General features: G+C 67.2%; 105 protein-coding genes and 1 pseudogene (2 of these 106 running past the window's edge). 45 read left to right on the plus strand and 61 right to left on the minus strand.

All coding sequences use genetic code 11. The features are described from left to right. Positions 1-2178: the 3' portion of an ATP-binding protein gene (locus ABIA65_RS01245; protein ID WP_354522355.1), read on the plus strand. 981 nt of this gene lie to the left of the window's left edge; the window shows 2178 of its 3159 coding nt (coding positions 982-3159); its start codon lies beyond the left edge, outside the window; the stop codon is at positions 2176-2178. A 78-nt stretch (positions 2179-2256) separates the two neighbouring features. Continuing rightward, entirely contained in the window at positions 2257-3240 is a 984-nt protein-coding gene (locus ABIA65_RS01250; RefSeq protein ID WP_354522356.1) for a phosphotriesterase family protein, read from the plus strand. Positions 3241-3333: 93 nt separating this feature from the next. On the opposite strand, the gene ABIA65_RS01255 is transcribed toward ABIA65_RS01250, so the two are convergent. After that, positions 3334-4443 carry an acyltransferase family protein gene (locus tag ABIA65_RS01255; RefSeq protein WP_241405898.1) on the minus strand — a complete coding sequence of 370 codons (1110 nt, stop codon included), beginning with the start codon at positions 4441-4443 and terminating at the stop codon, positions 3334-3336. A gap of 189 nt (positions 4444-4632) precedes the next feature. Between ABIA65_RS01255 and pgfA the strand changes: the two genes are divergently transcribed. Next, the gene (gene pgfA / locus ABIA65_RS01260; protein WP_241401686.1) at positions 4633-5844 is read left to right on the plus strand and encodes a cell envelope lipid trafficking protein PgfA; all 1212 of its coding nucleotides are present in this window, start codon (positions 4633-4635) and stop codon (positions 5842-5844) included. A gap of 20 nt (positions 5845-5864) precedes the next feature. Continuing rightward, the gene (locus tag ABIA65_RS01265; protein WP_354522357.1) at positions 5865-7541 is read left to right on the plus strand and encodes an MmpA family trehalose lipid delivery protein; all 1677 of its coding nucleotides are present in this window, start codon (positions 5865-5867) and stop codon (positions 7539-7541) included. On the opposite strand, the gene ABIA65_RS01270 is transcribed toward ABIA65_RS01265, so the two are convergent. Next, positions 7538-8734: a glycosyltransferase family 4 protein gene (locus ABIA65_RS01270; RefSeq protein ID WP_241401688.1), complete on the minus strand. Its 1197-nt coding sequence runs from the start codon at positions 8732-8734 to the stop codon at positions 7538-7540. The genes ABIA65_RS01265 and ABIA65_RS01270 overlap by 4 nt on opposite strands. Before the next feature lie 36 nt (positions 8735-8770). On the opposite strand from ABIA65_RS01270, the gene ABIA65_RS01275 reads away from it, so the two are divergent. Together ABIA65_RS01275 and ABIA65_RS01280 are read left to right on the plus strand one after the other, a co-directional pair. Continuing rightward, the gene (locus ABIA65_RS01275; protein ID WP_241401689.1) at positions 8771-9535 is read left to right on the plus strand and encodes a class I SAM-dependent methyltransferase; all 765 of its coding nucleotides are present in this window, start codon (positions 8771-8773) and stop codon (positions 9533-9535) included. 80 nt (positions 9536-9615) lie between these two features. Further along, on the plus strand, positions 9616-11088 hold the full coding sequence (locus tag ABIA65_RS01280) for an aldehyde dehydrogenase (RefSeq protein WP_241401690.1): 1473 nt from the start codon (positions 9616-9618) through the stop codon (positions 11086-11088). Positions 11089-11177: 89 nt separating this feature from the next. Here ABIA65_RS01280 and ABIA65_RS01285 read toward each other — a convergent pair whose 3' ends face one another. The 3 genes from ABIA65_RS01285 to ABIA65_RS01295 all read right to left on the minus strand — a co-directional run bounded on the left by ABIA65_RS01285 (position 11178) and on the right by ABIA65_RS01295 (position 14570). After that, entirely contained in the window at positions 11178-13013 is a 1836-nt protein-coding gene (locus ABIA65_RS01285; protein ID WP_354522358.1) for an acyl-CoA dehydrogenase, read from the minus strand. Positions 13014-13110: 97 nt separating this feature from the next. Beyond that, positions 13111-13635 (minus strand): dihydrofolate reductase family protein, encoded by a 525-nt coding sequence (locus ABIA65_RS01290; RefSeq protein WP_354522359.1) that lies wholly within the window; start codon positions 13633-13635, stop codon positions 13111-13113. A gap of 2 nt (positions 13636-13637) precedes the next feature. Further along, on the minus strand, positions 13638-14570 hold the full coding sequence (locus tag ABIA65_RS01295) for a helix-turn-helix domain-containing protein (protein WP_241405899.1): 933 nt from the start codon (positions 14568-14570) through the stop codon (positions 13638-13640). A gap of 73 nt (positions 14571-14643) precedes the next feature. Here ABIA65_RS01295 and ABIA65_RS01300 point away from each other — a divergent pair, with 73 nt between their 5' ends. Beyond that, positions 14644-15789 carry an acyl-CoA dehydrogenase family protein gene (locus tag ABIA65_RS01300; RefSeq protein ID WP_354522360.1) on the plus strand — a complete coding sequence of 382 codons (1146 nt, stop codon included), beginning with the start codon at positions 14644-14646 and terminating at the stop codon, positions 15787-15789. Between the two features lie 11 nt (positions 15790-15800). Further along, positions 15801-16814: an acyl-CoA dehydrogenase family protein gene (locus tag ABIA65_RS01305; RefSeq protein WP_354522361.1), complete on the plus strand. Its 1014-nt coding sequence runs from the start codon at positions 15801-15803 to the stop codon at positions 16812-16814. Positions 16815-16824: 10 nt separating this feature from the next. Here the strand turns inward: ABIA65_RS01305 and ABIA65_RS01310 are convergent, their stop codons facing one another. Further along, a complete protein-coding gene (locus ABIA65_RS01310) occupies positions 16825-17670 on the minus strand; it encodes an arylamine N-acetyltransferase family protein (protein ID WP_354522362.1) in 846 nt (281 codons plus the stop codon). Positions 17671-17773: 103 nt separating this feature from the next. Here ABIA65_RS01310 and ABIA65_RS01315 point away from each other — a divergent pair, with 103 nt between their 5' ends. From ABIA65_RS01315 to ABIA65_RS01335, 5 genes are all read left to right on the plus strand, one after another. Then, positions 17774-18262, plus strand: a complete 489-nt coding sequence (locus tag ABIA65_RS01315; RefSeq protein ID WP_354522363.1) for a hypothetical protein — start codon at positions 17774-17776, stop codon at positions 18260-18262. 22 nt (positions 18263-18284) lie between these two features. After that, positions 18285-18716 (plus strand): MYST family histone acetyltransferase, encoded by a 432-nt coding sequence (locus ABIA65_RS01320; RefSeq protein WP_241401697.1) that lies wholly within the window; start codon positions 18285-18287, stop codon positions 18714-18716. Positions 18717-18873: 157 nt separating this feature from the next. After that, positions 18874-19614 carry a 1-acyl-sn-glycerol-3-phosphate acyltransferase gene (locus ABIA65_RS01325; protein ID WP_241405900.1) on the plus strand — a complete coding sequence of 247 codons (741 nt, stop codon included), beginning with the start codon at positions 18874-18876 and terminating at the stop codon, positions 19612-19614. After that, the gene (fadD12, locus tag ABIA65_RS01330) at positions 19614-21239 is read left to right on the plus strand and encodes an acyl-CoA ligase FadD12 (protein ID WP_354522364.1); all 1626 of its coding nucleotides are present in this window, start codon (positions 19614-19616) and stop codon (positions 21237-21239) included. The genes ABIA65_RS01325 and fadD12 overlap by 1 nt, the downstream gene beginning before the upstream one ends. Continuing rightward, entirely contained in the window at positions 21229-22482 is a 1254-nt protein-coding gene (locus ABIA65_RS01335) for an alpha/beta hydrolase (protein WP_241401699.1), read from the plus strand. The genes fadD12 and ABIA65_RS01335 overlap by 11 nt, the downstream gene beginning before the upstream one ends. Here ABIA65_RS01335 and ABIA65_RS01340 read toward each other — a convergent pair. Both ABIA65_RS01340 and ABIA65_RS01345 read right to left on the minus strand, forming a co-directional pair. Then, on the minus strand, positions 22479-23909 hold the full coding sequence (locus ABIA65_RS01340) for a WS/DGAT/MGAT family O-acyltransferase (protein ID WP_354522365.1): 1431 nt from the start codon (positions 23907-23909) through the stop codon (positions 22479-22481). The two genes, ABIA65_RS01335 and ABIA65_RS01340, sit on opposite strands and share 4 nt — an antisense overlap. 53 nt (positions 23910-23962) lie before the next feature. Continuing rightward, positions 23963-25186: an alpha/beta hydrolase gene (locus tag ABIA65_RS01345; RefSeq protein ID WP_241401701.1), complete on the minus strand. Its 1224-nt coding sequence runs from the start codon at positions 25184-25186 to the stop codon at positions 23963-23965. A gap of 132 nt (positions 25187-25318) precedes the next feature. On the opposite strand from ABIA65_RS01345, the gene ABIA65_RS01350 reads away from it, so the two are divergent. Next, entirely contained in the window at positions 25319-27487 is a 2169-nt protein-coding gene (locus ABIA65_RS01350) for an acyl-CoA dehydrogenase family protein (RefSeq protein ID WP_241401702.1), read from the plus strand. A 143-nt stretch (positions 27488-27630) separates the two neighbouring features. Further along, a complete protein-coding gene (locus ABIA65_RS01355) occupies positions 27631-28923 on the plus strand; it encodes a septum formation family protein (RefSeq protein WP_354522366.1) in 1293 nt (430 codons plus the stop codon). A 4-nt stretch (positions 28924-28927) separates the two neighbouring features. Here the strand turns inward: ABIA65_RS01355 and ABIA65_RS01360 are convergent, their stop codons facing one another. Genes ABIA65_RS01360 through ABIA65_RS01385 form a run of 6 tightly spaced genes read right to left on the minus strand, consistent with a single transcriptional unit; the run spans position 28928 to position 34709 of the window. Beyond that, positions 28928-29725: an ABC transporter permease gene (locus ABIA65_RS01360; protein WP_241401704.1), complete on the minus strand. Its 798-nt coding sequence runs from the start codon at positions 29723-29725 to the stop codon at positions 28928-28930. Continuing rightward, complete coding sequence (locus ABIA65_RS01365; protein WP_354522367.1) at positions 29700-30632, minus strand: 2-aminoethylphosphonate ABC transporter permease subunit; 933 nt, start codon at positions 30630-30632, stop codon at positions 29700-29702. The genes ABIA65_RS01360 and ABIA65_RS01365 overlap by 26 nt, the downstream gene beginning before the upstream one ends. Continuing rightward, positions 30629-31816, minus strand: coding sequence for an ABC transporter ATP-binding protein (locus ABIA65_RS01370; RefSeq protein WP_354522368.1), 1188 nt, complete (start codon positions 31814-31816; stop codon positions 30629-30631). Before ABIA65_RS01370 ends, ABIA65_RS01365 begins: the two co-directional genes overlap by 4 nt. Positions 31817-31818: 2 nt before the next feature. Continuing rightward, on the minus strand, positions 31819-32862 hold the full coding sequence (locus ABIA65_RS01375; RefSeq protein ID WP_354522369.1) for a 2-aminoethylphosphonate ABC transporter substrate-binding protein: 1044 nt from the start codon (positions 32860-32862) through the stop codon (positions 31819-31821). Positions 32863-32886: 24 nt separating this feature from the next. Further along, on the minus strand, positions 32887-33579 hold the full coding sequence (locus ABIA65_RS01380; RefSeq protein ID WP_354523064.1) for a phosphonatase-like hydrolase: 693 nt from the start codon (positions 33577-33579) through the stop codon (positions 32887-32889). Between the two features lie 14 nt (positions 33580-33593). Next, the gene (locus ABIA65_RS01385) at positions 33594-34709 is read right to left on the minus strand and encodes a TIGR03364 family FAD-dependent oxidoreductase (RefSeq protein ID WP_241401708.1); all 1116 of its coding nucleotides are present in this window, start codon (positions 34707-34709) and stop codon (positions 33594-33596) included. A gap of 109 nt (positions 34710-34818) precedes the next feature. Between ABIA65_RS01385 and ABIA65_RS01390 the strand changes: the two genes are divergently transcribed. The 4 genes from ABIA65_RS01390 to ABIA65_RS01405 all read left to right on the plus strand — a co-directional run bounded on the left by ABIA65_RS01390 (position 34819) and on the right by ABIA65_RS01405 (position 38684). Beyond that, positions 34819-35358, plus strand: coding sequence for an HD family phosphohydrolase (locus ABIA65_RS01390; protein WP_354522370.1), 540 nt, complete (start codon positions 34819-34821; stop codon positions 35356-35358). Beyond that, a complete protein-coding gene (locus ABIA65_RS01395) occupies positions 35355-36050 on the plus strand; it encodes a GntR family transcriptional regulator (protein ID WP_241401710.1) in 696 nt (231 codons plus the stop codon). The genes ABIA65_RS01390 and ABIA65_RS01395 overlap by 4 nt, the downstream gene beginning before the upstream one ends. Positions 36051-36188: 138 nt before the next feature. Next, positions 36189-37742: an HNH endonuclease signature motif containing protein gene (locus ABIA65_RS01400; protein WP_354522371.1), complete on the plus strand. Its 1554-nt coding sequence runs from the start codon at positions 36189-36191 to the stop codon at positions 37740-37742. A 36-nt stretch (positions 37743-37778) separates the two neighbouring features. Continuing rightward, positions 37779-38684: an alpha/beta hydrolase gene (locus tag ABIA65_RS01405; protein WP_241401712.1), complete on the plus strand. Its 906-nt coding sequence runs from the start codon at positions 37779-37781 to the stop codon at positions 38682-38684. 32 nt (positions 38685-38716) lie between these two features. On the opposite strand, the gene ABIA65_RS01410 is transcribed toward ABIA65_RS01405, so the two are convergent. Genes ABIA65_RS01410 through ABIA65_RS01425 form a run of 4 tightly spaced genes read right to left on the minus strand, consistent with a single transcriptional unit; the run spans position 38717 to position 44914 of the window. Beyond that, positions 38717-41335 (minus strand): hypothetical protein, encoded by a 2619-nt coding sequence (locus tag ABIA65_RS01410; RefSeq protein WP_354522372.1) that lies wholly within the window; start codon positions 41333-41335, stop codon positions 38717-38719. Positions 41336-41391: 56 nt separating this feature from the next. Then, positions 41392-42699 (minus strand): amidohydrolase family protein, encoded by a 1308-nt coding sequence (locus tag ABIA65_RS01415; RefSeq protein ID WP_354522373.1) that lies wholly within the window; start codon positions 42697-42699, stop codon positions 41392-41394. Continuing rightward, entirely contained in the window at positions 42693-43886 is a 1194-nt protein-coding gene (locus tag ABIA65_RS01420) for a CoA transferase (RefSeq protein ID WP_354523065.1), read from the minus strand. Before ABIA65_RS01420 ends, ABIA65_RS01415 begins: the two co-directional genes overlap by 7 nt. Before the next feature lie 53 nt (positions 43887-43939). After that, positions 43940-44914 (minus strand): MaoC family dehydratase, encoded by a 975-nt coding sequence (locus tag ABIA65_RS01425; protein ID WP_354523066.1) that lies wholly within the window; start codon positions 44912-44914, stop codon positions 43940-43942. A gap of 69 nt (positions 44915-44983) precedes the next feature. On the opposite strand from ABIA65_RS01425, the gene ABIA65_RS01430 reads away from it, so the two are divergent. Continuing rightward, entirely contained in the window at positions 44984-46141 is a 1158-nt protein-coding gene (locus tag ABIA65_RS01430) for an acyl-CoA dehydrogenase family protein (protein WP_354522374.1), read from the plus strand. 10 nt (positions 46142-46151) lie between these two features. Further along, entirely contained in the window at positions 46152-46877 is a 726-nt protein-coding gene (locus tag ABIA65_RS01435; protein ID WP_354523067.1) for a GntR family transcriptional regulator, read from the plus strand. A 3-nt stretch (positions 46878-46880) separates the two neighbouring features. Here the strand turns inward: ABIA65_RS01435 and ABIA65_RS01440 are convergent, their stop codons facing one another. The 5 genes from ABIA65_RS01440 to ABIA65_RS01460 all read right to left on the minus strand — a co-directional run bounded on the left by ABIA65_RS01440 (position 46881) and on the right by ABIA65_RS01460 (position 53645). After that, positions 46881-47819, minus strand: a complete 939-nt coding sequence (locus ABIA65_RS01440) for an enoyl-CoA hydratase/isomerase family protein (protein ID WP_354522375.1) — start codon at positions 47817-47819, stop codon at positions 46881-46883. A gap of 4 nt (positions 47820-47823) precedes the next feature. Beyond that, positions 47824-49356 (minus strand): fatty-acid--CoA ligase FadD4, encoded by a 1533-nt coding sequence (gene fadD4 / locus ABIA65_RS01445; protein WP_354522376.1) that lies wholly within the window; start codon positions 49354-49356, stop codon positions 47824-47826. Positions 49357-49421: 65 nt separating this feature from the next. Next, the gene (locus tag ABIA65_RS01450; protein ID WP_241401719.1) at positions 49422-51251 is read right to left on the minus strand and encodes a phosphoenolpyruvate carboxykinase (GTP); all 1830 of its coding nucleotides are present in this window, start codon (positions 51249-51251) and stop codon (positions 49422-49424) included. Positions 51252-51402: 151 nt separating this feature from the next. Continuing rightward, positions 51403-52569: a hypothetical protein gene (locus tag ABIA65_RS01455; protein WP_354522377.1), complete on the minus strand. Its 1167-nt coding sequence runs from the start codon at positions 52567-52569 to the stop codon at positions 51403-51405. Further along, on the minus strand, positions 52566-53645 hold the full coding sequence (locus ABIA65_RS01460; RefSeq protein ID WP_354522378.1) for a hypothetical protein: 1080 nt from the start codon (positions 53643-53645) through the stop codon (positions 52566-52568). The genes ABIA65_RS01455 and ABIA65_RS01460 overlap by 4 nt, the downstream gene beginning before the upstream one ends. Positions 53646-53686: 41 nt before the next feature. Here ABIA65_RS01460 and trmB point away from each other — a divergent pair, with 41 nt between their 5' ends. Genes trmB through ABIA65_RS01475 form a run of 3 tightly spaced genes read left to right on the plus strand, consistent with a single transcriptional unit; the run spans position 53687 to position 58635 of the window. Then, positions 53687-54502 carry a tRNA (guanosine(46)-N7)-methyltransferase TrmB gene (trmB, locus tag ABIA65_RS01465; RefSeq protein ID WP_502919503.1) on the plus strand — a complete coding sequence of 272 codons (816 nt, stop codon included), beginning with the start codon at positions 53687-53689 and terminating at the stop codon, positions 54500-54502. After that, positions 54499-55236 (plus strand): NYN domain-containing protein, encoded by a 738-nt coding sequence (locus ABIA65_RS01470; RefSeq protein ID WP_241401723.1) that lies wholly within the window; start codon positions 54499-54501, stop codon positions 55234-55236. Before trmB ends, ABIA65_RS01470 begins: the two co-directional genes overlap by 4 nt. A 54-nt stretch (positions 55237-55290) precedes the next feature. Beyond that, positions 55291-58635, plus strand: coding sequence for an MMPL family transporter (locus ABIA65_RS01475; RefSeq protein WP_354522380.1), 3345 nt, complete (start codon positions 55291-55293; stop codon positions 58633-58635). A gap of 10 nt (positions 58636-58645) precedes the next feature. Here ABIA65_RS01475 and ABIA65_RS01480 read toward each other — a convergent pair whose 3' ends face one another. From ABIA65_RS01480 to ABIA65_RS01525, 10 genes are all read right to left on the minus strand, one after another. Beyond that, the gene (locus ABIA65_RS01480; protein ID WP_241401725.1) at positions 58646-59386 is read right to left on the minus strand and encodes a gamma-glutamyl-gamma-aminobutyrate hydrolase family protein; all 741 of its coding nucleotides are present in this window, start codon (positions 59384-59386) and stop codon (positions 58646-58648) included. Beyond that, positions 59386-60849 carry a flavin-containing monooxygenase gene (locus ABIA65_RS01485; protein ID WP_241401726.1) on the minus strand — a complete coding sequence of 488 codons (1464 nt, stop codon included), beginning with the start codon at positions 60847-60849 and terminating at the stop codon, positions 59386-59388. The genes ABIA65_RS01480 and ABIA65_RS01485 overlap by 1 nt, the downstream gene beginning before the upstream one ends. Positions 60850-60957: 108 nt before the next feature. Then, positions 60958-61686 carry an SDR family NAD(P)-dependent oxidoreductase gene (locus tag ABIA65_RS01490; RefSeq protein ID WP_354522382.1) on the minus strand — a complete coding sequence of 243 codons (729 nt, stop codon included), beginning with the start codon at positions 61684-61686 and terminating at the stop codon, positions 60958-60960. Then, positions 61683-62621, minus strand: a complete 939-nt coding sequence (locus tag ABIA65_RS01495; RefSeq protein ID WP_241401728.1) for an alpha/beta hydrolase — start codon at positions 62619-62621, stop codon at positions 61683-61685. The genes ABIA65_RS01490 and ABIA65_RS01495 overlap by 4 nt, the downstream gene beginning before the upstream one ends. Positions 62622-62688: 67 nt before the next feature. Then, complete coding sequence (locus ABIA65_RS01500) at positions 62689-64071, minus strand: glutamine synthetase family protein (protein ID WP_354522383.1); 1383 nt, start codon at positions 64069-64071, stop codon at positions 62689-62691. After that, positions 64068-65345: a glutamine synthetase family protein gene (locus ABIA65_RS01505; protein ID WP_354522384.1), complete on the minus strand. Its 1278-nt coding sequence runs from the start codon at positions 65343-65345 to the stop codon at positions 64068-64070. The genes ABIA65_RS01500 and ABIA65_RS01505 overlap by 4 nt, the downstream gene beginning before the upstream one ends. Then, the gene (locus tag ABIA65_RS01510) at positions 65338-66399 is read right to left on the minus strand and encodes a hypothetical protein (RefSeq protein ID WP_241401731.1); all 1062 of its coding nucleotides are present in this window, start codon (positions 66397-66399) and stop codon (positions 65338-65340) included. The genes ABIA65_RS01505 and ABIA65_RS01510 overlap by 8 nt, the downstream gene beginning before the upstream one ends. Continuing rightward, the gene (locus ABIA65_RS01515; protein ID WP_354522385.1) at positions 66396-67175 is read right to left on the minus strand and encodes an SDR family NAD(P)-dependent oxidoreductase; all 780 of its coding nucleotides are present in this window, start codon (positions 67173-67175) and stop codon (positions 66396-66398) included. The genes ABIA65_RS01510 and ABIA65_RS01515 overlap by 4 nt, the downstream gene beginning before the upstream one ends. Further along, on the minus strand, positions 67172-68455 hold the full coding sequence (locus ABIA65_RS01520; protein ID WP_354522386.1) for a YlbE family protein: 1284 nt from the start codon (positions 68453-68455) through the stop codon (positions 67172-67174). Before ABIA65_RS01520 ends, ABIA65_RS01515 begins: the two co-directional genes overlap by 4 nt. Next, positions 68449-69180 carry an SDR family NAD(P)-dependent oxidoreductase gene (locus ABIA65_RS01525; RefSeq protein ID WP_354522387.1) on the minus strand — a complete coding sequence of 244 codons (732 nt, stop codon included), beginning with the start codon at positions 69178-69180 and terminating at the stop codon, positions 68449-68451. The genes ABIA65_RS01520 and ABIA65_RS01525 overlap by 7 nt, the downstream gene beginning before the upstream one ends. Before the next feature lie 206 nt (positions 69181-69386). On the opposite strand from ABIA65_RS01525, the gene ABIA65_RS01530 reads away from it, so the two are divergent. After that, positions 69387-70127: a FadR/GntR family transcriptional regulator gene (locus ABIA65_RS01530; RefSeq protein WP_241401735.1), complete on the plus strand. Its 741-nt coding sequence runs from the start codon at positions 69387-69389 to the stop codon at positions 70125-70127. Between the two features lie 15 nt (positions 70128-70142). Here the strand turns inward: ABIA65_RS01530 and fabG are convergent, their stop codons facing one another. Both fabG and ABIA65_RS01540 read right to left on the minus strand, forming a co-directional pair. Continuing rightward, positions 70143-70892, minus strand: coding sequence for a 3-oxoacyl-ACP reductase FabG (fabG, locus tag ABIA65_RS01535; RefSeq protein WP_354523068.1), 750 nt, complete (start codon positions 70890-70892; stop codon positions 70143-70145). Positions 70893-70906: 14 nt separating this feature from the next. Then, positions 70907-72445, minus strand: a complete 1539-nt coding sequence (locus tag ABIA65_RS01540; protein WP_354522388.1) for an APC family permease — start codon at positions 72443-72445, stop codon at positions 70907-70909. A gap of 162 nt (positions 72446-72607) precedes the next feature. Between ABIA65_RS01540 and glsA the strand changes: the two genes are divergently transcribed. After that, positions 72608-73552, plus strand: a complete 945-nt coding sequence (gene glsA, locus ABIA65_RS01545; protein ID WP_354522389.1) for a glutaminase A — start codon at positions 72608-72610, stop codon at positions 73550-73552. Here glsA and ABIA65_RS01550 read toward each other — a convergent pair. Continuing rightward, positions 73549-73920 (minus strand): WhiB family transcriptional regulator, encoded by a 372-nt coding sequence (locus tag ABIA65_RS01550; protein WP_241401738.1) that lies wholly within the window; start codon positions 73918-73920, stop codon positions 73549-73551. The two genes, glsA and ABIA65_RS01550, sit on opposite strands and share 4 nt — an antisense overlap. A gap of 206 nt (positions 73921-74126) precedes the next feature. Next, positions 74127-74795 (minus strand): annotated as a pseudogene (locus ABIA65_RS01555) (NlpC/P60 family protein); the annotation flags it as partial. A 403-nt stretch (positions 74796-75198) separates the two neighbouring features. Between ABIA65_RS01555 and lpqS the strand changes: the two are divergent. The 4 genes from lpqS (at position 75199) to ABIA65_RS01575 (ending at position 78909) form a co-directional block, all read left to right on the plus strand. After that, positions 75199-75609: a putative copper homeostasis (lipo)protein LpqS gene (gene lpqS / locus ABIA65_RS01560; protein WP_502919504.1), complete on the plus strand. Its 411-nt coding sequence runs from the start codon at positions 75199-75201 to the stop codon at positions 75607-75609. Positions 75610-75722: 113 nt separating this feature from the next. After that, positions 75723-76835 carry a PLP-dependent cysteine synthase family protein gene (locus ABIA65_RS01565; RefSeq protein ID WP_241401740.1) on the plus strand — a complete coding sequence of 371 codons (1113 nt, stop codon included), beginning with the start codon at positions 75723-75725 and terminating at the stop codon, positions 76833-76835. Next, complete coding sequence (locus tag ABIA65_RS01570) at positions 76835-78097, plus strand: MFS transporter (protein WP_354522391.1); 1263 nt, start codon at positions 76835-76837, stop codon at positions 78095-78097. Before ABIA65_RS01565 ends, ABIA65_RS01570 begins: the two co-directional genes overlap by 1 nt. Before the next feature lie 125 nt (positions 78098-78222). After that, positions 78223-78909: a DUF4396 domain-containing protein gene (locus tag ABIA65_RS01575; protein WP_241401742.1), complete on the plus strand. Its 687-nt coding sequence runs from the start codon at positions 78223-78225 to the stop codon at positions 78907-78909. Between the two features lie 14 nt (positions 78910-78923). Here ABIA65_RS01575 and ABIA65_RS01580 read toward each other — a convergent pair whose 3' ends face one another. Both ABIA65_RS01580 and ABIA65_RS01585 read right to left on the minus strand, forming a co-directional pair. Beyond that, the gene (locus tag ABIA65_RS01580) at positions 78924-79364 is read right to left on the minus strand and encodes a rhodanese-like domain-containing protein (protein WP_354522392.1); all 441 of its coding nucleotides are present in this window, start codon (positions 79362-79364) and stop codon (positions 78924-78926) included. A 25-nt stretch (positions 79365-79389) separates the two neighbouring features. After that, the gene (locus tag ABIA65_RS01585) at positions 79390-80568 is read right to left on the minus strand and encodes an AI-2E family transporter (protein WP_241405905.1); all 1179 of its coding nucleotides are present in this window, start codon (positions 80566-80568) and stop codon (positions 79390-79392) included. A 118-nt stretch (positions 80569-80686) separates the two neighbouring features. Between ABIA65_RS01585 and ABIA65_RS01590 the strand changes: the two genes are divergently transcribed. The 3 genes from ABIA65_RS01590 to ABIA65_RS01600 are packed head-to-tail and all read left to right on the plus strand — an operon-like array spanning position 80687 to position 83467. Continuing rightward, positions 80687-81856: a lysylphosphatidylglycerol synthase transmembrane domain-containing protein gene (locus ABIA65_RS01590; protein WP_241401744.1), complete on the plus strand. Its 1170-nt coding sequence runs from the start codon at positions 80687-80689 to the stop codon at positions 81854-81856. Then, positions 81853-83103, plus strand: coding sequence for a peptidoglycan DD-metalloendopeptidase family protein (locus ABIA65_RS01595; protein ID WP_354522393.1), 1251 nt, complete (start codon positions 81853-81855; stop codon positions 83101-83103). The genes ABIA65_RS01590 and ABIA65_RS01595 overlap by 4 nt, the downstream gene beginning before the upstream one ends. Next, positions 83090-83467, plus strand: a complete 378-nt coding sequence (locus ABIA65_RS01600) for a DUF3054 domain-containing protein (protein ID WP_354522394.1) — start codon at positions 83090-83092, stop codon at positions 83465-83467. Before ABIA65_RS01595 ends, ABIA65_RS01600 begins: the two co-directional genes overlap by 14 nt. Here ABIA65_RS01600 and ABIA65_RS01605 read toward each other — a convergent pair. The 4 genes from ABIA65_RS01605 to ABIA65_RS01620 form a co-directional block, all read right to left on the minus strand. Continuing rightward, on the minus strand, positions 83382-84833 hold the full coding sequence (locus ABIA65_RS01605; RefSeq protein WP_241401747.1) for a sensor histidine kinase: 1452 nt from the start codon (positions 84831-84833) through the stop codon (positions 83382-83384). The genes ABIA65_RS01600 and ABIA65_RS01605 overlap by 86 nt on opposite strands. Then, positions 84834-85511, minus strand: a complete 678-nt coding sequence (locus ABIA65_RS01610) for a response regulator transcription factor (protein ID WP_241405906.1) — start codon at positions 85509-85511, stop codon at positions 84834-84836. It abuts the gene before it with no gap. 86 nt (positions 85512-85597) lie between these two features. After that, positions 85598-85981, minus strand: a complete 384-nt coding sequence (locus ABIA65_RS01615) for a heme-binding protein (RefSeq protein ID WP_241401748.1) — start codon at positions 85979-85981, stop codon at positions 85598-85600. Positions 85982-86153: 172 nt separating this feature from the next. Next, a complete protein-coding gene (locus tag ABIA65_RS01620; protein WP_241401749.1) occupies positions 86154-86750 on the minus strand; it encodes a hemophore in 597 nt (198 codons plus the stop codon). A 269-nt stretch (positions 86751-87019) separates the two neighbouring features. Here ABIA65_RS01620 and ABIA65_RS01625 point away from each other — a divergent pair, with 269 nt between their 5' ends. Both ABIA65_RS01625 and ABIA65_RS01630 read left to right on the plus strand, forming a co-directional pair. Next, a complete protein-coding gene (locus tag ABIA65_RS01625; protein ID WP_241401750.1) occupies positions 87020-90004 on the plus strand; it encodes an MMPL family transporter in 2985 nt (994 codons plus the stop codon). Beyond that, positions 90001-90540: an XRE family transcriptional regulator gene (locus ABIA65_RS01630; protein ID WP_241401751.1), complete on the plus strand. Its 540-nt coding sequence runs from the start codon at positions 90001-90003 to the stop codon at positions 90538-90540. The genes ABIA65_RS01625 and ABIA65_RS01630 overlap by 4 nt, the downstream gene beginning before the upstream one ends. An 18-nt stretch (positions 90541-90558) precedes the next feature. On the opposite strand, the gene ABIA65_RS01635 is transcribed toward ABIA65_RS01630, so the two are convergent. Both ABIA65_RS01635 and ABIA65_RS01640 read right to left on the minus strand, forming a co-directional pair. Further along, positions 90559-91248, minus strand: a complete 690-nt coding sequence (locus ABIA65_RS01635; protein ID WP_354522397.1) for a hypothetical protein — start codon at positions 91246-91248, stop codon at positions 90559-90561. Further along, positions 91245-91850, minus strand: coding sequence for a hypothetical protein (locus ABIA65_RS01640; RefSeq protein ID WP_241401753.1), 606 nt, complete (start codon positions 91848-91850; stop codon positions 91245-91247). The genes ABIA65_RS01635 and ABIA65_RS01640 overlap by 4 nt, the downstream gene beginning before the upstream one ends. A gap of 58 nt (positions 91851-91908) precedes the next feature. Between ABIA65_RS01640 and ABIA65_RS01645 the strand changes: the two genes are divergently transcribed. After that, positions 91909-93900, plus strand: a complete 1992-nt coding sequence (locus tag ABIA65_RS01645; protein ID WP_354522398.1) for a M13 family metallopeptidase — start codon at positions 91909-91911, stop codon at positions 93898-93900. A 24-nt stretch (positions 93901-93924) separates the two neighbouring features. On the opposite strand, the gene ABIA65_RS01650 is transcribed toward ABIA65_RS01645, so the two are convergent. The 4 genes from ABIA65_RS01650 to ABIA65_RS01665 form a co-directional block, all read right to left on the minus strand. Next, positions 93925-94530, minus strand: coding sequence for a TetR/AcrR family transcriptional regulator (locus ABIA65_RS01650; protein ID WP_354522399.1), 606 nt, complete (start codon positions 94528-94530; stop codon positions 93925-93927). Between the two features lie 253 nt (positions 94531-94783). Next, positions 94784-95800 carry a L,D-transpeptidase gene (locus tag ABIA65_RS01655; RefSeq protein ID WP_241401756.1) on the minus strand — a complete coding sequence of 339 codons (1017 nt, stop codon included), beginning with the start codon at positions 95798-95800 and terminating at the stop codon, positions 94784-94786. Positions 95801-95991: 191 nt separating this feature from the next. Beyond that, the gene (gene ricR, locus ABIA65_RS01660) at positions 95992-96300 is read right to left on the minus strand and encodes a copper-sensing transcriptional repressor RicR (RefSeq protein ID WP_305853314.1); all 309 of its coding nucleotides are present in this window, start codon (positions 96298-96300) and stop codon (positions 95992-95994) included. 1 nt (position 96301) lies between these two features. Continuing rightward, positions 96302-96922, minus strand: a complete 621-nt coding sequence (locus ABIA65_RS01665) for a DUF305 domain-containing protein (RefSeq protein WP_354522400.1) — start codon at positions 96920-96922, stop codon at positions 96302-96304. A 78-nt stretch (positions 96923-97000) separates the two neighbouring features. Here ABIA65_RS01665 and ilvD point away from each other — a divergent pair, with 78 nt between their 5' ends. Beyond that, positions 97001-98704: a dihydroxy-acid dehydratase gene (ilvD, locus tag ABIA65_RS01670; RefSeq protein ID WP_354522401.1), complete on the plus strand. Its 1704-nt coding sequence runs from the start codon at positions 97001-97003 to the stop codon at positions 98702-98704. 16 nt (positions 98705-98720) lie between these two features. On the opposite strand, the gene ABIA65_RS01675 is transcribed toward ilvD, so the two are convergent. Then, a complete protein-coding gene (locus ABIA65_RS01675; protein WP_354522402.1) occupies positions 98721-99506 on the minus strand; it encodes a helix-turn-helix domain-containing protein in 786 nt (261 codons plus the stop codon). Positions 99507-99844: 338 nt separating this feature from the next. Between ABIA65_RS01675 and ABIA65_RS01680 the strand changes: the two genes are divergently transcribed. Further along, positions 99845-100825: an alpha/beta hydrolase gene (locus tag ABIA65_RS01680; RefSeq protein WP_354522403.1), complete on the plus strand. Its 981-nt coding sequence runs from the start codon at positions 99845-99847 to the stop codon at positions 100823-100825. Between the two features lie 245 nt (positions 100826-101070). Here the strand turns inward: ABIA65_RS01680 and ABIA65_RS01685 are convergent, their stop codons facing one another. After that, positions 101071-101427 (minus strand): hypothetical protein, encoded by a 357-nt coding sequence (locus ABIA65_RS01685; protein ID WP_354522404.1) that lies wholly within the window; start codon positions 101425-101427, stop codon positions 101071-101073. Between the two features lie 285 nt (positions 101428-101712). Here ABIA65_RS01685 and ABIA65_RS01690 point away from each other — a divergent pair, with 285 nt between their 5' ends. Beyond that, positions 101713-102399 carry a C39 family peptidase gene (locus tag ABIA65_RS01690; RefSeq protein ID WP_241401762.1) on the plus strand — a complete coding sequence of 229 codons (687 nt, stop codon included), beginning with the start codon at positions 101713-101715 and terminating at the stop codon, positions 102397-102399. Between the two features lie 39 nt (positions 102400-102438). Beyond that, positions 102439-103254 (plus strand): hypothetical protein, encoded by an 816-nt coding sequence (locus ABIA65_RS01695; protein ID WP_371746890.1) that lies wholly within the window; start codon positions 102439-102441, stop codon positions 103252-103254. A 107-nt stretch (positions 103255-103361) separates the two neighbouring features. Here ABIA65_RS01695 and ABIA65_RS01700 read toward each other — a convergent pair whose 3' ends face one another. The 7 genes from ABIA65_RS01700 to ABIA65_RS01730 all read right to left on the minus strand — a co-directional run bounded on the left by ABIA65_RS01700 (position 103362) and on the right by ABIA65_RS01730 (position 108856). After that, a complete protein-coding gene (locus tag ABIA65_RS01700; protein WP_354522405.1) occupies positions 103362-103802 on the minus strand; it encodes an SPW repeat protein in 441 nt (146 codons plus the stop codon). Between the two features lie 127 nt (positions 103803-103929). Next, on the minus strand, positions 103930-104592 hold the full coding sequence (locus tag ABIA65_RS01705) for an O-methyltransferase (protein ID WP_241401764.1): 663 nt from the start codon (positions 104590-104592) through the stop codon (positions 103930-103932). A 41-nt stretch (positions 104593-104633) separates the two neighbouring features. Then, entirely contained in the window at positions 104634-105125 is a 492-nt protein-coding gene (locus ABIA65_RS01710; RefSeq protein WP_241401765.1) for a TIGR04338 family metallohydrolase, read from the minus strand. 5 nt (positions 105126-105130) lie between these two features. Beyond that, the gene (locus ABIA65_RS01715) at positions 105131-105880 is read right to left on the minus strand and encodes a DUF2786 domain-containing protein (RefSeq protein WP_241401766.1); all 750 of its coding nucleotides are present in this window, start codon (positions 105878-105880) and stop codon (positions 105131-105133) included. Positions 105881-105970: 90 nt separating this feature from the next. After that, positions 105971-106903, minus strand: coding sequence for an NADP-dependent oxidoreductase (locus ABIA65_RS01720; protein ID WP_241401767.1), 933 nt, complete (start codon positions 106901-106903; stop codon positions 105971-105973). 16 nt (positions 106904-106919) lie between these two features. Further along, the gene (locus tag ABIA65_RS01725) at positions 106920-108020 is read right to left on the minus strand and encodes an alpha/beta fold hydrolase (RefSeq protein WP_241401768.1); all 1101 of its coding nucleotides are present in this window, start codon (positions 108018-108020) and stop codon (positions 106920-106922) included. Then, a complete protein-coding gene (locus tag ABIA65_RS01730) occupies positions 108017-108856 on the minus strand; it encodes an alpha/beta hydrolase (RefSeq protein ID WP_354522406.1) in 840 nt (279 codons plus the stop codon). The genes ABIA65_RS01725 and ABIA65_RS01730 overlap by 4 nt, the downstream gene beginning before the upstream one ends. A gap of 26 nt (positions 108857-108882) precedes the next feature. On the opposite strand from ABIA65_RS01730, the gene ABIA65_RS01735 reads away from it, so the two are divergent. Genes ABIA65_RS01735 through ABIA65_RS01745 form a run of 3 tightly spaced genes read left to right on the plus strand, consistent with a single transcriptional unit; the run spans position 108883 to position 111826 of the window. Then, entirely contained in the window at positions 108883-109914 is a 1032-nt protein-coding gene (locus ABIA65_RS01735; protein WP_354522407.1) for a sigma-70 family RNA polymerase sigma factor, read from the plus strand. A 5-nt stretch (positions 109915-109919) separates the two neighbouring features. After that, entirely contained in the window at positions 109920-110654 is a 735-nt protein-coding gene (locus ABIA65_RS01740) for a class I SAM-dependent methyltransferase (RefSeq protein WP_354522408.1), read from the plus strand. Between the two features lie 47 nt (positions 110655-110701). Then, positions 110702-111826 carry an NDMA-dependent alcohol dehydrogenase gene (locus ABIA65_RS01745; RefSeq protein ID WP_241401771.1) on the plus strand — a complete coding sequence of 375 codons (1125 nt, stop codon included), beginning with the start codon at positions 110702-110704 and terminating at the stop codon, positions 111824-111826. 77 nt (positions 111827-111903) lie between these two features. Here the strand turns inward: ABIA65_RS01745 and ABIA65_RS01750 are convergent, their stop codons facing one another. The 3 genes from ABIA65_RS01750 to ABIA65_RS01760 all read right to left on the minus strand — a co-directional run bounded on the left by ABIA65_RS01750 (position 111904) and on the right by ABIA65_RS01760 (position 114186). Further along, a complete protein-coding gene (locus ABIA65_RS01750; RefSeq protein ID WP_354522409.1) occupies positions 111904-112776 on the minus strand; it encodes a type IV toxin-antitoxin system AbiEi family antitoxin in 873 nt (290 codons plus the stop codon). A gap of 146 nt (positions 112777-112922) precedes the next feature. Beyond that, positions 112923-113699, minus strand: coding sequence for an SDR family NAD(P)-dependent oxidoreductase (locus tag ABIA65_RS01755; protein WP_241401773.1), 777 nt, complete (start codon positions 113697-113699; stop codon positions 112923-112925). A gap of 31 nt (positions 113700-113730) precedes the next feature. Continuing rightward, on the minus strand, positions 113731-114186 hold the full coding sequence (locus tag ABIA65_RS01760) for a MarR family winged helix-turn-helix transcriptional regulator (RefSeq protein WP_241401774.1): 456 nt from the start codon (positions 114184-114186) through the stop codon (positions 113731-113733). 71 nt (positions 114187-114257) lie between these two features. Here ABIA65_RS01760 and ABIA65_RS01765 point away from each other — a divergent pair, with 71 nt between their 5' ends. Together ABIA65_RS01765 and ABIA65_RS01770 are read left to right on the plus strand one after the other, a co-directional pair. After that, positions 114258-115022 (plus strand): pirin family protein, encoded by a 765-nt coding sequence (locus tag ABIA65_RS01765; RefSeq protein WP_354522410.1) that lies wholly within the window; start codon positions 114258-114260, stop codon positions 115020-115022. Further along, positions 115000-115343, plus strand: partial view of a PQQ-dependent sugar dehydrogenase gene (locus tag ABIA65_RS01770; RefSeq protein WP_354522411.1) — the 5' portion only. The gene runs 976 nt beyond the window's last position; 344 of the gene's 1320 nt are visible here — the first part of the coding sequence; its start codon is at positions 115000-115002; its stop codon lies off the right edge, out of view. Before ABIA65_RS01765 ends, ABIA65_RS01770 begins: the two co-directional genes overlap by 23 nt.

The following is a 115343-nucleotide window of genomic DNA, read 5'->3' on the forward strand; positions in this document are numbered from 1 at the left end:
GTTGAGCTACTCGAGGAGCTGTTCGGCGTCCGGACCGGTCCTACCAATCCGACCCTTTCGGCCGATGCCAGGCGTCGGCGTCTGGCTCAGATGCTGGCGGCGGAGCTGATCCATGCCGGCGCGCCGACGGTGTTCGTCATCGAGGACGCGCACTGGATCGACGCCGTCAGTGAGGCCCTGTTGGTCGAAGTGTGTGCCCTGGTGCCGGAGGCCTCGGCGATGGTTCTGGTGACCTATCGCCCGGAGTACCGCGGAGAACTCCTGAACACGCCTGCGCTGCAGTTATTTCCGCTCGCGCCGCTGGACCGCGCACAGTCGCTGACACTCGCCGAGGAACTCATGGGTTCGGATCCCTCGCTGAGCGGGCTGACCCGGCAGGTGGTCTCCCGCGCGGCGGGCAACCCGTTCTTCGTGCACGAGATCGTCCGGGATCTCGCGGCTCGCGACGTTCTCGCCGGCGCTCCGGGTGCCTATGTCCTGCGCGGCGATCCGACCGACATCACCGTCCCCGCAACCCTTCAGGTCGCGATCGCCGCCCGCATCGACCGCCTCGACCCCGACGCCAAGCGGCTGCTCAACGCGGCGGCGCTGGCGGGCTCAGAGTTCACCGCCGACCTGCTGGCCGACACCCTGACGACCACCGAGAGCAGCATCCAAGCCGGGCTCGACAAACTCGTCGCGGCCGAACTGATCCAGCCCACCGCCACCACGCCGGCGGCGGAATACGCGTTCGGCCACCCGCTGATTCGCGCCGTCGCGAGCGAGACGCAGCTGCGTTCCGTGCGCGCCTCGGTGCACCGGCGACTCGCGGCGACCATCGAGACGCGCAGCGGGCCGGATCCCGACCACAACGCGGCACTGATCGCGACACACCTGGAGTCGGCTGGCGACCTGCTCGACGCGTTCATGTGGCACTTGCGCGCGGGCGCGTGGTTCACCAATCGAGACATCGGCGCCGCGCGCACCAGCTGGCAGCAGGCCCGTGCCGTCGCCGATCGGATGCCAGCCGGCGAACCCTACCGGGACCTGATGCGCATCACGCCCCGATCGCTGCTGTGTGGCAGCTCGTGGCGTGCTGGCGGGAGCGTCGCCGATGCGGGTTTCGAGGAGTTGGATCGGCTGTGCCGCGATGCCGACGCACCGATTCCCCTGGCGATGGGCATGGCGGGCCACATGTCCGCGCTCTCGGTGCACTCCCGAGCAAGGGAGTCCGCCGCACTCGCCCCGCAGTACGAAGCCCTCGTCGAGTCGATTGGCGACCCCAGCGTGACGACGGGGCTGCTCTTCGCCGCCATCTACGCCAACCACTTGACTGGTGACACGGCGGAGGCGCTGCGGCTGGCACAGCGGGTGATCGACCTGGCGGCGGAGGATCCGATCAGGGGCAACTTCCTCACCGGATCGCCGTTGGCCTTCGCGACCGCGATGCGGGCCGCCGCGAAGTGCGGTCTTGGTCGCGATGGCTGGTTACAGGACTTCGACGACGCGAATCGCCTTGCGCGCGCGGCCGATCCGACCACGTACGTCTCGACGGTGATGTTCAAGTACTCGGTGGGCATCTCGGTCGGCGCACTTGTCGTCGACGACACCGCACGATGCGAGACCGCGGAGGCGCTCGAGATTGCGCTGGCGTTCAGCGAGGACATGGCGCTCGGCCTCGCGCAGGTCGCTCGTGGCCTGGTGCTGGTGCACTCCGGTGACGACGCTGACCGTGCGCACGGTTTCGAACTGCTCGCCGCGGCTCGCGCGCTGGCCGACGCCGACCGGTACTCGGCCAACGAGGTACGACTGATCGAGATCGAGGAGGCCGCCCAGTGCGCCCGGTCCGGTGACCTCGACCATGCGATCGAGACGGCAACCCAGGTCGCGCTGACGCTGACCGAGGCCGGTATGCCGCTGTATCTGGGTCACGCCACGACGGTGCTCGTCACCGCGCTGCTTGGCCGCGCAGCGGCCGGGGACGTGACACGGGCCAGGTCGGCGGTGGATCGACTGGCGGATTTCACGGGGCCGTCCACCGTCGGCTTCCACGAACTGCCGTTGGTGCGGCTGCGCGCGCTGGTGACCCGCGCCGAGGGTGACGACACCGGCTACCGGCGATTGGCGAACCGCTATCGGCGCATGGCCCACGAACGGGGGTATGCGGGCCACGTTCTCATCGCGGACTCCATGGGCTGACCTGAGCATCGATCAAAACCAGCCTCCGACAGGCGAATCCACCCGTAGCATCGCGAGGATCAGCGATGGGAGCATCGGATGAGCGGGTTGACGGTGAACACGGCTCGGGGCGCGATTGACGCCTCGAAGCTCGGCGTGACGCTCATGCACGAGCACGTCTTCATCATGACCACCGAGATCATGGAGAACTATCCCGAGGCCTGGGGTGACGGCACCAGGCGTGAGGCCGACGCGATCATGCGTCTCAACGAGCTCAAGTCCCGTGGCGTCGACACCATCGTCGATCTCACCGTGCTCGGCCTGGGCCGCTACATTCCGAGGATCGCGCGGATCGCCGCGGCGACCGAGTTGAACATCGTGGTGGCCACCGGCCTCTACACCTACAACGACGTGCCGATGTACTTCCACTATCTGGGCCCAGGGGCGGCGCTGGGTGGCCCCGAGATCATGACCGAGATGTTCGTCCGCGATATCGAGCACGGTATCGCCGACACCGGTGTCAAGGCCGCAATCCTGAAGTGCGCCACCGATGAACCGGGTGTCACACCGGGTGTCGAGCGCGTGCTGCGCGCGGTCGCGCAGGCGCATCGGCAGACCGGCGTGCCCATCTCCACCCACACGCACGCGGCGAGCCGACGCGGCCTGCAACAGCAGGCCATCTTCGCCGAGGAGGGCGTCGACCTCGCCCGCGTGGTGATCGGGCACTCCGGGGACACCACCGATATCGCCTACCTCGAGGAACTCATAGCGAATGGGTCCTATATCGGGATGGACCGGTTCGGTGTCGATGCCTACCTGTCCACCGCGGACCGCGTCGCGACCGTCGCGACCATGTGCGAGCGTGGCCACGCCGACAGGATGGTGCTATCGCACGACGCGTCCTGCTACTTCGACGCGCTGCCCGAGGAGACGCTGCCGATCGCGCTGCCGAACTGGCACTACCTGCACATCCACAACGACGTCATCCCGGCGCTGCGGGCGCGCGGTGTCACCGATGAACAGTTGACGACAATGCTGGTCGACAATCCCCGGCGGATCTTCGCCGCGCAGGGCGGTTACTGACGCGCGACGGCAGGCTCCGGCTGGCCCCACTCACGAGACTGCACTCACGCAACGAAAGTGCGAGTGAGGTCTTGTGTGAGTTCAATCTCGACGCTATCTCGCGACGGCAGGCTCCACCTCATCGGTGACCGAGCTGTCCAGCGGTGAGGGACGGCGCCGCCTCTCCCAGCGCCGCAACGCCTCTCGACACGGCGACTCGACAAGCGCGTAGCTCACCGCGGCGATCGCGAAGCCGAACACCAGCGTCAGCGCCAACACCACCGGCATGTGGCCGCTGAAGGCGAACTCACCGATCACCGGGAACACCATCGCCAGCGCGGCCAGGTGCCACACGAACAGCCCGTAGGACCAGCGCCCCAGCGTCACCATGCCCGCGCTGCCCAGGAATCGGTGCGGAGTGCCGGGAGCATCCAGCACCAGCGGCGCCAACAGCGTGGCGGCGACCACCGCGCCCATCGCCGTTTTGACCACGAACTGGCCGACGGTGCCCGGCGTCAGCCCCTCCGGGCCTGCGATCGGGGAGGCCGCGACCGCGAACGCCGCCAGGCCCAGGCCCGCCATCAGGATTCGGCGCCGCGCCAACCGGTGCATCCAGCCGACCGGGCTGACGCTCAGCTCGGCGATCACCATCCCTGCGGCGAACCAGGAGAAGAAGGCGGGCGGCCAGTTCATCGGGTTGACCCCGAACGGTGCGTCGAACGGGATGAGCCCCCATGCCAGGCTCGCGGCGGCCAGCACGACCAGCGCGGGCAGACGGGCGGGCACCGGCAGCCTGCGGGCCAGCAGCGCGAGCAGTGGCAGCGCGAGATAGAAGCTCACCTCGACTGAGAGGCTCCACATCTGGGTCAAGCCAGCCGTCAGCGTCAGCGGGACGTAGATCTGGGTGAGCGTCAGATTGGCCAGCCACACCGTGAGGTTCGCCGTCACGTCGGGCATGAGTGTGAGGATCACCACGACGGCCACCAGGTAACCCGGCATGATGCGGACGATGCGCGACCGCAGGTAGTGCCCCGTCGGGGGGACCTGCCGCAGACCGCGCGCCGCGGCGGCGTGACCGCGCCACAGCAGGAAGCCCGACAGCGCGAAGAAGACGGCCACCGCCAGGTCGAATCGGCCCAGCACTCGCCCCGTGAACCCCGTGGTGTGCCCGGTCTGAAACGCCACGTGGGTGACGACGACACCGATGGCGGCGCACGCCCGCATACCCTCGACGGCGGGCAGGAAGCCACGCGCGCCGCTGGTTGTCCCGTCCGGATCGGTACTCGCCACGGCGCCCAGTGTGCCCGAAGCACTTGTAGTAAGGATCTGCCTTAGCCCGGGCTGTTAGGGTCAAACGGGTCTTTCTTGAGGTCATCAAGTGAGAGTGGACGCCCGAAGGAGAAGGAGCACGGTTTGAACCGCGCTGTGGCGCTGCGTATCGCAGCGTGCGGGCTCATGGGATTGGGCGCCGCCCTTCTCATCGCCGCACTGTTGTTGTCCACGTACACGACGAGCAAGATCGCGAAGATCCCGCTCGACATCGACACCACGTTGGTCAGTGACGGGACCGGCACAGCCTTCAAGCCGTCCTCGCTGACTGAGCCGAAGTTCGTCGTCGACGAGGACGTCCCGATCGTCCTGCAGCAGCAGATCAGCGTGGAGTCACCGGCGAACGCCGACGTCGTCACGCTCCAGGTCGGCGACACTCTGCGCCGCGCCGACAAGCAGCAGGACAACGGTCTGCTGCTGGCGATGGTCGACACCGTCACACTCGACCGCAAGACCGCCCTGGCGGTGTCCAGTGACACCAACCCGGGTGGCGCCGTGCAGAAGCCGCGCAGCATCGAGGACAAGAACCCGCCGACCAACGTCGCGTTGCCGCACGAGGGGCTGACCTACCGGTTCCCATTCGACACCGAGAAGAAGACCTACCCGTTCTTCGACCCGATCGCACAGAAGCCGTACGACGCGAACTACGAGGGTGAAGAGGACGTCAACGGCCTGACCACCTACCGGTTCACCCAGAACGTCGGCTACGACGACGAGGGCAAGCTGGTCGAGCCGATCAAGTACGCCTCCCTGTACGAGAACGACGAGGACGCCCAGGTCACGGCGCGCGCCGAACTGTGGGGCCTGCCTGCTGACGATCCGATGGATCCCATCACGATGACGCGCTACTACGCCGCGCAGCGCAGCTTCTGGGTCGACCCGGTGTCGGGCACCATCGTGAAGTCCGAGGAGCACGGCTTCCACTACTACGCACGCGAGGCCCTGAAGCCCGAGGTCACGTTCGCCGACTACAAGATCACCTCCACCGATGAGACCGTCGAGTCGCAGGTGGCCAGTGCCCGTGACGAGGGCGACACCCTCGCACTGTGGGGTCGCATCCTGCCCATCACCTTCACCGCGCTGGGACTCCTCACGCTTGTCGGCGGTGCGCTGCTGGGGACATTCACCCTGCGTGCCGAGTCGGCGCTGATCGACCCCGGTCTCGACGACGCCGACCACGGCTTCTTCGGTAGACGCTCGACCGAGGACTCCGGTCCGATGCCCGCTGCGGAGGCGAAGACGGAGAAGCTGCCCACGCAGCGGCCGTCGGAACTGCCGCCCGACAGACCGGTCTGATCGCACCCAACCGATGGGCGGTGCCTGCGTACTCGCTGGCGCTCTCACTGCTGGTGACGGCGCCGCTGCTGGCGCCGGGCCATCTGCTGCTGCGCGACGCCGTCTCGACGCCGCGGTCCTACCTCTCCGATGCGGCGCTTGGCCTGTCGGGGGCCGCGCCGCGTGCCCTGCCCCAAGACTTCGCGATCGCCGTGGCCTCCCACATCCTCGACGGCGGGGTGGTGGTCAAGGCCCTTCTCATCGCCGGTCTGTGGCTGGCCGCCTGGGGTGCGGCTCGCCTGGCGGCGGTCGTGGTGCCCGATGCCGGTCTGCCCGGCCAGTTCGTCGCCGCGACCCTCGCGGTCTGGAACCCCTACGTCGCCGAACGTCTTCTGCAGGGCCACTGGAGCCTGCTGGTCGGTTACGGCTGCCTGCCGTGGGTGGCGGCGGCGATGCTCCGGCTGCGGTCCGGGGACGGCACGTCGGGGCCGACACCGGTGTGGCCGGTGCTGTTCTGGACCGCGCTGGCTGGGCTGACACCCACAGGCCTCCTGCTGGCGGGAATCGTCGCGCTGGTGTGCGTTGCGGCGCCGGGAGCCGGCCGGGGCAGGTGGATGTGCGCCGCGGTGTCGCTGGGCGCGTCGACCCTGGGCGCGCTGCCCTGGCTGGTGGCGTCGGTGGGTGCGGGCTCGCTGTCGTCGAGCCAGGCCGTCGGTATCCATGAATTCGCGGCACGTGCCGAGCCCGGCCTCGGCACGCTCGGCAGCCTCGCCGGGCTGGGCGGCATGTGGAACAGCCAGGCCATACCGGACTCTCGGACAACGCTTTTCGCGGTGATCGCGACGCTTACACTCCTCGCAGTCGTCGCACTGGGGTTGCCGACCGTGCTGCGCATGCCGCAGGCGGTACCGCTGCTGGTGCTGTCCGCGGTGGCCGTGGCACTACCCGCTCTCGCGGCGACGGGGCCGGGGCTGGCCGCTCTGCAGGCGACGGTGCAGGCCGTGCCGGGACTCGGCGTGCTGCGCGACACGCAGAAGTGGGTGGCCCTCGCGGTGCCGGGCTACGCGGTGGCGGCGGCCGCGGCTGTCGTCACGCTGCGACCGCGGATCCCCGCCGCGGCGACGGGCCTGGTGTACTGCCTGGCGTTGATCGCGGTGCTGCCCGACCTGGCGTGGGGAGTGGGCGGGAAGGTCACGACCGTGCGCTATCCCGCGGGGTGGTCGACGGTCGCGGCGATGATCAACGCCGACCCGCGACCGGTCGCGGTGCTGCCACCCGACAGCATGCGGAAGTTCACGTGGGCCGGCGACGCCCCCGTGCTCGACCCGCTGCCGCGGTGGGTGTCGGCCGACGTGCTGACCACCGGCGACCTACTCATCGGCGGTCAGCGGGTGCCCGGTGAGGGAAATCGGGCCCGCGATATCGAAGCGCTGGTGCTCTCCGGGGCGGGCGCCGACGAACTGGCCCGGGCCGGGGTGGGCTGGGTGGTGGTTGAGACATCCGGCGCGTCAACAGCTTCGAAGGCCCCGGGACCCGACCTGGACCTGCCCGTCGCCTACGCCGACGACGATCTGACGCTGTACCGAGTCGGCGGCGACCACCCGGATTCGCAGCTCCGCGGCATTCTCATCGCCGCGCATCTGGGCTGGCTCGCCGCGCTCGTCATCGGCGGTGTCGGGACAGTGCTTGCCCTGCGCCGCCGGCGAGTGGCGAGCTAGACGAGCCCGCCGATTCGGCGGCCGTCGACAGTCGCGTCCAGCACAGTGCGCATGGCGTCAGCGCTTTGGCGCCAGGAGAACTCGCCGCTGCGCACCTGGGCCTTGGCACCCAGCTCGGCGCGCAGCACCCCGTCGAGCAGCAGGCGTTCGGTCGCCGACACGAGATCGTCGAGGTCGTCGACGAGCAGTCCGGTGACCCCGTCGACGACGGAGTCGGTCAGCCCGCCAGAGGACCGGTAGCCGATGGTCGGCACCGCGTGCTGGGCGGCCTCGATGACGGCCAGGCCCCAGCCCTCCTTGCGCGATGGCAGCAGATGCACCCAACTGCGCTGCAGCACCAGGTGTTTGGCGTGTTCATCAACGTGCCCGTGGAATGTCACCGAGTCTGCGATGCCGAGGCCCGCGGCATGCTCGACGAGCCTGTCGTGCCACCAGCCGCCACCGAGGATCTCCAGTCGCAGATCCGGTATGACCGGCAGCAGCCGCGCGACGGCGTCCAGCACGTCCTCGATCTGCTTGTGCGGGACCAGACGTGACAGCACCACCACTGTCGGTGTGTCAGAACGGGGCGGGGTCAAGGTCTCCACAGGGGCCTCGTCGACGCCGTTGCGCACGACCGCGACATGTCCGGGATCGACGCCGAGATCGGCGAGGTCACGCGCCGATGGCAACGACACCGTGACGTACTGGTTGCCGCGGTGCGCGCGCGGTGACAGCCGCGACTCCACGAACCAGCCGATCCGGCTCAGCACGCGGCCCGCCACCGGCCACTGCTCACGGTGACAGTGGTGCACCAGCACCACGGCGCGGGTCCCGAACACGACGCGGGCCAGGAACGGCAGGCCGTTCTGGGTGTCGATCACGACGTCCGGGCGCACTCGACGCAACGGCCCGACGCCGATCCGTGCACCGATCATCGCGAACATCGCGAGGACGTACACCGAGTAGGGGCCACCCGCGCGGTTGATCGCGACGCCGTCGACCGTCTCGTTCCGGGGCGCCCCCGGGTAGCGGGCGGTGCGCAGCGTGACACGCACGCCGTCAGCCGCCAGCGCGGCGCCAACACGCTGCAGGTAGGTCTCGCTGCCACCGCCCTGCGGGTGTCCGGTGTCGCGCCAGCACAACAGCAGCGCGGAGCGGACACGGGTCGGAGGGCAGGAGCGAAGCGACCCGGGACTTGATGGGTGAGACATCGAGAGCCAGAGTAGTCGCCACCTAGGCTCGGTCCCGTGGTCGTCAGCAAAATTCCGGGCCGCTGGGCGACGCTGCGGCGCTCGGTACGGCTGCTCAGCGAGTTCAGGTTCGAACAGAGCGATCCGGCGCGGTTCTACGGCGCGCTGGCCGATGACACCGTCGCGCTCGTCGCGTCGTTGTGGACTGCGCTGTGCGGCACGACGCCTGCGGGACGGACGCTGCTCGACGTCGGCGGCGGGCCCGGCTACTTCGCCGACGCGTTCGCCGACGCCGGGATGCACTACATCGGCGTTGAGCCCGACCCGTCCGAGATGCACGCCGGACCTGCGGGCGAACCCGGGGCTGGCACGTTCGTGCGGGCCTCGGGCATGGCGCTGCCGTTCGCCGACGACAGCGTCGAGGTCTGCCTGTCATCGAACGTCGCCGAGCACGTGCGCGAACCCTGGCTGCTGGGCAACGAGATGCTGCGCGTGACGCGCCCCGGCGGCCTGGTGGTGCTGTCCTACACGGTGTGGCTTGGTCCGTTCGGCGGTCACGAGATGGGCCTGACGCACTATCTGGGCGGGGCACGCGCCGCCGACCGCTATGCCCGCAGGCACGGCCGCCGGCCCAAGAACGACTACGGCTCCTCGTTGTTCGCCGTCTCCGCCGCCGACGGTCTCGAGTGGGCGGCGAGCACGGGCGCGCTGGTCGCCGCATTCCCCCGCTACCACCCGCGATGGGCGTGGTGGACGGTGCGCGTGCCACTGTTGAGGGAGTTCACGGTGAGCAATCTGGTGCTTGTGCTGCGACCTTCCTGAACCCTCGAATGGAACAGGTTCTCGTTTCGCGGATCGATGGGTAATGTGACGCTCATGACATGGCGGCCGCGAGGAGCGAAATGACACAGAGCACGGCGTTCAAGACCGAGTGGGACAAGTTGTTCATCGGCGGCAAGTGGGTCGAGCCGTCGACGACCGAGGTCATCGAGGTGCACTCCCCGGCGACGGGTGAGCTGGTCGGCAAGGTTCCGCTGGCCGCCGAGGCCGACGTGAACGCCGCCTGCGCCGCCGCCCGCAAGGCCTTCGACGAGGGCCCGTGGCCGCAGATGTCGCCGCAGGAGCGGGGCGCGGTGCTCGCTGCCGCCGTCAAGATCATGGAGGAGCGCGCCGATGAGCTGAAGTTCCTCCTGGGTGCCGAGACCGGCCAGCCGCCGACGATCGTCGACATGATGCAGTACGGCGCCGCGATGTCGGCGTTCGTCCACTACGCGGGTGCCGCCGACAAGTTCACCTGGCGCGACTTCCGTGACGGCGTCTACGGCCAGACGATGGTGGTTCGCGAGCCGATCGGTGTCGTCGGCGCGGTCACCGCATGGAACGTGCCGTTCTTCCTGGCTGCCAACAAGCTCGGCCCCGCACTGCTGGCCGGCTGCACCATCGTGCTCAAGCCGGCCTCCGAGACACCGCTGTCGGTATTCGCCATGGCCGAGATGTTCGCCGAGGCGGGCTTGCCCGAGGGCGTGTTGTCGATCGTGCCCGGCGGCCCGGAGACCGGCCGCGCGCTGACGTCCAACCCCGAGCTCGACAAGTACACGTTCACCGGCAGCAGTGCGGTCGGCAAGGAGATCGCCAAGATCGCGGCCGAGAACCTCAAGGCCTGCACGCTGGAGCTCGGCGGCAAGTCGGCGGCCATCATCCTCGAGGACGCCGATCTCGACTCGACGCTGCCGATGCTGGTGTTCTCCGGCCTGATGAACACCGGCCAGGCCTGTGTGGGTCAGACCCGCATCCTCGCGCCGCGGTCGCGCTACGACGAGGTCGTGGAGAAGCTGTCGGCCGCAGTCGCCGCGATGCCGGTCGGTGGGTCGGACAACGCGGGCGCGATGATCGGCCCGCTGATCTCCGAGCGGCAGCGTGAGCGCGTCGAGGGTTACATCAAGCAGGGCGTCGACGAGGGTGCGCGCATCGTCACCGGCGGCGGCCGCCCCGAGGGGCTCGACGACGGCTGGTTCGTGCAGCCGACGGTGTTCGCCGACGTCGACAACTCCATGGTCATCGCGCAGGAGGAGATCTTCGGACCCGTCCTCGCGGTGATCGCCTACGACACCGAGGACGACGCGGTCCGGATCGCCAACGACTCGGTCTACGGCCTGGCCGGCAGCGTCTACACCACCGACAACGACAAGGCGATGAAGATCGCGTCCAAGATTCGTACCGGCACCTACGCGGTCAACATGTACGCGTTCGACCCGGGCGCGCCGTTCGGTGGCTACAAGAACTCGGGCATCGGCCGTGAGAACGGCTGGGAGGGCATCGAGTCCTACTGCGAGCAGAAGAGCATCCTGCTGCCGTTCGGCTACACCCCGGCGTAGTAACCCACCACGACGTCGCCGAGACTGCGGTCAGATCACGAATTCCACTGGAAACGCGATCTGGCCGCAGTCTCGCGGCGTTCTGGGGTCTAGAAGGACTCTTCGGCGAGTTCCATGACCGCCAGGTCGACATCGTCGATCTTGCGCCGGTCGGCGGTCAGTCGCGGGAGCACGTTCTTGGCGAAGAACCGGGCCGCGCCGACCTTGCCCTGGTAGTAGGCACGGTCGCGGTCGGAGACGTCGCCGTCGAGTGAACCGAGCGCGATCTCTGCGCCGCGCAGCAGCAGCCAGCTGATCACCAGATCGCCGACGGCGAACAGGAACGACACCGACTCCAGCCCCAACCGGTACAGCTCACGGGAACTCTCCTGCGAGGCGATCAGGAATCCGGTCATCGTGGCGACCATGGCCTGCACGTCGGCCAGGGCCGTGGCCAGCAGCACCCGGCAGTCGGCGAGTTCCTCGCGAGCGGACTCGCTGGTCAGGAAGGCCTGTATCTGCCCGGAGATGTGGCCAAGCGCGACGCCTTGATCGCGGGCGATCTTGCGGAAGAAGAAGTCCTGCGCCTGGATGGCGGTGGTGCCCTCATACAGCGAGTCGATCTTCGCGTCGCGGATGTACTGCTCGATCGGATAGTCCTGCAGGAAGCCCGACCCGCCGAAGGTCTGCAGGCTCTCGGTGAGCGTCTGATAGGCGCGCTCGGAGCCCACGCCCTTGACGATCGGCAGCAGCAGATCGTTGACCCGCTCGGCGAGCGCGGCGTCGGCCCCCGATACGACGAACGCGGCCGACGGGTCCTGGTGTGCTGCGGTGTACAGGTACAGCGACCGCAGCCCCTCGGCGTAGGCCTTCTGGGTCATCAACGCTCGCCGAACGTCGGGGTGGTGCAGGATGCTGACCCGCGGTGCCGACTTGTCGGTCATCTGCGTCAGATCGGCTCCCTGGATACGGGTCTTCGCGTACTCCAGAGCGTTGAGGTATCCCGTCGACAGCGTCGATATGGCCTTGGTGCCGACCATCATTCGCGCGTACTCGATGATCTTGAACATCTGTGCGATGCCGTTGTGCACATCGCCCACCAGCCAGCCGACGGCGGGCCGATCGTGCTGGCCGAACGTCAGCTCGCAGGTCGCCGAGACCTTCAGCCCCATCTTGTGTTCGAGGTTGGTGACGTAGACGCCGTTGCGTTCGCCCGGCTCACCGGTCTGCGGGTCGGGCATAAACTTGGGGACCAGGAACAGCGATAGCCCCTTGGTGCCCGGACCAGCGCCCTCGGGGCGCGCCAGCACCATGTGCATGATGTTCTCGAAGAGGTCGTCGGAGTCACCCGAGGTGATGAAGCGCTTCACACCGTCCAGATGCCACGTCCCGTCGGGCTGCTCGACGGCCTTGGTGCGTCCGGCACCGACGTCGGAGCCGGCGTCGGGTTCGGTGAGCACCATCGTCGCGCCCCAGTTGCGATCGATAGCCATTGCGGCCCAATGCTTCTGCTGCTCGTTGCCGATGTGGTAGAGGATGTTCGCGAGAACCGGACCGGCGAGGTAGATGAACGCGGCGGGCTGAGCGCCGAGCGCGAACTCGTTGATCGCCCAGGTCACCATCGAGGGCGCGGGCATCCCGCCGACCTCCTCGACCAGTCCGATGCGGAACCACTCGCCCTGCTGCCACGTCCGCACCGATTTCTTGAACGGCTCGGGCAGCGTCACCGTGTGGGTGTCGGGATCGAATGTCGGTGGATGGCGGTCGGACTCGGCGAACGCCTCGGCCAGCGGCCCCTCGGCCTGTCGGGCAGCCTCAGCCAGCATCTCCCGCACCGTGGCGGGGTCCAGATCGCCGAACTCTCCGGTGGCGAGCACCTTCTCCAGATCCAGGACTTCGAAGAGGTTGAATTCCAGATCGCGCACATTGCTCTTGTAGTGGCCCATGACCCGCGCCTTTCACGATCGAATGCGCACCAAGCCTAGCCGCGATTACCCGTCGGTAACCAGTTATCGGGGCCGGGCCCACTGCTCAGTCAGAGCGTCAGGCGGCCTTCGCCCAGCGTGCGCAGACGAAGTCGCCGTTGACGGCCGACTCGAGGAGCTTCCACTCCGATCGTGTGGGCAACACGCGAGCCCCCGCGCCCAGCGAACACGGTGCGTAGGAGACGATGATCTCGTCCACCAGGCCAGCGGCGACGAACTGCGCGGCGACGTGCCCACCACCGAGCAGCCAGACGTCCCTGTCGGCCGCCGCCTCCACCAGCGCCGGGTACAGGTCGGTGATCTGACCCGAGAACGTGTGCACCGGATGGCCGTCGGCGATGATTCCCGGCCGGCTGGTGAGCACCCACGACGGCTGTTCATACATCCAGTCACCGGGCTGGTTGTCGCGGACCCACTCGTAGGTACTGGAGCCCATCACCAGTGCGCCAACGGATTTCGCGAACGCCTCGTAGCCGAACGGGCCATCGACGTCGATATCGCGCGTCAGCAGCCAGGCCAGGCTGTCGTTCTCGTCGACGATGAAGCCGTCCAGGCTCGACGCGGTGTAGTAAATGCAGGCCATTGTCAGTTTCCTCTCATCCAGTCCAGTGGGTCGCCGAGCCCGGTGCGCACGCCGTGGCGGGCGAGCATCGCTCGTACGAGTTCGCGCCGGTGCGCGGAGTAGGTCAGGACGTGCGCGACGATGCCGTAGAGCTGGAAGGACTCCGGCGGATCGCATAGCGCGTCGATCACGGTGTCGCCGAGACGGCCCTGTTGTGCGTGGTCGGCGATCATCGCGCTCCAGCGGGCGGCGATGCCACGGTGGTCGTCGGCCAGGTCAGCCGCCGACCTGCGTGGGAGACGCGTGGGCTGGTCCCGGCCCTCGATGCTGGCCAGCCACACCTGTTTGGTCCAGACGATCGCCCCGAGTACCGCGCCGACGGACTCCTCCTCACCGTCCCATTCCAGTACCACCTGCCCGGGTGAAAGCCGTTCCGTCCATTGCTCTTCGGTCAGCTCCATCGCGTGGGCGATGAGGTGGTCGGTGTCGGCCAGGTCATGGGCGACCATGAGCTGGGAGACATCGGGTGCCGTGTCGTTCGGGTCGCCGCGCAACCACAGCGACTCGGGCGGGTGAAAGTGCAGCCCGTTGGGTGCGGTCAGCCAGAAGTCGACGTCGGCGGCCTGCGACGGCGGGACACCGTAGGAGCGCCGGAACGCCCGGGAGAACACCTCGGCCGACGACCACCCCTCGTCGGCGGCGACGGCCGCGACACCCTCCCCCCGCTGCAGACGCCACGCGGCGCGCTCGAGCATGACGCGGCGACGCAGCGCAGCTGGCGGCTCTCCCGTCAACCGACGCACCTGACGGGAGAAGTGGAACTCCGAGGCGAAGCTGCTGCGTGCCATGTCGGCGACATCGGAGTTATCGCCGTCGACCACCGCGTCGAGCAGTTCGCGTAGGCGGTCGCGGCGCGAGTTCGGTTGGTCGCTCACAGTCAACGAGTATGGGTGCATCGCCGCCGCAGGCACATGACGTTTCCTGCTCTCCCGCCTTGCCTGCGACGCTGCGCACTAGACTCGCCGCACAGTGAGCGAATTCGACGCGCTGTGCGCCAACAATGACGACCTGGCTGAACTACGGTCCGCGGTCCGGTCGTTTCTCGCCGCGGACCGTGACCGGTACGGCTGGCGGCCTGCCGTCGACTGCTGGTTGTCCCGGTGGGACGCCGACTTCAGCATTCGGTTGGCGAAGGCGGGTTTCGTCGGTCTGACCATTCCCGTCGAGTACGGCGGACGCGGGTTGGGTTATCTGCACCGGTATGTGGTGACCGAGGAGATGCTCGCGCACGGAGCGCCGGTCGGGGCGCACTGGATCGCCGACCGTCAGGTCGCGCCCGCGCTGCTGACCTACGGTTCCGAGGAGCAGCGGCGCAGGCTGCTACCCCGCATCGCCGAGGGCCGGTTGTACTCCGCGATCGGTATGAGCGAGTACGGCGCGGGCTCCGATCTCGCCGCTGTCGCCACCCGGGCCACCCGCTCGGATGACGGCTGGGTCCTCAACGGCTCCAAGGTGTGGACCAGCGGCGCCCACGAGGCCCACCAGGTGGTGGTGCTGGCCAGGAGCAGTCCGCTGGACCCCGAGCACAGGCACGCCGGCTTCAGCCAGTTCATCGTGCCCACCGACGCACCCGGCGTCACCATCGAGCCGATCATTCTCATGAACGGCGAACACCACTTCAACGAGGTGCGCTTCGACGACGTCGCGCTGTCCGATGGCGACCTGCTCGGCGATGTCGGTGACGGGTGGCATCAGGTGACCTCCGAACTCGGCTTCGAGCGCAGCGGCCCCGAGCGTTTCCTGTCAACGGCCACACTGCTTTTCGCGACCATCGACGCGCTGGGCCGCCGCGACGTCGACGACCGCACGGCCGCCGAGGTCGGCGACCTGGTGGCGCGGATGATCTCGTTGCGCCAACTGTCGATATCGGTGGCGCGGGCGCTGACCGAGGGGCAGGACGCCAATGCGCGCGCCGCGCTGGTGAAGGATCTGGGCACCAGGTTCGAGCAGGACTCGGTGGAGATTGCCGCCGACCTCATCGACGCCCTCGACGGACCCGATACCGAACCGCTGCGCGCGATGCTGGCCACGGCGCGCGTGCACTCACCACTTTTCACCCTGCGCGGCGGTACCAATGAGGTTCTGCGCGGTGTCGTCGCGAAGGCCCTGGCATGACAGAAGCAGGCATGACAGACGAACTCCGCCAACTGGTCGACGATATCGGCCGCCGCTCGTTCGACGAGCGCGTGGGTCAGCACACGTTGCCGGTGGCCTTCGACACCGCCCTGTGGCGCACTCTGGAGGAGACCGGCCTGACCCGGCTGACCACCGCCCAGGGTGCCGGACCGACCGAGGTGGCCACCGTCCTCGGCAGTCTGGCCCGCTATGCCGCCGCCGTGCCAATCGCCGAAACCGACCTTCTCGCAGCATGGTTGGCCGACCAGGCCAGCCTCCCGGTGCCCACCGACGGGCCCATGACCGTCGCGATCGCCCGCGGTGAGGCGATCGACGGACGGCTGGTCGGCACGGCCGTCGACGTTCCGTGGCCGGACTCGCCTGCGATGCTGCTCGCGGTCGGCACCTCCGATGCCACCCACGTCACGGTGTGCTCAGGCGCCGAGGCCACCACCTCACACAACCTCGCCGGCGAGCCACGCGGCACAATCGATTTCGATCTCGCGGTGGCGGACACGGTGCGCCTGCCCACGGGCGTGTACGACGAACTCGTGCGCCGCGGGGCGTGGGCGCGCAGCGTGCAGATCGTCGGTGCGTTCGACGCCGCAGCCGCGCTGACGGCGGCGCACACGCGTGAGCGCATCCAGTTCGGTCGCCCACTCAAGGCCTTTCAGGCGGTGCAGCACTCCCTCGCCGGCATGCTGGGTGAGGTCGAACGCGCAAGAGCGGCAACCGCACTGGCAGTGTCCGCAGCAGCCGACCACGGATTCGACAGTGATCAAGCCGAGTTCGCGGTCACAGTCGCCAAGGTGGCCGTCGGCCGGGCGGTCGGTCCGGTCACCACCATCGCCCACCAGTTGCATGGTGCGATCGGTGTGACGATCGAGCATCAGCTCTGGCTGGCCACCATGCGCGCGCGCAGTTGGTCCGATGAGTTCGGCAGCGCAGGACACCACGCCAGGCGGCTCGGACGGCGTGCGCTCGCCGCCGAGAACCCGTGGGATCTCGTGGTCGGCGGCCCATAGCCAGGGCGACTCAGGTGTCGAGCACCTGGGTCAACCGCGCCTCGACGACGCTGCGGCCGCCGAGATCGTCGATATCGATGCCGAACGTGCCGGCGAGGACGTCCAGCACCTGCGCCGCGGTGTCGAACCGGATCTTCTCGCTGCCGTTCGCGCGATGAATCGCCAGATTGCGGCCGCGCAGGTTGTAGCGCGCCTCGTCGGTCACCAACGCCGCAGTGAGACCGGTGACGAAGATTGACGACGGATGCGTCGAGACGTACCAGCTGCCGACCTCCAGGTCGATCCGCGGCCGCGGCTGTGTGGTGAACACGTACAGCGACTGCCACGTCTCGCGGACCTGTGCACACAGCATCAGCTGCGCACCGTCCTCGACGATTCGGTAGGGCTCGTGCCGGGTCTGCTGTATTGGGCCCGCGACCAACCGGATCGGGGACGACAGGGTCTGTCCACCGAACCCGACGTCGACGAGGAAGGGCTGATCGTCTCCGGGCACCGTCACCGACAGCACCTGGTGTGTCTTCGCCGGGAGCGGCGCACCGGGTTCTCTCATCCACACCACCCGTCCGGTGATGCGTTCGACACCGAACCCCAGCGCGTCCAGTACGAAGCCGAACAGCCCGTTGTGTTCGTAGCAGTAGCCGCCCCGGCGGCGCGCCACGAGCTTGTCCTCGAGCACCACCGGTCCCAGCTCGTCGACCGGCACACCGAGCACTGGGTCGAGGTTCTCGAAGGGAATCGTGCGGCCGTGCGCGGCCACCAGCGCGTGCAGCGCCTCCTCGGTCGGGCTCGTCGGGCCGTCATAGCCGATTCGGGTGAGGTAGGCGGCCGGGTCGAGATCGGGGGCGGCTTCGGTCATGCCCCCCATGGTGCGGCCTCAACTCTGGTTCAGGTCAACTTCACACCCACGATGTGACCCTGACTACTGCACATGGTGTCCGAGAGGCGCAGTATGGAGTCAAATGACCAAATTGACGCACACGGCGATAGTCGCCATGGCCCTGTCGCTCATGGCCATCACCCCCGCGACCGCCTCCGCGAGTCCCGAGCAGGCCGGTGCCGCGCAGATGCCTATGACCAGCAAGTGGCGCGCGTGCGACTTCACCTTGATGAAGTGGCCCGCCGCGACCGGCGATGCGCGCCCGTTCGCGCAGGTCAGCTCGTCGGCGGGCACCGTCACCGCCAACGTCACGATCCACACCGCCGTGCCCAACACCCACTACGACGTGCGGGTGATTCAGACACCGCGGCCATCCATTGGCTGTGCGCCGGGGGCCCCTGGCGTGATCGCTGGTGGCCTACAGACCGATGGCACCGGCGTCGGCGGCGTGTCCCTGGTCGGCCCGGTCGCAACTGACGCGACCGGCGCATGGGTGATAGTGACGCGGCCGGCTGCGCACTCACAAACGCCCGAGGAGTTCTACACCACGACCTTCATCGCCGCGATCTAGTCGGACATCAGTGCCGATCCGGGTGTCTTCCAGGTGGATTCTCGTCGCCACGACAGCGTTGCTGCTGACGGCCGCGGGGTGTTCGAGCGACGAACCGGCGAGCACCGTCCCGTCGGGACAGACCAGCGACTCGGCGGCGCAGCCCACACCGGGCCAGGAGCCCGCCGAGCCCGGCAGCGCCGAGCAGGGTTCCGCGGACTTCGGCCCGCTGCCGCCGCTCGATTCCAAGGGCTGTATTGACGTGACCAGCGCCAACCTCGACCTCGCGGTGGCCACCAACGCCGACCAGGCGCGAGCGGCCGCCGACATCATCGCGGGGTTCGGACCGCCCGCGTCAGTAGCCGAGGCGCTCGAGCACTTCGTCGGTACCGGCGGCGTCCACTTCGACGACCCCGACTTCAGCGAGTACAACGCCCGGATCGACGGCTGGGTCAAGGCGGTGTGCCCGCTGTAGCTGCTGAGGATTTCCCCCTCGGCCGCGATCCGGTACCCTAAAACTAGAACACGTTCCAATTTGCCCAGGGGGTCCCGTGAACGCGAACGACGTCAGCCCGTCAGAGATCGGGTCGTCCGAGATAACGAAGTGGGACCCGGGGCTCACCGAACGCGTCATGGGCCTGCTCCGCCCGCTGATCAAGGGGTACCACCGTGCCGAGGTGCGGGGCCTGGACGACTTCCCGGCCGGCGGCGCGCTGGTCGTGGGCAATCACTCGGGTGGTTTGTTCGCGATGGACGTGCCGGTGTTCGCGACGGGCTTCTACGAGCGGTTCGGCTACGACCGCCCCGTCTTCACGCTGAGCCACGACATCATCTTCACCGGACCCACCGGTGACTTCTTCCGCAAGACCGGATTCATCGGTGCCAATCACGAGAACGCCGACGAGGCGCTCCGGTCGGGCGGCGTCGTCATCGTGTTCCCCGGTGGCGACTTCGACGTGTACCGGCCGACCCTGTCGGAGGACAGGATCGACTTCGGCGGTCGCACCGGTTATGTGCGCGCCGCGATCAATGCCGGTGTGCCGATCGTGCCCTCGGTGTCGATAGGCGGTCAGCAGGCGCAGTTCTTCCTGTCCCGCGGTGAGTGGATGGCCAAGGCGCTGCGCCTGGACAAGCTGCTGCGCGTGAAGATCCTGCCCATATCGTTCGGGTTCCCGTTCGGCTTGAGCGCCGTGCTGCCCGTCAATCTGCCTCTGCCGACCAAGATCGTCACGCAGGTGCTGCCCGCCATCGACATCGTCGCCACCTTCGGCGAGGACCCCGACGTCGACGAGGTCGACGCCCACGTCCGGCACGTCATGCAGACCGCGATGGACGAGCTCGCCAAGGAACGCAAGCTGCCGGTGCTCGGCTGATGGAGCGGCTCACTGGTCCCCTCGGATTGGTCTCGACAATGGTGCGGGCCGGCGTCATCGCCCCGCTGCGACCCGACAAGTACGTCCGGATCGCGGCGGCGATGGCACGCGAGAAGATGGGCATCACATCGGGTTTCGCGGCGGCCGCCCAGCGGTGTCCGGATCGCCCCGGTCTCATCGACGAGATCGGCACGCTGACCTGGCGCGAGCTGGACGAGCGCGCTGACGCGTTGGCCGCGGCCCTGCAGACGCTGCCCGTCGAGGTGAAGACCGTCGCCATCATGGCGCGCAATCACCGCGGCTTCGTGGACTCCCTCATCGCCGCCAACCGCATCGGCGCGGACATCCTGCTGCTGAACACATCGTTCGCCGGTCCGGCGATGGCCGAGGTCATAGCCCGTGAGGGTGCCGACGTCGTCATCTACGACGAGGAGTTCACCCCCACCGTCGACCGGGCCCTCGCCGACGCGCCCGGCACACTGCGCATCCTCGCCTGGACGGACACCGAGAAGCACGCGCGCACCGTCGAGAGGCTGATCCGGTCGCATCTCGGCGCACAACCCGAGCCGGCCAAGACCAAGGCACGCACGATCCTGCTGACGTCGGGCACCACCGGAACACCCAAGGGCGCCAGCCACTCCGGGGGTGGGCCCGAGACGCTCAAGGCCATCCTCGACCGCACCCCGTGGCGCGCCGAGGAGACCACGGTGATCGTCGCACCGATGTTTCACGCGTGGGGTTTCTCGCAGTTGGCGTTCGCCGCATCGATGGCGTGCACCATCGTCACGCGCCGCAAGTTCGACCCCGAGGCCACCCTGGCTCTGGTCGACACCCACCGCGCCACCGGGCTGTGCGTCGTGCCGGTCATGTTCGACCGCATCATGGATCTGCCTGCCGCCGTGCGCGCCCGCTACAGCGGACGGAGCCTGCGCTTCGCCGCGGCATCGGGCTCGCGGATGCGGCCCGACGTGGTCACCAGCTTCATGGACCAGTTCGGCGACGTCATCTACAACAACTACAACGCCACCGAGGCCGGCATGATCGCCACCGCGACACCGGCCGATCTGCGCGCCCATCCGGACACCGCGGGCAGGCCTGCCGAGGGCACCGACATCAAGATCCTCGACGGCGATCTGCGCGAGGTCCCGACCGGTGAGGTCGGCACGATCTACGTCCGCAACTCGACACAGTTCGACGGCTACACGAACGGTGCCACCAAGGACTTCCACCAGGACTACATGTCCAGCGGCGATGTCGGCTATCTCGATGCCGTGGGCCGGCTCTTCGTGGTCGGCCGCGATGACGAGATGATCGTCTCCGGTGGGGAGAACGTCTATCCCATCGAGGTCGAGAAGACGCTCGCCGGCCACTCCGACGTCGCCGAGGCTTTCGTGCTCGGCGTCGACGACGAGCAGTACGGGCAGCGTCTCGCGGCGTTCGTCGTGCTTGTCGACGGCGCATCGACGACCGGCGACGCGCTCAAGGCGCACGTCCGGGAGAACCTCGCGAACTACAAGGTGCCGCGGTCGATCACCGTCCTCGAGGTCCTGCCCCGCGGCAGCACTGGCAAGATCCTTCGACGTGACCTCCAAGAACTCCTCTCGACGGACGGCGATGAGGCGTAGGCGAACCTATCCCCTGCTGCGGGCGACGGCAGAGCTGGCCAACGCCGCCAATGCGGTGCGACCGCTGGGCCGCGAGGGCTACATCACGATTCCGGTGTTCTTCTTGGGCTGGCCCACTGGCGAGGCCGCCCCGGTCGTGGCGGGCGCGTCCGTGCTGGACGCGGTGCGACGTGGACTCAGAGGCGACTTCAAGGGACCGCGCGGGCGGATCGCGCTGGCGCTGACAGCGGTCTCCTGGGGGCTGCTCGCACACGTCTACCGCCGCAGCGCGCAATCGCAGAGGTACTTCGAGGATCCCCTGGCCGAAGCGCTTGGCGAGAACTACGGTGCCATCGCCGAACGGGAGCGTCGCCGTCGGCCGGGCGGTGTCCTTCGCACGTCGTGGAGTCGCCGCCAGTACGTCAAGAAGGCCGACATCGTCCGCTACGGCCCGCATCGCCAGAACGTGGCCGATATCTGGCACCGCGCCGACCTGCCTCTGGACGGTAAGGCGCCGGTGCTACTGCAGGTGCCCGGTGGGGCCTGGATGATCGGCATGCGGCGCCCGCAGGCGTACCCCATGCTGAGCCACATGGCCGAGGAGGGCTGGGTCTGCGTGTCGATCGCGTACCGGATCAGCCCGCGCCACACCTGGCCCGCCCACATCGTCGACGTCAAGCGGGCGCTGGCGTGGGTCAAGGAGAACATCGCCGAGTACGGCGGGGATCCCGACTTCGTGGCCATCACCGGGGGCTCGGCAGGCGGCCACCTCACCGCGCTCGCGGCGTTGACGCCCAATGAGCCGCAGTGGCAGCCCGGATTCGAGTCCGCCGACACCTCTGTTGTGGCCGCGGTGCCGATCTACGGCCGCTACGACTGGTTCTCCCGCGAGGGCTCCGGCCGCCCCGAGTTCATCTCGATCCTGCAGCGCTTCATCGTCAAGATGCGCCTCGCCGACAACCGACAGGTCTATCTCGACGCCTCCCCCATCACCAAGGTCCGACCGGACGCCCCGCCCTTCTTCATCCTGCACGGTGAGGATGACTCGATCATCCCCGTCGGGGAGGGGCGTGAGTTCGCGAAGGCGCTCGAGGAGAAGTCCGACGAGGTCGTCGTGTACGCCGAGATCCCGCACGCCCAGCACGCATTCGACTTCTTCGGCTCACCGCACGGCCACTTCACCGCGACCGCTGTGGGCCACTTCCTGGATTGGGTGAAGGCCAAGCGCGCACCCGCGCCACCGTCGGAGACGACTGAGGGCTAGCTGGTCCGATCCTGGGCCATCGCGGACTCGATGACCGTCAGCTCCTCGGAAAGTCCTGCCGCGCGCCGGATTTCGATGAAGGCGTCGATCATCGCATCGGTGAGTTCATGCGGATCCGACAGCGTGGCGCCATCGGAGAGAACCGAGACGTTGAGCTGGTCGACGTAGCTCCACACCGTGATGTTCAGACCACTACCGGTGGTCAGCGGGCCCACCGAATAGATCTCGGTGACCAGTGCACCACCGACGCGACCGGGCTCCCGGGGTCCCGGCACGTTCGAGATCGGCAGGTTGAGCACCTTGTTCTGGCCGTCCTTGTTGGCCAGCCAGCGGAACAACGCCTCGGCGGGAGCGGGCGGTAAGTACGCCGACCACCGGCTGACCAGTTCGGGCCCCATCAGGTGGTTGGCCTCCTTGGCGTCCACCGCGCCATCGTGCACGGCCTGCACGCGAGCCAGTGGATCCTCGAGGTGGATGGGCAGCACCATCATGACGCCGGTGAAGCGGTTGCCCGAGATTCGCTCCCGGGAGAAGTCGAAACTCACTGGTACGGAAGCCAACAACGGATGATCGGCCTGACCGTCGTGGCTCAGTGACAGCTCGCGCAGCGCACCCGCCGAGATCGCGAGGACCATATCGTTGATGGTGACGCCCAGGTGCTTGGCGGTCTCCTTGACATCGGCCAGCGATAACGTCGCCGTGGCGAACTTCCTTGTGCCGTCGACCATGTGGTTCATGAAGTTGGGCGGCGGAGTGAAGGGACGGGTCAGCTCGGGCGACAACTTGCGCGTGCTCTTGCGCACCCGGCCCATGCCCTGCGCCGTGTAGCGCATCACCCCGGGAATCCGCCCGATCTGACGCATGTGGTCGGCGAACGCCGTGCGGACCAGCTCTCCGCCGCCGGGCGCCGGATCGGTGGCATACGAGTCGCGATCGGACTGCGGGCCAGATTGCAGGTCCATGCCCCGTGCCAGGAGGTTGGCCGACGCCACCCCATCGGCCAGTGCGTGGTGGATCTTGCCAAGGACGGCAATGCGGCCGCCCGCCAGTCCCTCGATGAGGTACATCTCCCACAGCGGACGACTGCGGTCGAGCTGCGTGCTGGCGATCTTGCCCACCGCGTCGTCGAGTTCGCGCCGCCCACCCGGGCTGTCCACCTGATAGGACCGGACGTGGTACTCCAGGTCAACCGGGCAGTTCTCGCGCCACATCGGGTGATGGAACTTGAACGGGATATCGACCAGTTCGTAGCGGAACGGGTCGAGTTTGTAGAGCCTGCCGTGGATTACCTGGCGAAACTCGTCGATCCCGAACGCCCTGCCCTTGAGCTCGGAGATGTCGATCACCGCGAGCTTGAGGGTGTGCATGTGCACGGTCGGCGTCTCGGAGTACAGCAGGACCGCGTCCCAACCGCTGAGCCTTTTCACCTCGTTACCTCCACCTACGAGAGCTTGCGCGAGGGGACATGACCATGCGTGAGCTATATGACCTTCTTGGATCCTAATACAGTCTGGTTTCGGTGAACCTGGTTGAGGAACAAGCCGATTGCCGTGGCCATCGGCCCCGTGCGGGCGCCGTCCGTCATATCGAAGCCGTGTCCTGCGCCGGGCAGTTCGACGTAGCTGACGACGGCACGCGACACGCGGCGCAACCTCTCGACGAAGTCGCGGGCCTGCTCCACCGGGATGACGGTGTCACCTGAACCGTGCACCACGAGGAACGGCGGGGCATCCGGGCGCACCCGCGCGATGGGCGAGGCCTTCCGGAAGATCTCGGGATGCCTGTCGATCTTGCGCTTGACGACGACGCGCTCGAGGAAGTCCACGAAGCGGGTCCGCTCGACCGTGGAGCGGTCCTCCCAGTCGTAACGACCGTAGATGCCGATCACCGCGTCCACCGACGTGTCCGAACCCTCGGGCAGCTCAGTCTGCATCTCGGGATCATTGGCCGTCAGGCCGGCCAGCGCGGCCAGGTGGCCACCGGCCGACGTCCCGGCGATCGTCACGAAGTCGCGGTCACCACCGAACTTGTCGACGTTGGCGCGAGCCCAGGCGATGGCCGTCTTGACGTCGGTGATGTGTTGGGGCCAGGGGTTGTTCGGCGCGACACGGTAGTCGATGGACAGACACACCCAGCCCATCTCGGCGAGATGCGACATCAGCGCATAACCCTGCAGGATCCTGCTGCCGTGCACCCAGGCGCCGCCGGGAACGAACAGCATGACGGGGGCGGGGTGGGCGGGCAGCTCCTCGCTGCGCCAGACGTCCAGCAGCTGCGACGGGCTGTCGCCGTAGCGCACCGAGGTCCGGTACACGTTGCGACGGTGCTCCAAGGCCTTCCACACCGGCGGCGTCTTGTCGGGGGCAGGCCACTGCGCGTCGAGCGAGTCGGAGGAGACGACGCCGCGCAACGCGGTCTGCGCGACCGAATTGGCCATATCGCGCTCCTGCTTGCGCACCTCCCCGATACCCGGCGTGAGCCACGACTTCGCCGCGGCCGCAACGAAGTCCGGCACGTGCCGCACGCCCCAGATGCTCATCGCCGTCATGCCGCCGAGCGGTTCGAGGTGCTTACCGACCACGGGCAGCGACGCGGCACCCACACTCATGGCCAACAGATAGTCGGAGGGGCCCGCGGTCATCAGCCAGCGGGCGCGCGTCGTCCAACTCGGTCCGGGGTACCGGGTGTCCGGTCGTGCCGTCATGGCGCGAGCGTACCCCGGCTACTCGTCGGTAAACGACAACTCCGAGAAGCTGTCTACCGGCAATCCGCGGCCGCCCCGAATGTGACCCGGATCACATGCTCCGTCGGCACTTTCGGGTGGTTAGGTCAAGCCGTGAGCACCTCAGCGCTAGCCATCACCGAAGAGCACCGCGACCTCGCCGAATCCGTGTCTGGCCAGCTCAGCAGGCTGGCCAGCCGCGCCGCAGCCCGCGCCACGCTCGACGGCGGGCCGAGCCATCCGGCGAACCTCTGGTCGGCGGCTGCCGATCTCGGCTGGCACGGCCTGGCGATCGCGGAGGACGTCGGCGGGTCCGGCTTCAGCCTGGCGGAACTGGCCGTGGTCCTGGAGGCCCAGGGCCGCGAACTGTCCCCTGGCCCGTTCCTGCCATCGGTGGCCGCGGCCGTGGTGATCGACCGGTGCGGGTCCGACCCGCTTCGCGCCGAACTGCTTCCGGGCCTGGCCGCCGGCACCACCGTGGGCGCGCTCGGCCTGTCCGGGACCGTCGTGGTGGACTCGGACCTCCTGGTCTCGGGCGAGTGTCCTGCCGTGCTTGGCGCGCCGGATGCAGCACTGCTGGCGATCCTCGCCGGTGATGACATCGTGGTCGTGGACGCCGATGCCGACGGCGTGACGGTCACCGCGTCGACGCCGCTGGACACCACGCGCAGCATCGGTTCGGTGGCGCTGCGCGGCGCCGCCGTGGACGCGTCTCGGATTCTGCGGGGCGCCGCGCGCAACGCACGAACCGTGTTCCGCATTCTGGCGTCCGCCGAGGCGGTCGGAATCAGTTGGGCCACCTTGGAGATGGCAGTCGAGTACGCGAAGGTCCGCGAGCAGTTCGGCCGCACCATCGGGACCTTCCAGGCGGTCAAGCACCACGCCGCCAACATGCTCGTCAACGCCGAGCAGACCACCGCGGCGACGTGGGACGCCGCGAGGTCGAAGGACCTCGACGGCGCCTGGTTCGCCGCCGCGGTCGCCGCGTCACACGCCATCCGAACGCAGATATTCAACGCGCAGTACAACATTCAGCTGCACGGCGGTATCGGCTTCACCTGGGAGCACGACGCGCACATGTATCTGCGCCGGGCCCGCACACTGGCCGCCCTCATCGGCGATGGCGCCGACCCACTCCTCGACGTCGTCGCCGGGCAGCGCAGCGGTCAGGCCCATGGCGCCTCGTTCGCCCTGCCCGTCGAGGCCGAGGTTCACCGCGCAGCCGCCCGCGAGGCCGTCGCGGCGGTGCGCGCACTGCCCGCCGATCAGCGGCGTGACTACCTGGTGGACTCCGGATACCTGGTCCCACACTGGCCGAAGCCATGGGGCCGCGCCGCCGATGTCCTTGAACAGCTGGTGATCGAGGAGGAGTTCGCCAACATCGAGCGCGCTGATATGGGAATCACGGGCTGGGTGACGCTGACGATCGCGCAGGCAGGCAACGACGATCAGCGCGAACGCTGGGTCGAACCGGTGCTGCGCGGCAAGGTCATGTGGTGCCAGTTGTTCTCCGAACCCGGTGCGGGCTCGGACGCGGCGGCCGTCCGCACGGCGGCGAAGCGCGTCGAGGGCGGCTGGCGCGTCACCGGCCAGAAGGTGTGGACGAGTCTGGCCCAGCAGTGCCAGTGGGGGCTGGCGACGGTTCGCACCGACTTCGAGGCGTCCAAGCACGCCGGCGTCACGATGATGGCCATCGACATGAGCGCACCGGGTGTGACGGTGAACCCGTTGCGCGGCATGACGGGTCACGCACACTTCAACGAGGTCTTCCTCGACGACGTGTTCGTACCCGACGGTGATGTGGTGGGTGACGTGAACCGGGGTTGGCTGGTCGCCCGCGCCACCCTGGGTAACGAGCGGATCTCGATCGGCGGCGGCTCGTCGGCGCCCACCGGATTCAACGCCGACGACCTGATCAAGCTGTTGGACTCGGTGGCCCCCGAGATCGCGGCCGCACATGTCCGCCGGGCGGGCGAGGTACTGGCGGAGGGCCACACCCTGCGACTGCTCAATCTACGGCGGGTCACCAGGGCCATCGCGGGTGCCGAGCCCGGCCCGGAGGGCAACGTCACCAAGCTGCTGCTCGCCGAGCAGTGCCAGCGCCAGACCGAACTCGGTATGGACCTTGCGGGCGTCGCTGCGGTGGTGGGGATGACACCGTCCCTGACCATGGGTTACCTCGGGAACCGGGCCATGACCATTGCGGGCGGCACATCGGAGATCACGCGCAACACCATCGCCGAACGCATTCTGGGTCTCCCCCGGGACCCCCTGCTCAAGTAACGAATACGCGCCAACCTGCAAACGATGCGGCGTCCTCGGATAGCGCGCCGCGGCGAGCTGTGCCAGGCTCTGAGGCCGTGCCTTCCAACCGCCCCTGCCGTCCGGACGAGCCGTCGGGCGCACTCGTGGTGTGGGCGTAGCCGGTGGCGGAGTCAGACCTCGACGCGGCACTGGCAGCCATCGCGCGTAAACGTTCGGAGTGTTTGGGTTCGGACGGTGAGCAGCGAAGCGCCCAGGCGAACAAGCGCGCCACGCTGGGGCTGGTGCTGGTGTGCCTGCTGATCGCGGCCGTGCTCGATCTGTCCCTGTCCTCGCCGACGCCGCGGGAGACGTTGGCCAAGGACAGCCGCGCGAGCACGGTGTTCAGTAACGCCGAACGGGGTGCATGCCTGAGTTGGCCCCTGGATGAGCCCGACAAACCGTCCTTTGTGCAGTGCAGCGGCGACCACGTGTTCGAGGTGGCGAAGTCGGTGGTGATGGACAACTTCGCCGAACCGTGTCAGCAGGCCGTGCAGGAGTATCTGGGGTCCCGGTATGACCCAGCCAGCAGATTCACCATCAGTGTCCTGTGGGCGGGCGACGCGGGAGCGCAGCCGGCCGACCGTCGGCTGTTGTGCGGGCTGCAGTTGCTCGGAGTCGGCGGGAAACCCGTTCTGTTCAAGGGGGCCGTCGCCGATCTCGACCAGTCGAAGGTGTGGCCTGCGGGTACCTGTCTCGGCGCCGACTTGGCCGCTCACCGCTCGACCGACCTACCGGTGGACTGTGCCCAGCCGCACGGAGCCCAGGTCACGGGCACGGTGAGCCTGGCCGAGCGATTCCCGGTCGGCACGCCGACGGAGATCGACCAGGACGCCTTCGTGCGCGCGGAGTGCACCCGGCTGGCCGACGCCTATCTGGCACCGGGCGGGCTCGCGAAATCGCATCTGGCGCTCGAGTTCAGCCCCATTTCGCGGGCCAGTTGGGCCGCGGGAAGCCGACAGGTCGCCTGCAGTGTCACCCCGCAGCCGGGTGAGGCGTGGCGGCCGTTGGTCGGCAGCCTGGCGCCCCAGCAGAGCGATATCCACGCGCCAGCGCCGTTGGCCTCACCCACCCCTGCACCGGCTCCGACCTCTGAACCGGCTCCGACGCAGCCGCCACCGGTGTATCAGGAGCCGCTGGTCCCGGTGCCCTCGGCCACGACCACGACACCCGCACCTACGACCTCGGCGACCCCCACGACAACACCACCCACGGCAACACCCACGGAGCCGCCGACAGCGCCACCGACCTCGCAGAGCCCCACTCTGGGTCCGCCGCCGGGCCCGGCCCCCGGCGAACTCGCACCGGAAGTGCCCCCGCCCAACGTGGTTCAGGTTCCCGGGCTGGCGCCGATCACACTGCCCTTCCCCGCACCTGCACCACCGGAGCCGGCGCCGGCTCCGGCGCCCGTGCCGTAGTGACTCAGCGCAGCGCGGCGCGTCCCCGGATGCGACCAAGGAGCACCAGCGCGAGCAACGTGACCACCAGCAGTACCGTCGTGCACGCCGCGGCCTGGAAGGCCTGGCCTCGGTCCGTCAACGCGAAGATGCTGACCGGCAACGTCTTCCACGTCGCCGGGTAGACCATCACGGTCGCGCCCAGTTCTCCCATCGACAGTGCGACGGCGAGACCCGCGGCCGCCCCGAGTGCGGGCAGCAGCAGCGGCAGGGTGACGCGCACCAACACCCGGAGTGGCCCGGCACCAAGAGACTCCGCGGCCTGCCGATAGGACGGGTCGAGCCGATCGAGCGCAGCGGACACCGCGCTGAACGCGAACGCCAACACCAGCACCGCATGCGCCAGGATGACGATCCACCGCGTACCACCGAGCAGCAGGGGCCGCTCGTTGAACGCAATGAGCAGACCGAGGCCGATGGCCACCGACGGCACCGCGATGGGGAGGTGGAACGCGGCGTCGGTGACGCGGCGCAACCACATTGGCGCCTCCTGCGCTGCCAGTGCCGCCCATGTGCCCAGGACCAGGGCGGCACCGCCGGCGACGAAGGCGGTCTGCAGACTCACCGAGAGGCTGGCCAGGTTCTCCCCCGACAGCGCGTCACCGACATGTGTGAATCCGAGATTCGAGGGCAGCGCGCCGGTCCACGATCCCGCCAGCCCGGCGAGCACCACGGTGACCAGTGGAGCGACGAAGACCACCAGGACGACGACGGCGAAGACGCCAATCAGGATGGCCCTACTTCGCGGAGTCCACAGCAGCATGTGTCGTGTCCCCTCTCGTGTCGTTGCCCCGGCCCGTCATGACGCGGGCGAAGACGACGCGGTAGATGATGTAGAGCGACAGGGACAGTGCGATCTGCACCGTGGCGATCACGGCGGCGCCAGGCAGGTCGAACGTGACGATTCCGCGGGTGTAGATCAGCACCGGCAACGTGATCACGCCCTTGGCTCCGGTGAACAGAACGATGCCGAACTCGTTGAGTGTCAACAACAGAACCAGGCTGCCACCGGCCATCAGTGCGGGCCAAGCCTCCGGCATGATCACCGATCGCAGTACCCGCCACGGTGAGGCGCCGAGGCTGGCCGCCACGTCGAGTTGGGCGCGCGGCAGCATCGAGAACGAGGCCAGCAGGGGACGGATCACAAACGGCGTGAAGAAGGTGATCTCGGCGGCGATGACCCCGGCCGGCGTGTAGAGGAAGTTCAGCACCGGTGAACTCGCGCCGGTGAGTCCGGTGAGCACCGCGTTGACCGCACCCGCGGTTCCGTAGAGAAACGTGAAGGCCAACGTGATGAGGAATGACGGCAGTGCCAGCACGGTATCGATCAGGCGGCCGATGACATTCGAACCGGGGAAGGGCACGAACGCCAGCACGATCGCCAGGAAGGTGCCCAGGATCAGGCACCCCAGTGTCGATGCCGCCGCGATCGAGACCGTGCGCCACAGGGCGTCGCGGAACACCTCGGAGGTCAGGACGCCTGCCCAGGTGGATGCCCCGCCACCCGCGCTGCTGGGTGACAGCGATTCCAGGCTCACCCGGATCAGCGGGTACACCACCGCTACGACCACGATCAACAACGGTGGCACCACCCACCACGCGGCGAACGACCGTGGCGGGGGCGGGTTCTGCGGCGCCGTCGCCGCGGGCAGCTCCAGCGTTGTCGTCATGACGCGGCCTGCACCAGGACGCCTGCCGGCTCGGGGAACCGCACTCCGACCTCACTACCGAGTTCGAATTGGGTGCCCGGGCCGACGTTGCCGGGTACGTCGACGTCGATCAGCTGATCAGCGAGACCGCTCACCGACAACACCAGACGCGTGGTCGCGCCGCGCCAGACCGCGGCATTGACCGTCGCCCGCAGCGCGTCGCGGTCGCCGAGCGACACGACCCTGATCGCATGCGGACGAATACACAAGAGTGCCTTGGACTCCGGCGTCCAGTCGAAGCGGCCGACCGCGGGCTGGGGGGCCACGGCGTTGACGGTCTTGTGTGCGAACGTCACCAGCGCCGAGGTGCCGATGACACGGCCGACCGTGCACGGAATCAGGTTGGCACCGCCGAGGAAGGCGGCCGTGAAACTCGTTGGCGGCCGCTTCCACAGGTTCTCCGCGGTGTCGACGTCCATCAAACGCGCGTTGTTCATCACGACGATCCGGTCGGCCAACGCGAGCGCCTCGCTCTGGTCGTGCGTGACGTACAGCATCGCGGTGTCGGGCAGCGCCTCCTTGAGCCGCTGCAGCTCGGCGAGCATCGACTGCCGCAGCTGGGCGTCGAGGGCCGCCAGCGGTTCGTCGAGAAGCAGCACCCTGGGCCGGATCGCCAACGCGCGGGCGATCGCGACCCGCTGTTGCTGACCGCCGGAAAGCTCACGCGGAAGCCGTTTTCCGTAGGAACTCATGCCGACCATGTCCAGCGCCTCGGCAACGCGCACCGCCACCTCCGCGCGGCGCACGCGGTGGGCTTTCAACCCGAACGCGACGTTATCGGCCACCCGCATGTGCGGGAACAACGCGTAGGACTGCAGCACCACGCCGATGCCGCGGCTGGCCGGTGGCAGGTTGGTGACGTCACGCCCGGACAGTCGGACCGAACCGGATGTCGGGCGCACGAAGCCGGCGAGCGCGTTGAGTGCGGTCGACTTACCTGACCCGCTTGGCCCCAACAGCGCGACCGTCTCACCGGCCGCGACGCGCAGGTCGAAGTCGATCAACGCACTGGTCGCCTTCTTGCCCCGGCCGTATGTCACGCCGACGCGATCGAACGTTATTGCCGGGGATTGCGTTTCGGCGTTCTGGTGCTGCGCGCGCTGCGCGCTCGCCGTATCGGCCCGGCCAAGCCCGATCTCGGTCATCGTCAGCTACCGGTGGCCTTCTGGTAGGCGGCGAGGTCGGCGTCGAGGTCAGCCAACACGGCGTTCCAGTCCGGCACCCAGACATCGACATCCTTGATGACCCCCGCCGGGGTGTTCGGTCCGGCGTCCTTCTGCGCCTCCGCCAGGAGCGACTCGAGCACCGGGATGCCGAGCGCCTCTGGGGCAACGGTCTTCTGCACGTCCTCCGACACCAGGAAGGCGAGCAGCTTCTTGGCCCCGTCGGCGTGCGGTGCGCCCTTGGTCACCCCTGCCACATAGGGCAGCGAGATCGTGGTTCGCTTACCGTCGGCCGTGGCCGGGATGAAGATGTTGAACGTGGAGCCGTCGTCCTTGATGGATCCCAGGTTCATCTGCACGTCGCCGTTGGCGACCAGAAGCTCACCGTTGCTCACCTTGGGTTGCAGCTTGCCGGTGGATGAGGACGGTCCGACGTTGTTGGTCTGCAGCCGGCCCAGATAGTCCAGTGCGGCAGGCCTTCCCATGAGCTGCTGCAGCAAGACCAGCACGGCCGTGCCGTCGCCGGCCTGTCCGGGGGTCGAGTACTGCAACTTGCCCTTGAACTCCGGCTTGAGCAGGTCGTCCCATGTTGCGGGCTGCGGGTTGGCGCTTGGGTTGGCGATGAAGCTCAGCGCGTTGTCGACGATCGGGACGTAGTTGCCGTCCGGGCCGATCTGGTCGGCCGCAATCCCCTTGGTGTCGACACCGCTGGCCTGCAGAAGCCCGGATTCGTTGGCCCTCTGAATGAAGGGCGGCAGGGTGACAAGCAGGTCGGCCTGGGGGTTGGACTGCTCCTTCTCGACGCGCGACACCACCTCGCCGGAGCCGGCCTCAACGATGTTGACGTTGATGCCGGTAGTTGAAGTGAACTTCTTGAACTGCGAGTCATACCAGGTGGCCAGGCCGTCGGCGCTGTAGACGGTGAGGGTCTCGCCGTCGCCCGAACCCGACGACCCCGTGCCGCCACAGGCGGTCAGTGCGAGGGCGATGACCGAGACCGCGGCCAGAGCCTTGCTGAGCTTGATCATTTTCACTGGGTGCCTTTCGAGGGTTCAGCGGTTGGCGAGGAGGAGATCGGCGAAGTCGGTGACGGACCCGACGACGTGGGTGGCGCCCGCGGCGCGCAGTTGGGGCTCGGTGTGGGCACCGGTGAGCGTGCCTGCGGCAACGGCGCAGCCGGCGCGTAGTGCACTGTCGACGTCGCTGCTGGTGTCGCCGAGCGCGGCGACACGCGTGACCGCATCGACCTGCAGTCGGATCAGCGCGGTCAGGATCAGATCCGGGTACGGCCTGCCACGCACCCCGTCACCGGGTGCCAGCACGATGTCGGCCAGCGACTGCCAGCCCAGCGCGGCCAGCAGCTTCTCCTGAGTCGTCCCACTGAATCCGGTGGTGAGCGCCACCTTGATACCGGCATCGCGCAGCCGTGTGATCGCCTCGGCCGCACCGTCGATGGCCCTCGCGTTGCCATTGTCGATAGCGGCCTCATACGCGTCCTCGAAGGCCGCGTTGGCGCGCTGAGCGAGATCCTCGGCGCCGAACAGTGCACGGAAGACCGTGATCTTCGACTGGCCCATGGTGTCGATGACGTACTGCCGCGCACGGTCACGTTCGGGCCCGGTCTCGGGCAGGCCCACCGCCGTCGCTGCCGCCTCGAAGGAGGCCACCACCAGGCCGTCGTCGGCGACGGTGGTGCCTGCCATATCGATAACGGCCAGTTGAATGTCGTGAATGTCTGGGTGCATCACGGGTTTTCCTCTCATAGGTTGATCAGGTCGGCGGTCTGCTCGGCGATGGCCGGCCCCAGCGTCATGCCCCGGCCGCCGGGCCCGGTGATCACCCAGACGCCGTCGGAGGACTCGGTGCGGCACACCAGCTGGTCCGGGTCGATGCACTGGCTGTAGACACCGGCCCAGCGGTGCCGGACGGCGGGCAGCGGGCGGCCGAGGAACTCCTCGACGAGCGCGACGAGGTAGGCGTACGGCGGCTCGGCCACGTCGAACGCGAACGGCTCCTCGTACTCGTGGGTGTCACCGATGGTGAGCCCGCCGTGCAGGCGTTGCACACACAGCAGCTGCATGCGTTGCGCACTTGCCACGGGATCCTGAGGTTCGTTGTCCCGCAGCGCATCAAGTGCGGTTCCCGCGAACCCGGGGTAGTAGCGCAGGCTGTCACCGTCGGCGATCGCGGTGGTCAGCGGCTCGCCGAGGGATTCGGTCTGCATCATCTGCAGGCGGACGCGGCGCACCGGGAGGTCACCGGCCAACTCCCGGGTCAGGCCGCCATGGGCCGCACCCGGGCACACCAGGACCAGATCGCCGTCGTGCCGCTGTCCCCGGTCGTCCGTGACCGATCGGCCGTCGACCGTCCGCGCCTCGGTTCCCGGCCGGAAGTCGTACCTGCCGGTCGCCGCGAGGTGGGCGCGGATCGCGGGCAGGGCCTGCCGGGACTCCACGGCGGCGTCGCGTGAACAGTGCAGGCCGGCAAGGAACTTCCCGCGCAGGGCCGGGTTGAGCTGGCGCACGCGCTCCGGTTCGAGGAGTTCGAATCCGCGTCGGGGCGCGTCGGACCGGGCTGCGGCCTCCTCCGCGACCGCGACCTCGCGCGGGGTGCGCAGCAGCGTTAGTGACCCGGCGGGCCGGAACCCGACGCCGGGGACGTCGGCGCCGATTCGCTCCCACAGCTCACGCGAACGCAGTGTCGCGTCGAGTTCGCCCTCCGCGCGGCCCGAGACCCACACCAGGCCGAAGTTGCGCACGGTCGCACCGCGCGCCTCGGCCTCGCGTTCGAGGTGGGTGACGTGGTGACCGCGCTGCACGGCTTCCAGCGCATGGGCGGTTCCGAGGATTCCGCCGCCGATGATTGTCACTCGCATTCGTGGCACTTTTCAACGTCAGAACGAAGGCGACCCGTCCACACGGTGTGCACGATCGGAACTCCAGATTAACAATTGGTATAGACCAATTGGGGGTACTGTGTGGCCCATGACGGTGATCAACGAAACCGCCACTCTCCTAGCGTCATTGCGCGACGTCTGGGATGAGGAGGCAGTCGATGAGCTCGACCATGCGCTTCAGTCCGCGGCCCGCGCCATAGCGGACGGCGCCGACGACGAACTCGTCCTGGCCGCCGCACTGCACGACCTGGCACACAGTCCGCTGTTCGACGCGTCGGCGGCCACCAGGCACGACACGACCGCCCGGGAGTGGCTGACCCCGCGGTTCGGGACACGCGTCGGGTGGCTGGCCGGTGCGCACGTCGCCGCCAAGCGCTACCTGGTCGCCACCGATGCCACCTACGGCACAACGCTCACCGCGACGTCGGTGGCATCGCTTCACGCACAGGGCGGGGCCGACATCGACACCGCGCTGCTGGAGAACCCCTGGTGGCCCGACGCGCTGCGGCTGCGGCGCTACGACGATGCCGCAAAGATCCCCGGGGCGCGTGGTGCGACAATCGGCGACGTGCTGACGATCGCGGACCGCGTTATGCGGCAACGTGAATCGAGACAGGGGGAACGATGAGCAAGCCACACGCCATTCGGAATGCGCTCGACGACGTGCTCGACGGCCTGGTCGCAGGCGATTCATTTCCACCCGAGCGCGAACTCGCGTTGCGCTTCGGCGTCGCGCGCGAGACCGTCCGACAGGCCCTGCACGAGCTACTGGTCGCGGGGCGGATCGAGCGGCGCGGCCGCGGCACCGTGGTCTCGGCTCCGAAACTGGTGCAACCACTTTCACTGAGGTCCTACACCGAGGGCGCCCTGCAGATGGGCCGACAACCCAGCCGTATCCTCGTCACCTGGGAGGACATCACACCCACCGCGGAACTCGCGGAGGCACTGGAGGTACGCGAGGGCGATCCCGTGATGCACCTCGAGCGCGTGCTGCTGGCAGACGAACAGCGCATCGGGCTGGAGAGCACATATCTGCCGCGGCACCGGTTCGGCGACTTCACCGAGACCTTCGACCCCGGCACATCGCTGTACGCCGCCATCCGGGCAACCGGTGTCGAGTTCGCCTCCGCGGTCGAGCGCATCGAGACGGTGCTGGCGACGCCGCGCGAGGCCGCGCTGCTGGAGTCGACGACGGCTATGCCGATGCTGCGCCTGCATCGCCGTTCACTGGACACCGAGGATCGGCCCATCGAGGTGGTGCGCTCGCTCTACCGCGGCGACCGGGTGGCGTTCGAGGCGATGCTGCGCGACCGGGACTAGACCCGGGCCGTTTCGCAATAGCATGGGGCTCTGACATTTTCGCGTTCCGGTGACCGGGTTATCCACAGTCGCGAGTTCATCCACAGATGCCAGGTTGAACCCTGGCGCGGGTTGACGGATCCACATAGATTCGTACACATGTTCGATCAACTGATGGCACGGGCGGTCTCCGCCAGGGGCGGCGCCGCGGTCGAGTCCTGGGCCCGGGTGGAGGCGGCGGCCTGCGCCCGGCGGTTCGCTGCGATGGTCGCCATTCTGGATGCGCGCTATCGCGCTGAGGGGTCCGCAGAGCGCGAGCAGTGGTACCTGGACAACTGGGGTGCGGTGTGCGCCGAGATCGCTGCGGCACAACAGATCACCCCCGGGGCGGCCTCCCATCAGCTGCTGATCGCCACGGCGCTGCGCGACCGCCTGCCGAAGGTCGCCGCGGTGTTCGCCGACGGACTGGTGTCGCACCGGCTGGTGTCGGCCATCGTGTGGCGCACCGCGCTGATCAAGGACCCCGACGCCCTAGTCTCCGTCGACTCGGACCTGGCCGATGCGATCACCGACTGGCCGCCGATGTCAGAGCACAAGACGATCGCGGAGATCGACGTGCTCGTCGACCGCCACGACCCCCACGCGGTGCGGCGCGCCCAGAACCGGGCGCGCGGTCGGTCGGTGAACGTCGGTCTCGACGACGCCGGTGGGCTCGCCACACTGTGGGGCGAGCTGTTCGCCCCCGATGCCAAGGCCCTCGACAACCGGCTCGACGCGCTGGCCGCCACTGTGTGCGCCGGTGATCCCCGCACGATCGATCAACGTCGCGCTGACGCCCTCGGTGCACTGGCCACCGGCGCAGATCGGCTGACCTGCATGTGCGGCGATCGCGATGTCTGTGACGCCACTGCCCTGGCCCGGGCCGGCGGTTCCGCCGTGGTCTTCGTCATCACTCACGACGACACGCTCACCGAGCAGAGCGAGGCGGCGGCGCGCCACGACGCCGCCCTCGACGGACAGCAGCCTCGACTCTTCGACAAGCCGGTGCGTGAGCTCACCCTGGCCGAGGCCCTGCGCGACGACGACCCCGGCGAACCCGCGGCCACCGCACCCGGGGTGATGCTCGGCGGGCCCACCCTGGCCGGCCCGATAATCCGCCGACTGGCCCTGACCGCGAGAATCAAACGCGTCATTCACCCGGGGGCGGCACCGCCCGAACCCGGCTACACCCCATCGCAGAAGCTGGCCGACTTCGTCCGCTGCCGCGACCTGACCTGTCGCTTCCCCGGCTGTGCCCACCCCGCGGACCGCTGCGACCTCGACCACACCATCGCCCACCCGGCCGGTCCGACGTGTGCGTCAAACCTGAAGTGCCTGTGCCGTTTCCACCATCTCCTCAAGACGTTCTGGAGTGGGGACGGTGGCTGGCACGACCGGCAACACGTTGACGGCACCGTCACCTGGACCGCACCGAGCGGACAGATCCACACCACGAGACCCGGCAGCCAACTGCTGTTCCCATCGCTGTGCGCGCCCACGGCTCCGGTGACCGCCACCGCCGCCGCGCGGGGCACGGTCGCCAACACCGGTCTGACCATGCCCCGTCGCCAGAGCACTCGCGCCGAGGACCGCAGGCGACGCATCGCGCAGGAGCGCCAACTCAACGAGGACCAGGCTCTGCTGGCGATGGTCGACTCCAGCCCGCCGTTCTGATCAGGGGCCACGGGTCCGGCCAGTAGGGTCGGCGGGGTGAACGCCTTTCACCCCGAACTGCGGCGCGCCGCTCGTTTGATCCCACGCACGATCATCACGCCGCACTCGCTGCCGGTACTGCGCGGCCTGGCACGGCTCCCCGGTCGCAAGCATCGTCCCGACGTCGAGGTGCTGACGCTCGCGTCCGGGGCCGGTGTTCGACTGCACCGACCGCCCGGTGTCACCGCGCCGGGTCCGGGGCTGGTGTGGATACACGGCGGCGGCTACGTCATCGGCAGCGCAAGCCAGGACGACGTCCTCTGCCGCCGGTTCGCGCGCGAACTCGGCGTCACCGTCGCGTCGGTCGAGTATCGCCTGGCCCCCGAGCACCCGTACCCCGCGCCGCTGGAGGACTGCTACTCGGCGCTGGCCTGGCTGTCCGGGCTTCCAGCCATCGACTCCACGCGTGTGGCGATCGGCGGTGCGAGCGCGGGCGGCGGGCTCGCGGCCGCGCTGGCACTGCTGGCCCGTGACCGCGGTGAGATCGACGTCGCGGCACAGCTTCTGGTGTACCCGATGCTCGATGACCGCTCGGCCACCGCCGCCGGCCTCGACAATCCGCACCACCGGCTGTGGACACAGTCGGCGAACAGGTACGGCTGGAGCTGCTACCTCGGCGATGCCGATCCGGAGGTCGCCGTCCCGGCGCGCCGCAACGACCTCCGCGGACTGCCGACGGCATGGATCGGCGTCGGCACGCTGGATCTGTTCCACGACGAGGACCTCGCGTACGCCGACCGCCTCCACGAAGCGGGGGTCGGTTGCGACGTCGAGGTGATCGACGGCGCGTTCCACGGCTTCGACGGGCTGGCGCCGAAGGCGTTGGTAACGCGGGACTTCGTCGCCGCGCAGGTCGAGTTCCTCCGGCGGACGCTCGCCGAGAGGGCGCCGGCGGACGCCTGAACTCGGGACCGCCCAGCGTCGCGCCGTGCTCGTCAGCGGCTCCGAGGGTCATTCGGTGCCTGCACCGACCTCCAAGTCTCGAAGTACCCGCCGAACCTCTCGACCACGTCCGTATATGGTTCCAGCCACTGCGCGTCGACCGGCCGTACTGCGAATCCAGCGTGGGAGAGCAGGCATTCGGCAGGAATCCACAATCGACCTCGGACTGTTGCCGTGCGGTCTATCTCGTCGCGCAATGCGGCCAACGTTCGCTCATCGGACCGCCACCATGCCATTGCCGCCGCTGTCATCGCGGTCCGAAAACCTAGTCTGCCTTCATTGCGCGCTCGGTCGATAGCCTCGAGTTGACGCAACAGATCGGGATCGCGCGTGAAACCATGCGGGTCTGTCAGCGCATGTGCAACCAAAGCATCTCGGATTGCACTGCGGTGTCCCGTTATCTCCGCTTGTTCGCGCAGCTGCTCGACGTCCTCCATCGTCAGATCGCAACGTAGAAGAGCCCGCCAGCGGTAGTACATACTCTGCTGTTCAACGGCTTCACGGTGACGCCGCTTCTGCCGCAACTCATTGAGCTTCAATCGTTGCGCCGAGAACCACTCGTCGCCAAAGGTCCCATGCGCAAGCGAGCATGATCTTTTGACCGACAGCTGGTGCGACTCTGTTAGATGTGTTGCCGCTTCCATGGCATCGCGGAATCGGCGCGCCGCCAGCATCGTGATGACTCGTTGATATCTGTGAAGATCACTGGGCGCACGCTCGATGAGTTCGTCGAAGGATGCCAACGCCTCGTCCCAACGATAGGCATTGCGCAGGATGTAGCTACGGTGTCTGCCTGCCGGCCGACTCAACGGATGCTCCGACTCAAATACTCCCGTCATCAGACTGCACCGGTCGTCGATCGTCGGAACATCACTCGACGCGAGGATGAAATCTAGAATCCCACGCCCGTAGCTGGTCGTGGACTGTATCGGTACCAACCGGTACAACGCACGGATCGACGGGCCGAGGACAATCGCTGCGGTCAGCCAGTCCGCATACACAGATGGCTCAGGTGATGCATCTACAGATGCGTCGTTGTCACATACCAAGACGATGGCGAGACCCAGCGTTTCCACCGCCTCGCCTACTCGATTCGAGTTCATATGCTCGTCGTACATGGATCGGATCTGACGGAGCCCCCGTGTCGCGGCTGCGTTCCAGTCGTGGCCCGACCACCCGCCCGGCAGGCCGTGGCCGGCGTACCTGAGTGCTGCTCGGATCTCATCGTGCATCGAGTATGGGAATAGCTCGTCGCTACGCTCGTCAATCATTGGTCGACTCAATGCGCGAAGGGCACAGCCGACATCAACTTGTGCTGCAGCAGCGACGATCTCGGCGTCAAAGTACGGCAGGATCGCGGCGGCGCGCAGCGCCCGCTGTTCGTCGGACGGGATGTCGTCGAGTACCCGATCGACCAGTTCATCCAACGAACCGGTCACCTGGTCGACTGTGACGGGCCCGCGACCATTGTGAACGATGGTCGCAGCCACGTCACAAGCGATTTGGAGGTACTGCGGCAATCCGCCCGATGCATTGGCGATTCCCGCAACCACCTCGTCACTGATCTCCAACTCGAGTTGATTGCAGGCCATCTCGAGAAACGTCATCCGATCGTCGTGATGCAGCTTCCCGACTCGATGCTGACGCGGTTCATCGGTCGCACCCGGCTGCAGTGCGGGCCACCGCAGCGGTCCCCGATACTTCAGACGAGTCGCGCGTTCGTCGTACCAGTCGAGCATGTTGCGACCGGTGACCACGAACAGCACGTTCGGCATGACATAGACGAGCTGGTTGAGCAAACTCTCACCGGTCCTGCGCGGATCGCTACTGAGTCGTTCAAAAGTATCGATGAAGACCACGATCAGGCGGTCGGGTCCATCCATCGCGGCGAGTTCAAAGTCAAGGTAGCTGGCCAAGTCGATGAGGAGTTCAGGTTTCGGATCCTCCTTCGAGGGTTCGTCGGCGAGTAGTTGCAGAAAGTCTGCGTAACCCGGTGAACTTTTGAATGCCGCCTTCCGAAGCGTCTTCCTGCGAACGGCGGACACTATGGCACGCACTCCCCGCACCCCGAGACCCACTGGTGTTCCCGGTAAGTCGAGATCCTCTAGCGCGTCGCAGATGGTGTCCGATATCCCATCGGCGACGTCCTGGTACTTGGTCCCGGTGCCGGGCAGGTCCTCACCTGGGTGCGTGGCCGACCAGTACGCCATGAATCCAACGTCGAATGCGGGCCACCGCTTCTTCACCGCGGCGAATGCCTGACGGATGGCAACGACGGCTTGGACGACCTCAAGCTTTCCGGACGACGTATGCAAATCGATGCGCGCCGTGGCGACCACCGAGGTCGTCGGCGGCGCGCCCCATTGGTCGTCGGGCGGGAGTCCGTTGGTCACCCACCGTTCAAGCCGCTTGGATAGCTCTGACTTTCCGATACCGCCGAGTCCGTAGAAGGCGAGCACGTTTCTAGCAGTGCCCGCATCCGCAGACGCGTACATCAGCAGCCAGTGTTCTGCCAGGGCATCGGAGAACGCTTGGCTCTCGGTCTTTCGATCGGTAAACAGATCAACTGGACCACGCGGGCTGTGGGCACGGTCAAGCGGATCTTCCCGCAACGGCATGCTTGGATTCTGCCAACACGAACCAATGCAACCCGTCAGATTCGCCCGATCTAGCGCCCTGCCTCGTAAGCCACCTTGCCATCCACGATCGTCGCCGCGATCTGGCCCGCCTCCAGTGCGGCGAGGAGGTCAGGCTCGTCTGCCGCGATGAGGCACAGATCGGCCGGCTGGCCGGGCGCGATGGTGCGCTGCCGCGTCGGCTGCTCGGCCGACCCGAAGAACAGTTCCAGCGCCGTGCGCGCCGCAACCGCCTCACCCGATCCGAGGACCGTGCCCGACGCCGTTCTGCGGTGCACCGCAGCCCGCATCGCCGCCCACGGGTCGGCATCGCCGAACGGCATGTCGGTCGACAACGCGACACCGACGTTGGCGGCCTGCAGCGACGCCAACCGCCACAGCTGTGGGTGCTCGTCGACGTCGACGTCGGCCAGGTACTGATCGCCCCTCTCGCAGACGAAGTTCGGCTGCGTCACCACCGTCACGCCGAGTTCGGCGAGGTCGGTCAGGCAGTCCTCGGGGACGACGGCCGCGTGTTCGATGCGGTCACCCGGCATCGTTCCCACCGAACGCAGGGCCGCGATGGTGACCACCAGCTGGGCCGCCGTGACGCAGTGCACGGCGACCGGCCCCCCGGCGCCATGGCGCGCACCGATCCACGCCTCGAGATCGTCCAGGTCCAGCGCGTCGTCGTGCAGGATGCGCTTGCCCGGCGCCAGACAGTGCACTCGTTGCAACAGCTCGCCGTGCTGGTGGGCCTCGGCGAACTTCACCACGTCGTCGATCGTGAGATTCGGTGTGGCGTCGGTGACTCCGGTGACACCCAGGGATGCGAGTCGTCGACTCAGCTCTGCCAGCCCCGTCTCGCGGCGTTGCAGTGCACTCGACCAGCTCGAGTCGGCGCTCCTGAGCCTGCCGTCGGGGTGATCGGCAAGTCCCACCCGGACGAGCCCGGCGGTGTTCAGGGTCCACAACACTCCGCTGCGGTGTTGCACGCGCACCGGCGTCGCGGGTGACACCCCGTCGAGAGCGGTCCGGTCCAGCGGCCCGGCGACGGCCTCGTGATAGCCGATGGCCCTGATCCAGCCGTCCTCCCCGGGCGTGGCACCCGCGAGCACCGCGGCGAGATCGTCATGGCCCGCCACCTCCCTCGGCCCCACCCGCACCGACGACAACGCAGCCGCGGCTGAATGCAGGTGCACGTGGTGGTCGTGCAGGCCCGGGATGACCGTCCGGTGCGCGGCGTCGAGTACCGGCTCCCCCGTCGTCGGGGTGAGTTGCGGTGCCACCTCGACGATCTGCTGATGCAGCCGGATGTCGACCGTGCTCCCACCGAGGAGCTTGGCACGCTGAATCAGCATGGAGTGAGCCTTCTTTCGTCGATCATTCGGTCCACCTGCGAGTTGTCCGCGCCGAGGTGGGAGGCGGGTGGCGAGGGATATGGCACTGCGGGCAGGCCGACGGGCACCGACCACTCGCCCGCCAGCGTCGGTAGCGCAGCGTAGCGCGCGGAGACGGCCGCCATGGCGAGCTGGATGACCTCGCCGCCGCCTCGGCGCAGGGATTTGACCACGGCCACTGCGGCGTCCAGGCCGGTCAGCGGATCACCGACGGCGTCGGCGCAGAACACCGGATCACGCGCACTGCCTGCGACCAGTCCGCCTGCCACGGCGGCGTCATCGCCGAAGGCGACCCGGTTCGCGGCAGCGTCGTCGGTGCCATACCCCGTGATCGACAGCCACACCCTGCCGTCGCGCGCGGCGATGTCATCGGGCCCCATGCGCCGGCGCGCAAGCCCCGCGGGCCGAGACGCCTCGATGACGATGTCAGCCACCTCGAGCAACTCGCGCAATCGCGTCGTGTCGGTGAAATCGGCGGCATAACAGAGCTTTCCGCCATTCATCCAGTCGAAGAAGGCGCGCGAACCGGATCGGGTGCCATCCGGCCGACCCCGGCTCTCGACCTTCACCACCGTGGCGCCCGCCTGGCCGAGCAGCATCGCGCAGGATGGCCCGGCCCACATCGAGGACATGTCGACGACGAGCAGCCCGTCAGGGGTGCGGGGCGCCGTCAGCCGTCCGACCCGACGCACGAGCGGATCGGCCGGGACCGCCTCACCGAGGATCGCGGCGGGAAGATCCAGCAGTCGGGCACGCTCCACCACCTCGACCGCCGACCTGTCGGCGGCCCACGACTCGAGTGCTCGCCAGGGATCATCGGGCGCCGCGTCCGCCTCCACCACCGCAGGCACGGCGTCCACGTCATCTGGCCGAGACAGCGTTATCGCGCACCACCCGCCGCCCGCGCGCAGCAGCCGTGTCGCACCGCCCGCGGATACCTGACCGGCGCGGGTCAGACCCAGCAGCGCTGCGCGCCCGGCCAGTAGCGTCGCGGCGTCGACCGCGACCCCGGTCCCGGCGCTGAATTGAGCGGCAATGGAACTGGCGTGCGCGAGGACGCCGGCGCGGCTGAAGTCCGGCGGTCCGTCGGGCGGGCCCGTGAGGTAGGCGAGCCCGCTGGCCCCCCAGTCCCTGGCCTGTGCGTCCATGGCGCTGCGCTCGGGGTGCACGGGGCCATCCATGCGGCCCATTGTCCCCGGCGTTAGAACTGCAGTGCGGTGAATCTCCAGTCCAGCACCTGACGGTCCTGCTCACCGACCGCGTAGACCAGTGAACGCAGCGACAGGACACCGCCGCCGCCTGGCCGTTCGGTCGCCGCCTCGACATAGATCTCGCTGTGGAGGGTGTCGCCCTCGTGCACCGGCCCGGTGTGATCGCAGGACTCCCAGCCCAGCACCGTGACGAGATTCGGCAGCGCCCTCGACACCTGCGCCAGGGCCAACCCGATGGTGTGCCCGCCGTACACCAGTCGCTGCCCGCCGACCCGCGAATCGTGGTGCGTCGCGGCGATGTTGAGGCTCAGCCGGGCGAGTTCGGGTGCGCTGCTGACGACATCGCCTGTGCTGTGCAGCACCGTGCCCGCGATCCCTGAATCGAAATACGGTCCGGGTACGCGTCGCCGGAAGGCCTCGACGTCCCAGTCCGCCGTGGGGTCAGCGGCCGGGGCGAGGTCGGATCCGATGGTCGACAGGTCATCGGTGTGGCCGGTCTGGGTCACCTCGGAACTCAACGGCAGCATCGCGCAACGGTAGAAGTCCAGGACCAACCGGTCCGCCTGATCGATCGTCGTCATCCGCAGGGCCGCCAGACCCGTTGCGGCACGGCCAGGTTTGGCAGAGTTCTGCTTGAGGCCCACCACCTCGGTTCGCGTGTACAGGGTGTCGCCGATGACCGGGAAGCGGAAGAACGTCAGCCCGCGATAGAACAGGTTGGCCTTCACACGTTGCGTGGCCAGTGTGCTCTGGCCGATCGCCACATCGGCGACCAGCGCGGGGTGGGCCAGCGCGGTGCCCGCTCCGGTCACCTCGTGGGTCAGTACCGAGTCCAGGGGTAATCGCATGCGATCCCCGAGTATCGACTGGTGGACCGCGGCCGTGCCGGCGGTCAGGGTCATCGACGGTGCCCAGTCGAAGACCTGACCGACCGCCAGGTCATCGAAGAAGGGGCCGCCGGACATTTGGCCGTACAAAGTCACAACGTCACATGCTGGCAGTACCCATGTCGATGTGTCAATATGGCCGTACATATGAGTACGACAGATATCAGCGAAGACGAAGCCATGCTGGTGGACACCGTCCGGGCGTTCATCGACAGGGATGTGAAGCCGACCGTGCGCGAGGTCGAGCACGCCAACGAATATCCCGAGGCGTGGATAGAACAGATGAAGCGCATCGGCATATTCGGCCTGGCGGTACCTGAGGCCTATGGCGGTTCACCGGTCTCGACCCGCTGCTATGCGCTGGTCACACAGGAGTTGGCGCGCGGCTGGATGAGCCTGGCCGGGGCCATGGGCGGCCACACCGTCGTCGCAAAGCTGATCGACCTGTTCGGCACCACCGAGCAGAAGCAGCGCTACCTGCCGTCCATGGCCAGCGGCGAGCTGCGCGCCACGATGGCGCTCACCGAACCCGGCGGCGGCTCGGATCTGCAAGCCATGACCACCGCGGCCCGTATCGACGGTCAGGATCTGGTGATCAACGGTGCCAAGACCTGGATCTCCAACGCGCGGCGTTCCGGTCTGATCGCCCTGTTGTGCAAGACCGATCCCCACGCGGTGCCCAGACATGCGGGCATCTCGATCGTGCTCGCCGAACACGGTGCTGGCCTGACGGTTTCACGTGACCTGCCCAAGCTCGGCTACAAGGGTGTCGAGTCGTGCGAATTGTCGTTCGACGACTACCGGGTACCCGCCACGGCCATCCTCGGCGAGGAACCGGGTCGGGGCTTCGCACAGATGATGAAGGGCCTGGAGACCGGCCGCATCCAGGTCGCGTCGCGGGCACTCGGCGTGGCCACCGCCGCACTGGAGGACGCACTGGCCTACGCCCAGCAGCGGGAGAGCTTCGGTCAGCCGATCTGGAAGCACCAGGCGGTCGGCCACTACCTGGCCGATATGGCGACCAAGCTCACCGCCGCGCGCCAACTCGTGTTCTACGCCGCCGACCGCTACGACAGCGGTGAGCGCGCCGACATGGAGGCCGGTATGGCGAAGCTGTTCGCGTCGGAGACGGCAATGGAGATCGCGCTCAACGCCGTTCGCATTCACGGCGGCTACGGCTACTCCACCGAGTACGACGTGGAGCGCTACTTCCGCGACGCCCCGCTGATGATCGTCGGCGAGGGCACGAATGAGATCCAACGCAATGTCATCGCCGGGCAGCTCGTCGCCCGTGGCGGCATCTGAGGTCAGCGATATGCGACCCGCCCCGGCATATCAGGAACTTCGGCAACGCCTCCGCGACGAGATCGCGGCGGGCGTCTACCGCGACGGGGCCCGGCTGCCAACGGAGTCCGAACTCGTTGCGCACCACGGACTGTCCCGTCAGACCGTGCGACGCGCCTTTCAGGACCTGGTCGCCGAGGGGATCGTCTACCGAGTCCCCGGCCGCGGCACCTACGCCAACGATCCTGGGCGCTACCTGCGCCAACTCGGCTCCGTTGAGGACTTGATGAGCCTGTCCGAGGACACCACCATGGAGGTGACCTCGGGCCTGCACCGGCGAGTCGACGTCGAGGCCGCCAGCCGGCTGCGCCTGGTCAAGGACGTCGTCTACGCCGTCAACTTCCGCCGATTACACGACGGCGTCCCCTTCGTCCTGACCCGGGTGTACCTGCCGGAGTCGGTGGTGCGGCATGTGCTGGGCTCACCTGAGGTGGCCGACGGAGCGGTCAGCACCACGACAGTCATCGCGCTCATCGAACCCCACCTGGCCGACCCGATAGCCGAAGCGGCACAGTCAATTACGGTCGGGCCTGCCGATCAGGAGGTCGCCGACGCGGTCGGCTGCGCGCTGCGCCATCCCATGCTGCGGGTTGACCGGCTGTACTCCGATGCCACCGGGACGCCCGTCGAGTTGGCCACCAGCCACTTCCTGCCCGAGCAGTACACCTACCGAGTGACGCTGCGCCGCTCCAGCTAGAAGTCACTCGGTGACGGCGTCGACGAGCCCCCAGCGCAGTGCCGTGGCCGAGTCGATGAACCGGCCGGAGAGCACCAGGTACGCCGTGCGCCACCGGCCGATGCGCCTGGTGATGCTGACGGTGCCGCCCGCTCCGGGCAGTAGGCCAAGGGCGAGTTCGGGCAGGCCAAGCGTCGCGCCCGCCCGGCACGTCACGTGACCGCAGAACGCCGCCATCTCCAGACCGCTGCCCAGCACCTGACCGTGCACCTCGGCCCGGCACGCGCGCCCCAGCCTGGCGGTGATCGCGTCGAGCGCCAGGGCCGGGCTGTATCGGGTGCGGGCCAGATGCGCGGCGGCGGGATCGGCGAAGCTGCCGAACTCGGCGAGGTCGCCGCCGCTGCAGAACGACGGCCCGTTTCCGGTGAGCACCATCTCGGTGACGCTCGGGTCGACGCGCGCGATCTCCAACGCCTCCAGCAGTGCGGCACGTGCGGGTGTCGAGAACGCGTTGTGCCGCTTGGGCCGGTTGAACCGGACGTACAGGACGTCACCGACCCGTTCGGCCTGCACGGGGTCGGGCTCCTCCGGTGAGCGCGCCGGACCGCGCTCGGCGAGCCAGCGGCCGAACTCGGACCCCGACTGCAGGGTCGAGTAGGCCAGGGACTCGGTGATGACGCCGTTGTAGGCGGGGGCGTCTTCGTCGAGGGCGCGCAGCACGTCCTCGCAGACAGCCGCGGCCGTCGGCCACCGCGTCACCCGCTCCCGGAGTTCCTCGACTGCCTCACCCACAGAGGGCACGCTGACCGTGCGAATATCGTCGCTGGGGTGTTCGGTCAGCGTGAAAGTGGCTTTCCTCAACCAGTATTCGGCGGCAGGCGCCGACACGTCCCCGGTTGCGACCACCAGTCCCGACGACACCGCGAACGGTTCGTCTGCCAGGTCGACGACGCGCAGGCCCATTCCGTCAGCCGACCGGAGCCGAGTACTTCTCGATGAGGCTCTGCTTGTACAGCTTGCCGGTGTCGGTGCGAGGCAGCTGCGCCTCGAACGATATCGATCGCGGACACTTGTAGTGCGTCAGGCGATCCCGCAGCCATCCGATCAGCTCCTCGCCGAACTCCTCGGTGGCGTCGGACGGGTCAACCGTCTGGATGACGCCCTTGACGCTCTCGCCCATCTCGGCGTCGGGGATCCCGAAGACGGCCGCGTCCATCACCTTCGGATGCGTGACGAGGAGGTTCTCCGCCTCCTGGGGGTAGATGTTCACCCCACCGGAGATGATCATGTGGTGGCGCCGGTCGGTGAGGTACAGGTAGCCGTCCTCATCGAGATATCCGATGTCCCCCACCGTCTTCCAGCCCTTGGGATGAGTCGACGATGCGGTCTTCTCCGGGTCGTTGAGGTACTCGAACGACGCTCCGCCCTCGAAGTAGATCTCACCCGCCTGCCCCGCAGGCAGGTCGTTGCCGTCCTCGTCGACGATGTGCAGTGCACCCATCATCGGCTTGCCCACAGACCCCGGGTGCGTCAGCCAGTCTTCAGCCGTGATCAGCGTCGACCCGTGCGCCTCGGAGGACGCGTAGTACTCGTCGACGATCGGGCCCCACCAGTCGATCATCTGCTTCTTGATCTCCACCGGACACGGTGCGGCGGCGTGCATGACGCGCTGCAGGCTGGAGACGTCGTACGAGTTCCGCACGGCCTCAGGAAGTTTCAGCATCCGGGTGAACATCACCGGGACGAACTGACCGTGGGTGACGCGGTACTTCTGAATCGCGTCCAGGGCGCCCTCGGCGTCGAACTTCTCCATGACGACCGTGGTGTGGCCGCCGGCCTGAGTCTGCATCGACCACACCGACGGCGCGGTGTGATAGAGCGGCGCGGGGCTGAGGTAGACGGTCTCCGGAGTCATCCAGAACTGGACCAGCATGGCCATCAGGCCCGGCACCTCGGGCGGCGGCAGGTGCGGCAGCTCGCGCTTGATGCCCTTGGGCCGGCCGGTGGTACCCGATGAGTACTGCAGCAGATCACCCTCGATCTCGTCGGCGATCGGCGTATCGGGCTGATCGGCAACGCATTCCGGGTAGCGCTGCCAACCGTCCAGATCGCCATCCGCGATGAGCAGCACCCCGGGCAGCCCGTTGGGCAGTTCGGCCCCGAGGCCGGCGAGCGTCTCACGCAGGGCAGCGGAGCCGATGACACCCTTCGCGCCGCTGTTGTCGATGATGTAGGCCGCCTCCGCGGGCGTCAGGTGCGTGTTTATCGGCACGTAGTACAGCCCGCTGCGCCGCGCCGCCCACATGACAGCGTGGAGGTGCTCGTTGTTCTCCATGAGGATCGCGACGGTGTCGCCCTCCACAAGACCGGCCGCCCGGAAGTGATGGGCCAACCGGTTCGCCCTGGCCTCGAGTTCACCGAACGTCACCACGATCCCCGACGGATACAGGATGATCGCCGGCTTGTCGGGGGTGGCGGCGGCGGTGTCACGGATCTGCATGAGCAGACTCTACGACGCCCCTACTTGACGGGTGTCAACTAGGTCGCACGAGCAGCAGTCGGTGACTAGTCGGCCTCGGCCAACCGGGTCTTCAGCGCGTCGAACTCGTCCTTGATACCGGTGGGCAGCTTCTCGCCGACGAACTCGAACCACTCCTCGATGAGCGGCACCTCGTTGCGCCACTCCTCGACGTTGACGGCGAGTGCCTCGTCGACGTCGGCGGCGTCCACGTCAAGCCCCTCGAGGTCCATGTCAGCGGCAGTCGGCACGATGCCGATCGGGGTGCTCTTGCCGTCGGCCTTGTGCTCGATGCGCTCGATGGCCCACTTGAGCACGCGGCTGTTCTCGCCGAATCCGGGCCACAGGAACCGGCCGTCGTCGCCACGGCGGAACCAGTTCACGAAGAACACCGCGGGCAACTTCGACTCGTCGGAGTTCTTACCCAGGTCGATCCAGTGCTGGAAGTAATCGCCCACGTTGTAGCCCATGAACGGCAGCATGGCCATCGGGTCGCGGCGCACGGTGCCCACCTTGCCCTCGGCGGCGGCGGTCTGCTCGGAGCCCAGGGTGGCGCCAATGAACACACCGTGCTGCCAGTCGCGGGCCTGGGTGATCAGCGGGACGGTGGTCTTGCGGCGACCGCCGAACAGGATCGCCGAGATCGGCACACCCTGCGGATCGTCCCACTCGGGGGCCAGCGTCGGGCACTGCGAGATCGGGGTGCAGTAGCGCGAGTTCGGGTGCGCCGCCTTGGTTTCCGTCTCCCGCAGGACCCAGTCGTTGCCCTTCCAGTCGATCAGGTGATCAGGCTCGCCCTCAAGGCCCTCCCACCACACGTCACCGTCGTCGGTCTTGGCGACGTTGGTGAAGACGGTGTTGCCGGCGGCGATGGTCTTCATGGCGTTGGGGTTGGAGTCCCAGTTGGTACCGGGCGCGACACCGAAGAAACCGAACTCGGGGTTGACGGCGTAGAGCCGGCCGTCCTTGCCGAACCGCATCCAGGCGATGTCGTCACCGACGGTCTCGGCGCGCCAGCCGGGGATGGTGGGCTGCAGCATCGCGAGGTTGGTCTTGCCGCACGCCGACGGGAACGCCGCCGCGATGAAGTACGCCTTGTTCTCCGGCGAGATGAGCTTGAGGATCAGCATGTGCTCGGCGAGCCAGCCCTCGTCGTGTGCCATGGCCGATGCGATGCGCAGCGAGTAGCACTTCTTTCCCAGCAGCGCGTTGCCGCCGTAGCCGGAGCCGAAGCTCCAGATCTCGCGGGTCTCGGGGAAGTGGGTGATGTACTTCGTGTCGTTGCACGGCCACGGCACGTCCTTCTGGCCGGGCTCGAGCGGTGCGCCGATCGAGTGCAGCGCCTTGACGAAGAAGCCGTCGTCGCCGATCTTGTCCAGCGCCGCCTTGCCCATACGGGTCATCGTGCGCATCGAGACGACCACGTACTCGGAGTCGGTGATCTCGACGCCCAGCTTCGGGTCCTCCGCACCGAGGGGGCCCATGCAGAACGGCACCACCCACATCGTGCGGCCGCGCATCGAACCGCGGTACAGGTCCTTCATGATGGTCCGCATCTCGGCGGGATCCATCCAGTTGTTGGTGGGGCCGGCGTCGATCTCACGCTGGGAACAGATGTAGGTGCGCGACTCGACGCGCGCCACATCCGAGGGATCCGACAGGGCGAGGTAGGAGTTGGGCTGCTTCTCCTCGTTCAGCTTCTGGAAGGTGCCCGCGGCAACGAGGTGCTCGGCGAGGCGCGCGTACTCCTCGTCGGAGCCGTCTGCGAAGGCGACCCGGTCAGGCTGGGTCAGCTCTGCGACCTCGCGGACCCATGCCAGCAGGCCCTCGTGTTTGGTGGGTGCGTTGTCCAGGCCCGGAATGGTCGCTGAGGTCATCGAAATTCTCCTGCTTGCCGTCACGGTGTCGCTTTTAACGAGGTTAACGTGGGTGACATACCCGCGGTAAATCGGGAGTATGTCCGATCGCTCACAGGAACGATTCAGAAACAACCATTTCGCGGGCAATCTGCGGTCGAGTGGTTCCGCCTCACGTCATCGCCCGAATTTCTGCGTCGATCTCGGCGACCAGGTTGGCCATCCGGGCCGACGATTTCTCGGTGCGCTCGGCCGCGGACGCCGTCAGCGCCACCTCCGCGGCGAGCAACCGCATGGCGACGCGTGCCTCGGCATCCGAGCGTGCTGCGGCGCCGACCTCGATGACCCACCGGTCGAATCCGGCGCGGATGGCCAGCAGCCCTCGGATGCCGATCACCCACAGCGTCACCGCCAGCCCCAGCACCGCACCCACGACCAACCCGGCGACGTCGAGCCCGTCGGCGACGCTGGCCAGGAGCCGGCCCGCGGCCAGCGCGACACCCAGCCCGAAGCCCACCCCCAGGATCACCACCAGTTGGTTCTCGTCGCGTCGCGTCGTCGGCATCGGCTCGGTGCGGACCGACGGCTCCGGCACCGGGTCCGTGAGAGTCGGCAGGGGCACGGCCAGCCGTTCGGCGAGGGCATCGAGTTCGTGACCGATCTGCGCGTCCACCTCGGCCGTGACCGCCGCGGCGACCTCACCAACACGGGCCTCGAACTCGGCCGCCTCCGCGCGCGACAGCGTCGCCGTCTCCGCGCGCAGCTCGGCCACCATCACCGCGCAGCGGTTACGCGCCCAATGGGTGAGTGACACCCGCGCCTGCGCCACCGCGCCCCGCACGGTCAGCGCGGTCGTCGACCGCTGCCGCCGGTGGTCTCCGACGATGCGTCGCCGCCGGTCCTGCAGCCGACACAACCGCTGCCGCCTGAATCCCTCGACATCAGCGAACCCGCGGCGAAGCGCGGCCACGAGATCATCGACACCCGGTTCGCCCAGATCAGGCGCGGCGGCCACACCCACCCACGGGATGTCGCAGTGCAGTCGTCCCCGACCTGCCAGGGCCGCCCGATTGGCGGCGAGCACGTCGCGCCAGCCGCGGTGGGCGTCGATCTTGGTCACGGCCGCGATGACGGGTTCGAGCAAACCGTCGAGCAGAGCGCAGTCGGATTCGGCCATCGAGGCCACCGCCGACACCGCGAACACCACCGCGCCGACCGTCTCGCCGTCAGCGACTGCCTCGACGACGGTCGCGTCAGCCATGCGCTCACCCAGTGCCGCCACGAGACTGGTGACCCCGGCGTACGGTGGCCCGATCACCAGGACGACGGGCCGGCTCACCTCGGCTCACCGAGCAGCCGGAGCGATCCCCGCACGACGTCGGCGCTGCAGTCGCGGTGCAGCGCGCCGACGCAGCCGCGACCGTATCGCCGCCAGTGCAGGGCCCGACTGCGGTGCGCGTCGGGTCGCACACCCGGGTCCACCAGCAGCCCGTCGGATTCGAGGACGTTGACCGCCGCGGCCATGGCGGCGAGCACCGGCTCGTCACCGGCCAGCCAGTCGAGCAGCCCGTTGAGGCCAGATTGCATTGCCAGACAGCGCAATTCGATGATCGCCTCGCGCACCCGGCGATACCGCACCGCCGCCGAGGCCGACCGCAGTGCCGCGAGCAACGCATCGACGTTGCTCAACTCAGACATCACCTCGGGCAGCCTCGCCGCGTCGGCTCCACGCGTGAGTGCCCGCACGGCGTGCGCGACGCCGAATCGGTCCAACCGCTGCAGCAGACACTCACGGGTGTGGGCGCTCAGGTGATGCTCGGCGGTGACGAAGGCATCCACACTGCTCAGATCGGCGGGCGCGCGGGTCAGCACGCGCAGCGCTCGGAGGGTCTCATCCTCCATCGGGCCGCACCCCGCAACGGCGAGCAGAGCGCTCATCGCGATGGTCGGCACGCCGGTGTCGGCCTGGATCCGGCCGGCCCTGCGGTTGGCCTCGGCCATCGGCCCGTCGGGCAGCGCCCGGCACAGGTCGGCCTTGTTGAGGACCACGATCGTGTCGGTACCGGCCGCCAATCGGGCCCGTTCCTCGGGCTTGAGCGCCTCGACCGCGACGAGCACGCGAACGTCGGCGTGCGGATCCGGCGTGGTGCACACGCCCCGGATCGTGAGCGCCGCGCGCATCGTCGCGACTCCTGCGCCACGACGGCCCCGGACCGCAACACACACCGGGCTACGCAGTCGGGAGATGAGCGGCGTCAACTGCCCTGCGCCGGATTCCTCAGCAAATTGCTCAAGGGCCGTCGCAAACGCCGCCGCAGCATCACGCTCGCGGACGACATCCCCGTGCGTTTCCCCCCACGAACCCACACCGTCATCGTCGCACCCCCGCAGAACTGAAAGGAGCACTGATTTCACCGGTTCTCCCAGCTGGCCAAAGGCAACTGTTGGGTATCAATATGTCCCGCGATGCGGGTACCCGGTGGTTCATGCGAGACGATGGACCGATGCATGCCCAGCGCGAGGAGGCCGCACCCGAGGCCAGCCAAGAGCCCTCCGCCCCCGCGCACCCCTACCCACGCATCACCAGCGTCGTCCGCGCACGGCATTCGGCCCTGTCGGGCGGCCAGCAGGACACCTGGGATCGGCGATGGCCCGAACTCGGTAGGGATGCGCGCGACGCCAACGGCGCTCCGGCGGGCCTTATCGACACCGCGACGTGGTTCGGCAGGTCGGCGCCGGTGATTCTGGAGATCGGCTGTGGTGCCGGCATCTCGACCCGGGCCATGGCCGCCGCCGAACCGCATCTCGACGTGATCGCCGTCGAGGTCTACCGCAAGGGTCTCGCGCAGTTGCTCGGTGCGGCCGACCGCGAGGGACTGACCAACATCCGCTTCATCAGGGGCGACGGCGTCGACGTCCTCGAACACATGGTGGCACCTGGTTCACTGACGGGCGTGCGGGTGTTCTTTCCCGATCCGTGGCCCAAGGCACGTCACCACAAACGACGGCTGTTGCAGCCGACCACGGTGGCCCTCATCGCCGACCGGCTGAAACCGGGCGGCGTTCTGCACGCCGCAACCGACCACGCCGGCTACGCCGAGCAGATCGCAGAAGTCGGCGACGGTGAGGCGCTGCTGGCACGCGTCGATCAGGACCGGGTGTCACGCGACGAGCTGCCGATATCGTCCCGCAGACCCGAGACCAAGTTCGAGGCGAAGGGCCGGCACGCCGGCAGTGCCATCACCGAACTGATCTGGGAGAGACGGTCATGAGCGTCTCCGAGGACGTCACTGTGGGCGCTTCTGGGGACCTCACCGAGGGCGCGGACATTGAGGACCACCTGGACGAGGAGCAACCCGTTGTGGTGGAACCGCCGCAGCGCGTGCTGCTGGTGTGGGACGCCCCGAACCTCGACATGGGCCTTGGCTCGATCCTCGGAGGCAGGCCGACCGCAGCGCACCGGCCCAGGTTCGATGCGCTGGGTCGCTGGCTGCTGGCCCAGACCGCCGACCTGTCCGCGGCCAGGCAGGCCGACGGCCTCTCGGGCGCGCTGGAACCCGAGGCGACGGTGTTCACCAACATCGCGCCGGGCAGCGCCGACGTCGTGCGACCGTGGGTCGAAGCGCTGCGGAATGTGGGTTTCGCGGTATTCGCGAAGCCCAAGATCGAGGACGACAGCGATGTCGACTCCGACATGCTCGATCACATCGCGCTGCGCCGCCGGGAGGGTCTAGCCAGCGTTTACGTGGCTTCGGCGGACGGGCAGGCGTTCCGGCTGCCGCTCGAGGACATCGCCCGTGATGGTATTGACGTCCACGTCCTCGGATTTCGCGAACATGCCAGTTGGGCGTTAGCGTCGGATACCTTGGAGTTCGTCGACCTTGAGGACATTTCCGGTGTCTTCAGGGAGCCGTTACCGCGAATCGGACTTGATTCGCTGCCCGAGCAGGGGGCGTGGCTGCAGCCGTTCAGGCCGCTGTCCGCGCTACTGACCTCTCGCGCCTGACAACTGAAGTGGCGCAGGCCGACAATAGCGTGAAGAAGATCGTAAGGAGCTGACGTGTTCGCCTGGTGGGGTCGAACGGTGTACCGATTCCGATTCGCAGTAATCGGAGTCATGGTCGCACTGTGCCTTGGTGGCGGCGTGTACGGGATCAGCCTCGGCGCCCACGTCACCCAGAGTGGTTTCTACGACGAGGGCAGCCAGTCGGTGCACGCATCGCTGGCCGCCGACGCGGCCTACGGCCGTGACACGTCCGGCCACATCATCGCCATCTACACGGCGCCCGACGGTAAGACCGTCGACGATCCGGCGTTCCAGAAGAAGGTTCTCGACAACCTCGCACAGGTCGAGAAGGACCACCCCGACTCGATCCTGCGGACCATCGGCTACTTCAAGAACCCCGATCTGCTCAAGAACATGGCCGACGAGGACAAGAAGCACGCCTTCATGTCGGTCCAGCTCAAGGGCGATAACGACGACGCGATCCTCAACAACTACAACAAGGTCCTCGGCGAGGACGGCACCACCGTCAAAGAAGCGCTCAACATCCCCGGCCTCGAGGTTCAGCAGGCCGGCCTGCAGCCGCTCGCCAGCGAATTGACCGGCACTATCGGCGAGGACCAGAAGCGCGCCGAGGTGGCCGCCATCCCGCTGGTCGCGGTCGTCCTGTTCTTCGTGTTCGGCACCGTGATCTCCGCCGCCCTGCCTGCCATCATCGGCGGCCTGACTATCGCGGGCGCGCTGGGTGTCATGCGTCTGGTCGCCGAGATCGCGCCGGTGCACTTCTTCGCCCAGCCGGTCGTGACCCTCATGGGCCTGGGTATCGCCATCGACTACGGCCTGTTCATGGTGAGCCGTTTCCGAGAGGAACTCGCCGAGGGCTACGACACCGAGGCCGCCATCCGGCGCACCGTCATGACCTCGGGCCGGACGGTGATGTTCTCCGCGGTGATCCTGGTGGCCTCCTCGGTGCCGCTGCTGCTGTTCCCCCAGGGATTCCTGAAGTCGATCACCTACGCGATCATCGCCTCGGTGATGCTCGCGGCGATCCTGTCGGTCACCGTGCTGGCGGCCGCACTGGCGATACTCGGGCCGAATGTCGACGCACTGGGTGTGCGCACCCTGCTGCGGTTCACCCAGCCCGATCCCATCGACAGCAGGCCCGAGACCCCCGGAGCCCCGATGGAGCGCCTGGCGATCCCCACCCTGGTGCTGGCCTTCCTCTTCCCTCCTGGCGCGATCGCAGCCGGCCACATCGCCCGCAAGCGCATCCGCATGACGGGCGACAACGGCGCGATGCTGACCCGAATCGGCCTGGCGCTGGGCTACGTCACGACCTTTGGCCTGCTGGCCTATGGCGCCTTCTGGCTCAAGGACGATGGGCTGCTCGACAACGCCCTGTTCTACATCCTGTTGGGCATCATCATCTTCGTCGCAGTGGTCACGGTGATCCTGCAGCTGGCCCGGCTTAGCCCCGTCATTCGCCGCATCACCATTTGGTGGCTGAACTGGCTGGCCGACAAGACACAGAAGACCAAGACACGCGCCGAGGTCGAGAAGGGCTTCTGGGGCAAGCTCGTCAACGTTGTGATGAAGCGGCCGATCGCGTTCGCCGCTCCCATCGTGATCTTCATGATCATCCTCATCATCCCGCTGGGACAGCTCGCCCTCGGCGGCATCAGTGAGAAGTACCTGCCGCCCGACAACTCGGTGCGCGTGGCCCAGGAACAGTTCGACAAGACCTTCCCCGGGTTCCGCACCGAGCCCCTGACGCTGGTGATCGAGAGCAATAACGACGACCCGGTCACCGACCAGCAGATCGCCGAGATCCGCGCCAAGGCGATGAACATTCCGGGCTTCATCGAGACCAACAACGACCCGGACAGCATGTGGAAGGAACGCTCCTACCTCGACGGGGCGTCGAAGGACCCCGGCGTCCGGGTGATCCAGAACGGCCTGATCGTTCGCAATGACGCGTCGGAGAAGATCGACGAGCTGCGGGCCATACCGCCGCCGCGCGGTATCAGCGTCTCGGTCGGCGGCACCCCCGCGCTCGAGCAGGACAGCATTCACAGCCTGTTCGACAAGCTGCCGCTCATGGTGCTGCTGCTGATCACCACGACGACGATCCTGATGTTCCTGGCGTTCGGATCAATCGTCCTGCCGATCAAGGCCGCGTTGATGAGCGCGCTGACGCTCGGCTCGACGATGGGCATCCTCACCTGGATGTTCGTCGACGGGCACGGGTCCGGGCTGATGAACTACACACCTCAGCCGCTGATGGCTCCGATGATCGGCCTGATCATCGCCGTGATCTGGGGTCTGTCCACCGACTACGAGGTGTTCCTGGTCTCTCGCATGGTGGAGGCGCGTGAACGCGGTATGTCCACCGCCGAGGCGATCCGCATCGGTACCGCCACCACCGGCCGGCTGATCACCGGTGCTGCCCTCGTCCTGGCCGTCGTCGCGGGCGCGTTCGTGTTCTCCGACCTGGTGATGATGAAGTACCTGGCCTTCGGCCTGCTTCTCGCACTTCTGCTGGACGCGACGATCATCCGAATGTTCCTGGTGCCGGCCATCATGAAACTCCTCGGTGACGACTGCTGGTGGGCACCGCGTTGGATGAAGCGGATCCAGGAGCGACTCGGCCTCGGCGAGACCGAACTTCCCGATGAGCGCAAGCGGCCCACCGCCCGCGAATCCGATGCCGACCCCGAGGCGTTGGTGGGCGCGGGAGCACCGGTTCGCAGCCTTCCGCCGCACGATCCCGGGCATCCCGAGGGTGGCGCGCGACGGCCCGTCCCCGGCGGCCCGAGTGGCCCCGTTGGTCCCGGTGGTCCCGGTGGCCGGGCCCGGCCTGTCCAGGTCCCGCCGCGCGTCAGCCAGCCCTCCGCCGCGGGTACCTCCCGCATCCCGACGCCACCGGCCCCGTCCGGTGACGCCCCGACGACACGCTTCGCCGCGCCTAAGGAACCGACGGACAACGCCGCGGCACCCACCCAGCGGACGCCGCGCGTCGACCCGAACCGTCCGGCTGCGCCAGCCGTCCCGACACCTCCCCCGGCTCCGGCACCGGCACCGGCACCGGCACCCGAGGGGCGTAGGAACGAGCCCCGCGGCGGCAACACCAACCGCGAGATCGAGTCCTGGCTCGGCGAACTGCGCGGCGGCACACCCACCGCACAGCCATCTGCCGCCACCCGGGCCATGCCCGAACAGGGTCCCCGCGGTGCGGCCCCGGAGGGCAACGAGCCGACGACGGCCATCCCGGCGCAGCATCCCAAGGATCCGGAAGCGACCGAGAAGATCGACACCCGCGAGGCCGCCGAGGGCGATCAGCCCAAGCGGCGTGGCGGGGGTATGAGCGCGGCGGATCTACTGCGGCGCGAGGGCCGTCTGTAGGTCGAGTCCGTCAGGCGTCGGAAGCGCTGAGGACGGGTGCGCGTCGGCAGGAGTCCACGAAGCCGCGGAGCACCCGCAGCGACATCTCACTGCTGCTCCAGTTGATCTCCGGATGCCACTGGATCGCCGTAACCGACTGATCGATGGCCTCGTACGCCTCGACCAGCCCGTCATTGGCCCATGCGGTCGCCGTGAAACCGGGCGCCAGGCGGCGGATGCCCTGGTGATGCTGGCTGTTGACGTCTATCTCGCCGTCCTGGTTCAACCACTTCGCCAGGCGGCTGCCTGCCGCGACGTCGATGGGATGGGCGAAGCTCAGCAGCTCCTCCTCGGTCCGTCGATGCGGAATGTCCGAGGGGTGGTCGCGGGCGAGGTCGACGTAGAGTGTGCCGCCCCGCGTGGCGTTGACCAGCTGCGCGCCACGACAGATGGCGAGCGTGGGGATTCGGCGACGCCACGCGGATTCGAACGCCGCGATCTCGTTCGCGTCCCTGACGGTGTTGACCCCGGCGACGGTGGGATCCTGCGCGTTGCCGCCGTAAAGGGTCGGGTCGATGTCACCGCCTCCGCTGATGAGCAGCCCGTCGACGTGGGCCAGCAGGCTCGACATATTCAGCAGTGCGGCACCGCAGTCCACGGCCATCGGAATGGCTCCGCTCGTGTAGAGCCCCTCGAACATCTCGCGCCAGTGGATGAGTCGCGGCAGCTCGCGGCCGCTGAGGGTGACCGCGATGACAGGTTTTGCCGACATCAGGACAGCCGGACCGCGATGCGGCGTAGCAGCTTCGTGCCGAGAATGTAGGGAGTGGCACCGAATGGCCACTGCGACACGATCTTTCCGGTACCCGCACGGAAGTAGCTGTTGGCGGTGGACCACACGGTCTTGGCGAGTTGGCCCTGGAGCCACTCGTTGTAGATCACGAATGCCGACCGCCGGACGTCGATGACGGTCTTACCGGTCTTGGCGGCGCGCGAGATCAGGCCGGCAGCGAAACTCGCCTGCGCTTCATAGAACGACACCAGGGGCACCGAGTTGGTGTTGGGTCCGTACATGATGAAGAAGTTGGGGAACCCTGGCACCATCATGCCGAGGAACGCCTCGGGTTCGCCGTTCCAGGCACTGTGTAGTTCCGCACCGCCCTGCCCGTGCACCTGGTAGTTGCCAAGGTAGTTGGCGGCGTCGAAACCCGTTGCCATGACGATGATGTCCAGCTCGTGCTCGTCGCCGTTGGCGTCGATGGCACCGGTCCGGGTCAAGCCCTTGACGCCGTGCGGCACCAGTTTGACCTTCGGGTTGCGCAGCGCGGCGTAGTAGGTGTCGCTCAGCACGGTGCGCTTCCCCTCGAACGCGAACTTCGGCGTGGCGAGCTCCATCAGGTCAGGCCGGGAGGCCAGCTCGCGCTTGAGGAAGGCCAGTGACATCGCGTGGCGGCGCTTGTTGTTGCGGCCATCGCTGCGGGCATGCCCCGAACCGATCTGCCTGACGTCGTAGCCCACGAAGAGCTTGTAGCGCCGCCATGCGTACACCAACGGATTTCGGTTGAGCTGACGCTCGCGCGGGCTGAAGGTCCGGCTGTCCTTCGGAATGATCCAGTTCGGCTCCAGCTGAAAGATCGTGACATCCGATGCGACCTTCTCAGCTTCGGTGACGATCTGAACTGCAGACGATCCGGTGCCGACCACCGCGACAGACTTGCCGGTCATGTCCAGACCCTCGGTCCATCGCGAGGTATGGCACATCGCACCCTCGAAGTCGTGGCCGTCGCGGGCGAACGGTGGCAGGAGCGGAATGTTGAGGAAGCCCACCGCGCTGATGACCGCGGTGAACTCACCGTGGTCCTCACCCGAGGACGTCGTGACGGTGTAGGTGTGGTTCTGATCGGACCAGGAGACGTCCTGCACCGACTCGTTGAACCTGATGCGCCGCGGCAGATCCCACTTGTCGGCGACGCCCTCCAGGTAGCTGAGCAGCTCGCGCCAGTCGGCGTGCGTCCTGGTCCAGTCGTGCCGTTCGAACGAGAACGAGTAGATGTGGGATTCCAGATCGACTTCCGCGCCGGGGTAGCGGTTATGCCACCACGTGCCGCCAAGGCCCGGCGCCTGCTCGAAGATCACAAAGTCCTCGATGCCCTTCCTGCGCAGCGCGACAGCGGCGGCGATGCCACTGAACCCGGCACCGATGACCGCCACTCGGGGCGCCAGGTGTGCGTTCATTGATGTTCTCCTCGATGCTTGGCGGACGCGCTAAAACCGCTATAGGTTCAGTATTTAGACCTTAAACGGTTTTGTCAATCGTCCAGGTGGTGTGAAACCTGGTCGGAACTACTTGATTTGGGCGGTCCAACCGCCGTCGACAACGAGGTCGGTCGCGGTGATGAACGAGGCCTGCTCGGATAGCAGGAACGCGATCGCGTTGGCGATGTCCTCGGGCATGCCCAGTCGGCGTATCGGTGTGCGTTGTTCCATATCGGTCCGCCTGGCCGGGTTCTCGATGTAGAGCGGTTCGATCATCGGCGTGAGGATTGCGCCCGGGCACACGGTGTTGGCCCGGATGCCCTCGGGCCCCAACTGCAGGGCAAGGCTGCGGGTCAGGGAGACGACCGCGGCCTTGCTGACCTGGTAGGCGTCGAGCGGTGAGTCCATACCGCGAATGCCCGCGGTACTCGCCACGTTGACGATGCTCTTGCCCTGGCCGGACCGCAGCAGCGGGATGGCGGCGACGGTGAGATGCCGCAACGCGTGCAGGTTGACGCCGAGGGTGGCGTCCCAGACGGCCTCGACGGTGTCGAGGACCGACCCGTCGCGATCGAACAGCGCCAGGCCGGCGGCGTTGACCAGGTAATCCAGCGGCTTCCCGTCAAGAGCCGCAAGCAGTCCGGCGGGATCACCGCCGAGCAGGTCGAACTGGACGTAGTCGACACCCGACGGCAGGCCCGGGACCTCTGGCTTGATGTCGGTAGCGAGAACGTGGACACCGTCGGAGGCCAGGCGGATGGCCGTGGCCAGACCAATCCCCCCGCCTGCGCCGGTGACTACCGCGGTGGCACTCACTTGTCGGCACCGCCGAGCGCATGAGCCAGGCGCTCACCTGCGAGGGTCATCGCCTCGGTCGCCGACGGGAACACCTCGTCGAGGCCGAAGAAACCGTGGACCATGCCCGGGGTCTGGTGGGTCAGGGTCGGCACACCGGCCGCCTTGAGCGCCTCGGCGAGCAGCTCCCCCTGGGGACGAATCGGGTCGCACTCGGCGAGTAACACGGTCGCCTCTGGCAACCCCGCCAGGTCGGCGCTGAGAATGTCCACCCTGGGATCCGCGGCCGCGGCGGCGTCGGGCAGGTAATTGTCCTGGTGCCACTGCAATTCGTCCCGCTCAAGCATCACGCCGTCGTACTCGGAATCCATGCCGCGGGCGAGGTCGGTGGTCGCGACGGGATAGATCAGCAGTTGGTGGCGCAGGTGGACGGTGCCCGCGTCACGTGCATGCAGGGCGACCGCGGCGGCGAGGTTGCCGCCTGCGCTGTCACCGGCGACGGCGATGTGGGTGGTGTCGACGTCGAGGCCCGATGCGGGACTGGCGGCGAACTCCAGGGCGTCGATCGCGTCGTTGACCGCTGTCGGGAAACGCGATTCGGGTGCACGGCGGTATCCGACCGACAGCACGGCGCTACCAGAGGCATTGGCCAGCATTCGAGTCGCCACGTCATGCGAGTCGATGCTGCCGAGCAGCCAGCCACCGCCGTGGTAGTACACCGTGAGCGGCAGTACCGAGCTCTCCTCCGCAGGCAGGTACAGCCGGCCGGGAATGGTCTGCCCGTCGCGGGTGGGGATCGCGATGTCGACGACGCGATGGATCGGCGGCTTGGCCAGCGCGCCGAAGGTGTCCTCGAAGTTCTGGCGCGCGGTCTCCACGGGCAGTAGGTGCGCGTTGGGGCGACCAGACGCCTTGGCGTCGTCGAGCATTTTCTGGGCGATGGGATCGATCGGCATAAGTGGTGGTTCCTCGTTAGGGGGTTATCGTCAGGTGAACGTGTTGTCGAGCGAATGCGGTTGGTGGTCAGACGCGTTCGTAGTAGCGGCGTGTCTCCCAGTCGGTGACGCTGTGCGAATCGAAGGCCACCAGCTCGCTTCGCGCGGAGGCGAGCAGATGGTCGAACACCTCGTCACCGAATCCCGCTCGCGCCGTCTTGCACTCGGCGAACAGACGCAACGCCTCGTGCATTGACGTCGGCACGATGGTGACGTTGTCGCCGGTCCAAGCGTTGCCGTCGAAGATCTCAGGAGTGGGCAACTGGCGTTCGATACCGTCGAGGCCCGCGATGATGGTGGCCGCGTAGGCGTAGTAGGGGTTCACATCCCCGCCCGGGATCCGATTCTCGACGCGGTAGGACGGTCCACTGCCGACCAGCCGGAACGCACAGGACCGGTTGTCGTCGCCGACCGCGATCGCGGTACCGGCGAACTGATCGGGCTGAAAGCGTTTGTAGGAGTTGATCGTCGGCGCGAACATCAGCGTGATGTCGGCCGCGTGGGCGAGCTGACCGGCGACGAACGAACCGAACTTGTCCGACATCCCCCCTGTCGGTCGATCCGAGGCGCACAGGGCCCGCCCCTCATCGGCCGACCACATGCTGACGTGAAGGTGACATGACGAGCCAACCTCGTCGATCTTGGGTTTGGCCATGAACGTCACCGTCAGATCTGCGGCATGCGCGAGTTGTTTGACGCCGTACTTGAACAGCACGTGGCGATCCGCCATCTCGAGGGTGTCGCAGTAGTCCAGGGTGACCTCCTGCTGCCCCAGTCCCCACTCGGGTTTGGAGGACTCGACTGACACCCCGAACTCGGGCATCTGATTGCGGATCCGTTCGATGAACCAGTCGTCGCGGCCGGACTGCACCATCTGATAGTCAGAACGGTAGTCCGACAACATCTTCAGATTCTGGTATCCCAGCTCCCACGCCTCGCGAGGTGGCGTTGAGGCAAGGAAGAACTCCAACTCGGAGGCGAATTTGAAACGCAGGCCGTGTTGTTCGGCCCGCTCTATCTGCTTCCGCAGAATGGTGCGTGGCGCGACAGACAGGAGCGTGTCGGAACCGGTCTCGTACGCGTCGCAGATGACCAGGGCGACATGAGGCTCCCATGGCACGCGGCGCAGAGTGGTCAGGTCGGGTACCAGCCGGATGTCGGCCCAGCCGTTGTCGGCGTTGGACACCGCGAGGCCGAGCGGGTTCATCTCCAGGTCGACGGCGAAGATGAAGCTACTGGCGTTGATACCATCGCCTGAGAGCCCGAGCGACCGAAACGCCTGGATCGTGAGCCGTTTACCCACCAGACGGCCGTACGGGTCCGGTGCGGCACAGACGACGGTGTTGATCTCGCCGGTGCTGGTCAGCTGATCGAACTGCTCAATCGACAACAGTGCTGATGACGTGTTCATTGGTGCTCCAAGTGGCGGTTAAGTTCCCAGCTGGTGATATTGGTGCGAAGCCAGTCGTCGTAGCGCTGCGCTTCAGCACGCCGAGTCGCGGCGAACGAGGCACAGAAGGGCTTGCCCAGCAGGTCGGGCAACCAGGGCGAGTCCTCGAAGCGAGCGACTGCGGCCCACAGGTCTGCGGGCAGGTCGAGTGAGCCGTCACCCGGCGCGGGCAGGTCCAAACCCTCACGCAGACCGTGCAGTCCGGCGGCGAGAACCGCCGTCGCGACCAGATAGGGGCTTGCGTCGGCGCCGGGACGGCGGTGCTCGACTCGCGCCGACGCGACGTCGTTGAGGATGACCCGGCACGCCGAAGCACGATCGTCGTGTCCCCACCCCGCGGTACCGGGAGTGAACATCTCGGGATCGATGCGCTTGTAGGAGTTGACATACGGATTGAGCAGCGCGGTGGTAGCCGGCATCCCCGCCAACAGGCCAGCCAGATAGTGCCGCGCCTCCGTGGAGGGCTGGCACTGCGGGTCGGCGAAGACGTTCACGCCGTCGCGGGTGAGGCTGGAGTGCAGGTGGCCGCCCGCACCGGACTTGTCGGCGAACGGCTTGGCCATGAAACTGGCGTGCAGACCGCGTTCGGCGCACAGGTCGCGAAGGTACTGGCGCGTACGCACCGCGTTGTCCGCGGCACGAACCGCTTCGGTCGGCGCGAGGGTGAACTCGAAGAAGCCGGGCCCGAGTTCGGCGTGGAACATCTCCACCTCGATACCGACTGAGTGCATGCGGTTGATGAAATCGGTGGCCAGCGAGTGCACCTCGGCGGATCTGCTGAGGCTGTACGCGTTCTCCGTTGCACTGAACGGTTGACGGTCGCCGGCGCCGGGTGCGTCGCGGAAGAGCCAGAACTCGTACTCGAAACCCAGGACCGGGTTCAGGTCCAGCTCCCCGAATTGATCGACCAGAGAACGGAGCACGTTCCTCGGCGACATCTCGAGTGGCTTGCCGTCGGCGCCCGCCAAGTCGGCGATCACCGCATCGGTGTCGTCGCGCCAGGGCAACGCGATGCGGGTCGACTCGTCCGGCACCAGCGTGGCGTCGGGGTAGCCGTTCCCGACGTTGCTCAAGGGCGTGTCGGTCACCTCATCGACGACCGACAGCCCGTAGAGGATTGTGCAGAACGCCAGGTTGGTGGGCGCGTGAGTCTTGTCGGCGCGCACCACCTTGCCCCGGAGGCCGAGGTCGTAGTCGGGTACCTCCAGCTGTGTCATCGCCACGCGGTCAGTCATGTTCGACTCCATCCTTCTTGACCGGTCGGCGCGACGGATCACGCCCGACCCGCCGGTAGACGTGGTCCGGCACGTCGGCCGGGTCGCGGTAGACCCACCACGTACACGAACTCGTCGGCCGTTCCGGGTCCCACGTGGGGGCGTCGATGACGCGGGTGGGAAAGCCCAGCCGGTCGATCGGCATCACTTCGTTGAGTTGGCAGCAGTGCACGCAGTACGAGCAGATGCCAACGGTGTTCCAGGCCCAGTCGTGCGGCCGGGTGGTCACCGCGTATCCGTACGGTGCCGCGCTCCGGGGCGCACCGTCGGTGATTCCGGCGTCCAGGGCGCGGCCGCCGGATCCACAAGGGGCGAAACGGAATCCAGTCCTGGTCGGCTCCTCGATGATCTCGATATCGCCCTGCCGTCCTGTTCCGGTCAGGTGGGCGTGAAACCCGTCGAGGATCGCGATGACAAGCTGCTGCGCCGAGTCCGACCACGGCTGGTTGTCCAGGGCGTAGCGCCGCGCATGGATCTCATACCAGTCGGCCATCAGGACGTCCCACAACTCGCCAAGGCTGTCCTCGCCAACGGTACGCACGGCGACGTCGATCAGGCCGGCGACGCGGTCGACCGCGCGGTCGTGTACCCCCTGCCACACCGTGCGCGCGGCCTCGATGGCGTCCTCGGCGTCGGGGCTATGACCGCGGCAGGACTCGGCGGCCGCACGCACTGCCGCGAGATACTGCGGCCACTCGGCCTCGATCCCACCGGCAGCCGCGTCACCGATGAGCGCGTACAACCGATCCAGGGCGTCCTCGAGCTCGGCTTCGTCGACCCCACGGGCGCTGATCCAGTCCCGTGTGGCTGTGGGCCACGCCTCGTAGATCTCGCGCAGTTCCTGCGCCTCGAGCACCGAGACCTCGACCAGCGCGGCCGCAGCGTCGAAACGTCCGGCCGCGGCGTGCTCTGCGGCACTGCGGAAGGTGCCCTTGGCCAGCTCCTCGAGGGTGCCGGTGCGGGCGACCCGCCCGAGTGACGGTTCGTGGGCGACGACGGTGAGTTCGAGGCTCATGTCAGCTGGAATCCCCCGTCGACCCGGAGGTCGGTTCCGGTGATGTAGCCGGCCTGGTCACTGAGCAGGAATGCGGCGGCCTGGGCGATATCGTCCGGTTCGGCGAACCGCCCCGCGGGAACGCGCGCCGCGAGCGCGGGCGGCAGGACCGTAGTGTCGCCGTGAGCCGCCGCCATCGGTGTGGCGACGAATCCTGGGGAGATGCTGTTGACCCGCACACCGTCGACGGCAAGGGCGCGCGCGGCGGTCTGGGTCAGCATGTGCAGACCGGCCTTGGACGCCGCGTACTGCGGCGTGGGATCGGGGTCGGACAGTGCGATGACGCGCGCGGCCTCGATGGAGGTGATGTTGACGATCGCGGAATGCGTCGCGCCACGCAGCGCGGGCGACAGGGCGTCGATGAGGTTGTACGCACCGACGAGGTTGATCTCCAGGCACCGCAGCCACGCCTGTCGGTCGACGCCGGAGAACCCGGTGTTGTCGATGATGCCTGCGCAGTTGACCAGGTAGGAGATGGCATCGCCCGCTACGCCCGCCTCGGCCAGCCGTCCCATCAGGTCGGGGTCACGCACGTCGGCGGCAACACCGACCTGTAGCTCAGCGGCGAAGCCGGGCTCGGGATCGGGCGCGCGGAGATCCAGCCGGATCGTCCGCACCCCGGCAGACATCAGGGTCCGGGCGATCGCCGCACCGATACCCGAGGCCGCACCGGTGACCAGCGCGTCACCGCCGCTGAAGGTCAGCGTCAGCGACTTGCGGCCCGTCGCGCCGGTCATCGCGAACCGAATCTGTGCTCGTGCTCGGCGAGCGCGTCGGCGAAGCACTCGCGGGGTGCCCGGATGACGCCGGCGCCGATCTGACCGCCGTCGCGACCCGCCAATCCGACGTCCATCACCGGTAGGACCGCGGTCTCGAGGACCTTGCGGGCGTCGATACCCGTGGGCGTACCGCGGAAGCCGAAATGCGGTATCCGGTAGGTGCTGTTCTCTCCATAGGTGATGGCATACATCTCGAGGTTGCGCTCAATCATCACTTCTGGCGAACCGCCCTGATATTCCTGCAGCGACAGCGCGCAGGCCTGAGCGAAGCCGCCCAACCCGATGGTCTCGGTGATGGGCGATTCCCCACCCATCCACGTGATCTCGTCCTCGGTGTGACCGGCGAACAGCTTGCCCTGATGTATCGGGGGCGGCCCCTCGAACCAGGTCTCGCCCAGGCCCGCGAGCTTGATCGCGAACCCGCGGCACGAGAACGCCATCGCCGAGACCAGCGTCGAACCCGGCACCACCATCGCATCGGCGCAGGCCTTGGCGGCCGCCATCGACAACCTCAAGAAGAAGTAGTCGTTCTCGGCCAGGTGCAGCATCGTCTCGCGCACACCCGCCACACCGTCCTCGACCATGTCCAGGACCGCGGGCAGGATCTCGCGGTTGAACAGAATCGACGCTGCGGCGTTACGGCTGTGCACCTCATCGCCCATCCGAAGAGCCCGCGCGATCAGCGGCTTGAGCGCGATCCCCCCGCGGCGGCGGATCGCCTCTGCGACCACGGGCGCCAGCACGGAGTTCACATGCAGCAGACGTTCGTGCACACCCTCGTCGTAACAGCCATAGTTCAGCCGCCGCGGCTCCTTGCCCTCATAGAAGTTGCAGAAGCCCACGTTGCCGTGCGCGCGGTTGGCCACCACGAACACCGGCATGGAGGCGGTGTAGATCCCGGCCAGCGATCCCACCGCGGCGTAGTCGTGGCACGCGCCCACCTCGATCTCGCCGCTGGCGAATCCGGCGATCGCGTCCTCGCGGTTGTCGGCCAACCCCTCGAACAGCGCCCCCCCGATGAGCGCCTCGCGCTGCCCGCCGGTGTAGTCGTGCCACGACATCGGCGCCCCCGAGGTGAGCACCAGATTGTCGCGGTACCCCGGCAGCACCTCGCGCGCCGGCCGCACGTCGATGACCCACGGATCGGCGGCGTTGAGCCGGGCGAACGACTCGGCGTTGGCCTCATCGACGGAGGTGAACTCGCGCAGCGCCGCACCGGCCTGCTCGGTGCTCACCACGCGACCACACCCCCGTCGACCAGCAGGGTCTGGGCGGTGATGAACGACGCGCGCGGCGAGAGCAGGAACTCGACCGCCTCGGCGACCTCCTCGGGCTCACCGATGCGCTTGAGCATCGCGTAGCTGGCACTGAGCTCCTCACCGCCGGACACCCGCGCCATCGACGGGCTCATCGGTGCGCGGATGACGCCAGGGGCGACATTGTTGACCCGGATGCCACGCTCGGCGAGTTCCTCGGCCAGATACCGGGTGTAGGCCGCGATCCCGGCCTTGGTCGCGCCGTACACCGATGCACCCCGGAAGCGTCCGAAATGTCCAGTGAGACTGCCGATGTTGACGATAGCGCTGCCCTCGGTCAGCAGCGGCGCCACCGCGTCGGTGACGCGAGCCATCCCCGCGATGTTCACCTGAAACATCAACTCCAGCTTCGCCTCGTCCAGCTCCCCCAGGAACGAATCACGCAGAATGCCAGCGCAGTTGACCAACCCGTACAGCGTCTCGCCGTCCTCGACCACCGACGCCACCGCGGCGGCCACGCTGTCGCGGTCACTCACATCCATCGCCACTGCCAGCGCGCCCTCCATGCGGGCCGCCACCAGATCCAGCTCGCCGACCACCGATTCGACATCCGCGGCGACCGGAACGTAGCCACTCTGCAGCAGCCGGCGGCAGATGGCCTGGCCGATGACGCCGGCCCCTCCGGTCACTATGACTTTCTGTCCCACGGTTCTTCCCTTCGCTGGTGATGGCGATCACTACTTGAAGCAAGTCTCACGCACAAAGATCTATTGGTCAAGTTTTTAGGTGTTTAAATTCCGACCCTCCGATCGGCCTCCTTTTGGACCCGTGTACCGATTGGCTCAAAGGTCAGGGCTAACCCGGTTTGAAGGTGCGGTGCGCTACCCTCGGGCAAGCGAAAGGGGGCAATCCGATGACGGCAACAGGGCGATCCTCGGCACTGAGTCCGGTCCGTCAGATTCCGGCCCACGAACTGGTGGTCGACCAGATGCGCCGAGCGCTGGAACTGGGCCAATTTCGGCCCGGCGACCGGCTCCCCACTGAACGCGAACTCTCTGAGATGCTCGACGTATCGCGAACCACGGTGCGCGCGGCGGTGGCCGTTCTCGAACGCGAGGGTTTGATCGCCGTACGGCGAGGCCGCGGCGGCGGTTTCACGGTGCAGGCCCCTGAGTACGACCCCGTCGAGATGCGCCGCGAGATGCGCCGCAACAAGCGGGCGATCCGGGACGCCTTCGACTACCGGATCATCGTCGAAACAGGCGCCACCCGCCTGGCGGCCGAGCGACGCCGCAATCTCGACCTGACCGATCTGCACAAGTTGCTCAGCGGAATGGACGCCGCGTTGGACACCGCGCTGCACGAGCAGTCCGCACAGCACACCACGGAGTTCCAGACTCTGGACTCGGCGTTCCACATGGGGATCGCCCAGGCTGCGCAGAACGACCGGCTGCTCGACGCGGTCGCCGACGCCCGCAGGCGAATGTGGCTGCCCGTCGGCGCGATCTTCGGTCGGCTCGAGGCGAACGCCAACGACTACCACGAGTCGATCCTTGAGGCCATCGAGAATCGGGAGCCCGAACTGGCCGCGGCGCGAATGCAGGAACACATCAACGACACGCGCCACACCATCGAGTCCTGGCTCAAGCGCTGAGCCAGAACCCGAGGCTCACACACCCTCTGGGAACTCGGGCAGCGTCTGGCCACCGTCGATCACCAGGGTCTGGCCCGTGATGAACCCGGCCCCCTCGCTTGCGAAGAAGACTGCAGCAGCGGCGATGTCCGCGGGTGCGCCCAGGCGACGCTGCGGTATGCAGGCCCGCATCTTCGCGATCGTGTCATCGCCAAGGCCGGTGAGCCCCTCGGTCAGGATGCTGCCCGGCAGGATCGCGTTGATGGTGATGTCGTCGCCAGCCAATTCCAGTGCGGCACTGCGCACGAAGCCAAGCTGAGCGGCCTTGCTTGCGCCGTAGTGGCTAAGCCCGGGGTAGCCGGTGACCGGTCCGGTGATGGACGAGATCACCACAACCCGACCACGCCCGGAGGACCTCAGCGCCGCTCGGCACGCCTGCACCGAGAAGATCGTGCCCGCCACGTTGGTGCCCATGATCTCGGCGACGTCGGCGGCACCGAGATCATCGAGGCCGCGTTCGGGATAGATACCGGCGTTGGCGCACAACACATCCAGACCGCCCATCCGCTCCTGGGCCTCTGCCGCCATCTGCGCACACGACTCAGGGCTCGCGACGTCGGCCACAATCGTGTGGACTCGATCGCCGTGATCGCCGAGACCGCGAGCCGCGCCGGCCAGCGCGGCGGCGCTGCGGCCGCTGATCGCGACCGCCGCACCGGCGCGCAGGAAACCCTCTGCGATACCCAGCCCGATCCCCCGGCTACCGCCAGTGACCAGCACCCGCATCCCGGAGCGGTCCGTCACGACCGAGTCTCGGCCGGCAGATCGTTGGGAGCGTCGTCGAACACGGTGCTGCCGATCCGCTCATACAGATCGGGGCGCGCCTTGCGGAGATAGGCCGCCACAGCCATCGAGCCGAACAGCAGCCCCACGACGACGTACGGAATCACCTTGAAGAACAGGGTCTCCGAGGCTCCACCCGCGGCGGCTGACATATTGGAGAGCATCAGGTAGATGACGTACACCATGCCTGCCCCACCGATGATCGGGGCGGCAATCGTGCGCCACCAGCTAGCCGTCTCGGGGTGCTGCTTCTTGACGTGGAAGTACACCACCGTCGCGACGGACGACATGGTCTGCACGATCAGCAGACACAGCGTCGCCATGATCGCGACCAGGACGAACAACACGCCGTAGGGGTCGGCACCGCTGACCGCACAGATGATGAGGACGACGCCGGCGATGGCGCTCTGCGTCAGGGACGCAATCCACGGTGACGCGTGCTTGGGGTGCGCCTCACCCAACCGGCGCCACAGCAGGCCGTCGCGACCGAACGCGAACAGGTAGCGCGCAGCCGAGTTGTGAATCGCCAGGGCACAGGCGAATGATCCACCCACGACCAGCCACTCGAAGACCGTCACGGCCCAGCTCCCGAGATACGCCTGCGCCGGTGCATAGATCAGGTCAAATGGACTTGCGCCCGAGGCCAACTCGACTGCCTTGGTCGGGCCGTTGCCGACAATGACTGCCCACGAGATGAAGGCATAGAAGACGCCGATCCCGATCACTGCGATCATCGTGGCCTGCGGGACGATTCGCTTGGGGTTCTTCGACTCCTCGCCGTAGATCGCCGTCGACTCGAAACCCACCCAGGACCAGAAGGCCATCAGCAACCCGAGACCGACAACGCCTCCCGCGACACCGTTGGTGCTCATGGCGGTCACCGGATTGAGCGACGTCCAGCTCATGCCCTCGGGGTGATGCATCAGGGACGCCACGGCACTGAGCGAAAGCATGGCGATCTCGGCAACGAGGACCACACCGAGAACCTTGGCCGCCAGCGAGATATCCCAGTGCGACAAGAGCGCGATCACGACCAGACAGATCGCCGCGTAGACGAGCCACGGCAGGTCCAAGCCGAACTGGTTGGTGAATGCCTGATCAGCGAAGGCGGAGAAGATCCCAATGAGTCCTGCCTCCATCGTCATGTAGACGAACATCGACATGACTCCCGCGGGAAGCCCGGGGATTCGCGACCACCCGCGCGAGACGAAGGTGTAGAACGCTCCGGCCGCGGTGATGTGCCGCGCGAGCGCGACGAATCCAATGCTGAAGATCGCAAGCACGATGGTGGCGAGCACGAATCCGCCCGGCGCCCCCAGACCGTTGCCGAACCCGACAGCGACCGGCAGGTTGCCGGTCATGGCGGTGATCGGAGCGGAGAACGCCACCACCATGAACACCACGCCTGCCAGCCCGATCGCCCCGCGTTTGAGGGTCGCGCGGCCCGACTCCACGCCAGCCGGCGTGGCGACCTCGGGTACAGATTCAACGGCCATGAACAGCCCGCCTTTCGTTAGGCACAAACGTGACGTGCATTACAGATGACGCGAGCCTAGAGGCTTAAAGATCTAAAAACAAGACCTATAGACCAAACATGACGAGCCGTGACATGCTGTTAACACCAGCCAGCACTTCCCGTGCGCAACAGGAGAATCGCCATGCCCACCTGTGCAGAGCCCACCGCGTTGACCGCGGAGTTGACCGCACACCTCCATGCCGCCGCCGCGCACGGCCGTCACAGCTCCTGCAGAGGTTCGGTCAGCACCCAGATCCCCGCGCTGGCCGCAGTGCCCGCCACCAAGTTCGCGATGGCCGTGGCCACTGTCGACGGGACTCTCATCCATACCGGAGACAGCACTGAGGCCTTCTCCATCCAGAGCCTGTCCAAGCTGTTCGCGCTGTGCGTGCTGTTACAGCACGACCCCGGCGCCTGGCTCGACGTGGGATGGGGTCCGACCAACGCCGGTTACGGGTCCGTCGCCGATCTCGAACGCAACCAGGGCCGCCCCGCCAACCCGTTCGTCAACCCCGGCGCCATAGTCGTCACCGATCGGTTGATAACCCATACCGGTGACCCCGTCAGCGCCACCAGCGCACTGCTGCAGCGGGCCGACCCCGACGGGGTCGTCTCATGCGATACCGACGTCGCGATATCGGAAGCCCGCACGGGGCACCGCAACTCGGCCATCGCACACGTGCTCGCCGAGCACGGACTACTCAACAATCCGATCGAACAGGTGCTGCACCAGTACTTCGCCCAGTGCGCGATCACCGCCACCGTGCAGACGCTGGCCAAGGCGACGCTGTTCCTGGCCGACCGTGGCGGCGGCAACCCGCCGCTCAACCGTCCACTCGACGAAGCCACCGTGCGGCGTGTCAACGCCGTCCTGCTCACATCGGGGATGTACGGCGCTGCGGGCGACATCGCCTACCGCATCGGGCTTCCCGCCAAGAGCGGTATCGGCGGCGGTGTCCTGGCCGTCATGCCTGCACGCGGCACCGTGTGCGTCTGGAGTCCACCACTGGACGACGACGGCAACTCCGCAGGCGGCGTCGCCGCGATCGAGGAGTTCGCCCGGCTCGCCGGGTGGTCGGTGTTCTAGGAGCGTCCCATCGCCTCATCGAACCGCGCGGCGTGAATCGAACGGCCGCGCGGGCGTTCACCGACGGAGACGATGGCGACGATTCGCTCGTCCTCGGACAGTCCTCCCCAGATGCCGAAACCCTCGCGGCCGGCCACGGCGAACGCCGCGCACTCACGGATGACCGGACACTGCATGCACACCTGTCTCGCGCGCCGCAGGCGCGCGGTACGCGCCGCGGCACGTTCACCCTCAGGGTGAAAGAACAGGTCGGGGTCGACGGTGCGGCATCGCGCGGCCTCCTGCCAAACACCGTCCCCCTGACCGGACAGGGTCGGCGGGGTTGCGGGCCTGACGATTGGGAGGCTACGTCGGTTCTGATGTTCCATGACTTGTTGGGCGAGCGCCTACGCGTGGCGTGCAAGCGGGGAGAGCACGTCAGCGCCGAGATCGGCCGCCGTGGCATCGGACCTGGTAGCACTCATTCGCTCGTCCCTCCTGTACCGGGGTTATGTCGCTGACCCACGGTAGGGGTACAAACACCTAATCACAAGACCTTTAGCCCAATATTTACGGTTCTCGTACTGCGGCTGGCTCAGTATTCGATGAGTCGCGTCACGTAGGGCATCATGCCGGTGGTACGCACGGGTGACACCTTGACCTGGGAGCCGGTGTATGGCGCTTCGAGCATCATGCCGTCGCCGAGGTACATCGCCTCGTGCTGGCTGGCATTGGGCCCATAGAAGATGAGGTCACCCCTGCGCATCTGCGATGACGGGATCTTGCGCCCGGCGTTGTACTGCGATCCCGAGTAGTGGTCGAGCTTGATTCCCACACCGGCGTAGGCATACAGGATCAGCCCCGAGCAATCGAATCCGACGGTGTCCGCACCCTGATCGATGCCAAGCGATGCGCCGTTGGCGTTCCCGCCTCCCCATGAGTAGGGGACACCGATTTGTGACATCGCCCGGCGAATGACGTATTCGGAGGCCTGTCTGCCAGAAACCCTGGGGATCCGCCCGTTGGTGAAACCGGGGTCTGCGGCGGCCGCCGTCGGCTGCGGCAGGATCCCCATCCTCACCAGGAACTTCCTGCCCATCTCTGCCGTCACCTGCGCCGACGTGGACGATATCTGCAGCACCGAGTTGAAGACGGCCACCGGGTCTCCGGCCACGTTGGCGCTGGGCACCATTGGCAAGGTGGTATCCCACTGACCCGCATCGGTGTGGACGCTGGTGTCGTGACCGGCAGAGGCGACTCCAGTCGCGCCGAGCAGCATTGCGGGTACGAGCATGGCCGCGAGAATGCAGGTGCGGTAGTGGCGCATACGCCTCATGCGAACTCCTAAGCAATAGGCGCGCAGCTTGCGCGATGATCGGCACGGTGCCACGCAGATGCCGTTCGGCAACTCTACGTAGACATTACGTACGTAGTTACTCAGTACGTATCGGAAACGTATATCACCACGGCCTCGCGAGGAACACCTGGCGCGTGTCATCTCGGTAACGATTCGCGGCTGTAATTTCCCCGGCCCGGTTCGGTAAACGCGTTCCGGTACAGCGTTTTTCATGGTGTTGGCGTGACGTGATCGCGAGGCGATAACAACATTGCGTCAAGTCGGCGGCGCGCTCAGCGAGGCGTAATCCGCTGTTACAGTCGGGAACACTGTGAGGTACCACAACGCAGTTCCCCGGACACGATGGCGTGCAGCCGTCGCACTGGCGCTGGCGTGTTGGCTCCTCGTGAGCGGGGCCGAGTCGGCGCTGCCGGGTGCCGCGGACCCGCCGCACGGGCCGCACGCGTTGGCCGCGGCTCTGCATGGCGAGTTCGCCGCCGTGACCGACCATCCGCACTTCCAGGACGGATCGACGCCCGCAGCGCCTGACACCGTCGCCGAAGCGGTACTGCCCCGAGCGGCCGTCACCCTCATCGCACTGACGCTGATTGCGGCACTCGTCGCCACGGCGCCGCTCTGGCGGCAGGCCGCGCTGGCGGCCATTCGCGGTCCGCCCCGCAGAGTCACTGCACCACAGAGCGGTCGGGCCCTGTTGACCCGACTCTGCATCGCGCGTCGCTGATCGGCTAGCGCCAGACCGTGCCCGCCCCACGGCGAGCCTGGTTGGAGACCGCTATCCGCCATCAGCAGCCGCGCGGTCCTCGTTGCGGCCTCGAACAGAAGCGACGCACCCTCATGAACCCTGTCCTGACATCACACACACCTGCCCACCTCTCCCTGTCCCGCCAGCGCCACCTCGGCCGCTACGACCGGCCGGGCACGATGGTCGGCCACACCCCGGTGCTGCGTATCGCAGCACCCTTCACCACTGGTGAGCGCGGCTTCTGGGCCAAGCTCGAGGGCTTCAACCCCGGCGGCATGAAGGATCGTCCCGCCATACACATGGTGGAGCGCGGGCGTGCCAGCGGCGCCCTGCGCCCCGGCGCGAGAATCGTCGAATCCACCAGCGGCACACTCGGCCTGGGTCTGGCGTTGGCCGGCACGGTGTATCAGCACCCGGTCACCCTGGTCACCGATCCGGGAATGGAACCGATGATCCAGCGGATGCTGTCGGCCTTCGGCGCCGATATCGAGCTGGTGACCGAACCGCATCCCGATGGCGGCTGGCAGCAGGCCCGCCGCGACCGCGTCCAGCAGATCCTGTCCGCCACACCGCACGCGTGGTATCCCGACCAGTACAACAATCCCGACAATGTCGAGGCCTACCGTCCCCTGGCACTCGAGCTGCACGAACAGCTTGGCCGCATCGACGTTCTGGTTTGCTCGGTGGGTACGGGAGGACACTCGGCGGGCGTGGCACGTGTGCTTCGCGAGTTCAACCCCGACCTGCGATTGATCGGCGTCGACACGATTGGCTCCACCATCTTCGGTCAGCCCGCCAGCACCCGACTGATGCGCGGATTGGGGTCCAGCATCCATCCGGGGAACATCGACTACGAGGCATTCAGTGAAGTCCACTGGGTGGCACCGGCCGAGGCGGTGTGGGCCTGCCGCACCCTGGCGGCCACGCACTACGCCAGCGGCGGGTGGAGTGTCGGGGCAGTCGCACTGGTGGCGGGTTGGGCCGCGCGCACGCTTGCCGCCGACACCACCATTGCCGCGGTGTTTCCCGATGGTCCGCAACGCTATTTCGACACCGTCTACAACGACGCGTACTGCCGTACCCACGGTCTCCTCGACGTGACACCGCCCGATGCGCCCGCCGTCATCAACGATCCACGCACGCAGGTGGTCTCATCGTGGACGCGCTGCGCCAATGTCGTCGACCCGATGGCGGTACTGCTTTGATGCGGGTCGTCACGCAGTTTCGCAGCTTCGGATGGCCCAGCCGGATGCTGATGATCAACCAGTTCGGCATCAATCTCGGCTTCTACATGCTGATGCCGTACCTGGCGGGTTATCTGGCCGGCCCGCTGGGGTTGGCCGCATGGGCGGTGGGATTGGTACTGGGCGTCCGCAACTTCTCGCAGCAGGGGATGTTCATCGTGGGGGGCACCCTGGCGGATCGGCTCGGCTACAAACCGTTGATCGTGGCGGGCTGCCTGCTGCGAACCGTCGGATTTGGCCTGCTGATCTTCGCCGAGACATTGCCCGCCGTGCTTGTCGCCTCGGCAGCAACGGGTTTCGCTGGCGCGCTGTTCAACCCAGCGGTCCGCGCCTACCTCGCGGCAGACGCTGGCCCGCGACGCGTTGAGGCGTTCGCGGTGTTCAACATCTTCTACCAGGCCGGAATCCTGGCCGGCCCGATCGTCGGGCTGGCATTGATGGTGCTCGACTTCCGAACGACTGCTGCGGCGGCGGCAATCGTCTTCGCCATCCTGACCATTGCGCAGCTGTTCGCGTTACCTCAACACGGCGCCGACACACCGACCGAGAAGACCTCGGTGCTGGCGGATTGGCGTGTGGTGGTGGCCAATCGTCCCTTCCTGTTGTTCGCCGCGGCCATGATCGGCTCCTACGTGTTGTCCTTCCAGGTCTATCTGGCGCTACCCCTGCAAGCCGGGATACTCGCACCCGAGGATGAGTCACTCGTTGTGGCAGGGGTTTTCGTGGTGTCCGGTGTGGTCGCGGTGTTTGGGCAGCTGCACATCACCCGATGGTTCAGCGCGCGGTGGAGCCCGGGACACTCCCTGGTGGTTGGAGTGCTCATTCTGTCGGCCGCGTTCGTGCCCCTTATCGTGATACCTCACGGCGAGCGCCTCGGGAGCGGTGCGGCGGTCGCCGCGCTGCTGGTGACCGGCGCTGTGCTGGCGGTCGGCTCGGCGGCGGTGTTCCCGTTCGAGATGGACACCGTCGTATCCCTGTCGAGTGACCGGCTGGTCGGTACGCACTACGGGTTTTACAACACCATCGTCGGAATGGGGATCCTCGTCGGCAATCTCGCGACGGGTTCGCTGATGCAGGCCGCCCGCGGTGTGGGCCTGGATGAGTTGATCTGGGTGGCACTGGCGGTGATTGGGCTGGCCTCAGCTGCCGCGTTGTTCCGACTCGACCGCACCGGCCGGCTAGGACCGGCACCGCCGGTGGTCGACAGCGCATCCGGCGGCTGACGGACGTCGGATGGTCGCCCCTTGTGCGTCGCACCTTCCGGGGTTACGGTGTTAATATACCCCCCAGGGGTACCCAGTCAATCTGACGAAGCGGTGATGGCTCACCGCTGGAAGGAGCCGACACCATGTCCGCGCCCTCGCACGAGCACGGTCCGCACGCACACGAGAATCACGCTGACCACCACGATCACGATATGGGCAGTATCAACGCGATGGCCGCCAGTGCGACGCTGCACTGCCTCACCGGCTGCGCCATCGGCGAGATCCTCGGGCTGATAATCGGGACCGCGATCGGCCTGAGCAACCTGGCCACGATCGCCCTGGCCGTCGGCCTCGCCTTCCTGTTCGGCTACGCGCTGTCAACGCTGCCGCTACTCAAGGCCGGATTGGCCTTCTTCACAGCGCTCAGCGTGGTGCTGGCCGCAGATACCCTCTCGATCCTGACGATGGAGATCGTCGACAACCTCGTCATGGCGGTGATCCCAGGGGCGATGAACGCCGGCCTGGTCAACCCCATCTTCTGGGTGGCCATGATGATCGCGCTGACCACGGCGTTCTTCGTCGCATACCCGGTCAACCGCTACCTGCTGCAGCGCGGCAAGGGCCACGCCCTGACGCACAAGTACCACCAGTCCGGCGGCACCGTGACCGGCGCGCGGCGCTTCATCCCCGACCTCAGCACCGGTGCGCTGGCGGCCGTGATCATTGCCTTCATGCTCGGTGGACTGGTGGTGTCGATCGCCGCCGAACTCACCGACGCCGGCAGCGCGCCGGCCCACGCGTTGGCGCCCACCGCCAGCGCGTCAAGCTGAGGGTTCCCGCCGGCTCAGGTGCCGATGAGCGGATGGCCGTCGGCCTGCCACGCCCGCATTCCGCCGCGCAGCTCGACGACATCGGTGTAGCCGAGGTTGTGCAGCGTCTCGGCTGCGATAGTGCTCATCGGTCCAGAGCGGCAGTACATCGCAAGTCCGGTACTGCGATCGGCCGGAAGCCGGCCGGCGTTGGCGTCGATCTGGTCAAACGGAATGGACAGGTCGGTGCCGGCGATATCACCCTCGAACGGCACGTGAACATTGATCGTCACTCGGCCGGGTTGGGCGACCATGTCTGCGAACTCGTCGGAATCCACAAGGCGCGCAAACGATGTCATGTCAGCCAACGCACTGGACGGCGTTTCCGTCCGGTCGGCTCCGCACCCCGTCAGCGCCAGCACGCCGCAGGTCGTGAGCGCCGCGCCGAATGCCCGGCGCCTACTGATTCTCCGCATGCGCACATGATACCCCCAGGGGGTACTAACCCGGGGGTGGTGCAGCCGCGCCTGGCCCCGGTTCCACGTCGTCGGCCTGCCCCTTGATGGTCGGGCCGACCTCGGCTTCGAGCCTGGCCTCCTCGACATCCGGATCGTCGGCGATCAGGACGCGCGTCGCACTGTTCACAAATGCCACGATCGGAACCGCCAGCAGCGCACCGACGATGCCTGCGAGCACGCCACCCGTCGCGATCGCGAGGACAATCGCCAGGGGGTGGATCGACACCGCGCGGCCCATGACCAGCGGCTGCAGGACGTGCGCCTCGAGCTGCTGCACGGCGATTATCAGACCGAGCGTGATCAGGGCGTAGACCCAGCCCTTGGCGATGAGTGCGACGATCACCGCGATGCCGCCGGTGAGAACGGCACCGACGAGCGGGATGAACGCACCGAGGAATACCAGTGAGGCCAGTGGCAGGGCCAGTGGAATCCCCATGATCGCCAGGCCCGCTCCGATGCCGATGGCGTCGACGAGCGCTACCAGGAACGTCGCGCGCACGTATCCGATCAGCGAGTGGAACCCGGCGCGGCCCGCGTCGCGCACACGACTGCGCACCGACGTCGGAAAGACCAACGTGACGAACGAGAAGATGTTGCGTCCGCCGTGCAGAAGGAAGACCAGGGTGAAGAACATCAGCAGCGCCCCGGTGACGATCTCGGCGATCGTGCCCGCCGTCGAGAAGGCACCGCTGGTCAGCTTGGCCTGGTTGCTCTTCAGCGCCTCGATCGCTGCGTCGGTCGCACTCTTGACCTGGTCATTGCTGAAATGGGAGAACACGCCGGTGGACAACCACTGCCGGGCATTCGTGATGCTTCGCGTCATCTGATCGATCAGGGCGGGCGCACCCTCGATGAACTGGCTGATGACGAATGCCAAGATGCCGCCGACCACGACGAAGCTGCTGAGCAGGACCACCGAGACGGCGGCTCCCCGATTCAGGCCACGGCGGTCGAGGTAGTCGACGAGGGGCAGCAGCATCGCCGTCACCATCGTCGCGAGCAGGACGGGCACGACGATGAACTCGATGTGCCCGATGACCCAGAGCAGGGCGATGAGCGCACCGAGGATGACAATCAGCCGCCACGACCACGCCGCGGTCTTGCGTACCAGCGGATGCACCGAGGCATCGGCCGCCGAGTCCAGGGAGAACCCCGAGTCCACCGAGAAGCCCGACAAAGAACCTGATCCCCCACCCACTGGCATGCCGGTAGCGTAACGACTTGGATCCCGGCGCCGCGGCACGCTTGGCCGACGCGCCCGCGCCGTTACCCTGTAGGGCGTGTCGCACGACGCGCCGGCCGGCGACGCTCGCCAAGAGAGCCGCTCGCGTGGCAAGTACTGGTGGCTGCGATGGGCGATCATCGCCCTCGCGGTGATCGTGCTGACCGTGGAAGTGGTGCTGGTCTGGGACCAGCTCGCCAAGGCGTGGCGCAGCCTGCTCTCTGCCGACCTGTGGTGGGTGCTGGCATGCGTGGTCGCCGCCATGGCCTCGATGCACAGCTTCGCGCAGATCCAGCGCACGCTGCTGCGATCGGCGGGCGTGCGAGTGCACCAATGGCGTTCGGAGGCCGCGTTCTACGCAGGCAATGCACTGTCCACCACCATGCCCGGCGGCCCCGTGCTCTCGGCCACCTTCATATACCGCCAGCAGCGGCTCTGGGGCGCATCACCCGTGGTGGCCTCCTGGCAGCTGGTGATGTCGGGGGTGCTGCAGGCCGTCGGTCTGGCCCTGCTCGGACTGGGCGGCGCGTTCCTACTGGGCGCCAGCAAGAACCCCCTGTCATTGATCTTCACCCTCGGCGGCTTCATCGCGCTGCTGGTGCTCGCCCAGTCCGTGGCGTCCAATCCCCAGCAGATCGACGGCATCGGCGCCCGGGTCCTGTCCTGGTACAACTCGGTGCGCGGCAAGCCCGCCGACACCGGCCTGGTCAAGTGGCGCGAGACACTCGAGCAGTTGGAGTCGGTGAGCCTGAGCCGACGCGCCCTGGGGACCGCGTTCAGCTGGTCATTGTTCAACTGGATCGCCGACGTGGCGTGCCTGGCCTTCGCCGCGTACGCGGCCGGCGGCCATCCATCCCTGGCCGGCTTGACGGTCGCCTACGCGGCGGCGCGCGCAGTGGGTTCAATACCGCTGATGCCCGGCGGCCTCCTGGTGGTCGAGGCCGTCCTTGTGCCAGGGTTAGTATCAAGCGGAATGACGCTGGCGTCAGCAATCTCGGCGATGCTGATCTACCGGTTGGTGAGCTGGATATTCATCTCCTCCATCGGCTGGGTCGTCTTCTTCTTCATGTTCCGCACTGAGAAGGACCTCGACCCCGACGCCAACGACACGACCGCCACAGGCGCAACGGAAGTCGACGAGACACCCGCCCCACCGCAGTTCAGCCCCGACCCCGAAGCCGTGCACGAACCGGACTCAGCCCAGCCCATGCCCAGGAGCGACGAATGAAACCCCCTATGCACCGCATCGCCGTGCTGGTCGGCGCACTCGCGCTCCTCGCAGGCTGTTCGAACTCCACCGAGTCAGGCACGCAGACATCGGAATCCGAGTCGAGCACACCGGCCAGTTCCGCCGACGCCGAGCCGTCGGCGGCAACCCCGATGCTGGGGCGCGTTCTCGCCGCTCCGATCCCCGTACCCGCCACCGACGGCAAGGTGCACCTGGCCTACGAGCTGAACCTGACCAACTCCCTCGGGCAGGAGATAACTGTGGAGTCGGTCACCGTCAACGCCGGTGACAGGAAGCTGCTCTCACTCTCCGGCGATGACCTGGCCGATAAAACCCGCATCCTCGGCGCGCCCGATCCGACAACCAAGTTCGGCCCCGCGCAGAGCGGCCTCGTATGGCTGGACGTGGTGATTGACGGCGCCGAGGGCGCCACACCCGCAGTGCCGGAAGAACTCTCACACACCGTCGTGGTCAACCTGACCAAGCCCATGCCGCCCATCATGCCGGCCACCGTGGCCGAGGACATCGCCAAGGTCACGGTCTCCACGCACAAACCGGCAGTCATCGCACCGCCGCTCGACGGCCCGAACTGGCTGTCCGCCAACAGCTGCTGTGACGTCATGACGCCACACCGGATGGCGGCGAACCCGCTCAACGGCGAGCTGTGGATCTCCGAGCGGTTCGGCATCGACTATCTCCAGTTCGGCGAGGACGGCACCGCCTTCCGCGGTGACGGCACCAAGAACGAGAGCTACCAGTTCTTCGGTGACGACATCTACGCCGTGGCCGACGGCCCCGTCGTATCGGTGCTTGACGGGATGCCCGAGCAGGTCCCCCTCACGGATGCCACCGGCCTCAAGGTCGAGGAGTACGGCGGCAACCACGTCGTACAGGACATCGGCGGCGGCAACTACGCCTTCTACGCCCACCTGAAGACCGGCTCGGTCAAGGTCAAGCCCGGCGACAAGCTCAGCACCGGGCAGGTGCTCGGAAACCTTGGTAACAGTGGCAATTCGTCTGCACCGCACCTGCACTTCCACATCATGGACGGTCCTGATTTCCTCAAGGCCAACGGTCTGCCCTTCGTCTTCGACTCCTTCAAGCTCGACGGCCGGATGGTCTCGCAGGACGACGTGGTTCCACTACTGGAGGGCAAGCCGATCAACCTGGAGCCAGGCTTTGCGCCACGCGACGAAACCAATGTCAGCCCGCTGGTCCTGGACGTGATGACCTATGACCTCGGCTAGCCCGACCACGGCCCGCACCGTCGCCGTGGCGGCGGTGCTCGACATCGTGTGCGTGCTGGTGTTCGCCAGCGTCGGCCGCCGCAGTCACGACGAGGGACTCACCCTCGCAGGGATTGCCGAGACGGCGTGGCCGTTCCTGACAGGAACAGCACTGGGCTGGTTGGTGATACGCGGCTGGCAGCGCCCGACGGCGTTGTTCCCGACTGGACTGGCGGTGTGGGTGGCGACTGTTGTCGTCGGGATGGCGTTGCGAAAGCTCACCGGCCAGGGCACAGCCATCAGCTTTGTGGTGGTTGCCTCGATCGCGACCGCCATCGTGCTACTCGGCTGGCGCGGCGTCGCAGCCGCCCTTGCTCGCCGCTGACCGACTCGTCTCGCTCCGAATCCTGCTCGCGCACAGGAGAGGTCGATAGCGTCAGGGTGCCACGCAAGCCACCCATCGGGCTGTCGGACAACGCGAACGAGCCGCCGTGCAGTTCCGCCTGCTGCGACACCAGTGCCAAGCCCAGTCCCGACCCGCCGGGCGCTGCGGTGCTGCCCCTGGCGAACCGACCCATGACGGCGTCGTGCTCCTCGGCGGGCAGCCCGCGGCCGTTGTCGTCAACCACAATGGTCAGCACCTCGGCCGCGTCATCGCCGACTGTCCTCTCACGACGCGCCGCCAGCACGATACGGGTGGCTCCACCGTGCGCAATCGCGTTGCGCACCAAGTTGTCCACGGCCAGTCGTAACCCACCAGGCCAGCCCCATATGGTGCCGATGTCCTCACCGGCCTCCACGACGATGTCCACCACACCGTCCTTCGCGTTCTCCCGTGCCACCCGGTCGAGCATGTCGGTGATGTCGATGACCTCACGGTCCTTGGCCTGGGCGAGTTGACCCGACGCGAGCTGACCCAGTGCGGTGATGATCGCCTCAACGCGACGTTGGGCACGGGCCAGGTCAGCCACGACCTCATCGCGTTCGTCGGCCGGCAGGTCGTGGATGCGCAGCGTGTCCAGGTCTGCCCGCATCGCCGTCAACGGGGTGCGCAGCTCGTGTGCGGCGTTGGCCGCGAAATCCTGTGCGGCTTGCAGCGAATTGGTGGTCGCCTGTTGCGCGGCGGCCAATCTGCTCAGCATGTCGACCATGGCGTCGGATAACTCCTCGGCCTCCCTCACACCCGTGACAGCCTCGATGTGTTCGGTGCCCTTGCCCAACCGCATCGTCTGCGCGGTCAGTCTGCGCAGGGGGCGGATCGCTGGACCCGCAAGCAACCAGCCAAGCCCACCGGCGACCAGCACGGTGAACACCCCAACGGCCGCATAGACCGGAATCCTGGCCGGGCTCAACAGAATACTGTCGGTTCTGATGCCCACCGACACGAGCACGCCACCCTGCTGGTCCATGGGGATGGTGCGCACCCGGTACTCGAGTCCGTTCACCTCAACCGAGGCCGTGCCGGTCGAGAGACGAGGCAGCTGAAACCCGCGTTGAAACACCACCTGCCCCGACGAGCGCGACCGGCCGGTGGTCAGAACACCGCGGCTCGGATCGCTGAGCTGTTCGGGATACATGCTGGCGTCGACGATCGAGTCGAGGCGCCGATCAAGTTGCACCGCATCGTTGTTGGCCAACACCACCGACGTCAGCACGGTGAAGACCGCCACCACGGCGGAAGCCGCGGCCGCCGCCGCCAACGCGACCCGCGTTCGCAGCGACGCGGATCGGAGAAACCGTGGCCAGCGCACCTACGGATCGTGGCGCAGGACGTAGCCGATCCCGCGCACCGTGTGGATCACCCGGTTGTGCCCATCGCGTTCGAGCTTGCGCCGCAGGTAGCTGATGAACACGTCGGCGACGTTAGTGTCGACGTCGAAGTCGTAGCCCCACACCAATTCCAGCAGACGCTGCCGGGACAACACCACGCCAGCGTTCTCGGCGAGGATCGCGAGCAGATCGAACTCCCGCTTGGTGAGTTCGACGCGCTCACCGTCGACGAACACCAGCCGGCGCGCGGTGTCGATGGTGAGCGGACCGACTCGCATGGTGTCCGACGTCGGGTCCGAATGCGACGACCGGCGCAAGAGAGCATGCAGGCGCGCGACGAGTTCACCGAGATCGAACGGTTTGGTCAGGTAGTCGTCGGCCCCGGCCTCAAGCCCGGCGATGCGGTCATTGACCGTGTCGCGTGCCGACAGCACGCAGATGGGAATGTCGTTGCCGAGCGCACGAAGCGCGGTCACGACGGCCACGCCGTCGAGTTCGGGCATCTGCACGTCGAGCACGAGCGCGTCGTGTGTCTCGGTGGAGAGCAGCCGCAACGCTTCCTTGCCGTTCGCCGCGACCCGAACGTCAAAACCGGAGTGCCGCAGTCCGCGGGAAACCGACGTCCTGACGTCCGGATCGTCGTCGACCATCAGGACCATCCGGCCCGAACCGTCCGTAGTGGACGGATCGGTGCCGGATTCCTCCCCCCTATTGGGAGGTGCCCCCTGCCGAACCGGCACGGGGATTACGGAATTGCAGGCGCAGGTGCCGTGCCGCAGCGGTTCTTGAGATCGACCAGCGGCTGGCGGATGCCCGTCAGCTCGGCCTTCACCTGGGGGTTGTTGTTCAGGTAGGTCGAGACCTCTTCGCGGATGTCCTCGCGCTGCTTACCCTCGAGGCTCGTGAAGAACCAGTTCACGTCGGGATGGGTGAACAGGTACGCCGATGTCGAGGCCGACACGCCTGCGGCCACACCGGCCAGATCTGCCGCCGTGCAGTTCGGCGGGTTGAGAGCCGGGTCGTCGGCCATGGCAGACGGGATGGCACCGAACAGCATCGCACCGGCGATCGCGCCAGCGCTCGCGACGCCAGCAACCGCACGCCGCCGACCAATGGTCGAGAGCAACATGATCAAGCTCCTTTATCGAATACTGAGAGGCCGTAACCACGGACGGTTACCGACACAGAAAAGCTAAGCAGAATCGGCGAAGACTTTCTCCCCTTGCGGTCAACCAATCTTCCTGACGCCCAAAACCCCAGTTCAACGTGTTGGCGGGGAGTCTGGGACGCGTCGCCGAAAGCTAGCCCGCGGCGGTCGCGGCGGTTGTGGCGGGGCCAGGCAGCGGGCCGGCGCCCTGGCGGCCTACCGATGCCGGCGGCCGCGACGCCGGCAGACCGGCTCCCGGGATGCCGACGGTCTGAGCCGACCCGAGCGCTCCTGGCAAACTTCCCGAGGCCGCGCCCTGTAGTGCGTCGGCCTGTGACTGCGCGCCCTGCATCAGGCCCATTAGCTGCGGCAGCGTGAGCGGAAGCTTGCAGCGCGACGACAGCACGACGAGGGGTTGCTGCAACTGCTGCATGTCCTTGCCGGCCTGCGGGTTGGCGTCGAAGTACGTCTTGAGCGCCGCCAATGACGCAGGACCCGCTTGCTGCTTCGATATGGTCGTCAGCGCTGTGTTGGTCTCCGGATGCGCGTCCAGGTAATTACCCGTGGACGTTGCGACCGAGCCCAACGTCTTGGCGACCTCGCTGGCCGCGCACGGATCGAGTGCGGCGGTGGCCGATGGGGCGGCCAGACCGCCCGGAACGGCCAGTGCGACGAAGGCAGCACCGCCCGCCGCAGTTACAGCGAACGCTCCGAAGAGTCCTCGTCGCGCACGCTCAGATGTGCTTCCCATGGCTGGCTCCTCACGGTTCGCGCAGGTCTCCTACCCGCACAAACCCTTGATATCGGCGGCAATCTGATCCCCGACCCGAGACCGCACTCGGCCATCCTGCCATCGCGGCGGGCCACCGGCACAATCCGCACAGCAAATTCGCAGGTCAACAAGATCGCGGGCCGACCAATGCGGTCGCTCCTGGCGAAGCCGGTCACCCTACCCCACCCTGCGGTACGCTCCAGCTACGAAACGCCGCGAGAAGGCCGAGGTTCGTCATACAGCAGTTCATGATGCGCTTGAGTAGCAATCTGCGCAGATATCGCTGGGCGGTCTTCGCGGTGTGGCTGCTCCTCCTATTGCCGTCGATATACCTGTCACTCAGCCAGGCCGGCAATCTCACCGGCGGCGGCTTCGAGGTCGCAGGATCGCAGTCCCTTAACGTCGAGCGGCAGGTCGAGGACCACTACCCCGATCAGGGCGCATCACCTCTGGCATTGGTCGCCGCGCCGCGCGCGGACGCGTCATATGAGGATATGAACGCCGCCGTGGCGCAGCTCGAGCGCATCGCTGCCGCGGAGCCCCGCGTCACGATCGTCCCGAACCCGCAGCAGCCACCACCCCGGCCCGACCGCCCCTACGTCGTGTCCCTGCAGACGGGTTTCGACGCGGGCAGCACCGACGTCGCCAAGCAGTTGCGCAAAGCGGTCGGCGTCGACGGGGACCAACCCGGACAGACGGAGAACGGAAAGGTCCGGCTCTACGTCATCGGGCAGGGCGCGTTGGGTGCCGCCGCAAGTGAGGCCACCAAGCACGATGTCGCGCAGGCCGAGAAGTGGAATCTGCCGATCGTCATGATCGTGCTGCTTGCCGTCTTCGGGTCGCTGGCCGCCGCTGCGCTTCCGCTGCTTCTGGGCGTGTGCACCGTCGCCGTGACGATGGGGCTGGTCTTCCTGCTGTCGATGGTGACGACGATGTCGGTGTTCGTGACATCGACGGTGTCGATGTTCGGTATCGCGCTGGCGGTGGACTACTCGCTGTTCATCCTCATGCGCTTCCGAGAGGAACTGCGCGCAGGCCGTGACGCCGATCAGGCGGCCGACGCGGCGATGGGCACCTCGGGCCTGGCGGTACTGCTGTCCGGTCTGACGGTTATCGCGTCGGTGACGGGCATCTACCTCATCAACACGCCCGTGCTGTCATCGATGGCGACCGGCGCGATCCTGGCCGTCGCGGTCGCCGTGTTGACGTCGACCACTCTGACCCCGGCTGTGCTGCGAACTTTCGGCAAGGCCGCCGCGAAGAGGTCGACCTACCTTCATATGTCCCGCCGGCCGGACACCACGCAGTCGCGGTTCTGGACCCGCTGGGTCACCGGGGTGATGAGACGTCCCTGGCTTTCGGCGATCGCGGCCACCATCTGCCTGCTGACGCTGGCCGCCCCGGCGTTCGCAATGACCCTGGGCAACAGTTTGCAGCGACAGTTCGATCCCACGCACGAGATCCGCGGCGGTATCAACGCGGCGGCCGATGCGCTCGGGCCTGGCGCGCTGGGGCCGATCCGGGTGCTGGTGACGTTCCCCGAAGGCAGCGCCAACGAACCCCAGAACGCCGCCACCCTGACCGCAGTCGAGGCACGGATCGCCGAGGCGCCGTATGTGGTGAACGTGTCGCCCGCCGTGTTCGGGGACGACAATCGCAGCGCCCTGGTGTCGGTCGTGCTGTCGATCGACCCCGAGGAGATGGGCGCCCGCGACACCATCGACTGGATGCGAGCCAATCTGCCCGAGGCCGCCGGTGATCGCGCGCATATAGATGTCGGCGGACCGACCGCCCTGCTCAAGGACTTCGACGATCGGGTGGCGGACACCCAACCCCTGGTGTTCGCGTTCGTGGCGTTCATCGCGTTCGTGATGTTGCTGATCTCGATCAGATCGGTGTTCCTGGCCTTCAAGGGCGTGCTGATGACGGTGCTCTCGGTGGCCGCCGCGTACGGCAGCCTCGTCGTCGTCTTCGAGTGGGGGTGGTTCGAGTCCCTCGGATTCGAACCGCTGACGTCGCTGGACAGCACCATCCCGCCGCTGGTCCTTGCGATGACCTTCGGGTTGTCGATGGACTACGAGATCTTCCTGCTGACCCGCATCCGCGAGCGTTTCGTCCAGACCAAGAACACCCGGGATGCAGTCGCGTACGGCGTGAGCACCAGTGCCCGCACCATCACCAGCGCGGCGCTCATCATGATCGCGGTGTTCATCGGCTTCGCATTCGCGGGGATGCCGCTCGTGGCACAGCTCGGCGTGGCCTGCGCCGTGGCGATCGCCGTCGACGCCACGGTGGTGCGGCTGGTCCTGGTGCCTGCGTTGATGGCGATGTTCGCCGAATGGAACTGGTGGCTGCCGCGCTGGCTGGACCGGATCCTGCCGTCGGTGGACTTCGAGAAGCCGCTACCCAAGATCGACATCGGCGACCTCGTGATCATCCCGGAGAACATCTCCGAGCTGGGTCCGTCCGGCTCCGATATCCGTACCGTCGTCAAGTCGGCGGCCAAGCTGAAGACCCTTGCGCCGCAGGCGATCATCGTCGCGGACCCGCTGGCGTTCAGCGGTTGCGGACCGCTTGCGGTCAAGGGCTGCGACACGCCCGTCGCGCTGGCCGGTTCAGTGGTCCGGGTAAAGACTCCCAGCGACAACGGCGGCGGCGTGGCCAGCGCAACCCGCGCCGAGGCCCGCACCGTGCGGATCAGCTTGCGCGGTGGTGCCGGTTCGGGTCGAGCAGGAGGCAAGGCTGCGCCCAGAACCGTCCACCCGGTGACGCTGTGGCGGGGACGACTGGCGGTCGCACTCGATGCACTGCAGACCGCCGCAGACGCCGAGGCGCCCGTGGTGGAGCGCCGCAGGCCGATGGAGACCACCAACGTTCTGCTGCCCACCGGCGACCGGCTTCAGATCCCCACCGGAGCCGAGACGCTGCGACTCAAGAGCTATCTCGTGATGTCGCGGAACACCACGCGGGACTTCAGCGAGTTCGCCGATCTGATCGACTCCATGGAGACCCCAACTGCAGCGGAAGTCTTAACCCGCATCGACCGGTACTACGCTGGTCAGCGCTCGAGGAAGCAGTGGGTCGCCACGCAGCTGATTCGCCGCCTGTCCGATCCGCAACCGTCGGATCATGACGACGAGAGCGCGTCTGACCCGGCAGCAGTGGCAGACTGGGAGCGTGTCAGGGCGCGCTGCCTGGAAGTGGCAGTGGCGATGCTGGAGGAGGCGAGGTGACGTTGAGTTCCGACGTGCGGGACACGCATGACGACGCCGCGCCCGGCCGTCCGACCCCGGTCCCGGACCCGGCGGCGGCACCGCGGCGTCGACAGACCGACAGTCGCCCCGTCGAGTTCTGGCCGACGTCATCGATCCGTGCGGCGCTGGAAACCGACGATCTCAACGTGTGGCAACGCATCGTCGTCGCCGTCAAGCGTGACCCCTACGGCCGTACCGCGCGACAGGTCGAGGAGGTCCTGCACTCCGCACCTCCGCAGGGTGTCTCCAAGGCGCTGGCCGAGGTCCTGCTTCGCGCCCGCGCGAACCTCGAGGCCAACGAGTGCGCAGAGGTCGGCCGCCACGTGCGCCTTCTTCTGGAGCGCTCCGGTCTGGGCCAGCAGGAGTTCGCGTCGCGGATCGGACTGCCGAATGAGGAATTCGGCTCCTACCTCGAGGGCCGCGACTGCCCGGCCGCGTCACTGATGATTCGTATGCGCCGGCTGTCGGACCGGTTCTCCAAGATCCACGACGAGCGCACCGGTCGCACCGGCTGATTTCTCTGACGCCGGCGATCAGCGGGCGTTGATCGGCGAGACGTCGACCACCAACCACTTGCCGCTGGCCTTGGTCAGCGCCACCCGCAACGCCAGCACCGCCACGTCCTGCGGCTTGCCCGGCGCGTTCTGCGTACCCCGCATCACCACCGCGACGCTGGCGGCCTCCGGGCCGATGGCCTCCACGCCAGCCGAGATCGTGGACGCCTGCCCTGAGACGTTCCTGCTCGTGAGTTCCTTTGCCACCGACTCGAATTCGGCGCGGTAGGCCTGCGCTCGCTCGGACGTCATCAGATCTGCCGCCCGGTTGATCGATGCGTTCGGGTCCTGCGGGGTGAACGTGGCCGAAGCCTCCGCGACGCTGCTTGCGATGCCCACCACCTCGGTGATGTCGGCGCGCATGGCACGGTCCGGCGCCGTCCACTGTGTGTAGCCGACCGCGACGGCGGCCACCAGCGCCACCGCCGCCAGACCGACTACGGCCAGACGCAGCACGGGTCCGTCGTCGTCGGTACCGATCGTCACACCGTCACGCCGGTACAGCACGAAGTCGACGATCATGCCCTGCACGATCAACAGTGCCGCCACCGAGCACACCGACACCCACCACAGCGGCCACGACAGAGCGGCCCCCACATAGACCAGAGCGGCGATGGCGGCCAGCGGGGCCAGCACGTCGACCGCGGCGACCCGCAGTGCATTCCTCATCGCAGGGACTCCAGCCGCGAGATCAGCAGCTTGCCGTCCACGTCGGAGACCCCGAGGCGCAGATTCCAGCGCACGGGGCGCGGTTCGGTGCCGCCTGCGTTCTGGCTCATCGACGTCGCGACCACGAGCACCGTGTCGGTGCGTGAGGCCACCGTGGACAGTTCGGGCTGCGGTGGCGCTCCGGCCGGGCCGGGAAGCTGGTGGTAGAGCGATTCGATCGACACCGACTCGACCTGGCCGGTGGTCTGCGACTGCAACTTCGCCACCAGCTGCTTGAACGGCTCGACGGTGCTCTCGAAGTCGGCGTTCAGCTGGCCGACGGTCCCGCTGTGCAGTGTGCGCAGGCTGTCGTCGATCGAGTCCTTGTCCATGTTGATCAGGACGGTGGTCCAATCGGCGGCGGTCCGCAGGACGTCGGTCTGGTAGGTGCGCTCGGCGACATCGCTGCGGTGACCCGACCAGATCATGAACGCCAGGACAGCGGCCACCACCGCTACAAGCCCCAGTACCACCGACCCGATCCCGTAACCGCTGAGTCCGCCGCCGTCGTTCTCGGCCTGCTCCACCTTGACGGTCTGCTCCACCGTGACCTCGTCGGGCATGGCGTGAGGGTACCCGGCGCCACGGCACGCACTTGCCAGGCGATGGCAGGATGGCGGAGTGACGCTTGAAGCCATCCGCTCCGGAATCGATCTGTCCTACGTCGACGAGGCGGCACGCCCGCAAGACGACCTGTTCGGCCACGTCAACGGCCGCTGGCTCAACGACTACGACATCCCCGCCGACCGCGCGACCGACGGTGCGTTCCGTCTGCTCGCCGACCGCGCCGAGGAACAGGTGCGTGATCTGATCGGTGAGGCGGCCGCGTCAGGCGGGGCCGCCGGCACGGACGAGCAGCGCGTCGGTGACCTGTTCGCGAGCTTCATGGACGAGGCCGCGGTCACGGCCGCCGGCGTGCGGCCATTGCTCGACGAGCTGGCCGCGGTGGATTCCGCCGCGGACCTCGTCAGCCTGGCCGCCGTGATGGGTGCGTTGCAGCGCGGCGGCATCGGCGGGGGCGCCGGTGTGTACGTCGACACCGACTCCAAGGACTCCACCCGCTACCTGCTGCACCTCTCGCAGTCGGGCCTCGGGCTGCCCGACGAGTCCTACTACCGCGACCCCTCGCACGCCGAGATCCTGGCCGCCTACCCCGGCCACATCGCACGCATGCTCGGGCTGGTGTTCGGGCAGGAGCCGCAGCCAGGTGAGTGGGCGGCGACTGCCGAACGCATCGTCGCGTTGGAGACCGACCTGGCCGCGGCCCATTGGGACGTGGTGAAGCGCCGCGACGCCGACCTGACCTACAACCTGCGCACGTTCGCCGATCTGCCGAATGAGGCGCCCGGCTTCGACTGGACCGGCTGGGTCGACGCGTTGGGGACCACCGAGGGCACCGTCGCCGAGGTCGTGGTGCGCCAGCCCGACTTCCTGACCGCGTTCGCCGCGCTGTGGGCGCAGCGCGACATTGAGGACTGGAAGCGTTGGCTGCGGTGGCGGGTGATCAGTGGCCGCGCGGGGATGCTGACCGACGAGATCGTCGCCGAGAACTTCGACTTCTACGGCCGCACCCTGAGCGGCACCGAGGAGATCCGCGACCGGTGGAAGCGCGGCGTCTCACTCGTCGAGAACCTGATGGGCGACGCCGTCGGCAAGCTCTACGTCGAACGCCACTTCCCGCCCGGAGCGAAGGCGCGGATGGACGAGCTGGTGGCCAACCTGCGCGAGGCCTATCGCGTCAGCATCAGCGATCTGGAGTGGATGACTCCCGAGACACGGCAGCGCGCCCTCGCCAAGCTCGACAAGTTCACGCCCAAGATCGGGTATCCGGCGAAGTGGCGTGACTACTCGACACTGGTGATCGACCGCACCGACCTGTACGGCAACTATCTGCGCGGTCAGGCCGTCGCCACCGACCGGGAACTGGCGAAGCTGGGCCAGCCGGTGGATCGCGATGAGTGGTTCATGACCCCGCAGACCGTCAACGCGTACTACAACCCCGGGATGAACGAGATTGTGTTTCCCGCGGCGATTCTGCAGCCCCCGTTCTTCGACGCCGAGGCCGACGACGCCGCGAACTACGGCGGTATCGGGGCCGTTATCGGACACGAGATCGGGCACGGCTTTGACGACCAGGGCGCCAAGTACGACGGCGACGGGAACCTCGTCGACTGGTGGACCGACAGCGACCGCGCCGAGTTCGGCGTCCGAACCAAGGCGCTGATCGAGCAGTACGACCACCTCGTGCCCCGCCAACTCGGTGAGGGCCAGCACGTCAACGGCGCGTTCACCGTCGGGGAGAACATTGGCGATCTCGGCGGGCTGTCCATCGCCCTGCTGGCCTACGAGCTGTCACTGGGCGGCAAGGAGGCACCCGTCATCGACGGCCTCACGGGCGCGCAACGGGTGTTCTTCGGCTGGGCTCAGGTGTGGCGCACCAAGTCCCGCGACGCGGAGGCGATTCGGCGGCTGGCCATCGACCCGCACTCGCCGCCGGAGTTCCGCTGCAACACCGTGGTCCGCAACATCGACGCGTATTACGACGCGTTCGATGTCGACACGGCCGACGAGCTCTACCTGGAGCCCGCCGCGCGGGTACGCATCTGGAGCTAGGCGCGGCTTAGCCAAACGCGGCGCCTAACCAACCAGACGGGGCGGTTTCTCGGAGGAGCCTGGACCCACGAGCCCGTGGGCGAACATGTCGTCGACCTGGTTCAAGATGACCGCCATCGCGTCGGCGTCCTCGACGAATCCCGAGTACAGGCCCACCCCCCACAGGATCGAGGCCAGCAGGCCCACCGTGGTGCGGACGTCGCTGTCCGGTGGAAGTTCACCGCGGCTGATCGCCGAGCGCACCATCGTGACGAACAAGTACGCGGTACCCGCCGTCAGGGGCCCGCTGTCGCGGCCCACCTCCGGGCTGCGCGCCGCGTCGAGGTAGGTCCGGACCATGAACGCCATGATGGATCTGTCCTGGGAGTCGAGCCTGTGCATCGCGAAGATGAGCGCTCGGATTTGCGCGCGAATCGTCGGCTGCTCGAGGACCTCGCCGATAATCGCCTCAAGGGTGGCCACGGTGTCCGCGACGACCTCGTCGTAGATCTCCTCGAGGCTGCTGAAGTGGTAGTAGACGCCGGTCACCGATAGCCCGGCCTGCTCGGCGACCATTCGCACGCTGGTGGCCGAGTAGCCCCGCAGCCCGAACACGGTGCGGGCCGCGCGCAGAATCCAGGCGCGCGTCACCTCCGGATCCCTGCCTGCGGGCCTGCCGCGTTTCGGTTTACCCGGTCGCTTTCGTCTCGTTCCGTTTTCAGCCATGTCCACCCCTGCTCAAAGAATGCCACCAACTGGCGAAAGGAGCGAGGGGATTGGCATGTGGCAAATTCTGCCCTGGAATGACGCCAGGGCTGACATCGCACAACATGGCAGACGAAACGAGGTTGCCCCCGGAGTCTTGGACTCCGGGGGCAACCTCGCTTGAGCTGGTGTGTGTCGGCTAGAACATCTGCCAGTCCGACGCACCGTCGGGCTTGTTGTAGAGCCCGACGGAGTTCTTGACGACGACGGGGTCGCCGCTGCCGAAGTTGTCGTAGAACCACTGCGCGTTGGCCGGGCTGAGGTTGATGCAGCCGTGGCTGACGTTGCGCTTGCCCTGATCGCCGACCGACCACGGCGCACTGTGCACGAAGATTCCGCTGTTATCGATCCGCACCGCGTCCTGGACCTTGAGCTTGTAGCCCTCGGCGGAGTCGACCGGCACACCGTATGTGGACGAGTCCATCACCATGTCGGCAAACTTCTCCAGCACGTAGTAGGTGCCGTTGTGGGTCTCGTGCTTGCCGTCGGGCTTGCCCATCGACACGGGGAAGGTCTTCTCGAGCTCGCCGTTGCGCCGGATCTCCATCTGGTGGGTCTTATCGTCGATCGTGGCCACCAGGTAGTCACCGGTGCGGAAGCTGGACTTGGTGCCTCCCGCGTCGATGTTCACCGTCGTGTTGGCCGGCCAGAAGTCCTGCGGACGCCACCGCAGCTGCGTGTCGGTGACCCAGTAGAACCGACCAGCCACGGGCGGGCTCGACGTGATCCGAACGGCCTGCTCAGCAAGCGCCCGATCGGCGATCGGCCGTGCGAAGTTGATGTAGATCGGCTTGGCCACACCCACCATCGACCCGTTGACCGGGTTGAACGTCGGCGGCGAGAAAACCGGCTCACCGGTGTACGGCGTCGGGTTCTGGCCCGCGGGCGTACCTTCCGGGATCACCGCGGGCGCGCCGTACTGGTTCAGCGGCGCCGCCGGTTCAGTCGGGGGTGGCGGCGGAGCCGGTGGGTCCCAGGGCATCGGGAACGCCGGTGGCGGCGGTGGTGGGGCCGCCACGACTGGTGGTGTGTCGACCACCGCCGGATCGGGGCCCACCTCCGGATCCGCCATCGCTGACGGGCTACCGACTACTCCACCGACCAGTCCAACCGCGAAGATCGCGGTGGCCAGTCTCCTCAACGTCCCTTGCGGCATACGCCACCTCCATAACCAAATCTGAAACCAGTGTGGCACAACGCCAGGGCCTGGCCCTCGCGGCGATATCGGCCCGGCCTGGGCCCTGGCTCTTCCAAAAGTGCGCTGAACTGCAGTGTTAATCGCCGCGCGGGCCGACATCGTTACCTCCGTCTCCCCGGTGCGTGGACCGCCGTTACGGGGCGAGGGGATCAGGACCGGACCAGCCTGGCAATCGCCGCCGACGCCTCAGCCAGCTTCTTGTCGGCCTCAGCGCCACCCTCAGCCACGGCATGGGTGACGCAGTGGCCGAGGTGCTCCTCGAGCAGGCCGAGCGCCACCGACTCCAGCGCACTCTTGACGGCGCTGATCTGCGTGAGGACGTCGATGCAGTACTTGTCCTCGTCGATCATCTTGGCGACCCCGCGGACCTGGCCCTCGATACGCCGCATCCGCTTCGCGTAGTTCTCCTTGTTCGGCGAGTACCCGTGCGCGGCGGCAACCTCTGTCTCATCGGCCATATCAGGCTCCCAACATCTGCTTCATCTGATCGATCTCGGTCTGCTGGGCGGTCACGATCTGCTTGGCGAGCGCCTTTGCATCCGTGTTCGCACCGTCGGCGATCTCGGTGTTGGCCATCGTGATGGCCCCTTCGTGATGGCCGATCATCGACTGCAACCACAGCGTGTCGAACTCGGCACCCCGCAGCGTCTCCAGCTTCGCCATGGTGGGTCCGTCGACCATGCCGTCCATGGAGCCCATGTCATGTCCCGCATGAGGATCTGGACTGGACTCTGTGGACTCGCCGCCCCGCCACTGCACGAGGAACACCTTCAGCGCCTCCATCTCGGGCTTCTGGGCCCCGGAGATGGCCGCCGCCAGTTCGACGAGGGCCGGGTCGGAGGAGCGTTCGGGCACCAGCGCCGACAGTTCGATCGCCTGCTGGTGGTGCGGGATCATGTCGGTCGCGAAAACCACGTCGGCATCGTTGAAATTCGCCCCCTGCGCTGCGGCGGACGTCTCGCTGTGGTGCGATTGGTCGGCGTGGCCGTCCGATGCGGGCGGGCTGGAACAGGCCGACACGAACAGTGCGGTGGCCAGCGCGGAGGTCAGGGCCACAACGCGGGCAGTCGTCAGCTTCATGCATCCATGGTACCTCATACCCCTCAGGGGTATCGGAATTGGTTTGGTGGGCTCACTGCTCAGGCGCATAATCGTCCAATGCCCTCAGAAAGCACGCCCGATATCAAGCCCCGCAGCCGCGACGTCACCGATGGCCTCGAGAAGACCGCCGCTCGCGGCATGCTGCGCGCCGTCGGCATGACCGATGACGACTGGGTCAAGCCGCAAATCGGTGTCGGGTCGTCGTGGAATGAGATCACCCCGTGCAATATGTCGCTGCAGCGCCTGGCGCAGGCGGTCAAGGGTGGTGTGCACGAGGCCGGCGGTTATCCGCTTGAGTTCGGCACCATCTCGGTCTCCGACGGTATCTCGATGGGCCACGAGGGCATGCACTTCTCGCTGGTGAGCCGCGAGGTCATCGCCGACAGCGTCGAGACCGTTGTGCAGGCCGAGCGCCTCGACGGCACGGTGCTGCTGGCGGGCTGCGACAAGTCGATTCCCGGCATGCTCATGGCCGCCGCCCGACTCAACCTGGCCTCGGTGTTCCTCTACAACGGGTCGATCATGCCGGGCGTCGCCAAGATGACCGACGGCACCGAGAGGGAAGTCACCATCATCGACGCCTTCGAGGCCGTCGGGGCCTGTTCCCGCGGGCTGATGTCCCGGGAGGACGTCGACATCATCGAGCGCGCCATCTGCCCCGGCGAGGGCGCCTGCGGCGGCATGTACACCGCCAACACCATGGCATCGGCCGCCGAGGCGCTGGGCATGTCACTGCCGGGCAGCGCGTCCCCGGTGGCCATCGACAAGCGACGCGACGAGTATGCGCGCAAGTCCGGTGAGGCGGTGGTCGAGATGCTGCGCCGCGGTATCACCGCGCGCGACCTTCTCACCAAGGAGGCGTTCGAGAACGCCATCGCCGTCGTCATGGCATTCGGCGGTTCCACCAACGCGGTGCTGCACCTGCTGGCGATCGCCTGGGAGGCAGGGGTCAAGCTCACGCTCGAGGACTTCACGCGGGTCGGACGGAAGGTGCCGCACCTTGCTGACGTGAAGCCATTCGGCCGACATGTGATGAAGGATGTCGACGAGATCGGTGGCGTGCCCGTCGTCATGAAGGCCCTGCTGGACGCCGGTCTGCTGCACGGGGATTGCCTGACGGTGACGGGTAAGACCATGGCCGAGAACCTGGCCCACATCGAGCCGCCGGACCCCGACGGCAAGGTGCTGCGGGCGATGAACAACCCGATCCACCCGACAGGCGGCATCACGATCCTGCACGGCTCGCTGGCACCCGAGGGCGCCGTGGTGAAGTCGGCGGGCTTCGACTCCGACGTGTTCGAGGGCACCGCAAGGGTTTTCGAGCGCGAGCGGGCGGCACTCGACGCGCTCGAGGACGGCACCATCACGCACGGTGACGTCGTCGTCATCCGGTACGAGGGCCCCAAGGGCGGGCCGGGCATGCGCGAGATGCTCGCGATCACCGGCGCCATCAAGGGTGCGGGCCTGGGCAAGGACGTGCTGCTGATGACCGACGGCCGGTTCTCGGGCGGTACGACGGGCCTCTGCGTCGGGCATATCGCTCCCGAGGCCGTCGACGGCGGCCCCATCGCGTTCCTGCGCGACGGTGACCGCATCCGCCTCGACGTCGGCAAGGGCACCCTCGACGTGCTGGTCGACGTCGACGAGTTCGAGTCCCGCAAGGCCGGTTTCGAGCCGCTGCCGCCGGTCTACACCACCGGCGTCCTGGCCAAGTACACGAAGCTGGTCGGCTCGGCGGCCACGGGCGCGGTCTGCAGCTAGTCGCGGGCCGCGCAGGTCAAGTGTGGCGGCGATACTGCGATGGGGTGACACCCACCCGGTTGCGGAATGTCGTGGCGAAGTGGCTCGGAGTGGAGAAGCCGGCCGCGGCGCTGACCTCGGTGATGGTCATCGTCGTGCCCGCCAGGAGCGTCTTGGCGTGCGCGATCCGTTGACCCAGCAGGTACTGGTATGGGGTGGCCCGGAAGGCCTCGGCGAAGGCCTTGATGAAAACGTTGGTCGACATGCCCGCCATCTGAGCCAAGGCAGCCAGGTTGATCGTGGAGTCGAAGCTGTCCGCGAGATACTCGCGCAATAGGGCTTGAGTGGCCGCGCTCAGCACGGTGGGCGAATCCGCCCGCTGCGTAGCGGATTGGGGGGCATAGCGGTCGCTGATGTGTATGCGCACAGTCTCTGTGAGCGATTCCTGGAGGATCCTCGCGGTGACGTCCTCGCGATGGCGAACGTCGTTCATCCGTGCAACCAGTTGATATAGCAGTGGGTCCCGCTCGACCGTCGGTCGCAGTGGCCGCGAGCCGAGCGCACCAACCGATACGGTCAGTTGACAGTAGTTGGCGACGGTATTGCCACGAGCCTGCGCGGCACCACGGTGTTCGGCCGGCAGTACCCAGACATTGCCCGTTCGGGGCATCTCAATGCGTCTCGACGGAATGCGTTCGAGTTCGTATTCCTTAGCCCGTACCTGTCCGCCCAGATACACCATGAGGATGTGATCGGGTTGCAGAAAGAAGCAGTCCGCCGACCCGTTGAGTTCCTGGCTGACGAAATCGAACTCGATGCTCACGGAGTCCGCTCCGGGGACGCCGCGCTCGGCGACGAGGGTTGTGGGCGATCATTGCCCGGTGATCGTGTCATGTCCGCGCCCCGCTCCCGCCCAGCTCACTAGCTGACACCCCTTTGTACGCAGGGTTACTTCCCACCGCAAATGCAGCCACCGCTGCGCAGAGGGGTTGGTGGACCTGGCCCGCAGGCCCCGATGCTCCACGGGGGATTCGGCAAATTCGGTGACTATTCGAAGGTGTCAACGGTCTGGGTGACCTAGCGTCACACCGTCAAGTGGCGCGCACGGTGCCGTCGAATGGCCAACATCACTGGTTTGAAACAGCTTTCGCGGAGGAACACATGGCCGAACATGGCAACTACACACCTGAGCGAGTCACCTTTCCCTCGCACGGCGAGAACGTCGTCGGTGTTCTGCACCGGCCTCACGGTGCAGGACCGTTCCCTGCGGTAGTCATGTTGGGGCCCTACTCGTTCGAGAAGGAGCAAGCTCCAATCCACTACGCCACGAGATTTGCCGATGAGGGTTTCGTGGCCCTGGCCTTCGACCCGCGCACCGTCGGCGAGAGCAGCGGCACCCCTCGCCGGCTCGAGAACCCCAAGATGAAGAACGAGGATGCCGTATCGGCGATCGACTATCTGCTGACCCGCGATGACGTCGACGCTGCCCGCGTCTTCGGGGCCGGCGTCTGCCAGGGTGGCCCTGAGATGCTCGATATCGCCTCCTACGACGAGCGGATCAGGGCAGTCGCCGCAGTGACCGGCTACTACCGCGATCGGGAAACCGACTTGTTCATGATCGCCGCCGGCGTCAGCGAGAACCCATTCGACCCGGCGACCGCGCCTACGACCGAGCAGTTGGAGGCGTTGCTCGCGGCCAGACTCGAACGCGCACGCGCCGCCAAGGAGCGCTATGCGGAGACCGGCGAGGTTGTGTACCAGCCCCTGGTGTCACCTGACCTCGGCGATCCGGTGGCCGGATCCGATGCCGGCCTGCCGGGTCCGCTGGTGTGGAGCTGGTATGGATCCTGGACGCTCAAGGGCTGGGAGAACCGCTACGCCATCATGAGCGACCTCGACCACTTCGACTACACGACCGTGCCCGGTGTCGCCAAGCTCCAGAGACCAGCACTCGTCATCCATTCGGATACCTGCATGAACCCGGCATCAGCGCGACGGCACTTCGAGTCGATCCCCGCCCAGGACAAGAAGCTGATCTGGGAGAACGGGACCAACCACTTCCAGTACTACGACCAGCCCGACGTCGTGGACCGCACAGTCGGCCACATCTCTGACTGGTTCCGTCATCACATGCCATCCTGACGGTCAACTGATCTCGGTCGTGGCCCAGTAGGCGTGACGGCCGCGGACGTCGACACGCGTGACTAACCCGCGCCGCTGGAGAACGAGAAGGTTCCGATAGACCGACTCGATGTGGGCAGTGTCGAACCCCGACTCATGACTGCGTTGGCGCAGCTCCGATGTGGTGATTGGTCCGCCGTGCCGGAGCAGCCTCAGTAGGTGGTTCCTCAGAGCCGATGCGTCGCTGACCATTCCGTCGGGCACTGCTACTCGGTCTCGCCTTGGTCAGGCGATCCTGGCACCTCGTCATCCCCCTCACCCTGGCCGTCCTCCGATTCGAGTTCTGCAGAAGTGATCGCGATCCTCTCGACCACAATCTGGTGAGTGTCGGCGAACACGAGTGTCCCGTCGTCACCGATCACGGCCCACCGACGAGCCGGGGCAATGACGCGATTGGACCCTAATTCCGTTATGGTATCGGACATTTCGCCGTAGTCATCGGCAACTACACCTTGGATCGTACGATCGGCGGCCAGCCGGACACCCACCCGCGAACCAACCGATAGCAGGCCCTCACCCGCTCCATGTTGATCCTCGTACTGCCCCGCGCGGGTCTCATTCACCTGTTCACCTTCACCTAGCAGAGCCGGACCACTCTCATCCAAGCCATTCCATCGCACTGAGAAAAGACGGTGGCTCAGCAGGGCAGGCTACGGAGGTCGATGACCGCGGCGCTTTCGACGTCTCCGCAACTTTCGAAATATCACTCCACGCTGCCAACCCCGTGCTCCATACGAGTGAGATTTCGATAACAGCGGGACTTCTCGAAGGCGGCGGAATCGTCACCCCCGTACTTTCCTCCGCGGCGATACGCGTCAATCAGGAAGCGTGTAGAACAGGGGCGTGCAGTGCGGCAACGGACCCGCGCAGTATTCGTTGGGCTGATAGCGGCGATTACGACAGTGGCGGGGTGCAGCAGCACCGTCACCGAGGAGGCAGTGCCCGCTGCCACCGCCGAGGGCCCAGTCTTCGGTAACCCCGATGAAGGCAGCGAGTACTGGGTGGAGCAGAACTTCCACGACTGCGGTCTGATGGCCGTCGCCACCGTCGTCGGTCTTCTCACCGGTGATGCGCCCAGTGAGGACGCGATCATCGTGATCGCCTCGAGCACACAGGACCCGGATGGCTCCGGGAACCGGATCTACACCCCACTCGATCCCGACAATCCCGACTCCGACAACGGCACATCCTCAGCCGACCAGATCGCACTGCTGGAGCACTACGGAATCAGCGCCACCGCGACGGATGACGACGGCCCGATCCCCACGGGACTCCCAGCCCTGCAGCAGTACCTCAGCGAGGGACGCAAGGCAATCGTCGGGGTCAACGCCGAAACGATCTGGGGCGAGGACGGCGACCACACCGAAGACGACCACTCCGTTGTCGTCGCCGCCGTCGACACCGCCCAGCGCATCGTCTACCTCTCCGATAGCGGCACCGGGGACGGCGGGGGCGAACAAATCGACCTCCAAACATTCGAAGGTGCCTGGGAAGCCGGCGGCCACGACCTGATCGTTACCGACAAAGCCGCCTAACCAGCTCTCAAGTCCCAAAGTTCAAGTGAAGGAAGCTTCTTGATTCACCGAGTACTCGCCGCAGTGGCGGCCACTGTGCTGGCCTTGATCCTCGCTGGTTGCGGAGGCAACACCTCAACCCCCGCCGCCGGCAGCCCCTCTCCAGCGGCACCACTTCCCTCGTCTCCGAATGCGCATACCAGTGACCCCGCGAGCATTCAGTTCTGCGCCCAGAATCTGCACCCCAACTGCGCGGCTGGCACCTACGTCGGACCGTTCGTCTCGCTGACCCCAACCGGAGGCCATTGGGACGACAACGGCAATCCCGTCAACGGTGGACCGGTCGGCGCTGACCGCTCCACCGGCAACAACATCCCCCAGGAGTACTGCGCCCGAAACGAGGACCCCGCCTGTCCGGCGGGCAGCTACATCGCCCCCAACGCCATCAAGAACCCCGACGGCAGCCATACCTACGTCGCCTGCGAAGGAACCATCTGCACCAACCCCAACCACGGCGGCGGCAGCCCGCCGGGGCACTGGGGGCCCGACGGTCAACCCGTCGACGGCGGACCAACCGGTGCCGATGGGTCGACGGGCAATGGCCTGAGCCGTGAGTACTGTGCTCGAAGTGAGAACCCCGGATGTCCCGTGGGCACATACGTCGCACCTAACGCCATCGAGAACCCCAACGGCACCAGCAGTTTCGTCCCCTGCGAGGGCAGCATCTGCACCAACCCCAACTACGGGGGCGGCGACTCACCCGACACCGGCACCGCGCCCGGCGACGACGGCTCGGGCATCGAAGGACCACCCGATCTCGACAGCGGTGACGACACCGGCGTCGACGACGGCAACGGACCCGCGCCCATGCCATGAGTGCGCCGCGTGATGGCGGTGACGCCCAGGCGTTGAGCACGGATGGTCCCGTCCGGCCGGGAACACGCCCGGCCGGCCACTCGCACCTGGCTCAGCGCGCTACGGGACTACCCGTGCCGGGCTCCGGAATCGCGGACGCGCATTCCGAAGTACACGGCGTTCAGGCCAAGCAGCGTGATCACCGCGCCGCAGATCACGTGTGACCAGATCATGCCCGCGGTCGGTGACGCGACGAAGATCCACGGTGAGGCGATGAGCCACAGACCGAAGACGGGCAACGTCCACGTCATGCCGTGGGTACGGTCCAGCGCCGACCCGAAGCACATTGCCAGTACAGCGACAGTGATACCTACGACCAGATCACTGAAGGGCAGCCGCGTGAAGGCGTCGAAGCCGAAGATGTACGGCGTCAGCGCGACGAAAACCGCCGTCAGCAACGTCAGGCCGAAGGTGGCTTGCGCGGTCATCGACTCGGAAGCGCGGTCGTAGCTCGCGCGCAGAGCCAATATGTCAGGATGCTGATCGATTGATGTATGGGCCGTTGTCATTTCGTTTCCTTTCCGTTATGCAGCAAGCTTTTTGAGGCCTGCCGCACCCCATTCATCACTGTCCAAAGTACGCCTGGCCAGACCGGCCAGCATCAAGATCCGGTCGCGATCAGCTCGGGTGCATCTCCTATCTGACCAGCGCCAAGGCGAACCCGTCCCACCCCTTGGTGCCGACCGTCTGAATCGCGGCGGTGTCCAGGCGCGGGTGCTCGCCCATCATCACGAACATGTCCCGCACGGCGCGGGCCTGATGGTCATCGGGGGCGGGATCGAGTACACGGCCCATCCTGGCGATGTTGTCGATCACGATGACCGCGCCGGGCTCGGCCAGCGTGACCGCCCACTCGACGTAGGCGGGGTTGTTCTCCTTGTCGGCGTCGATGAAGAAGAAGTCGAACCTCTCACCACGGTTCGCCAGCCGGGGCAGGGTGTCCAGCGCGGCGCCGACGATGATCTCGACGCGCTCACCGACATCGGCGCGGTCGAGGTTTCGCCGCGCGACGTCGGCGTGCGCCTGCTCGCACTCCAGGGTCACGACCTGCCCGCCCGGCCCGACACCACGCGCCAGGGCGATGGTGCTGTAGCCCGCGAGCGTGCCGATCTCCAGGACGCGCGCGGCTCGGGTGCTCGTCGCCAGCAGGGTCAACAACTTCGCGTGCTGCGCGGACACCTCGATCCGGGGCATCCCCGCGGCGTCGGCGGCCTGACGTGCCGCGGCCAACGCAGCGTCCTCGGTGTGCAGCAGCTGGGTGAACATGGCATCCAGTGCGCGGGGGTCGGGTTCGGTCACCTCGCCCACGCTAGCCGGTTTGCGTTATCGCGCAGACTTCTTCACCGCACACCCTCCTTCGCGTAAACCACGCGCAGCACGTGGGCCACCTCGGGGCCCATCACCGCCGCGGCCAGATCGCACAGCGTCGAGGTGAACTCCGGCCCGTGCGCGGGCTCGCATGGGCAGAGGTGGTGGGCGATCTCGTGCAGCACCACCAGTTCGCGCAGCGCCCAGGTGGTGTGGCGATCGGGGACGGCGATGGTGGCGACCCCGTCAGCGCGTTCGTAGTGTGCGGCCGTGCAGCCCCGCCGACTGCGCACGGCCAATGGTTCGGCATCGGGCCAGCGCTGCTCGACCGCGCCGTGTCCGAGTACGGACTCGACGTAGCGCCGCACGGACTCGACCGACGCGAACCGCGCCTCCGGGGGAAGGGTGATGTTCGCCCCGAAGAACTCCAGCGTGCTCTCACCGCGGGACTGCGCCCGGTCGAACAGCGTGCGGACGAACTGCTCGGCCGCATAGACCTTCGAACGTTGTGCGTCGCGGGGCACGGGCGTCAGCGGTCCAGGGCGCCGCGGGAGCCGGCGAGTTCGGTGCTCGGGCCCAGTCGGGCGCGCTTGCCTGCCCGGTCGCCCGCCCGTCGCGCCGCCGACGAGTATCCCGCGGAGGCGCTCGTGGCCCGCCACGTGCCGCGCGCCTTGGAGGCCTCCCGGTAGAAGGACTTGAGTTCGATGTCCTTGTTGCGCAACGCGACAGCAGTGCCAGGGCGCTGATCGGCGCCGTGGGTGGCCTGGCGCGTCGCCTCGTCGCGAGCCTCGGTGAGTCGTTGGCCAATGCGCGCGCCGAACGCCAGGTGGAAGTTGAGCCGCGCGGTGATGGTGGGCGTCGGCTTGTGTGCGCCGGTGGCGATATAGGAGTCCGACGCCTTCACCATCTGCACCACCAGGCCGGCGTAGAGGGCGTGGGTGGCGTCGATGTCCTCGGCGAAGCCGTACGCGTAGACGAACGTGGAGTTGGACGCGACGTCACACTTCACGTCGTTGGCGATCGCGATCGCCACGAACAGCTGCACGTAGGTGCGCAGGCCCTTGGTGCCCGCGGTCCCGATCGTGACAGTGCGCTGCACCGGGGTCTGGGCCGCCGTGCGGGTGGCCGCGTGCGCCCGCGCCACCGCCAGGTCGATGGACGTGGTGGTCGCCAGCCGTTGCGCAGCGGCCATGAACGCCTCAGCCTCATGGGCGTTCTCGGTGTTCTCGGCCTGTCGCAGCAGGGCGGCGATTCGGGCCAGCATCTTGTCGTCGGTCATGCGCGGATCCGCTCCGCTGCTCGCTGAACGGTCATGTCATCACTCGCTGAGTCGTCGCGTGGGTTCGTCATGGGCGTCATGGGCGTCACGCTAGGGAACGAGTACGACCTTTCCGCGCGCGTGACCGGTCTGCAGGTACCGGTGCGCATCGGCGGCCTCACTCAGCGGGAAGACCTTGTCAACTGTGACCTCGATGCGGCCGGCCGCGGCAAGCTTGATGAGCTCCACCCGTGACGCGTCGCGGATCTGTTGGCCGCCATCGGCGCCGCTCAGCGCCGCGATTCCCAGCTCAGCCGCGCGGCCGAAACCAGCGATGGTGGCGATGCGGGTGCGGTCGGCGACGAGTTCGACCGAGACATCCAGCGCCTCGTCGGTGCCCACCAGGTCCAACGCGGCGTCCACCGCACCGATCGCACGTACCCGATCGGCAAGGCCGTCGCCGTACGCGACCGGCTCTGCACCGTATCTCCGCAGCTGATCGTGCCGCGCGGGACTCGCCGTCGCGATGACCCTCGCCCCGCGCGCGGCGGCCAGCTGGACCGCCATCAGGCCCACACCGCCGCTGGCGCCGTGGATCAGCACCGTGTCGTTCGTCCCCACACCCGTTTTCGTCAACAGGTGCCACGCGGTGCCGCCGACCAGCAGCAGTCCCGCCGCCTCCTCGAAGCTCAGCGACGCCGGCTTGTGTCCCACGTCAGACGATGCGGCGAGGACCTGGTCGGCATATCCAGAGGTGATCCCGGTTGCGATCACCTCGTCGCCGAGTGTCAGTGCCCCGGTGTATCCGGTAGCACCCGGAGCGGCGGCGACCACGACTCCGGAAACCTCCATGCCGACCGGCATGGGCAATGCGCCTGGGTCGCGGCCCATGTCACCGCTGTAGAGCTTGTAGTCGATCGGGTTGGTGCCCGCCGCGCGGACATCGACCAGAACCTGACCTTCACCGGGTTCCGGCAGCTCGATGTCTTGCAGCGCAAGCACTTCCGGCCCACCATAGGATCTGGCGACAACGGTTCGGGTCATGGCCGAAGTCTAGCCACTACTTGCCGACGAAGCCGTCCAACGCGGCCAGTAGCTGGGGCGACAGCGGGTCCTTGCTGGCGTAGTTCCCGACGTTGTCGGTCGGGTCGTCACGCAGGACGTGATTGACGCCCTTGAGTTCCACGACGGTCAGGGCCGTGTGCCCCAGTGCCGCGAACAGCGGCCGCTCCGCCTCGCAGTTGGCCTGGGCGTCGGAGTCCGAGCACGTGGCGAGGACCGGCATCGCCGCGGGGAGCCTGGCGGCCAGCGCCAACGGGTCGATGGCGTCGGCCTCGACGACCGCCTTCACGTTGCCCGGATTGAGGACCGCGCTCAGGCCCTCAGGCAGTTTCGCCGGCGCTGTGCCCTTGGTGCGCGCCTGCTCGACGGCGGCGTTCCACGCCGTCAGCACCTCACCGGCCTGCTCGGCGGTCTTCGCCCCCGATGACACCGCGGCGTCGACGTCCGCGCGGACGCGCCCCGTGATGATGTCGAGATAGCGAGCCGACAACGGCGCAAAGAGCCCCAGCGAGTGGATCTTCGGCGCACCCGCCGCCGCGTCGAGGGCGACGGCCATGGCGTGCACGGTGCCCTCCCCCAGCGCGTACACCGAGATGCGGGCCGGATCGGTACCCGGTCGCTGCGCGAGGAACCCGGCCGCCGCCTGGGCACCTGCGGTGTAGACGGCGCTACCGACGTCGGCGGGCCGCTTCGCGTACGGGCCCAGGCCCGTCTCGCCCGTGCCGACCTTGTCGTAGCGCAGGCTCGCGATCCCCTTGCCGGACAGGTACTCCGCGAGTTGGCGCATGTTGCCGACCGGACCGGCCACCGCGTTGTCCCCGTTGCGGTCGGTGTTGCCGCTCTCCGAGATGAGCAGGGCCGCGGGTCCGGACGCCGCGTCTTGGCGATGCCGGTACGTGCCGTGAATCGTCAGGCCGTCGGCCTCGAACGACACGGACTCCTCGATCCAGCCGTCCGGGGTGACCGCCGTTGTCGACGGGGCCGCCGACGTGCCCGGGGTGTCGGTAGTGGGCGAGGCTGCCGGGGTGCCCTTGTCGGAGGAGCATCCCGCGACCACGAGCGTCAGTGCCACAACCCCGATGAGCCACCGCGCCGTCACAGATGAACCTCGATCCACGACACCACGTCGTCGAGCACCAGCTCGCGCTCGGGTTCGTTGAACACCTCGTGGAACAGCTCCGGGTAGACCTTGAGGTTCACATCCGAGGAGCCGACGCACTCCACCAGACGTCTACTGCCCGCCACGGGGATCAAACTGTCCTGACCACCGTGGACCACCAGAAGCGGCGCGGTGAGCGCGGCGGCCCGAGTCGGCATCGACTCGCCCACGCCGATCAGCGCCTTGGCGATACCCGCGGGCAGCTTGCCGTGGTGCACCAACGGGTCGGCGATGTAGGCGGCCACCATGGCTGGGTCGCGGGACACCGCCTCGGCAGGTATGTCCTCCACGGGAAGACCTGGCAGCACGCTGCCGACCACCTTGGCGACGCCGATCATGAGGGATGAGACGCCGTCCTGGGCATAGACGGCAGGCCCGGACAGCACCATCGCCGCATAGTCGTCGGGGTGCTCGACGCCGTAGGCGAACACGACACCGCCACCCATGCTGTGGCCGAGGACGACCCGCTTGAGGTCGGGATGGTCGGCGGCGGCGATCCCGACCAGCGTGCCGAAGTCGGCGGTGTACTCCGAGATGTCCTTGAGGTAGACGCGCTTGCCACCCGAGCGACCGTGTCCCCGCTGGTCCAGCGCGTACGTGATGAGACCGGCCTCGCCGAAGCGCTGCGCGACGTGGTCGTAGCGGCGGGCATGTTCGGCGTAGCCGTGGCACAGCACCACCACGCCGCGCGGTGCTCCGTCCGGGGTCCAGACGTCGTAAACGATGCGGACACCGCCGACACCGTCGAAGCTGCGTTCGTCGCGGGTTGTGGGCACCAGGCGAGACTATCGGTCGCCTTCTTTTGTCGGAGGGTCTGAGTAGGGTCGTGAAGGTGAGCGTCCTGGCGGATATCCCGGAGTCGTTCGACTCAAAAGACACCTTCCTGGCCGATGCGCAGCGCTACCGGCGTGAACTGCTGGCGCACTGCTACCGCATGACCGGGTCCCTGCACGATGCCGAGGATCTGGTGCAGGAGACCTACCTGCGGGCCTGGAAGTCCTACGACGGGTTCCAGGGTCGGTCATCGGTGCGTACCTGGCTGTATCGGATCGCCACCAACACCTGCCTCACCTCGATCGACGGTCGCAAGCGCCGGCCGCTGCCCACTGGCTTGGGCGCACCGGCCTCGGACCCCAGCGGTGATATCGCCGAGCATCACGAGATCACCTGGCTTGAGCCGCTGCCCGACGCACCTCAGGAGGATCCGTCGGACCCCTCGGTGATCTTCGAGGCACGGGAGTCGGTGCGGTTGGCGTTCGTCGCGGCGCTGCAACACCTGTCGCCGCGGCAGCGTGCAGTGCTGATCCTGCGGGAGGTGCTGCAGTGGAAGGCCGCCGAGGTCGGTGAGGCGATCGGCGCCTCGACGGCGGCGGTCAACAGCCTGCTGCAGCGCGCCCGCGCGCAGCTCGACGCCGTGGCGCCGACGCAGGACGGCGAGGTCGCGGCACCGGAGTCCCCCGAGGCTCAGGGTCAGCTCGCCAAGTACATCGAGGCGTTCGAGACCTACGACATGGACAAGCTCGTCGAGTTGTTCACCGCCGAGGCAATCTTCGAGATGCCCCCGTTCGATGGCTGGTATCAGGGTCCGGAGAACATCGTCACGCTCTCCAAGACGCACTGCCCCGCCCAGGGTGCGGGCGATATGCGCTTCCTGCGCACCGTCGCCAACGGCCAGCCCGCGGCCGCGCTCTACATGCTCAACCGTGAGACCGGCGCGCACGAGCAGTTCCAGTTGCACGTGTTGGAGGTCCGCCCCGGCGGTATCTCGCACGTGGTGGCATTCCACGCCGCAGAGGGTCTGTTCGCGACGTTCGGCCTGCCTGCCGCGCTGTAGTCACCGTGGCCGACGGCGTGGGGACCAACCCGCAGTACGACGAGTTCGCCGACGAGTTCCTCGAGCACGGCCGCGACGGCCTGTACAACGCGCACTACGACCGGCCGGCGTGCCTGGACCTCCTCGGCGACGTCGCGGGCCGCACCGTCCTCGACGCGGCCTGCGGACCCGGTCTCTACGCGTCGGAACTCGTCGCCCGCGGCGCGACGGTGCTCGGCTTCGACCAGAGTCCGCGCATGGTCGAACTGTGTCGGCAACGGGTCCCATCGGGGTCCTATCGGGTTCACGACCTCGCCGATCCGATCGCCTGGTTGCCCGACGAGTCGGTTGATCTGGTGCTTCTCGCCCTTGCGCTGGAGTACCTCGACGACCGGACGAGCGCGCTGCGCGAGCTGCGCCGCGCGCTCCGTCCCGACGGTGCGCTGGTGCTGTCGCGCATGCATCCCACCGGGGACTGGCTGCGTCATGGCGGCAACTACTTCGACGCCCGGGTTGTCGACGAGGTCTGGAGTCGCGGCTGGCAGGTCCGCTACTGGTTGTCACCGCTGGAGCAGACCTGCGACGAACTGCGCGCGGCGGGTTTCCTCATCGAGCGACTCGTCGAACCGCGTCCGACCCCGGCGGCGGCCGAGATCGACCCGGCTGCCTATCAGCGTCTGACCAGCGAGCCGTCCGGGTTTCTCGCGATCAGGGCGATACCTGATCCACGACTGGTTCTGACCGATCATCACCGCAGGTAAGTGGCCTAGTTCACGCAAGTTCTGAAACGTGTTCTATGATCGCCGCCATGAAGACCAAGGGCGCTCTGCTGTGGGAACTGAACACGCCGTTCCGGGTCGATGAGATCGAGTTGGGCGACCCGGTCGCCGACGAGGTCCAGATCCGTATGCACGCGGCGGGCATGTGCCACTCCGACTATCACCTGACGACGGGTGCCACCCCGATCGCGCTGCCCGCACTCGGCGGCCACGAGGGTGCCGGCGTGATCACCAAGGTCGGCAAGAACGTCACGGGCATCGAGGAGGGTGATCACGTCATCCTCGCGTTCATCCCCGCGTGCGGTGAGTGCCCGCCCTGTCTCAAGGGGTTCCGCTCACTCTGTGACCGCGGCGCACTCCTTCTCGGGGGTAAGGCCATCGCCGACGGAACGTCGCGGATCCACTCGGGCACCCACGAGGTGTCGCCGATGAACCTGTTGGGGACGTTCGCGCCGTACATGACGGTGCACAAGGACTCCGTGGTCAAGATCGACAAGGACATCCCCTTCGAGACCGCCGCCATCATGGGCTGCGCGGTGCCGACCGGATTCGGGTCGGCCACCAACGTCGCGCAGGTGGCCCCCGGCGACACGGTCGTGGTCGTCGGTGTCGGCGGTATCGGCATGAGCGCTCTGCAGGGCGCGGTGATCTCCGGCGCCAAGACCGTCATCGCGATCGATCCCGTCGAGTGGAAGCGCGACCAGGCCATCAAGTTCGGTGCGACCCACGTCTACCCGTCGATGGCCGAGGCCATCGGACCGATGATCGACGTGACGCACGGCCTGATGGCCGACAAGGTGATCATCGCCGTCGGCGAGATGCGTGGTGAGTACGTCGAAGAGGCGATGATCCTGACCGCCAAGACCGGCACCTGTGTGGTGACCGGTATGGGTTCGATGATGGACGCCGACGTCAAGCTCAACCTGTTCCTCTTCACGATGTTGCAGAAGACGTTGAAGGGCAACATCTTCGGCGGTGGTAGCTCACACGTGGAGACGCCAAAGCTCATCGGCCTCTACAAGTCGGGCGTGCTGAACATCGACGACATGGTCACCAAGACCTACACGTTGGACAACATCAATGACGGTTACCAGGACATGCTCGACGGTAAGAACATCCGCGGCGTCGTCACGTTCAACGAATCCGACTGGTAGTCCCCTCTGCCGAGCAGACACAGAACTGCCCCTTTTCATGTGAAAAGGGGCAGTTCTGCGTCTGCTCGCGGGGCAGGTTAAGCTGCGCGGTCAAATTGGAGATCGATCCGCGCACATAGTTCGGCCGGGTAACGGCGGACGTCGTCAACGATCGCGGGCACCGTGACCCAACCAACCTCCTGCAACCGGGCGATCTTCATCCGATCATGCTTGAACGCTTCGGAATTCGAGTGCCAGTCAACGCTGTCGTACTCGGCGGCCACCCGGTGGTCCGGCCAGGCGAAGTCCACTCGCCAGAGCTGGCCATGCAGGTCACGGATTTCGTACTGCAACTCTGGGGCGGGCAGGCCCCCGTCGATGAAGACCAGTCGCATCTCGGACTCCATCGGCGACTCGGACCTCGCGTCAGCGTGAGGCAGCAGTTCGCGAACCTCAACGATGCCGCGACGGCCGTGCTGTTCCATCAGCGCGTTCTCGAGTTCGATCATCGTGCAAGTACCGCTGCGCAGCGCGGCGTCAAGCGTGGCCAGAGCACGCGGGCGCCGCAGCGTTCGGGCCACCTCAAGCGCCGTCCATGATGGAGCCGTCAGAAGACGACCGTCAACTTTCTTGAGCGGTGCGCCAATTCGCTGGTGTACCACGATCTCTGGCGACGACCTCACGCGCACACCCGGGTCGAGGATGTGCGTCCGGCTATCGGGCTCGGTGCCAAAACCATAGATCTGCGCCGCAGTGTTCATGCAGGCCACAACGGGGTCGCGCAAGAGCAGGTCAAGTGCGCGGAGTCGGCAGGCGGAGTCTGGCGGCTCCAGTGAGTAGACACCGTGCAACACCCGGAAGACGTCACCGTCACGGATTCGCCTGACAAGCGTTCGGTAGGACATGGCACTGAGCAGTTGCCGCGTGGTCGCGATGCCGGCATGCAGAGCGAAGGGTCCATCGGGCACCATGGCGTCGAATGTTCGCAGTGGAGTTACGCGGCCGCCACCCTCAGCTTGTCCGCCCTGTGGATAACCCCGTCAGCAGACGCAAAACTGCCCCTTTTCGGGTGAAAGGGGGCAGTTTTGTGTCTGCTCGCGGGGGGACTCGCGGGGAGTTACTTGGGTGGCATCCGGATGCCACCGTCCACTCGAACGACCTCAGCGTTCATGTAGGAGTTGGTGATCAGTTCGATGACCATCGACGCGAGTTCGTCCGGCTTGCCGAGGCGATGCGGGAAGAGCACCGATTCGCCCAGCTTGGCCTTGAACGCCTCCGACGCCTCGCCCTCGCCGTAGATCGGCGTGTCGATGAGGCCGGGGGCGACGGTGTTGACCCGGATGCCGACGGCTGAAAGATCCCGCGCCACCGGCAGTGTCAACCCGACCACGCCCCCCTTGGACGATGAGTAGGCCGCCTGGCCAATCTGGCCGTCGAAGGCCGCGACGCTCGTCATGTTGACGATCGCGCCGCGCTCGCCGGTGTCGGTGACATCGTTGCGGCTCATCGCGGTCGCCGCCAGCCGAATGCAGTCGAAGGTGCCGACCAGGTTGATGGCGAGCACCTTCTTGTAGGCGTCCAGGTTGTGCGCCGAGGCGAACTCCCCGTCCTTGCCGATCGTGCGCTGGGCCCAGCCGATACCCGCCGAGTTCACCAGTGCCCGCAGTGGACCGAGGTCGGCGGCAGTGTTGACCGCATCCTCGATCTGCTCGGTGTTGGTGACGTCGACGCTGACGAACACGCCGCCGATCTCGTGCGCGAGCTTCTGCCCGCTCTCCGCGTTCAGGTCGGCGACGACGACCCGAGCGCCCTTGGCCGCCAACTGGCGTGCAGTTGCCGCGCCGATACCCGACGCGCCACCGGTGACGATTGCGCTAGCACCATTGATATCCACGACGACAGACTAAGCCCACCCCACCGGTCGGTCAGTCAGCGGTGTGACCGAGCCTCTCCAGCACCGCTGAGGTCCATTGAGTCAGTGCACGGGCCTGCTCAGTGCTCATGCCCTCGAACACCACCGAGCGCACGAGTTCGGCATGCCCGGGAGCCGCTGCTCGCAGCGCCGAGCGCCCATCGTCGGTGAGGTCGACGGTGGCCGCCCGACGATCATCCGATGCGCCCTTACGGGCGATCAATCCACGCGTGCGCATCCTCGACAGCTGATGTGACAGCCTGCTCTGCTCCCAGCCCAGCCGGTCTCCCAGTTCGGAGATTCGACACTCAGGCCGCTCGTCGAGCGCGACCAGCACGTCGTACTCGGCAAGTGACAGCCCACAGTCTCGCGAGAGCTGGCGGCTCATCTCCGCCTGCAACCCGGCGGTCATTGCCAGGTAGGCGCGCCACACCCGTTGTTCGTCGTCTGACAACCACACGGAATACATGACACATCATCTATGTTGTCGTGTCCAGTGCCCGCCGCTTAGGCTGGCCAGGACCTCCAAGGAGTGATCAGATGACCGGCACCGAGACCGTTGAGATTCGACGCGCGGCGGACCGCGCCGCCACCAAGATCTCCTGGTTGGACTCCAAGCACTCGTTCTCGTTCGGCGGCAACTACGACCCGGCCAACACCCATCACGGCCTGCTCCTGGTGAACAACGACGATGTCGTCAAACCAGGCCAGGGCTTTGACACCCATCCGCACCGCGATATGGAGATTGTCACCTGGGTGCTGCGCGGGTCGCTGGTGCACCAGGACTCGACCGGCCACTCGGGTGTCATCTATCCCGGCCTGGCGCAACGGATGTCGGCAGGCAGCGGAATCCTGCACTCCGAGAAGAACGACTCCTGGACGCTCACCGGCGACTCGGCACACACCGAGCCCGTTCACTTCGTCCAGATGTGGGTGGTGCCCGACGAGTCCGGTGTGACACCGGGCTACCAGCAGCTCGAGATCGGTGACGAGTTGCTACGCGGCGGGTTGGTCACCATCGCCTCGGGGATGCCCGAGCACGCCAATGACGCCGCCATCACCATTCGCAACAGGCACGCCGCGCTGCGGGGCGCCCGAATGCAGCCCGGTGACGTCGTCGAGCTGCCGCACGCGCCCTATGTGCACCTGTTCGTCGCCCGCGGCGAGGTCAGCCTCGAGGGGGCTGGCGCACTGGCCGAGGGTGATGCGGTGCGGTTCACCGCGTCCGGCGGTCAGAGGATCACCGCCATCGAGCCGTCGGAGATCCTGGCCTGGGAGATGCATGCAGGGCTCTCGGCGGCGTAGCTTCCGGCGCGCGGTCCTTGCGACCGGACTTGCCGCCGTGGTCTTGGCGGGGTGTTCGTCGACTCCCCCGCCCGGCACCGACTCGACCGGCACCGGCTCGACCCGTCCGCCGAGTGAGACCGGGCTCGAGGAGGTCACCGTGACCGTCCCCGACGATCTCGCGGCGGCCCCGTTCAACGAGCCACGAAAGGCCTTGGTACCCAAGGGCTGGACGATGTCGGTGTGGCAGCGGCTACCAAAGCCCAGGCTGATGGCCTGGACGCCGGACGGTGATCTCCTGGTGTCGCTGCCGAGCACCGGCCAGGTCATTCGCATGCAGCC

Source organism: Mycolicibacterium sp. 624 (genome assembly GCF_040548615.1).
Taxonomy (GTDB): Bacteria; Actinomycetota; Actinomycetes; order Mycobacteriales; family Mycobacteriaceae; genus Mycobacterium.

Bases quoted from the DNA above. Each gene is read 5' to 3' on its own strand.
- ABIA65_RS01250 (WP_354522356.1), top strand. From the start codon at position 2,257: ATGAGCGGGTTGACGGTGAACACGGCTCGGGGCGCGATTGACGCCTCG.
- ABIA65_RS01255 (WP_241405898.1), bottom strand. From the start codon at position 4,443: ATGCGGGCGTGCGCCGCCATCGGTGTCGTCGTCACCCACGTGGCGTTT.
- ABIA65_RS01270 (WP_241401688.1), bottom strand. From the start codon at position 8,734: ATGTCTCACCCATCAAGTCCCGGGTCGCTTCGCTCCTGCCCTCCGACC.
- ABIA65_RS01280 (WP_241401690.1), top strand. From the start codon at position 9,616: ATGACACAGAGCACGGCGTTCAAGACCGAGTGGGACAAGTTGTTCATC.
- ABIA65_RS01285 (WP_354522358.1), bottom strand. From the start codon at position 13,013: ATGGGCCACTACAAGAGCAATGTGCGCGATCTGGAATTCAACCTCTTC.
- ABIA65_RS01290 (WP_354522359.1), bottom strand. From the start codon at position 13,635: ATGGCCTGCATTTACTACACCGCGTCGAGCCTGGACGGCTTCATCGTC.
- ABIA65_RS01295 (WP_241405899.1), bottom strand. From the start codon at position 14,570: ATGCACCCATACTCGTTGACTGTGAGCGACCAACCGAACTCGCGCCGC.
- ABIA65_RS01305 (WP_354522361.1), top strand. From the start codon at position 15,801: ATGACAGACGAACTCCGCCAACTGGTCGACGATATCGGCCGCCGCTCG.
- ABIA65_RS01310 (WP_354522362.1), bottom strand. From the start codon at position 17,670: ATGACCGAAGCCGCCCCCGATCTCGACCCGGCCGCCTACCTCACCCGA.
- ABIA65_RS01315 (WP_354522363.1), top strand. From the start codon at position 17,774: ATGACCAAATTGACGCACACGGCGATAGTCGCCATGGCCCTGTCGCTC.
- ABIA65_RS01325 (WP_241405900.1), top strand. From the start codon at position 18,874: ATGGGCCTGCTCCGCCCGCTGATCAAGGGGTACCACCGTGCCGAGGTG.
- fadD12 (WP_354522364.1), top strand. From the start codon at position 19,614: ATGGAGCGGCTCACTGGTCCCCTCGGATTGGTCTCGACAATGGTGCGG.
- ABIA65_RS01335 (WP_241401699.1), top strand. From the start codon at position 21,229: ATGAGGCGTAGGCGAACCTATCCCCTGCTGCGGGCGACGGCAGAGCTG.
- ABIA65_RS01345 (WP_241401701.1), bottom strand. From the start codon at position 25,186: ATGACGGCACGACCGGACACCCGGTACCCCGGACCGAGTTGGACGACG.
- ABIA65_RS01360 (WP_241401704.1), bottom strand. From the start codon at position 29,725: ATGCTGCTGTGGACTCCGCGAAGTAGGGCCATCCTGATTGGCGTCTTC.
- ABIA65_RS01365 (WP_354522367.1), bottom strand. From the start codon at position 30,632: ATGACGACAACGCTGGAGCTGCCCGCGGCGACGGCGCCGCAGAACCCG.
- ABIA65_RS01370 (WP_354522368.1), bottom strand. From the start codon at position 31,816: ATGACCGAGATCGGGCTTGGCCGGGCCGATACGGCGAGCGCGCAGCGC.
- ABIA65_RS01375 (WP_354522369.1), bottom strand. From the start codon at position 32,862: ATGATCAAGCTCAGCAAGGCTCTGGCCGCGGTCTCGGTCATCGCCCTC.
- ABIA65_RS01380 (WP_354523064.1), bottom strand. From the start codon at position 33,579: ATGCACCCAGACATTCACGACATTCAACTGGCCGTTATCGATATGGCA.
- ABIA65_RS01385 (WP_241401708.1), bottom strand. From the start codon at position 34,709: ATGCGAGTGACAATCATCGGCGGCGGAATCCTCGGAACCGCCCATGCG.
- ABIA65_RS01390 (WP_354522370.1), top strand. From the start codon at position 34,819: ATGACGGTGATCAACGAAACCGCCACTCTCCTAGCGTCATTGCGCGAC.
- ABIA65_RS01395 (WP_241401710.1), top strand. From the start codon at position 35,355: ATGAGCAAGCCACACGCCATTCGGAATGCGCTCGACGACGTGCTCGAC.
- ABIA65_RS01400 (WP_354522371.1), top strand. From the start codon at position 36,189: ATGTTCGATCAACTGATGGCACGGGCGGTCTCCGCCAGGGGCGGCGCC.
- ABIA65_RS01415 (WP_354522373.1), bottom strand. From the start codon at position 42,699: ATGCTGATTCAGCGTGCCAAGCTCCTCGGTGGGAGCACGGTCGACATC.
- ABIA65_RS01420 (WP_354523065.1), bottom strand. From the start codon at position 43,886: ATGGACGCACAGGCCAGGGACTGGGGGGCCAGCGGGCTCGCCTACCTC.
- ABIA65_RS01425 (WP_354523066.1), bottom strand. From the start codon at position 44,914: ATGTCCGGCGGCCCCTTCTTCGATGACCTGGCGGTCGGTCAGGTCTTC.
- ABIA65_RS01430 (WP_354522374.1), top strand. From the start codon at position 44,984: ATGAGTACGACAGATATCAGCGAAGACGAAGCCATGCTGGTGGACACC.
- ABIA65_RS01435 (WP_354523067.1), top strand. From the start codon at position 46,152: ATGCGACCCGCCCCGGCATATCAGGAACTTCGGCAACGCCTCCGCGAC.
- ABIA65_RS01440 (WP_354522375.1), bottom strand. From the start codon at position 47,819: ATGGGCCTGCGCGTCGTCGACCTGGCAGACGAACCGTTCGCGGTGTCG.
- fadD4 (WP_354522376.1), bottom strand. From the start codon at position 49,356: ATGCAGATCCGTGACACCGCCGCCGCCACCCCCGACAAGCCGGCGATC.
- ABIA65_RS01450 (WP_241401719.1), bottom strand. From the start codon at position 51,251: ATGACCTCAGCGACCATTCCGGGCCTGGACAACGCACCCACCAAACAC.
- trmB (WP_502919503.1), top strand. From the start codon at position 53,687: ATGTCCCGCGATGCGGGTACCCGGTGGTTCATGCGAGACGATGGACCG.
- ABIA65_RS01470 (WP_241401723.1), top strand. From the start codon at position 54,499: ATGAGCGTCTCCGAGGACGTCACTGTGGGCGCTTCTGGGGACCTCACC.
- ABIA65_RS01480 (WP_241401725.1), bottom strand. From the start codon at position 59,386: ATGTCGGCAAAACCTGTCATCGCGGTCACCCTCAGCGGCCGCGAGCTG.
- ABIA65_RS01485 (WP_241401726.1), bottom strand. From the start codon at position 60,849: ATGAACGCACACCTGGCGCCCCGAGTGGCGGTCATCGGTGCCGGGTTC.
- ABIA65_RS01495 (WP_241401728.1), bottom strand. From the start codon at position 62,621: ATGCCGATCGATCCCATCGCCCAGAAAATGCTCGACGACGCCAAGGCG.
- ABIA65_RS01500 (WP_354522383.1), bottom strand. From the start codon at position 64,071: ATGAACACGTCATCAGCACTGTTGTCGATTGAGCAGTTCGATCAGCTG.
- ABIA65_RS01505 (WP_354522384.1), bottom strand. From the start codon at position 65,345: ATGACTGACCGCGTGGCGATGACACAGCTGGAGGTACCCGACTACGAC.
- ABIA65_RS01510 (WP_241401731.1), bottom strand. From the start codon at position 66,399: ATGAGCCTCGAACTCACCGTCGTCGCCCACGAACCGTCACTCGGGCGG.
- ABIA65_RS01515 (WP_354522385.1), bottom strand. From the start codon at position 67,175: ATGACCGGCGCGACGGGCCGCAAGTCGCTGACGCTGACCTTCAGCGGC.
- ABIA65_RS01530 (WP_241401735.1), top strand. From the start codon at position 69,387: ATGACGGCAACAGGGCGATCCTCGGCACTGAGTCCGGTCCGTCAGATT.
- fabG (WP_354523068.1), bottom strand. From the start codon at position 70,892: ATGCGGGTGCTGGTCACTGGCGGTAGCCGGGGGATCGGGCTGGGTATC.
- ABIA65_RS01540 (WP_354522388.1), bottom strand. From the start codon at position 72,445: ATGGCCGTTGAATCTGTACCCGAGGTCGCCACGCCGGCTGGCGTGGAG.
- glsA (WP_354522389.1), top strand. From the start codon at position 72,608: ATGCCCACCTGTGCAGAGCCCACCGCGTTGACCGCGGAGTTGACCGCA.
- ABIA65_RS01550 (WP_241401738.1), bottom strand. From the start codon at position 73,920: ATGGAACATCAGAACCGACGTAGCCTCCCAATCGTCAGGCCCGCAACC.
- ABIA65_RS01565 (WP_241401740.1), top strand. From the start codon at position 75,723: ATGAACCCTGTCCTGACATCACACACACCTGCCCACCTCTCCCTGTCC.
- ABIA65_RS01570 (WP_354522391.1), top strand. From the start codon at position 76,835: ATGCGGGTCGTCACGCAGTTTCGCAGCTTCGGATGGCCCAGCCGGATG.
- ABIA65_RS01575 (WP_241401742.1), top strand. From the start codon at position 78,223: ATGTCCGCGCCCTCGCACGAGCACGGTCCGCACGCACACGAGAATCAC.
- ABIA65_RS01580 (WP_354522392.1), bottom strand. From the start codon at position 79,364: ATGCGGAGAATCAGTAGGCGCCGGGCATTCGGCGCGGCGCTCACGACC.
- ABIA65_RS01595 (WP_354522393.1), top strand. From the start codon at position 81,853: ATGAAACCCCCTATGCACCGCATCGCCGTGCTGGTCGGCGCACTCGCG.
- ABIA65_RS01600 (WP_354522394.1), top strand. From the start codon at position 83,090: ATGACCTCGGCTAGCCCGACCACGGCCCGCACCGTCGCCGTGGCGGCG.
- ABIA65_RS01610 (WP_241405906.1), bottom strand. From the start codon at position 85,511: ATGGTCCTGATGGTCGACGACGATCCGGACGTCAGGACGTCGGTTTCC.
- ABIA65_RS01615 (WP_241401748.1), bottom strand. From the start codon at position 85,981: ATGTTGCTCTCGACCATTGGTCGGCGGCGTGCGGTTGCTGGCGTCGCG.
- ABIA65_RS01620 (WP_241401749.1), bottom strand. From the start codon at position 86,750: ATGGGAAGCACATCTGAGCGTGCGCGACGAGGACTCTTCGGAGCGTTC.
- ABIA65_RS01625 (WP_241401750.1), top strand. From the start codon at position 87,020: ATGATGCGCTTGAGTAGCAATCTGCGCAGATATCGCTGGGCGGTCTTC.
- ABIA65_RS01635 (WP_354522397.1), bottom strand. From the start codon at position 91,248: ATGAGGAATGCACTGCGGGTCGCCGCGGTCGACGTGCTGGCCCCGCTG.
- ABIA65_RS01640 (WP_241401753.1), bottom strand. From the start codon at position 91,850: ATGCCCGACGAGGTCACGGTGGAGCAGACCGTCAAGGTGGAGCAGGCC.
- ABIA65_RS01655 (WP_241401756.1), bottom strand. From the start codon at position 95,800: ATGCCGCAAGGGACGTTGAGGAGACTGGCCACCGCGATCTTCGCGGTT.
- ricR (WP_305853314.1), bottom strand. From the start codon at position 96,300: ATGGCCGATGAGACAGAGGTTGCCGCCGCGCACGGGTACTCGCCGAAC.
- ABIA65_RS01665 (WP_354522400.1), bottom strand. From the start codon at position 96,922: ATGAAGCTGACGACTGCCCGCGTTGTGGCCCTGACCTCCGCGCTGGCC.
- ilvD (WP_354522401.1), top strand. From the start codon at position 97,001: ATGCCCTCAGAAAGCACGCCCGATATCAAGCCCCGCAGCCGCGACGTC.
- ABIA65_RS01680 (WP_354522403.1), top strand. From the start codon at position 99,845: ATGGCCGAACATGGCAACTACACACCTGAGCGAGTCACCTTTCCCTCG.
- ABIA65_RS01700 (WP_354522405.1), bottom strand. From the start codon at position 103,802: ATGACAACGGCCCATACATCAATCGATCAGCATCCTGACATATTGGCT.
- ABIA65_RS01715 (WP_241401766.1), bottom strand. From the start codon at position 105,880: ATGACCGACGACAAGATGCTGGCCCGAATCGCCGCCCTGCTGCGACAG.
- ABIA65_RS01720 (WP_241401767.1), bottom strand. From the start codon at position 106,903: ATGACCCGAACCGTTGTCGCCAGATCCTATGGTGGGCCGGAAGTGCTT.
- ABIA65_RS01745 (WP_241401771.1), top strand. From the start codon at position 110,702: ATGAAGACCAAGGGCGCTCTGCTGTGGGAACTGAACACGCCGTTCCGG.
- ABIA65_RS01750 (WP_354522409.1), bottom strand. From the start codon at position 112,776: ATGGTGCCCGATGGACCCTTCGCTCTGCATGCCGGCATCGCGACCACG.
- ABIA65_RS01760 (WP_241401774.1), bottom strand. From the start codon at position 114,186: ATGTATTCCGTGTGGTTGTCAGACGACGAACAACGGGTGTGGCGCGCC.
- ABIA65_RS01765 (WP_354522410.1), top strand. From the start codon at position 114,258: ATGACCGGCACCGAGACCGTTGAGATTCGACGCGCGGCGGACCGCGCC.